The organism is Streptomyces sp. MS19 (assembly GCF_047200595.1).
Taxonomy (GTDB): domain Bacteria; phylum Actinomycetota; class Actinomycetes; order Streptomycetales; family Streptomycetaceae; genus Streptomyces.
In genome coordinates, this window is the sequence record NZ_JBJZOH010000009.1 from 113,344 (window position 1) to 218,784 (window position 105,441).

At 73.3% G+C, this 105,441-nt stretch carries 93 protein-coding genes, 1 tRNA gene and 2 pseudogenes; 48 read left to right on the plus strand and 48 right to left on the minus strand.

From position 1 onward, the window contains the following. Positions 1-43 precede the first annotated feature (43 nt). The 3 genes from ACL02R_RS12325 to ACL02R_RS12335 are packed head-to-tail and all read right to left on the minus strand — an operon-like array spanning position 44 to position 1,292. Entirely contained in the window at positions 44-238 is a 195-nt protein-coding gene (locus tag ACL02R_RS12325) for a DUF397 domain-containing protein (RefSeq protein ID WP_412796904.1), read from the minus strand. Positions 239-264: 26 nt separating this feature from the next. Continuing rightward, on the minus strand, positions 265-459 hold the full coding sequence (locus ACL02R_RS12330) for a DUF397 domain-containing protein (RefSeq protein ID WP_412796905.1): 195 nt from the start codon (positions 457-459) through the stop codon (positions 265-267). Then, positions 456-1,292, minus strand: a complete 837-nt coding sequence (locus ACL02R_RS12335; RefSeq protein ID WP_412796906.1) for a helix-turn-helix domain-containing protein — start codon at positions 1,290-1,292, stop codon at positions 456-458. The genes ACL02R_RS12330 and ACL02R_RS12335 overlap by 4 nt, the downstream gene beginning before the upstream one ends. Before the next feature lie 141 nt (positions 1,293-1,433). On the opposite strand from ACL02R_RS12335, the gene ACL02R_RS12340 reads away from it, so the two are divergent. Next, positions 1,434-1,697 (plus strand): hypothetical protein, encoded by a 264-nt coding sequence (locus ACL02R_RS12340; protein WP_412796907.1) that lies wholly within the window; start codon positions 1,434-1,436, stop codon positions 1,695-1,697. A 23-nt stretch (positions 1,698-1,720) separates the two neighbouring features. On the opposite strand, the gene erm is transcribed toward ACL02R_RS12340, so the two are convergent. Both erm and ACL02R_RS12350 read right to left on the minus strand, forming a co-directional pair. After that, positions 1,721-2,515 (minus strand): ErmE/ErmH/ErmO/ErmR family 23S rRNA (adenine(2058)-N(6))-methyltransferase, encoded by a 795-nt coding sequence (erm, locus tag ACL02R_RS12345; RefSeq protein ID WP_412796908.1) that lies wholly within the window; start codon positions 2,513-2,515, stop codon positions 1,721-1,723. A gap of 124 nt (positions 2,516-2,639) precedes the next feature. Beyond that, on the minus strand, positions 2,640-2,774 hold the full coding sequence (locus ACL02R_RS12350) for a hypothetical protein (protein WP_362964733.1): 135 nt from the start codon (positions 2,772-2,774) through the stop codon (positions 2,640-2,642). A gap of 207 nt (positions 2,775-2,981) precedes the next feature. Between ACL02R_RS12350 and ACL02R_RS12355 the strand changes: the two genes are divergently transcribed. Together ACL02R_RS12355 and ACL02R_RS12360 are read left to right on the plus strand one after the other, a co-directional pair. After that, positions 2,982-6,674 carry an ABC transporter ATP-binding protein gene (locus ACL02R_RS12355; protein WP_412796989.1) on the plus strand — a complete coding sequence of 1,231 codons (3,693 nt, stop codon included), beginning with the start codon at positions 2,982-2,984 and terminating at the stop codon, positions 6,672-6,674. A 356-nt stretch (positions 6,675-7,030) separates the two neighbouring features. Further along, positions 7,031-7,220: pseudogene (locus tag ACL02R_RS12360) on the plus strand (CorA family divalent cation transporter); the annotation flags it as partial. A gap of 304 nt (positions 7,221-7,524) precedes the next feature. On the opposite strand, the gene ACL02R_RS12365 reads toward ACL02R_RS12360, so the two are convergent. The 4 genes from ACL02R_RS12365 to ACL02R_RS12380 all read right to left on the minus strand — a co-directional run bounded on the left by ACL02R_RS12365 (position 7,525) and on the right by ACL02R_RS12380 (position 13,743). Beyond that, positions 7,525-8,046 (minus strand): hypothetical protein, encoded by a 522-nt coding sequence (locus tag ACL02R_RS12365; RefSeq protein WP_412796990.1) that lies wholly within the window; start codon positions 8,044-8,046, stop codon positions 7,525-7,527. Positions 8,047-8,808: 762 nt separating this feature from the next. Beyond that, positions 8,809-9,366 (minus strand): NUDIX domain-containing protein, encoded by a 558-nt coding sequence (locus ACL02R_RS12370; RefSeq protein ID WP_412796909.1) that lies wholly within the window; start codon positions 9,364-9,366, stop codon positions 8,809-8,811. Beyond that, positions 9,363-11,606, minus strand: coding sequence for a SpoIIE family protein phosphatase (locus ACL02R_RS12375; RefSeq protein WP_412796910.1), 2,244 nt, complete (start codon positions 11,604-11,606; stop codon positions 9,363-9,365). Before ACL02R_RS12375 ends, ACL02R_RS12370 begins: the two co-directional genes overlap by 4 nt. Before the next feature lie 136 nt (positions 11,607-11,742). Next, positions 11,743-13,743: a glycosyltransferase gene (locus tag ACL02R_RS12380; RefSeq protein WP_412796911.1), complete on the minus strand. Its 2,001-nt coding sequence runs from the start codon at positions 13,741-13,743 to the stop codon at positions 11,743-11,745. A gap of 161 nt (positions 13,744-13,904) precedes the next feature. On the opposite strand from ACL02R_RS12380, the gene ACL02R_RS12385 reads away from it, so the two are divergent. Next, entirely contained in the window at positions 13,905-14,531 is a 627-nt protein-coding gene (locus ACL02R_RS12385; RefSeq protein ID WP_412796912.1) for an arylamine N-acetyltransferase family protein, read from the plus strand. A 407-nt stretch (positions 14,532-14,938) separates the two neighbouring features. On the opposite strand, the gene ACL02R_RS12390 is transcribed toward ACL02R_RS12385, so the two are convergent. Both ACL02R_RS12390 and ACL02R_RS12395 read right to left on the minus strand, forming a co-directional pair. After that, entirely contained in the window at positions 14,939-15,274 is a 336-nt protein-coding gene (locus tag ACL02R_RS12390) for a hypothetical protein (RefSeq protein ID WP_412796913.1), read from the minus strand. Next, positions 15,271-16,320, minus strand: coding sequence for a LacI family DNA-binding transcriptional regulator (locus ACL02R_RS12395; protein WP_412796914.1), 1,050 nt, complete (start codon positions 16,318-16,320; stop codon positions 15,271-15,273). Before ACL02R_RS12395 ends, ACL02R_RS12390 begins: the two co-directional genes overlap by 4 nt. A 104-nt stretch (positions 16,321-16,424) precedes the next feature. Between ACL02R_RS12395 and ACL02R_RS12400 the strand changes: the two genes are divergently transcribed. The 3 genes from ACL02R_RS12400 (at position 16,425) to ACL02R_RS12410 (ending at position 19,702) form a co-directional block, all read left to right on the plus strand. Beyond that, positions 16,425-17,585 (plus strand): Gfo/Idh/MocA family protein, encoded by a 1,161-nt coding sequence (locus ACL02R_RS12400; protein ID WP_412796915.1) that lies wholly within the window; start codon positions 16,425-16,427, stop codon positions 17,583-17,585. Positions 17,586-17,603: 18 nt separating this feature from the next. Beyond that, entirely contained in the window at positions 17,604-18,761 is a 1,158-nt protein-coding gene (locus ACL02R_RS12405) for a dihydrodipicolinate synthase family protein (protein WP_412796991.1), read from the plus strand. Positions 18,762-18,904: 143 nt separating this feature from the next. Further along, the gene (locus ACL02R_RS12410) at positions 18,905-19,702 is read left to right on the plus strand and encodes a sugar phosphate isomerase/epimerase family protein (RefSeq protein WP_412796992.1); all 798 of its coding nucleotides are present in this window, start codon (positions 18,905-18,907) and stop codon (positions 19,700-19,702) included. A 213-nt stretch (positions 19,703-19,915) separates the two neighbouring features. Here the strand turns inward: ACL02R_RS12410 and ACL02R_RS12415 are convergent, their stop codons facing one another. Beyond that, positions 19,916-21,148, minus strand: a complete 1,233-nt coding sequence (locus ACL02R_RS12415) for an amidohydrolase family protein (protein WP_412796916.1) — start codon at positions 21,146-21,148, stop codon at positions 19,916-19,918. A 180-nt stretch (positions 21,149-21,328) separates the two neighbouring features. Here ACL02R_RS12415 and ACL02R_RS12420 point away from each other — a divergent pair, with 180 nt between their 5' ends. Then, positions 21,329-23,557 (plus strand): ATP-dependent RecD-like DNA helicase, encoded by a 2,229-nt coding sequence (locus tag ACL02R_RS12420; RefSeq protein WP_412796917.1) that lies wholly within the window; start codon positions 21,329-21,331, stop codon positions 23,555-23,557. A 203-nt stretch (positions 23,558-23,760) separates the two neighbouring features. Then, positions 23,761-25,029 carry a citrate synthase gene (locus tag ACL02R_RS12425; protein WP_412796993.1) on the plus strand — a complete coding sequence of 423 codons (1,269 nt, stop codon included), beginning with the start codon at positions 23,761-23,763 and terminating at the stop codon, positions 25,027-25,029. Positions 25,030-25,427: 398 nt separating this feature from the next. On the opposite strand, the gene ACL02R_RS12430 is transcribed toward ACL02R_RS12425, so the two are convergent. Then, positions 25,428-25,640, minus strand: a complete 213-nt coding sequence (locus tag ACL02R_RS12430) for a heavy-metal-associated domain-containing protein (RefSeq protein ID WP_362964711.1) — start codon at positions 25,638-25,640, stop codon at positions 25,428-25,430. 439 nt (positions 25,641-26,079) lie between these two features. Between ACL02R_RS12430 and ACL02R_RS12435 the strand changes: the two genes are divergently transcribed. After that, positions 26,080-26,718, plus strand: a complete 639-nt coding sequence (locus ACL02R_RS12435) for a DedA family protein (protein ID WP_412796918.1) — start codon at positions 26,080-26,082, stop codon at positions 26,716-26,718. On the opposite strand, the gene ACL02R_RS12440 is transcribed toward ACL02R_RS12435, so the two are convergent. The 6 genes from ACL02R_RS12440 to iolC all read right to left on the minus strand — a co-directional run bounded on the left by ACL02R_RS12440 (position 26,681) and on the right by iolC (position 33,482). Then, positions 26,681-26,878 carry a MerR family transcriptional regulator gene (locus tag ACL02R_RS12440; protein ID WP_362964789.1) on the minus strand — a complete coding sequence of 66 codons (198 nt, stop codon included), beginning with the start codon at positions 26,876-26,878 and terminating at the stop codon, positions 26,681-26,683. The two genes, ACL02R_RS12435 and ACL02R_RS12440, sit on opposite strands and share 38 nt — an antisense overlap. A gap of 292 nt (positions 26,879-27,170) precedes the next feature. After that, a complete protein-coding gene (locus ACL02R_RS12445) occupies positions 27,171-28,691 on the minus strand; it encodes a CoA-acylating methylmalonate-semialdehyde dehydrogenase (protein WP_412796919.1) in 1,521 nt (506 codons plus the stop codon). 104 nt (positions 28,692-28,795) lie between these two features. After that, entirely contained in the window at positions 28,796-30,673 is a 1,878-nt protein-coding gene (iolD, locus tag ACL02R_RS12450) for a 3D-(3,5/4)-trihydroxycyclohexane-1,2-dione acylhydrolase (decyclizing) (protein WP_412796920.1), read from the minus strand. Beyond that, entirely contained in the window at positions 30,670-31,581 is a 912-nt protein-coding gene (gene iolB / locus ACL02R_RS12455) for a 5-deoxy-glucuronate isomerase (RefSeq protein WP_412796921.1), read from the minus strand. Before iolB ends, iolD begins: the two co-directional genes overlap by 4 nt. Before the next feature lie 57 nt (positions 31,582-31,638). Further along, on the minus strand, positions 31,639-32,532 hold the full coding sequence (locus ACL02R_RS12460; RefSeq protein ID WP_412796922.1) for a deoxyribose-phosphate aldolase: 894 nt from the start codon (positions 32,530-32,532) through the stop codon (positions 31,639-31,641). Then, positions 32,529-33,482, minus strand: coding sequence for a 5-dehydro-2-deoxygluconokinase (gene iolC, locus ACL02R_RS12465; protein ID WP_412796994.1), 954 nt, complete (start codon positions 33,480-33,482; stop codon positions 32,529-32,531). Before iolC ends, ACL02R_RS12460 begins: the two co-directional genes overlap by 4 nt. 252 nt (positions 33,483-33,734) lie before the next feature. Between iolC and ACL02R_RS12470 the strand changes: the two genes are divergently transcribed. From ACL02R_RS12470 to ACL02R_RS12515, 10 genes are all read left to right on the plus strand, one after another. Beyond that, a complete protein-coding gene (locus ACL02R_RS12470; RefSeq protein WP_412796923.1) occupies positions 33,735-34,739 on the plus strand; it encodes a substrate-binding domain-containing protein in 1,005 nt (334 codons plus the stop codon). After that, positions 34,736-35,767 (plus strand): ABC transporter permease, encoded by a 1,032-nt coding sequence (locus tag ACL02R_RS12475; protein ID WP_412796924.1) that lies wholly within the window; start codon positions 34,736-34,738, stop codon positions 35,765-35,767. Before ACL02R_RS12470 ends, ACL02R_RS12475 begins: the two co-directional genes overlap by 4 nt. 5 nt (positions 35,768-35,772) lie before the next feature. Next, positions 35,773-36,600, plus strand: coding sequence for an ATP-binding cassette domain-containing protein (locus ACL02R_RS12480; RefSeq protein WP_412796925.1), 828 nt, complete (start codon positions 35,773-35,775; stop codon positions 36,598-36,600). Then, positions 36,597-37,511: a sugar phosphate isomerase/epimerase family protein gene (locus tag ACL02R_RS12485; protein WP_412796926.1), complete on the plus strand. Its 915-nt coding sequence runs from the start codon at positions 36,597-36,599 to the stop codon at positions 37,509-37,511. The genes ACL02R_RS12480 and ACL02R_RS12485 overlap by 4 nt, the downstream gene beginning before the upstream one ends. Positions 37,512-37,569: 58 nt before the next feature. Beyond that, positions 37,570-38,595 carry a Gfo/Idh/MocA family protein gene (locus ACL02R_RS12490; protein ID WP_412796927.1) on the plus strand — a complete coding sequence of 342 codons (1,026 nt, stop codon included), beginning with the start codon at positions 37,570-37,572 and terminating at the stop codon, positions 38,593-38,595. 39 nt (positions 38,596-38,634) lie between these two features. Continuing rightward, complete coding sequence (locus ACL02R_RS12495) at positions 38,635-39,372, plus strand: GntR family transcriptional regulator (RefSeq protein WP_412796928.1); 738 nt, start codon at positions 38,635-38,637, stop codon at positions 39,370-39,372. A 113-nt stretch (positions 39,373-39,485) separates the two neighbouring features. Continuing rightward, positions 39,486-39,557: transfer RNA gene (locus tag ACL02R_RS12500), tRNA-Cys, on the plus strand. A 302-nt stretch (positions 39,558-39,859) separates the two neighbouring features. Further along, complete coding sequence (locus ACL02R_RS12505) at positions 39,860-40,318, plus strand: DUF4276 family protein (RefSeq protein WP_412796929.1); 459 nt, start codon at positions 39,860-39,862, stop codon at positions 40,316-40,318. Between the two features lie 264 nt (positions 40,319-40,582). Further along, the gene (locus ACL02R_RS12510; protein WP_412796995.1) at positions 40,583-41,377 is read left to right on the plus strand and encodes a GntR family transcriptional regulator; all 795 of its coding nucleotides are present in this window, start codon (positions 40,583-40,585) and stop codon (positions 41,375-41,377) included. Further along, on the plus strand, positions 41,374-42,147 hold the full coding sequence (locus tag ACL02R_RS12515; RefSeq protein WP_412796930.1) for a glycosyltransferase family 2 protein: 774 nt from the start codon (positions 41,374-41,376) through the stop codon (positions 42,145-42,147). The genes ACL02R_RS12510 and ACL02R_RS12515 overlap by 4 nt, the downstream gene beginning before the upstream one ends. 13 nt (positions 42,148-42,160) lie before the next feature. Here ACL02R_RS12515 and ACL02R_RS12520 read toward each other — a convergent pair whose 3' ends face one another. The 4 genes from ACL02R_RS12520 to ACL02R_RS12535 form a co-directional block, all read right to left on the minus strand. Continuing rightward, positions 42,161-42,577, minus strand: a complete 417-nt coding sequence (locus ACL02R_RS12520) for a hypothetical protein (protein WP_412796931.1) — start codon at positions 42,575-42,577, stop codon at positions 42,161-42,163. Between the two features lie 101 nt (positions 42,578-42,678). After that, positions 42,679-44,268, minus strand: coding sequence for an alpha/beta hydrolase (locus tag ACL02R_RS12525; protein WP_412796932.1), 1,590 nt, complete (start codon positions 44,266-44,268; stop codon positions 42,679-42,681). Continuing rightward, the gene (locus tag ACL02R_RS12530) at positions 44,268-44,651 is read right to left on the minus strand and encodes a hypothetical protein (protein WP_412796933.1); all 384 of its coding nucleotides are present in this window, start codon (positions 44,649-44,651) and stop codon (positions 44,268-44,270) included. The genes ACL02R_RS12525 and ACL02R_RS12530 overlap by 1 nt, the downstream gene beginning before the upstream one ends. Before the next feature lie 81 nt (positions 44,652-44,732). Next, positions 44,733-45,386 carry a winged helix-turn-helix transcriptional regulator gene (locus ACL02R_RS12535; RefSeq protein ID WP_412796934.1) on the minus strand — a complete coding sequence of 218 codons (654 nt, stop codon included), beginning with the start codon at positions 45,384-45,386 and terminating at the stop codon, positions 44,733-44,735. A gap of 84 nt (positions 45,387-45,470) precedes the next feature. Between ACL02R_RS12535 and ACL02R_RS12540 the strand changes: the two genes are divergently transcribed. From ACL02R_RS12540 to ACL02R_RS12560, 5 genes are all read left to right on the plus strand, one after another. Continuing rightward, positions 45,471-46,685 (plus strand): pyridoxal phosphate-dependent aminotransferase, encoded by a 1,215-nt coding sequence (locus ACL02R_RS12540; protein WP_412796935.1) that lies wholly within the window; start codon positions 45,471-45,473, stop codon positions 46,683-46,685. 95 nt (positions 46,686-46,780) lie between these two features. Then, a complete protein-coding gene (locus ACL02R_RS12545) occupies positions 46,781-48,157 on the plus strand; it encodes an extracellular solute-binding protein (protein ID WP_412796936.1) in 1,377 nt (458 codons plus the stop codon). Then, the gene (locus ACL02R_RS12550) at positions 48,147-49,031 is read left to right on the plus strand and encodes a carbohydrate ABC transporter permease (RefSeq protein ID WP_412796937.1); all 885 of its coding nucleotides are present in this window, start codon (positions 48,147-48,149) and stop codon (positions 49,029-49,031) included. Before ACL02R_RS12545 ends, ACL02R_RS12550 begins: the two co-directional genes overlap by 11 nt. Next, a complete protein-coding gene (locus ACL02R_RS12555; protein ID WP_362964677.1) occupies positions 49,028-49,849 on the plus strand; it encodes a carbohydrate ABC transporter permease in 822 nt (273 codons plus the stop codon). The genes ACL02R_RS12550 and ACL02R_RS12555 overlap by 4 nt, the downstream gene beginning before the upstream one ends. Beyond that, positions 49,849-50,925, plus strand: coding sequence for an ABC transporter ATP-binding protein (locus ACL02R_RS12560; RefSeq protein WP_412796938.1), 1,077 nt, complete (start codon positions 49,849-49,851; stop codon positions 50,923-50,925). The genes ACL02R_RS12555 and ACL02R_RS12560 overlap by 1 nt, the downstream gene beginning before the upstream one ends. On the opposite strand, the gene nhaA is transcribed toward ACL02R_RS12560, so the two are convergent. The 6 genes from nhaA to ACL02R_RS12590 form a co-directional block, all read right to left on the minus strand. Continuing rightward, entirely contained in the window at positions 50,910-52,181 is a 1,272-nt protein-coding gene (nhaA, locus tag ACL02R_RS12565; protein WP_412796939.1) for a Na+/H+ antiporter NhaA, read from the minus strand. The two genes, ACL02R_RS12560 and nhaA, sit on opposite strands and share 16 nt — an antisense overlap. 139 nt (positions 52,182-52,320) lie before the next feature. Then, positions 52,321-53,049, minus strand: coding sequence for a potassium channel family protein (locus ACL02R_RS12570; RefSeq protein WP_412796940.1), 729 nt, complete (start codon positions 53,047-53,049; stop codon positions 52,321-52,323). A 9-nt stretch (positions 53,050-53,058) separates the two neighbouring features. Beyond that, positions 53,059-54,390, minus strand: a complete 1,332-nt coding sequence (locus ACL02R_RS12575; protein WP_412796941.1) for a TrkH family potassium uptake protein — start codon at positions 54,388-54,390, stop codon at positions 53,059-53,061. A 148-nt stretch (positions 54,391-54,538) separates the two neighbouring features. Further along, positions 54,539-54,676 (minus strand): hypothetical protein, encoded by a 138-nt coding sequence (locus tag ACL02R_RS12580; RefSeq protein ID WP_412796942.1) that lies wholly within the window; start codon positions 54,674-54,676, stop codon positions 54,539-54,541. 62 nt (positions 54,677-54,738) lie between these two features. Continuing rightward, on the minus strand, positions 54,739-56,286 hold the full coding sequence (locus ACL02R_RS12585) for a hypothetical protein (protein ID WP_412796943.1): 1,548 nt from the start codon (positions 56,284-56,286) through the stop codon (positions 54,739-54,741). A gap of 97 nt (positions 56,287-56,383) precedes the next feature. Continuing rightward, positions 56,384-56,680, minus strand: a complete 297-nt coding sequence (locus ACL02R_RS12590) for a WXG100 family type VII secretion target (RefSeq protein WP_362964663.1) — start codon at positions 56,678-56,680, stop codon at positions 56,384-56,386. A gap of 315 nt (positions 56,681-56,995) precedes the next feature. On the opposite strand from ACL02R_RS12590, the gene ACL02R_RS12595 reads away from it, so the two are divergent. Beyond that, entirely contained in the window at positions 56,996-61,555 is a 4,560-nt protein-coding gene (locus ACL02R_RS12595; protein WP_412796944.1) for an FtsK/SpoIIIE domain-containing protein, read from the plus strand. A 321-nt stretch (positions 61,556-61,876) separates the two neighbouring features. Here ACL02R_RS12595 and ACL02R_RS12600 read toward each other — a convergent pair whose 3' ends face one another. The 3 genes from ACL02R_RS12600 to ACL02R_RS12610 form a co-directional block, all read right to left on the minus strand. Further along, complete coding sequence (locus ACL02R_RS12600) at positions 61,877-62,791, minus strand: hypothetical protein (protein ID WP_412796945.1); 915 nt, start codon at positions 62,789-62,791, stop codon at positions 61,877-61,879. A 293-nt stretch (positions 62,792-63,084) separates the two neighbouring features. After that, the gene (locus ACL02R_RS12605; RefSeq protein WP_412796946.1) at positions 63,085-63,417 is read right to left on the minus strand and encodes a heavy metal-responsive transcriptional regulator; all 333 of its coding nucleotides are present in this window, start codon (positions 63,415-63,417) and stop codon (positions 63,085-63,087) included. Positions 63,418-63,450: 33 nt separating this feature from the next. Further along, positions 63,451-65,265: an ABC transporter ATP-binding protein gene (locus ACL02R_RS12610; RefSeq protein ID WP_412796996.1), complete on the minus strand. Its 1,815-nt coding sequence runs from the start codon at positions 65,263-65,265 to the stop codon at positions 63,451-63,453. 207 nt (positions 65,266-65,472) lie between these two features. On the opposite strand from ACL02R_RS12610, the gene ACL02R_RS12615 reads away from it, so the two are divergent. From ACL02R_RS12615 to ACL02R_RS12640, 6 genes are read left to right on the plus strand one after another with little or no spacing between them, the layout of a single operon-like run. Then, entirely contained in the window at positions 65,473-67,095 is a 1,623-nt protein-coding gene (locus ACL02R_RS12615; RefSeq protein WP_412796947.1) for a sensor histidine kinase, read from the plus strand. After that, on the plus strand, positions 67,095-67,550 hold the full coding sequence (locus ACL02R_RS12620) for a roadblock/LC7 domain-containing protein (RefSeq protein WP_362964652.1): 456 nt from the start codon (positions 67,095-67,097) through the stop codon (positions 67,548-67,550). The genes ACL02R_RS12615 and ACL02R_RS12620 overlap by 1 nt, the downstream gene beginning before the upstream one ends. Next, on the plus strand, positions 67,547-67,894 hold the full coding sequence (locus ACL02R_RS12625) for a DUF742 domain-containing protein (RefSeq protein WP_412796948.1): 348 nt from the start codon (positions 67,547-67,549) through the stop codon (positions 67,892-67,894). Before ACL02R_RS12620 ends, ACL02R_RS12625 begins: the two co-directional genes overlap by 4 nt. Next, positions 67,872-68,474 (plus strand): GTP-binding protein, encoded by a 603-nt coding sequence (locus tag ACL02R_RS12630; protein ID WP_362964648.1) that lies wholly within the window; start codon positions 67,872-67,874, stop codon positions 68,472-68,474. Before ACL02R_RS12625 ends, ACL02R_RS12630 begins: the two co-directional genes overlap by 23 nt. A 49-nt stretch (positions 68,475-68,523) precedes the next feature. After that, entirely contained in the window at positions 68,524-69,894 is a 1,371-nt protein-coding gene (locus ACL02R_RS12635) for a cytochrome P450 (protein WP_412796949.1), read from the plus strand. Further along, positions 69,795-70,961 (plus strand): cytochrome P450 family protein, encoded by a 1,167-nt coding sequence (locus ACL02R_RS12640; RefSeq protein ID WP_412796997.1) that lies wholly within the window; start codon positions 69,795-69,797, stop codon positions 70,959-70,961. Before ACL02R_RS12635 ends, ACL02R_RS12640 begins: the two co-directional genes overlap by 100 nt. Positions 70,962-71,024: 63 nt before the next feature. On the opposite strand, the gene ACL02R_RS12645 is transcribed toward ACL02R_RS12640, so the two are convergent. Next, on the minus strand, positions 71,025-73,256 hold the full coding sequence (locus ACL02R_RS12645; RefSeq protein ID WP_412796950.1) for an MMPL family transporter: 2,232 nt from the start codon (positions 73,254-73,256) through the stop codon (positions 71,025-71,027). 244 nt (positions 73,257-73,500) lie between these two features. Here ACL02R_RS12645 and ACL02R_RS12650 point away from each other — a divergent pair, with 244 nt between their 5' ends. The 5 genes from ACL02R_RS12650 to ACL02R_RS12670 all read left to right on the plus strand — a co-directional run bounded on the left by ACL02R_RS12650 (position 73,501) and on the right by ACL02R_RS12670 (position 78,748). Beyond that, positions 73,501-74,805, plus strand: coding sequence for a helix-turn-helix domain-containing protein (locus ACL02R_RS12650; RefSeq protein WP_412796951.1), 1,305 nt, complete (start codon positions 73,501-73,503; stop codon positions 74,803-74,805). Positions 74,806-74,938: 133 nt separating this feature from the next. Next, a complete protein-coding gene (locus ACL02R_RS12655) occupies positions 74,939-75,661 on the plus strand; it encodes an SGNH/GDSL hydrolase family protein (RefSeq protein ID WP_412796952.1) in 723 nt (240 codons plus the stop codon). Between the two features lie 202 nt (positions 75,662-75,863). Further along, positions 75,864-76,694 carry an SDR family NAD(P)-dependent oxidoreductase gene (locus tag ACL02R_RS12660; RefSeq protein ID WP_412796953.1) on the plus strand — a complete coding sequence of 277 codons (831 nt, stop codon included), beginning with the start codon at positions 75,864-75,866 and terminating at the stop codon, positions 76,692-76,694. Continuing rightward, complete coding sequence (locus tag ACL02R_RS12665) at positions 76,691-77,647, plus strand: oxidoreductase (RefSeq protein ID WP_412796954.1); 957 nt, start codon at positions 76,691-76,693, stop codon at positions 77,645-77,647. The genes ACL02R_RS12660 and ACL02R_RS12665 overlap by 4 nt, the downstream gene beginning before the upstream one ends. Positions 77,648-77,878: 231 nt before the next feature. Then, on the plus strand, positions 77,879-78,748 hold the full coding sequence (locus tag ACL02R_RS12670) for a putative protein N(5)-glutamine methyltransferase (RefSeq protein ID WP_412796955.1): 870 nt from the start codon (positions 77,879-77,881) through the stop codon (positions 78,746-78,748). Here ACL02R_RS12670 and ACL02R_RS12675 read toward each other — a convergent pair. Both ACL02R_RS12675 and ACL02R_RS12680 read right to left on the minus strand, forming a co-directional pair. Beyond that, on the minus strand, positions 78,717-78,920 hold the full coding sequence (locus ACL02R_RS12675; RefSeq protein ID WP_412796956.1) for a hypothetical protein: 204 nt from the start codon (positions 78,918-78,920) through the stop codon (positions 78,717-78,719). The genes ACL02R_RS12670 and ACL02R_RS12675 overlap by 32 nt on opposite strands. A gap of 608 nt (positions 78,921-79,528) precedes the next feature. Then, positions 79,529-80,065 carry a GrpB family protein gene (locus tag ACL02R_RS12680; RefSeq protein ID WP_412796957.1) on the minus strand — a complete coding sequence of 179 codons (537 nt, stop codon included), beginning with the start codon at positions 80,063-80,065 and terminating at the stop codon, positions 79,529-79,531. 601 nt (positions 80,066-80,666) lie between these two features. Between ACL02R_RS12680 and ACL02R_RS12685 the strand changes: the two genes are divergently transcribed. After that, complete coding sequence (locus ACL02R_RS12685) at positions 80,667-82,202, plus strand: bifunctional phosphatase PAP2/diacylglycerol kinase family protein (RefSeq protein ID WP_412796958.1); 1,536 nt, start codon at positions 80,667-80,669, stop codon at positions 82,200-82,202. A gap of 1 nt (position 82,203) precedes the next feature. On the opposite strand, the gene ACL02R_RS12690 is transcribed toward ACL02R_RS12685, so the two are convergent. The 5 genes from ACL02R_RS12690 to ACL02R_RS12710 form a co-directional block, all read right to left on the minus strand. Continuing rightward, a complete protein-coding gene (locus ACL02R_RS12690) occupies positions 82,204-83,025 on the minus strand; it encodes an ABC transporter ATP-binding protein (RefSeq protein ID WP_412796959.1) in 822 nt (273 codons plus the stop codon). Further along, complete coding sequence (locus tag ACL02R_RS12695) at positions 83,022-84,077, minus strand: FecCD family ABC transporter permease (RefSeq protein ID WP_412796960.1); 1,056 nt, start codon at positions 84,075-84,077, stop codon at positions 83,022-83,024. Before ACL02R_RS12695 ends, ACL02R_RS12690 begins: the two co-directional genes overlap by 4 nt. Beyond that, the gene (locus ACL02R_RS12700; RefSeq protein ID WP_412796961.1) at positions 84,074-85,111 is read right to left on the minus strand and encodes a FecCD family ABC transporter permease; all 1,038 of its coding nucleotides are present in this window, start codon (positions 85,109-85,111) and stop codon (positions 84,074-84,076) included. The genes ACL02R_RS12695 and ACL02R_RS12700 overlap by 4 nt, the downstream gene beginning before the upstream one ends. Beyond that, the gene (locus ACL02R_RS12705) at positions 85,111-86,181 is read right to left on the minus strand and encodes an iron-siderophore ABC transporter substrate-binding protein (protein WP_412796962.1); all 1,071 of its coding nucleotides are present in this window, start codon (positions 86,179-86,181) and stop codon (positions 85,111-85,113) included. The genes ACL02R_RS12700 and ACL02R_RS12705 overlap by 1 nt, the downstream gene beginning before the upstream one ends. An 86-nt stretch (positions 86,182-86,267) precedes the next feature. Next, on the minus strand, positions 86,268-87,377 hold the full coding sequence (locus tag ACL02R_RS12710) for a damage-control phosphatase ARMT1 family protein (protein WP_412796963.1): 1,110 nt from the start codon (positions 87,375-87,377) through the stop codon (positions 86,268-86,270). A gap of 322 nt (positions 87,378-87,699) precedes the next feature. Between ACL02R_RS12710 and ACL02R_RS12715 the strand changes: the two genes are divergently transcribed. Then, positions 87,700-89,964, plus strand: coding sequence for a glycosyl hydrolase (locus tag ACL02R_RS12715; protein ID WP_412796964.1), 2,265 nt, complete (start codon positions 87,700-87,702; stop codon positions 89,962-89,964). A gap of 95 nt (positions 89,965-90,059) precedes the next feature. Here ACL02R_RS12715 and ACL02R_RS12720 read toward each other — a convergent pair whose 3' ends face one another. Next, positions 90,060-91,739 carry an LCP family protein gene (locus ACL02R_RS12720; protein WP_412796965.1) on the minus strand — a complete coding sequence of 560 codons (1,680 nt, stop codon included), beginning with the start codon at positions 91,737-91,739 and terminating at the stop codon, positions 90,060-90,062. A 221-nt stretch (positions 91,740-91,960) separates the two neighbouring features. Here ACL02R_RS12720 and ACL02R_RS12725 point away from each other — a divergent pair, with 221 nt between their 5' ends. Then, positions 91,961-92,269, plus strand: coding sequence for a helix-turn-helix domain-containing protein (locus tag ACL02R_RS12725; RefSeq protein WP_412796966.1), 309 nt, complete (start codon positions 91,961-91,963; stop codon positions 92,267-92,269). Between the two features lie 293 nt (positions 92,270-92,562). On the opposite strand, the gene ACL02R_RS12730 is transcribed toward ACL02R_RS12725, so the two are convergent. The 4 genes from ACL02R_RS12730 to ACL02R_RS12745 form a co-directional block, all read right to left on the minus strand. After that, positions 92,563-94,860 (minus strand): heavy metal translocating P-type ATPase, encoded by a 2,298-nt coding sequence (locus ACL02R_RS12730; protein ID WP_412796967.1) that lies wholly within the window; start codon positions 94,858-94,860, stop codon positions 92,563-92,565. Positions 94,861-94,938: 78 nt separating this feature from the next. Next, positions 94,939-95,100, minus strand: coding sequence for a hypothetical protein (locus ACL02R_RS12735; protein ID WP_412796968.1), 162 nt, complete (start codon positions 95,098-95,100; stop codon positions 94,939-94,941). Positions 95,101-95,282: 182 nt separating this feature from the next. Beyond that, the gene (gene rox / locus ACL02R_RS12740) at positions 95,283-96,743 is read right to left on the minus strand and encodes a rifampin monooxygenase (RefSeq protein ID WP_412796969.1); all 1,461 of its coding nucleotides are present in this window, start codon (positions 96,741-96,743) and stop codon (positions 95,283-95,285) included. 159 nt (positions 96,744-96,902) lie between these two features. Next, the gene (locus ACL02R_RS12745; protein WP_412796970.1) at positions 96,903-97,826 is read right to left on the minus strand and encodes an AraC family transcriptional regulator; all 924 of its coding nucleotides are present in this window, start codon (positions 97,824-97,826) and stop codon (positions 96,903-96,905) included. A 113-nt stretch (positions 97,827-97,939) separates the two neighbouring features. Here ACL02R_RS12745 and ACL02R_RS12750 point away from each other — a divergent pair, with 113 nt between their 5' ends. The 6 genes and pseudogenes from ACL02R_RS12750 (at position 97,940) to ACL02R_RS12775 (ending at position 102,096) form a co-directional block, all read left to right on the plus strand. Then, a complete protein-coding gene (locus ACL02R_RS12750; RefSeq protein ID WP_412796971.1) occupies positions 97,940-98,785 on the plus strand; it encodes an NmrA family NAD(P)-binding protein in 846 nt (281 codons plus the stop codon). A gap of 52 nt (positions 98,786-98,837) precedes the next feature. Further along, on the plus strand, positions 98,838-99,929 hold the full coding sequence (locus ACL02R_RS12755) for a hypothetical protein (RefSeq protein WP_412796972.1): 1,092 nt from the start codon (positions 98,838-98,840) through the stop codon (positions 99,927-99,929). A 156-nt stretch (positions 99,930-100,085) separates the two neighbouring features. After that, a pseudogene (locus ACL02R_RS12760) lies at positions 100,086-100,352 on the plus strand (hypothetical protein); the annotation flags it as partial. Between the two features lie 90 nt (positions 100,353-100,442). Next, entirely contained in the window at positions 100,443-100,976 is a 534-nt protein-coding gene (locus ACL02R_RS12765; RefSeq protein WP_412796998.1) for a DUF6879 family protein, read from the plus strand. 240 nt (positions 100,977-101,216) lie between these two features. Then, positions 101,217-101,561: a divalent-cation tolerance protein CutA gene (cutA, locus tag ACL02R_RS12770; protein ID WP_412796973.1), complete on the plus strand. Its 345-nt coding sequence runs from the start codon at positions 101,217-101,219 to the stop codon at positions 101,559-101,561. A gap of 145 nt (positions 101,562-101,706) precedes the next feature. After that, on the plus strand, positions 101,707-102,096 hold the full coding sequence (locus ACL02R_RS12775) for a YrdB family protein (RefSeq protein ID WP_412796974.1): 390 nt from the start codon (positions 101,707-101,709) through the stop codon (positions 102,094-102,096). Positions 102,097-102,322: 226 nt separating this feature from the next. On the opposite strand, the gene ACL02R_RS12780 is transcribed toward ACL02R_RS12775, so the two are convergent. Further along, positions 102,323-103,309 carry a serine hydrolase domain-containing protein gene (locus ACL02R_RS12780; protein ID WP_412796975.1) on the minus strand — a complete coding sequence of 329 codons (987 nt, stop codon included), beginning with the start codon at positions 103,307-103,309 and terminating at the stop codon, positions 102,323-102,325. Then, on the minus strand, positions 103,306-103,542 hold the full coding sequence (locus ACL02R_RS12785) for a helix-turn-helix domain-containing protein (protein WP_412796976.1): 237 nt from the start codon (positions 103,540-103,542) through the stop codon (positions 103,306-103,308). The genes ACL02R_RS12780 and ACL02R_RS12785 overlap by 4 nt, the downstream gene beginning before the upstream one ends. 139 nt (positions 103,543-103,681) lie before the next feature. Here ACL02R_RS12785 and ACL02R_RS12790 point away from each other — a divergent pair, with 139 nt between their 5' ends. Further along, positions 103,682-104,284 (plus strand): sugar O-acetyltransferase, encoded by a 603-nt coding sequence (locus tag ACL02R_RS12790; RefSeq protein ID WP_412796977.1) that lies wholly within the window; start codon positions 103,682-103,684, stop codon positions 104,282-104,284. Between the two features lie 7 nt (positions 104,285-104,291). Here the strand turns inward: ACL02R_RS12790 and ACL02R_RS12795 are convergent, their stop codons facing one another. Next, a complete protein-coding gene (locus tag ACL02R_RS12795) occupies positions 104,292-105,026 on the minus strand; it encodes an alpha/beta fold hydrolase (RefSeq protein WP_412796978.1) in 735 nt (244 codons plus the stop codon). Between the two features lie 80 nt (positions 105,027-105,106). On the opposite strand from ACL02R_RS12795, the gene ACL02R_RS12800 reads away from it, so the two are divergent. Further along, the coding region (locus tag ACL02R_RS12800) for a helix-turn-helix transcriptional regulator (RefSeq protein ID WP_412796979.1) at positions 105,107-105,441 on the plus strand (335 nt) is incomplete at its 3' end.

Genomic DNA, 105,441 nt, shown 5'->3' on the forward strand with positions numbered 1-105,441 from the left:
CAGCCGGGCCCCCAACAGCCTTGGTTGTTGGGGACCTGTTGGCCTACTTGAGGTGCTGGATGAAGCTGGTCCAGGCGGGGGTGGGGAAGGTGAGGACGTGGCCGGTGCGGTCCTTGGTGTCCCGCACGGGGTGCACGCCGGGGACGTTGCGTGCTACCTCGACGCAGCTTCCGCCTGTTTCGTTGCTGTAGGTGGAGGTGTGCCACTTGGCGGTGCTCAAGTTGAGGTTGGTGCTCATGTGCAGTGCCTCCGATAGGTGTTGGCCTACTTGAGGTGCTGGATGAAGCTGGTCCAGGCGGGGGTGGTGAAGGCCAGGACGTGCCCCGCGCGGTCCTTGGTGTCCCGCACGGGGTGCATGCCCGGCACGTTGCTCGCTACCTCGACACAGTCGCCGCCTGTCTCGTTGGAGTAGGTGGAGGTGTGCCACTCGGCGGTACTGCGGTCGAGGTCCGTGCTCACGAGTTTCTGTAGTCCTTCACAAGGGATTCGATGAATTTCAGAGACGCCTTCGGCGACAGGGCGACAGCCTTGACGTAATCGTAGGACTTCTGAACCTCGGCGACCAACGCCAGGACATCGATCAACTGGCCCGTGTGTGCCGTCTCCGTGTAGACCACCGGTGGTGCGTTCGTGAAGCTCATGAGCTTGAGGTTCTGGTTCATGAGCGGGAAAGCGCCCTGCGAGAACGGCATCACTTGAAGCTCGATACGGTGATGGGAGCGGGCTGTCTCCAACAGGTGCTCCAGTTGCCTGGCCATCACCTCGCCGTCCGACACCGGGATACGCAGGGCGGCTTCATGCACTACCGCCCAGAAAATAGGCGGTGTCGGACGTTGCAGGATGCTCTGCCGCCCGATTCGGCCCGAGACGAGCCTGTCGATCTCCGTCTGCGGTGCGAACGGCAGACCCGCGCGAATCAGACCCCTTGCGTACTCCTCGGTCTGCAAGAGACCAGGAACGACCATGGGCAAGTACTGGCTGATCGTCTCGGCCTGCTCTTCCAGCTCGGCCGCCTTGGCGAAGTACTCCGGGTGCGGTTCGGCCTCGTTGGCCAGCTTGCAGAGGCGCTGCATGTGCTCGCCGGTGCCGAAGATCTCGTCGAACATCTTCGAGATGTCCAACTGCGGGCGGCGGACGGCGGTCTCGAACTGGCCGATGTAGGCGCCGGAGACGAAGACTTGCGCGCCCAGGTCGTCCTGGGAGAACTTCGCGCCCTCGCGGAGGCGGCGGAGTTCGGCGCCGTAGAAGGCGCGGGGGGAGAGGTACGGGTTGAGTTCCTTGGGACGGGTCATCGCCAACGCTCCTGGCTACACGGTCCTTTGCTGGGTCGAAACCCCTGGCGGAGTCTCACTCCGCACCGTCACGCTGTCAGTGCGGATCGTGATTTCGCAAGAGTGAAAGCCCGTTCGAGACGAAAGAGGTCGAAACCCCCCATGTACTACGGAACGAGGCGGTCCATCAAGGCGTCCACCGAGGCGTTCGCCGCCGCCACGAGCGCGGTGGACGACCTCCAGGACGCGCTCGCCCGCGTCGAGATCGTGCTGCCCTCGCTCGGCGTGGACCTCGTCACGGCGACCTCGCCGCTGCACGCGCGGCCGTTGATCGAGCTGGGGCGGTGCAACATCGAGACGGCCCAGGCCCTCGTGGCCGTCCTGCGGGGCGCCGCCCCGGTCGCCGTCGCGGGCGACCAGGGGTGACGCCCCGCCCCGGGGGCCGGGGACTACCGGCCCCCGGGGTGCGACGGATGCAGGCGGCGGAAGACCGTCAGCCACTGCTCAGGGGAGACGTGCCCCACGGGCGCGGTGTACGGAATGCCCGCCGCGTCCAGCGCGGCCCGTACACGGGGTGCACGGTGCGCGCGGCAGAGCGACGCGTACAGCGAGCCGCCTACACCGGTGAAGCCCTGCGCGACGAGCGCACGGTACGCGGGCATGGCGCGGGCGGGCAGCAGCGGGGCCGCTCTGCGGTCCAGGTGCAGCAGGGCGGAATCGGTCCGGGGAACCGGGCTGAACAGCTCGCGGCGCAGCCTGGGGCCGAGGCGCCACGTGAACTCGGGCCAGTACTCGACGGTCAGCAACGGCCACGTACCGAAACCGCCGGTGCGCTTGCGCGCGAACTCCAGCTGGGTCACCAGCGTGGCGGAGGTGAGCTGCCGGGCGGACAGGCACCAGCGGACGATGTCGGTGGTGCGGGAGTAGGGGATGTTGCCCACCACGGTGAAGGGCGTGGTGGGGGCGGTCGCGTGCAGGAAGTCGCCGGGGACCACGCGCACGTTCGGCAGGCCGTGGAGGCGGCCCGGCAGGCGCGCGGCCAGCTCGCGGTCGATCTCGTAGGCGATGACCTGCCGTGTGTGGCGGGCCAGGATGCGCGTCAGGGTGCCCTCGCCCGCGCCAGGCTCCACCACCAGGTCGCTCGGTCGTACGCCGGACGCGCGCACGACGGTGCGCAGCGTGGCGGCATGGCGGAGGAAGTTCTGCGAGAGGGTCTTGCGTCGGGAGGGTCGGTGGTGTGCCACAGGCGTTGTCCTCGTGAGGAGGACAGGCCGCGCACGGCGGAACGCTGGGGGTAGGGCGGTGCCGCGGCCTGTCCGGTCGTGAAAGGGGACACGGACAGCCCTGGGGCACGGGGAACGGGCGGGGCTAGCTGCCGGGCAGGACCTCGTGGACCAGGGCCGGGCGCCGGGCGCGGGGGCGTTCGATGAGGCAGGGGCTCACCGCGGCGGTCCGCGCACAGGCGCGGGTGCCGCGGGTCACCGACGTTCCGAAAGCCGACATGCGCCGCAGGGTACGGAGGCCCGCCGAGGGGCGGCAACCGGTTTTCCCCTGGTGGCGGAGCGCGGGGCAAAGTGTTGCGGTGGGATGAAATCACCAGGCCGGGGCGTTGTCCCCGGGGTGAGCCATGCGACGGGAAGGGCGACCGTGGGACAGAACGGCGGGTGGGTGAGGCGGCTGACGGCCGTCTGCTGGCGCTACCGGAGCACGATGCTGCTGGCGGTCGGCTCGTCCCTGCTGGGCATGGCCGTCATGGCGCTGATGCCCCTGATCACCAAGAAGATCATCGACGACGTGGTGGTCGGCGGTGACGGCGGCCTCGCCGTGTGGATCGTCCTGATGATCGCGGGCGCGGTCGTCGTCTACGCCCTCACGTTCATCCGCCGCTTCTACGGCGGCAGGCTCGGCATCGACGTGCAGCACGACCTGCGGACCGAGATGTTCCGTTCCATCACGCGGCTCGACGGGCGGCGGCAGGACCAGCTCAGCACCGGGCAGGTCGTCGGCCGCGCCACCAGCGACCTCCAGCTGATCCAGGGCCTGCTGTTCATGATGCCGATGACCATCGGCAACATCGCGCTCTTCGCCGTCTCCCTCACCGTCATGGTCACGCTCTCGCCGCTGCTGACGCTCGTCGCGCTGGCCGTGATCCCCGCCCTGTGGTTCATCACCTCGCGCAGCCGCACCCGCCTCTTCCCCGCCACCTGGGACGCCCAGGCGAAGGCCGGGGAGGTCGCCGGGGTCGTGGACGGCGCGATGAGCGGGGTGCGCGTCGTCAAGGGCTTCGGGCAGGAGGAGCAGGAGACGGGGAAGCTCCGGGCGGTCAGCGCGTCGCTGTTCGGGGCGCGGCTGCGGACCGTGCGGCTCAGCGCGCGGTACACGCCCGCGCTCCAGGCCGTCCCGGCGCTCGGGCAGGTCGCCATGCTGGCCCTCGGCGGCTGGATGGCGACGCGCGGGCAGATCACGCTGGGCACGTTCGTCGCGTTCTCGACCTACCTGGCGCAGCTCGTCGGCCCCGTGCGGATGATGACCGTGATCGTCACCATGGGGCAGCAGGCGCGGGCCGGTGTGGAGCGCGTCTTCGAGCTGATCGACACCGAGCCCGAGATCAAGGAGGCGCCCGACGCACGCGCGCTGCCCGCCGACGCGCCGGCCACCGTCGAGTTCGACCACGTCAGCTTCGGATATGGCGGCGGCGACAGCGGGCGGCGCGTCCTGGACGACCTGTCGCTGCGCATCGAGCCCGGGGAAACCCTCGCCGTGGTCGGCCGCTCCGGCAGCGGGAAGTCCACGGTCTCGCTGCTGCTGCCGCGTTTCTACGACCCCGACAGCGGGACGATCCGCGTGGGCGGCGAGGACATCCGACAGCTCACCTACGACTCGCTGCGCACGGCCATAGGGCTGGTGCCCGAGGACAGCTTCCTCTTCTCCGACACGCTGCGCGCCAACCTGGCGTACGGGCACCCCGAGGCGACGGACGCGCAGGTACGGGCCGCCGCGCGCGCCGCGCAGGCCGACACGTTCATCTCCGACCTGCCCGAGGGCTACGACACCGTCATCGGCGAGCAGGGCCTCACCCTGTCCGGCGGGCAGCGGCAGCGCGTCGCCCTGGCCCGCGCCATCCTCACCGACCCCCGGCTGCTGATCCTGGACGACGCGACCTCCGCCGTGGACGCCCGTGTCGAGCACGAGATCCACGGTGCGCTGCGCTCCGTCATGGCGGGGCGCACGACGCTGCTGATCGCGCACCGGCAGTCCACGCTCCAGCTCGCCGACCGCATCGCCGTGCTGGACGGCGGCCGGCTGGTGGACACCGGCACGCACGAGGAACTCGTCGCGCGCTGCGAGGAGTACCGCGCGCTGCTCGCCGACCCGGGCGAGCTGGGCGGCGTGGAACGCGACCCGGCGGGCCTGGACGGGCCGCCGCCCGCACCCGGGCACGGCGACGTGACCGCCGACGGTGTGACGGCCAACGGTGTGACGGCCGCACTGTGGCGGCGGGACAAGAACACGGCGGACCCGGCGCGTTCCGCTGCCTCCACACCACCCACCCCTGAGCTGGCCGCGCAGATCGCCGCGCTGCCCCCGGCCACCGACGTACCCGACATCGACGAGGCCCGCGCCGCCAGGCCCGAGCCCGGCGGCTACGGGCTGCGGCGCCTGCTCGGCGGCCTGGGACGGCCGCTGCTGCTGGGGCTCCTGCTGGTCATCGCCGACGCGGTCGCGTCCCTGGTGGTGCCCGTGCTGATCCGCTACGGCATCGACCAGGGTGTGCAGCAGACCGCGCTCGGCGCGGTGTGGGCGGCGGCGGGGATCGCGCTCGTAGTGGTGCTCGCGCAGTGGGCCGTGCAGTACGGCGCGGCCCGTACGGTCGGCCGCACGGGGGAGCGGGCACTGTACTCGCTGCGCATCAAGATCTTCGCCCAGCTCCAGCGACTGGGGCTCGAATACTACGAACGGGAGCTTGCCGGGCGGCTGATGACCCGCATGACGACGGACGTGGACGCCCTGACGTCCTTCCTCCAGACCGGGCTCGTCCAGGCCCTCGTCGCGGTGATGACGTTCTTCGGCATCATGGGCGTCCTCGTCGCCATCGACGTGCAGCTCGCGCTCGTCGTGCTGGCCACGCTGGTGCCGCTGATCGCGGGCACGGTCGTCTTCCGGCGGCACAGCACACGGGCGTACGAACTGGCGCGGGAGCGCGTCAGCGGGGTGAACGCGCACCTCCAGGAATCCGTGGCGGGGCTGCGGATGGTGCAGGCGTTCCGCAGGGAGCGCGACGGGTACGAGCGGTTCACCGAGCGGTCGGACGGGTACCGGCAGGCACGCGTGCACGGGCAGCGGCTCATCTCCGTGTACTTCCCGTTCGTGCAGCTCCTCGCCACCCTCGCGACGGCCGGGGTGCTGATCGTCGGCGCCGGGCGGGTCACGGACGGGACGCTGACGGCGGGCGCGCTGGTCGCGTACCTGCTGTACATCGAACTGTTCTTCGCGCCCGTGCAGCAGCTCTCGCAGGTCTTCGACGGGTACCAGCAGGCGACGGTGTCGCTCGGGCGCATCCAGGAGCTGCTGCGGGAGGAGACGACCACGCCGCAGGCGGAGGAACCGGTGCCGGTGGGCGCGCTGCGGGGCGAGCTGGAGTTCGACGGGGTGCGGTTCGCGTACCGGGGCGCGGAGGGGGAGGCGCTGACCGGCGTAAACCTGCGCATCCCGGCCGGGCAGACCGTCGCGTTCGTCGGGGAGACGGGCGCGGGGAAATCGACGCTGGTGAAACTCGTCGCCCGGTACTACGACCCGACGGCGGGCGCGGTGCGGGTGGACGGGAAGGACCTGCGGGACCTGGACATCACTGACTACCGGCACCGGCTCGGCGTCGTACCGCAGGAGCCGTACCTCTTCGCCGGGACCATCCGCGACGCCATCGCCTACGGGCGGCCCGACGCGACCGACGCCGAGGTGGAGGCGGCGGCGCGCGCGGTCGGCGCGGACCGGATGATCGCCGGACTCGACGGCGGCTACCTGCACACCGTCGCCGAGCGGGGGCGGAACCTGTCCGCCGGGCAGCGGCAGCTCGTCGCCCTCGCGCGGGCCGAACTCGTCCGCCCCGACATCCTCCTGCTGGACGAGGCGACCGCCGCGCTCGACCTCGCCACCGAGGCGCTCGTCACCCGGGCCACGGAACGGCTCGCGGGGAGCAGGACGACGCTGGTCGTCGCGCACCGGCTGACGACGGCGGCGCGGGCGGACCGGGTCGTCGTGCTGGACCACGGGCGGGTCGTGGAGGACGGGACGCACGCCGGGCTGATCGAGGCGGGCGGCCGGTACGCGGCGCTGTGGCGGACGTACGCGGGGGAGGACGAGGGCGGCGGGGAGGACGCGCGCCTGGCGCGGGCCGCGCGCTGACGTGCGGCGACGGCCGACCCGCCTGCGGCCCCGGGCCGGAGCGGCCGGGGCCGCAGGCGGGTCGGTCCGACATCCCGTGCCCGGGAGGATGCCGCCGTACGTCGCAAGGCACCGGATCGCCACGCGTACCGGGCGTACCCGGGCGATGCGGTAACGCGGCGAGGTCCGGTGACCGGCGGCGCGCGCCAGGAAAGACCCGAACGACACGACCCGGCCGAAGAAGACGGCCGACCCCCGTCCCCACACCCGGAAGCACCGGCGAGGAGAATCACCGGGACCGCGCCGTCGGCTCCGGCCCGCACAGTGCTCGACGCCCACGGCCGGCGAGCCCGTTGACGCCGCCACACCGACGACCGCCGACCGCAGTCGAGTTCGAGGACATCGCCGAGCTGTTCGGACTGCACCCGCTGGCCGTCGAGGACGCGGCCGACGCGCACCAGCGGCCGAAGCTGGAGCAGTACGACGACACGCTGTTCACGGTGCTCAAGACGGTGCGGTACGTGGACCACGAGCGGCTCACGGCGAACAGCGAGGTCGTGGAGTCCGACGACGCGGACCGATCCGCCACGATCCGAACGACACGACCTGGGTGCGCGCGGTGGCGGCCGACGAGGACGCGCGGTCCTCGGAACCACCGTTGTCCGGGACCGGCGGTCGCGCCGTGGGCGGTGGCGGCGGCTTCGAGTGGTTCGAGGCCGCGCCCGCAGGCGCGGAGCGGTGACGCGCGCGGAGGCGACGCCACCGGCACCGCGCCGACATCGGTCACGGGCGTGACCCGGCGCCCGCACCGCGGCCGATACGCATGGCCTGCGGCACCGACCGGCTTCCGGCTCCTGCGTGCGCGCCGGGTTCACGTCCTGCCGTCGCGCTCCTGGGCCTCGGTGAGGACGGGGGCGGGGGTGGCCGCCCAGTGCGCGTGGCGGACGGGGAGACCGGCGTCGCGGTAGGCGGCGCACACCTGCTGGTCGTCGTCCACGACGACCGACACGGTACGGCCGCGCGCGAGTTCGCGGAGCAGCTCCGGCTTGGCGACCCTGGCGGGGCGGCGGTCGTCCGCGCGGCGCATCAGGAGCCGGCCGGGCGGGAGGCCGTGCCGCGCGAGCCAGCTCTCGGTGTCGGCGCGGCAGCGCTCGGGGCGGCCGGTGACGTACGCGATCTCGTCGGTCCTCGCGCGCTCGTGCGCCAGGGCGACGCCGTCGTGCAGCGGTGTGTCCTTCGCGGCGTCGCGGAAGAAGGCGTTCCAGTCCTTGGGGCGGGACATCAGGTGGTGCAGGCGGTGGCGGACGTCGGCGAGGGTGCCGTCGAGGTCGAAGACGGCCAGCGGCCGTTCCTCGCCGGGCTGCTCCTCCGTCGGCCCGCTCCAACGGGCCATCACCTGCTGCGAGTCGCCCTCGGCGACCTCGGCCAGGAAGGCGGCGGCCTGTGCGTCGCGGAGCGTCGCGGTGGTCCGGCCGCGCCGCGTGAGGGCCACGGAACCGTCGGGCCGGACGTCGAAGGCGAATCCATCGGGTCGGGACATGCCTTGCACGCTACGGTCCCGGCTTCCCGTGTGCACCCCTTTGCGGACCGCGTGCCGCCCGCGCGCCCGGCCGGTTGTCAGTGGGGGGTCTTAGAGTGGCGGCATGATGACAGAGCGTTGTGTGATGGGGGTCTGGATGGCCCTCCGTGCGGTTGCCGCGTGGGGCGCGCTTCTGGCCCTCGCGGGCGGTGTGCCCCGGCGGACGCCGCCTCTCAGGGCACCGCGGGGCCGATCGGCGTACCTGTGGGCGACCCGCTCGCGGGAAGTACGGGTCGCGACCGCGTCGTTCGCCCCGGCGCGCGGGGGACCGGCCCGGGGACCGCCTCGGCGCGCGCTCGCGCCGGGCCGGGCCGGGCCGGTGGCGTCAGCGGGCGACGCGGGCCAGGCGTCGTCGGCGACGGCGCAGCGTCTCGGTGCCCAGCGAGTCCCGGTCAGTGCGACCGCACGTGTAATCCCGCACGGACGAAGGCAGTTGGTCGTGCGCTCGTCGGCCTCTGCCGCGTCACCACGCCGACGTGTCCATGCGGGCTCAGGCGGGTACGGCGGTGTCGTCCGGCGATGACCGGAACCTGTCGCTGGCGCATGCCGGGAGGTGCCGGAAGGCGGCGGCAGAGGTCAGAGAGAGGTCGGGCTGTGAGGCGTTGTCAGGGTGAGGAGGTGGGTGTCCACGGTCTGCACGCGGCCCCCGGGGAGGGGTGACGTGGGGTCCCACCAGGTGAGGTCCTCGATCTCGTCGGTGGGGGCGAACGGCTGGGGCTCGTCGGTCGTGGCCTCGAAGACCGCGCCGTGCAGGACGCGCCGGTCGGGAAGGAACGTCCTGGCGAATCCGGCGAAGCGCGGGACGCCGGCCGCGACCCGCTGACCCGACTCCTCCCACAGCTCCCTGACCGCCGCCTCCCTGGCGGTCTCGCCCGGTTCGAGCTTGCCGCCGGGCAGCTCCCAGCAGTCGCGATGGCGGACACGGACCAGCAGGACGCGTCCGGCGTGCCGCAGCACCACCAGGCAGTAGCCGACCGGCTCGGTGCCCGGCATGCCAGTCCAGGCCCCGGAGGTGGCCTCGGTGACGTCCGGGACCGGTCGGGCGCCACCGAAGGCGGTGTCCTCCGGGAGCCGGGCGAAACCGAGCAGCCGCATACCGAAGGGACCGGTCGCCAGGGGCGGTGTCGCGTTCATGCCCCCGAGCTTACGGGCACGTCCCCGGCCGGCAGTTCGGCCCAGATCGTCTTGCCGTTCGGCGTCTGCCGGGTGCCCCAGCGGTCGGTCAGCTGGGCGACGATGAACAGCCCGCGGCCGTTCTCGTCGGTGCTGCGGGCGCGGCGCAGATGCGGTGACGTGCTGCTGGTGTCGGACACCTCGCAGATCAGGGACCGCTCCCTGATGACGCGCAGCTGGATCGGGCCGCCGCCCGCGTGCCGGACCGCGTTGGTCACCAGTTCGCTGATGACCAGCTCGGTCGTGAACACCGACTCCTCCATGCCCCACTCCCTGAGCCGGCCGGTGACCAGCTCGCGGGCGCGGCTCACGGCGGACGGGTCGCCCGGCAGCTCCCAGCTCGCGACGTGCGACGCGTCCAGGGCGTGGGTGCGCGCCAGGAGCAGGGCGACGTCGTCGGTCGGCCCGTCGGGGAGCATCGCGTCGAGCACGGTGTCACAGGCGACCTCCAGGGTGGGCGCCGGGCGGCGCAGAGCGTCGCGCAGGCGGGCCAGGGCGTGCGGGTCGCCACCGAGCGAGCCCATCTCGCCGTCGGCGCAGGCCCCTTTTTCTTCACCGTCCCCTTTCCTGTCCTCCTCCCTCTCCCCGGCGCCGGCGCCGGGGCTGTCGCAGGTGCCGGCGGCCGGTTCGTCGGAGTCGGCGTCCCCCTTGCCTCTCCCCCCGTCCTCCGGCCCGCCGTCCTCGTCCCGCGCACCGTGCAGCAGGCCCTTGGTGTAGAGCGCCAGCAGGCTGTCCTCCGGGAGCATGATCCGCGTGGACTCGAACGGCAGGCCGCCGAGACCGAGCGGCGGCCCCGACGGCACCTCGACGAGGTCCACCCGCCCGTCCGGCAGCACCAGCGCCGGAGCCGGATGCCCGGCGCGCGCCATCGTGCACGTCCGGGACACCGGGTCGTAGACCGCGTACAGGCAGGTCGCGCCCACCTCGCCGCGCGTCTCCTCCTGTCCCGTCTCGGACCGCAGCCTGATGAGCACGTCGTCCACATGCGTCAGCAGCTCGTCCGGCGGCAGGTCGATGTCGGCGAGCGTGCGGATGGCCGAGCGCAGCCGCCCCATCGTCGCCGACGCGTACAGCCCGTGGCCCACCACGTCGCCCACCACCAGCGCCACGCGGGCGCCGGACAGCTGGATGACGTCGAACCAGTCGCCGCCCACCTCGGCGCCGGTCCCGGCGGGCAGGTACCGGGTGGCGACCTCCACCGCCGACATGTCCGGCAGGCGCCGGGGCAGCAGGCTCTGCTGGAGCGTCAGCGAGGTGCGGTGCTCGTGCGTGTAGCGCCGGGCGTTGTCCTCGCAGACGGCCGCCCGCGCGCCGATCTCCTCGGCGAGGAGCACGTCGTCGCTGTCGAACGGCTCCTGCTGCCGGTGCCGGACGAAGACCGCGACACCGAGCGCCGTACCGCGCGCCAACAGCGGGACGGCGATCGCCGAGTGGAAACCGTACTCTTTCGCCTTCCTCGCCCACCGGTCGTCGCGCGTCAGCCAGCCCGCGCGGTCGTCACCGAGCCGCAGGTTGGTCAGCACGGCGCGCCCCGCGACCAGGCTCTGCGTCAGCAGCGAACTCTCCGGGTACACCGCCGTGCCGCCCGGCCGCAGCACCGCCTCAGGCGAGCCGTCGAGGACCGACCGCTGGGCGATCCGCCGCAGTTCCACGGGGCCGCCCACATGCTTCGGCGGCTCGTTCCCGTTCAGCACCTCGTCGAAGAGGTCCACCACGGCGAAGTCGGCGAAGCCCGGGACCGCCACCTCGACGAGGTCCCACGCGGTCCTGGACACGTCGAGCGTGGACCCGATCCGCGTGCTGGCCACGCTGAGCAGCCGCAGCCGGTCCCTGGCGACCGTCAGCTCGCTGATCCGCACCTCGCGGTTCAGCCGGATGCGGCAGACGACGACGCCCACGACGGCGCCCGTCGCCACCAGCAGGCTCGCGATCGAGCGCTCCAGGACCGAAAGGTCCCGCACCAGGAGCCCGTAGGTGACCAGGATCGCGGCGACGGTGATGACCGCGATCGCCATCGTCTGGCGCAGGGAAAGCAGGGCACCGGCCACGAGCGGGGCGAGCACGGAGTAGCCCGCCAGCCGGGGCGCGCCGGGGTGTGCCGCGAAGACCTGCGCGACCGACAGCAGCGCGACGTAGAGCACCAGGACGGCGAAGACCGCGTCCTTGCGCTTCACTCCTGGCCGTTGTTCTGGGGAAGCCACCCGGCGCACCTCCCGGCCGGAGTGGACTCGGCCTGTCCGAGCCCGGCCCGATGCGATCACCGTAACCGCGGTCGCCCGGCCGGGCGACGGGAGCGCGTACGGGCCGGGCTCCCGTACGCGCGCGGCGGGCGGCCGCTCAGTCGCGGCGGAGGACCAGCGCGTTGTCCTTCGTGAAGCCGAAGCGCAGGGCGCCGCCGGGACCCGCGCCGGGGAAGACGTCGGTGCGCGAACGGTCCGGCACGTCCCCGCCGATACGGCCCACGGGCACGGCCGTCCCGTCCGGCGTGCGCAGCTCGACGGCCCAGGTCTCCGGCGTGCGGCGGGTCCCGTCCGCGCCGCCCTCGTCGCGCGTGGCGAAGGGGCCGGTGAACGGGATGCCGAGCTTGAGCCGAGCAGGTGGCTCCGCCCCTTCCCTCACGGCGCCGCCGGGCGTGTCGGGCGACTCCACCCGCAACGCGACGGTGGGTCCGCGCCCGTTCGCCGGGACCGCGTGGGCCGTCAGCTCGTCCGCCTTCAGACCGCCGAGACCGTACAGGCGCACCGTGACGGCCGCCGTGTCGGCGTCGGCCCGCACCTGCTCCACCTCGGCGTGCGCGGGCCGTGACCAGGCGCGGACGGTGAGGTTGCCGTACTTGGTGACGTACGGGATCCACGCGTGGACCCCGTGCTCGTCCACGCGCGGGCGGGCCGTGACGAGCGCGGCCCGCTCGACCAGCTCGGCCGTCAGGCGCCCGCCGCGCGGCGCGGCGTACAGGTCCCAGCGGCCCTCGGGCAGCGTCAGCGCGGCGGGGTCGAGCGTCGCGGTCGCGTCCTCGCCCTCGCCGCCGGGGCCGGGGCCGGGGGCGAACGGCACGCGGAACTCGTGCTTCCGCATGTCCTTGCGCAGGCGCAGCACCAGCTCGGCGGCCGTGTGCGCGCCGCCCGGCACCGTCACCCGCACGCCGCCGTCCGGCGTTCCCGCGCCCCTGGCCCGCCCCGGGCCGTCCGCCGCTGCCGTGACCGGCTTCGCGGGCCGGCCGCGCAGCAGGCGGGCCAGGAGGCCCGGCGCGCGGGGCGCGGGGCGGTCGGCGGTCAGGGAGGAGAACAGCTCCTCGTAGCGGCTCGCGACGGCGTCCGGCGCGAACTCCGCCGCCGTGCGCAGCCCACGGGCGCCCATCCGGCGCCGCCGGTCCTCGTCGGTCATCAGCTCGCGCAGCGCGTCGGCGAGCGCGCCCGCGCCGCCCTTCAGCGGTGTCAGCAGCCCGTCCTCGCCGTGAGTGATGATCTCGCGCGGCCCGTGCGGGCAGTCCGTCGAGACCACCGGCACCCCGCAGGCCATCGCCTCGACGATGGTCAGCCCGAACGACTCCGCCTGCGACGACACGGCGGCGATCGCGCCCTTCGCCCACTCCGTCTCGATCGGCGCGGCCGCCCCCATCAGCCGCACCTGGTTGTACAGCCCCAGCCTGTCGATCCGCTCGCGCAGCTTCGGCCGCTCCGCGCCACGCCCGTAGATCCGCAGCTCCCAGTCCGGGAAGTCGGGCGCGAGCCGGTCGAACGCGTCGATCAGCCGCCCGTAGCGCTTCACCGGGACGAGGCGCCCCGCGGCGACGATCGCGCGCGTGTCACCCGTCGAGGGGGCGACGCGCGCGGGGGGCGAGCTGTTGGGTATGCACAGGACGCGCGCCTTGGTGCCCTCGGGCAGCGCGGCGCGGTACGCGGCGGCGTCCGCCTCCGACACGGGCACGAACGCGTCCAGCTCGCGCAGCGCGCCGAACTGGAGATCCTTGTCGGCCGGTTTGCGGGTGGCGAGCGTCATGTGCTCCTGGCCCACGCGGGCGTACCGCGCGCCGTCGCCGTGCCGGGCGAGCATGTCGTTGAGCACCGGCCGCGTCCCCACGACGACCTGGGCGCGCGCCTTGGCCAGGAACGCCGCCATCCGGCGCTCGGCCACCTCGGCGGACGACTCGTTGCGCCGCGTCAGCGGTATGAGGGTGACGCGCGGGTCGAAGGCGAGGCTGGGACGGTCGCGCGTGCGGTAGAGGCTCGCCACGGTGACGGCGTGGCCGCGTGCCGCCAGGGCGCCGGACAGATTGACGACGGAACGGATCGTTCCGCCGATGCCGTAGGCGTTGTTGAGCAGAAAAGTTACGTGCATCGTCCCCCCATGTGAACGGTTGGTAACTGCTGTTTCCGTCAGGTGACTGTCGAATGCGCTGGTCGGTTGTGCCGTGCCCCGTATTCGTCTGGGAATGTCCGGTGCGGCGCACGCGTCACAGGGAGGCGGACCCGGGACGCCGCGCGTGGCGGTAGCGCTGGGTGAGCGGGAACTCCCCCCGGCGGGGCACCCGGCGTGGGACGGGCGGAGCCGCCGACCACGGGCGCTGCACCGGGCGCAGATGGAGCGGGTCGCCTACGAGACTCTCGACAACCAGCTGGAACGGCCGACCGGCGGCTTTCGCCGCGCTGCTGACGTCCCTCGGCCAGGACGTGTCGCTGCGCCGGGCCGGGGTGCAGGACGAGGACGAGGGTTCCGAGGGGCCGGGCGGCGACCATCTCGCGCTCACCGTGCGGCTCGACGGGGAACGGTGGCTGGTTGACACCGGGCTCGCCGGCGGGATGTACGAGCCGCTGCCGCTGCGCGAAGGCACCTGCACGCAGGGGCCGTTCACCTACGGCATGGCCCCGTCGGCGGTCGTGCCCGGCGGCTGGCGGTTCGCCCACGACCCCCGTGGCGCCTGCACGGCGACGGTCCTCGCGCCCGAGCCCGCGGAGCACCGGCGGCTCTCGCCCTCCCCCGACTCCGGATTCCTCAGGACCCTCCGGGTCCAGCTCCGCGACGCCAAGGGCGTGGACACGCTGCGCGGCCGCGTGCCGCGCCGGATCGACGCCGGCGGAACGGACGAGCGGATCATCGACACGGCCGCCGAGTGGACGACATCCTGACCGACATCGACACCGCCGCCCGCGTCCGGGCGTGGCAGCGCGTCCGCGCCGGACACCGCGAGCGGGAGGCCGCGAGGCGGCGTGTGGCCACGCCCTGACGGGGGCGCGGTGAGCGCGCCTTCGCCGTCGTCCGCCGCGCCGTCGAGCCCGCCGGCCATCGGCCGGTCGGCCACCGGCCCGACGAGGGCGCGGGGCGCAGGTACCGGCCGGGGGCCGCACGGGCCGGTCGCGTTCGGAAGCGCCACCGGTACCCGTCTCAGCCCGGACGGGCGGGAAGAGCGATGGCCGCCCCCGGTACCGACACCTCCGCGTGAAGCCGTGGGCGTACGAGGTGACGGGCCGTCATCCCGGAGTGCCGGGTACCTCGCGCGTACGGCGTACGGCGCTGACCCTGGGTGCGCGCCGTGTCAGAGCCCCGCTGACCAGGGGATCTCGCACACGTGCGGACCTGGCGGGCACAGGCCGTTCAGCGTGGCCGTGCGCAGCGTGCGCCATGTCTTGAGGGAGCCGGGGAACATGGCACGCACCTCGACCGCCTCGCGTGCGCCGGGGGAGTGCGCCGGGTTCTCGGCCGCCCACTGGTCGGCGAGGTAGCCGTAGTCCTCGGCCGTCGCCGCGCCGCGCGCCTCCTGCCACGCCGGGCGGACGCCGCGGCGGCGCGCCTCCCCGTCCAGCAGCGCGCGGACGCGGGCGACTCCCGCCGCGTCCGCGTACAGGCCCAGCACGATCCGGCGGCGCCTCACGGCTTCACCTGTGGCGGCGGGGCGGTCGAGGCGCGGGGCACCAGCGTCGTCGGACAGGTCACGATCCCCTCCCCGAGGGTCTCCCTCGCGAGTGCCAGGCGGCCCGCGCGGGCGCCCGCCTCCTGGAGCGGGACGCGGACGGTGGTGAGGGCGGGGGTGGCGTCCACGGCGAACGGCAGGTCGTCGAAACCCGCCACCGAGACGTCGTCGGGGATGCGCAGGCCGCGCTCGCGCAGCGCGGCGCAGGCGCCGAGCGCGACGGTGTCGTTGGCGGTGAGGACGGCGGTCAGGCCCGGCTCGCGGTCGAGGAGGGTGAGCGCGCCCTCGTAGCCGGCTTCGCGGTCGTACGCGCCGTGCAGCGTCAGGTGGTCCGTCGAGCCGGCGAGGCCCGCGGCGGCGAGGGCGTCGCGGTGGCCTTCGAGGCGGTGGCGGGTGGTCGTGCGGGCGGCCGGTCCCGCGAGGTAGCCGATGGTGCGGTGGCCGAGGCCGAGGAGGTGCTCGGTGAGGCGCCGGGCGCCGCCCCGGTTGTCGAACGCGAGGGTCGGCACGTCCGCGTCCGGCAGCGGTGGCCGGCCGCACAGGACGATGCGGGTCCCGGCCGACTCCAGGCGGCGCAGCCGGGCGGACAGGGCCGCGATGTGCGCGGGGTCCTCGATGGCGCCGCCGGTGAGGATCACCGCGGCGGCGCGCTGGCGCTGGAGGAGGGTCAGGTAGGTGAGTTCGCGCTCGGCGGAGCCGCCGGTGTTGCAGATGATCGCCATGCGCGGGCCGCCCGCCGCCTCGGCGCCGAACTGCGACTGGACGGCGCCCGCGAGCTGGCCGAAGAACGGGTCGGCGATGTCGTTCACCAGGACGCCGACCAGGTCGGACGTGGCGGCGGCGAGGGCGCTCGCCGGGCCGTTGACGACGTACTCCAGCTCCTCCACGGCCGCGAGGACGCGGCTGCGGGTGGACCCGGCGACCGGGTAGTTGCCGTTGAGCACGCGGGAGACCGTGGCGGCCGACACCCCCGCGCGGGCCGCCACGTCCGCCAGGGTCACTGACATGCCTTCGCTCCCGTACTCGTCCGGGCCACTTGTCCAGGCCGGTGAGGAGAGGTTAGCTTCTTTCCGCATAGTAAGCGCTTACTGAATCAGCGGGAGGCACGCGCATGGCCGCACGCAGGACCGTCCGGATCGCTCTCAACGGCGTGACCGGGCGCATGGGCTACCGCCAGCACCTGGTCCGCTCGATCCTCGCCATCCGCGAGCAGGGCGGCGTGGACCTCGGCGACGGCACCGTGATCTGGCCGGAACCGCTGCTCGTCGGCCGCCGGGAGCACGCGCTGCGCGCCCTCGCGGCGCGGCACGGCCTGGGCGACGACGCGGTGGCGACCGACCTGGACGCGGTCCTCGCGGACGACTCGGTGGACATCTACTTCGACGCCCAGATCACCCTCGCCCGCGAGGAGGCCATCGCGAAGGCGATCGCCGCGGGCAAGCACATATACACCGAGAAGCCCACCGCGACCGGCGTCGAGGGGGCGCTCCGGCTCGCCAGGCTCGCGCGGGACGCGGGCGTGAAGCACGGTGTGGTGCAGGACAAGCTGTTCCTGCCGGGGCTGCTGAAGCTGAAGCGGCTGGTGGACGGCGGCTTCTTCGGCCGCATCCTGTCGGTGCGCGGCGAGTTCGGCTACTGGGTGTTCGAGGGCGACTGGCAGGCCGCGCAGCGCCCGTCGTGGAACTACCGGGCGCAGGACGGCGGCGGCATCGTCGTCGACATGTTCCCGCACTGGGAGTACGTGCTGCACGAGCTGTTCGGGCGCGTGGAGACCGTGCAGGCCGTGACCCGCACGCACATCCCGCAGCGCTGGGACGAGGAGGGCAAGGCGTACGAGGCGACGGCCGACGACGCGGCGTACGGCATCTTCGAACTGGCGGGCGGCATCGTCGCGCAGATCAACTCGTCCTGGTCGGTACGCGTCAACCGGGACGAACTGGTCGAGTTCCAGGTGGACGGCACCGAGGGATCGGCCGTCGCCGGGCTGCGGAACTGCCGCGTGCAGCACCGGTCGGCGACGCCCAAGCCGGTGTGGAACCCGGACATCCCGGCCACCGAGCGCTTCCGCGGCCAGTGGGCCGAGGTGCCGGACAACGGCGAGTTCGACAACGGCTTCAAGGCGCAGTGGGAGCTGTTCCTGCGCCATGTGGTGGCGGACGAGCCGTACTCCTGGGACCTGATGGCCGGTGCGCGCGGCGTCCAGCTGGCCGAGCTGGGCCTCACGTCCGCCGCCGAGGGCCGCCGCCTGTCCGTACCCGAGCTGAGCCTGTGACCCGGTGGGAGCCGAACTCTGATGATCCGACTGCCTGATGCCACTGGAGGGCTGCGCGCGTACACCCCGCGTGCCGAGCCCGCCCGCCTGTCGCCCGGCGGGCCGCCGCTCGCCTCGCGGACCGTCTTCTCCGCCGCGCACGTGGTGGCCGACCCGTTCGCCGACACCACGCCCGACGGCCCGGCCGCCGTGGACTGGGAGACGACGCTCGCCTTCCGGCACCACCTGTGGTCGCACGGGCTCGGCGTCGCCGAGGCCATGGACACCGCGCAGCGCGGCATGGGCCTCGACTGGCGGGGCGCGGCCGAACTGGTCCGCCGCTCCGGCGCGGAGGCGCGCGCCGTCGGCGGCCGGATCGCCTGCGGCGTGGGCACCGACCAGCTGACCGGCCCCGCGCCGCTCGACGAGGTGCGGCGCGCGTACGAGGAACAGCTCTCGGTCGTCGAGGAGACGGGCGCGCAGGCCATCCTCATGGCGTCCCGCGCGCTCGCCGCGGCGGCCACCGGCCCGGAGGACTACCTGACCGTCTACGGGCACCTGCTGCGGCAGGCCGCGGAGCCGGTGATCCTGCACTGGCTCGGCCCGATGTTCGACCCCGCGCTCGCCGGCTACTGGGGCAGCGCCGACCTGGACGCGGCGACCGAGACGTTCCTCGCCGTCATCGCCGCGCACCCGGACAAGGTGGACGGCGTGAAGGTGTCCCTGCTCGACGCCCGGCGCGAGGTGGAGCTGCGGCGCCGCCTGCCGCGCGGCGTGCGCTGCTACACGGGCGACGACTTCCACTACCCCGAGCTGATCGCCGGGGACGATCGCGGTTTCAGCCACGCGCTGCTCGGCATCTTCGACCCGCTCGGCCCGCTGGCCGCGCACGCGGTGCGCACCCTGGACACCGGGGACACGGCGGGCTTCCGGGCGGCCCTCGACCCGACCGTGCCGCTGTCCCGGCACCTCTTCCAGGCGCCGACGCGCTTCTACAAGACGGGTGTGGTCCTCCTGGCGTGGCTGGCCGGGCACCAGGAGCACTTCGTGATGGCGGGCGGCCTCCAGTCGGCCAGGTCGCTGCCGCACCTGGCGCGGGCGTACGAACTGGCGGACGGCCTGGGCCTGTTCCCCGACCCCGGGCTCGCGGAGGAGCGCATGGCGCGCCTGCTGGCGGTGTACGGGGTGGCGCCGTGAGCGGGGCGGGCGACACGAGCAGGGCCAGCAGGGCCAGCAGGGCGAGCGGTACGGCAGCGGACACGGCGACGGACGACGCGAAGGAGCCCGCGGTGACGGACGGGAACACGGTCACGGACCTCCTCGGCTTCTCGGTGAACCAGATGACGGCCAAACAGCTGTCCCTTCCCGCCCTGGTCAACGGCCTGTCGTCACTCAGAGTTCCCGGAGTGGGACTCTGGCGTGAACCCGTCCAGGAGTACGGCCTCGACGCCGCCGCCAAGCTGGTCCGCGACGCCGGGCTGGCCGTCACCTCCCTGTGCCGCGGTGGCTTCCTCACCGCGACCGAACCGGCCGCGCGCGCCGCCGCGCTGGACGACAACCGCGCGGCGGTCGACGAGGCCGCGACCCTGGGCACCGACACGCTCGTCCTCGTCTCCGGCGGCCTCCCGCCGGACAGCAAGGACCTGGCGGGCGCCCGCGAACGCATCGCCGACGCGCTCGCCGAACTGGGCCCGTACGCCGCCGAGCGCGGAGTGCGGCTGGCGGTGGAGCCGCTGCACCCGATGTTCGCGTCCGACCGCTGCGTGGTGTCCACGCTGGCCCAGGCCCTGGACATCGCCGAGCGCTTCCCGGCCGAGCAGGTCGGCATCGTCGTGGACACCTACCACCTGTGGTGGGACGACACGGTCGCCGCGCAGATCCGCCGCGCGGGCCAGGGCGGCCGCATCCACTGCTTCCAGCTCGCCGACTGGGTGACGCCGCTGCCGGAGGGCGTACTCAACGGGCGCGGGCAGATCGGCGACGGGGCCGTGGACATGCGGTGGTTCCGCGACCAGGTGGGCGCGGCCGGGTACACGGGACCGGTCGAGGTGGAGATCTTCAACGACGGGCTGTGGGCCAGGGACGGGCAGGAGGTGCTGGCGGAAACCGTCGCCCGCTACCGCGCGCACGTCCTCTGACCCCCTCCCGCCACGCCTTCCGCCCGGCACCCCGCGGGGTGCCGGGCGGAAGGCGTGGCGGTGACGACCCGATCGATCAGTCCGTCGGGCAGGGTCCGCGCCCTCACCCGGCCGTTCGTCCAGCCGGACGCGCCAGGCCGGGCGGCACGCACGCCCCGCCGCGTACGGGCACCGGCCGCGTCCCCCGGCCATGGCTGGCGGCGCGCGGACGGCTCAGCGCGCCGTCCCCTCCACCGGTACGCCTCCCCGCACCACCGTCCGCCGCCGCCCCGCGTCCCACAGCGCGGCGGGGTCCGTGAACGGATCGCCGTCCAGGACCAGCAGGTCCCCCCGCGCGCCCGGCGCGATCCGCCCCAGGTCGGCCCGCCGCAGCAGGTCCGCGTTGACGGCCGTGGCCGAGCGCAGCGTGGCGAGCATGCCCACCGCCTCGGCCTGGAGGCGCAGGCCGAGCAGTTGGTCGTCCTCCAGGTCGCCCATCAGGTCGGTCCCGAAGCCGACCGGTACACCCGCCGCGAGGGCGTGCGCGACGGCCGCCGCTCCGTCGTGCAGCACCTCGCGGTTCTTGGCGCGTGCCACGGCGGGCAGACCCACCTCGTCGCCGCGCCTGTCCATGGCGTCGTAGGTGACGAGCGTGGGCACCAGGTAGGCGCCGTGCTCCGCCATCAGGGCGGCGGTCGGCGGGTCGAGCAGGTTCCCGTGCTCCACCGAGCGGACGCCGTTGCCCACCGCGTGGGCGATCGCCTCGGGCGCGTACGCGTGGGCCGCGACGTAACTGCCGCGCCGCGCCGCCTCGGAGGTGACGGCCGCGATCTCCTCCGCCGAGTACTGCGGGGGCCGCAGGGGGTCGGACGGGGACACCACGCCGCCTGACGCCATGATCTTGATCGCGTGCGCTCCCTTGCGGAACCGGTCGCGGACGGCGGCGCGCAGGGCGTCCACGCCGTCCACCACCTCGTTCATGTGGCCGCCGTGCAGGCAGATCTCCAGGTCCCCGGGGCGTGCGTCGCCGTGCCCGCCCGTCTGGCTGAGGGCCGGGCCGGTGTAGAGATAGCGGGGCGCGCGGACCAGGCCCGTCCCGACGGCCCGTGCCAGGCCGATGTCGCCGCCCGCGACGTCCCGCACCGTCGTGAAGCCGCGCAGCAGGGCACGTTCGAGCCGCCGCGCGCCCTTCAGCGCGAGGTAGCTGAGCGGTGCCGCCTCGAACTCCAGGCCGTGGAGCGAGATGCCGTACGCGTGGAAGTGCGCGTCGATCAGGCCGGGGAGCACGACGGCGCCCCGCGCGTCCAGCACCCGGTCCGCGCGGGGGACGCGGGTGTCCATCTCGGCGATCACGCCGTCCCGCACGTACAGCGACGTCTCGCGCAGTTCCTCGGACCAGCCGTCGAAGACGAGGGCGTTCTCGACGGTCAGGTCGGGCGTGCCGGGGGCGGCGGGTGCGGAGGTCATGGCCACGGTGCTCCTGTGGTGCGGGCGGTCTCGCCCGCCACTCTCGTCCCCTCCCTCTCCAGCCGGCAAGGGGGTGGGCGGGGCAGGCGGGGCAACCGTGGGTGCCGTCGCGTCAGCCTCCGCGTGTCCGTGACCGGTTGCTCACGACGCGTTGTCAGTGGTGGGGGTTACCGTCAAGGCATGTCACAGAGCGTTGTGGTCGAGGGAGTTCTCGAACGCATCACGTATGCCAACGAGGAGAACGGATACACGGTCGCCCGCGTCGACACCGGGCACGGCTCCGGCGAGCTGCTGACCGTCGTCGGCGCGCTGCTCGGCGCGCAGGTGGGGGAGTCGCTGCGGATGACCGGCCGCTGGGGCTCACACCCGCAGTACGGGCGGCAGTTCACCGTGGAGAACTACACGACGGTTCTCCCGGCCACCGTCCAGGGCATACGCCGCTACCTCGGCTCCGGGCTGATCAAGGGCATCGGGCCGCGGACCGCCGAGCGGATCACGGAGCACTTCGGCGCCGCGACGCTCGACGTCATCGAGACGGACGTGCGGCGGCTCGTCGAGGTCCCCGGCCTCGGGCCGAAGCGCACCGCGTCGATCGCCGCCGCGTGGGAGGAGCAGAAGGCCATCAAGGAGGTCATGGTCTTCCTCCAGGGCGTCGAGGTCTCGACGTCCATCGCCGTGCGGATCTACAAGAAGTACGGTGACGCGTCCATCTCCGTGGTGAAGAACCAGCCCTACCGGCTGGCGGCCGACGTGTGGGGCATCGGCTTCCTCACCGCCGACCGCATCGCCCGCGCCGTCGGCATCCCCCAGGACAGCCCCGAGCGGGTGAAGGCCGGCCTCGCGTACGCGCTGTCGCAGGCCACCGACCAGGGGAACTGCTACCTCCCGGAGGAGCGGCTCATCTCGGACGCCGTAAAGCTTCTCCAGGTGGACACCGGGCTCGTCATCGACTGCCTCGGCGAGCTGGCGGCCGAGCCGGAGGGCGTGGTCACCGAGCAGGTCCCCGACCCCGGCGGGGACGGGATGGTCACCGCCGTGTGGCTCGTGCCCTTCCACCGGGCCGAGGTGTCGCTCGCCGGGCAGCTGCGGCGGCTGCTGCGGGCGGAGGACGACCGGCTCGGGGCGTTCGCCGGTGTGGAGTGGGACAAGGCCCTCGCCTGGCTCGCCCGCCGCACCGGGGCCGAGCTGGCGCCCGAGCAGGAGCAGGCGGTCAGGCTGGCGCTGACCGAGCGGGTCGCGGTCCTCACCGGCGGGCCCGGCTGCGGCAAGTCGTTCACCGTGCGGTCCGTGGTCGAACTGGCGCGGGCCAAGCGGGCGAAGGTCCTGCTGGCCGCGCCGACCGGCCGGGCCGCCAAGCGGCTCGCCGAGCTGACCGGCGCCGAGGCGTCCACCGTCCACCGGCTGCTGGAGCTGAAGCCGGGCGGCGACGCGGCCTACGACCGCGACCGCCCGCTGGACGCGGACCTCGTCGTCGTGGACGAGGCGTCCATGCTCGACCTGCTGCTGGCGAACAAACTGGCGAAGGCCGTGCCGCCGGGCGCGCACCTGCTGCTCGTCGGGGACGTGGACCAGCTGCCCTCGGTCGGCGCGGGGGAGGTGCTGCGCGACCTGCTCGCGCCGGGGTCGCCCGTCCCCGCCGTCCGGTTGACGCGCGTCTTCCGCCAGGCGCAGAAGTCCGGCGTCGTGACGAACGCGCACCGCATCAACCAGGGGCTGCCGCCGGTCACCGAGGGGCTGCCCGACTTCTTCCTCTTCGCCGAGGAGGACACCGAGGAGGCGGGCAGGCTCGCGGTGGACGTGGCGGCCAGACGCGTCCCCGCGCGCTTCGGCCTCGACCCGCGCCGCGACGTGCAGGTCCTCACCCCGATGCACCGCGGCCCGGCCGGGGCGGGCGCGCTGAACGGGCTCCTCCAGCAGTCCGTCACCCCGGCGCGCCCCGGGCTGGCCGAGAAGCGCTTCGGCGGCCGCGTCTTCCGCGTCGGCGACAAGGTCACGCAGATACGCAACAACTACGAGAAGGGCGCCAACGGCGTCTTCAACGGCACGGTCGGCGTCGTCACCGCCCTCGACCCCGACGAACAGCGGCTCACCGTCCGCACCGACGAGGACGAGGACATCGTGTACGACTTCGGCGAGCTGGACGAGCTGGCCCACGCGTACGCCGTCACGATCCACCGCTCGCAGGGCAGCGAGTACCCCTGCGTGGTCATTCCGGTCACGACGAGTGCCTGGATGATGCTCCAGCGGAACCTTTTGTATACGGCGGTCACCCGCGCGAAGCGGCTCGTGGTGCTCGTGGGCTCCCGGCGGGCCCTGGGGCAGGCGGTGCGCGCCGTCTCGGCCGGGCGCCGGTGCACGGCACTGGACGCCAGGCTCGCCGGACGGATACCGCGCCCGGACCATCCGTAAATCTCCCGCTTACGGCGGCACGCCGTGCCAGATTTTTGCCACATGGCCGACCCCGAGTGCACATTGTGGGCCCAGATGGGGGACAGTGGAGGGAGTCAGGGCACCTGGAAGAACTCCGGACACCTCGAAGAAGAGGCCAGACGTCGGTGAGGGAAGACGTGAGCGAAAACCGCAACAGCGACAGCGCAGACAATGCCGTAGTAATGCGGTACCAGGGCGAGGAGCACTCCTACCCGATCGTGGACAGCTCGGTGGGCGACAAGGGCTTCGACATCGGGAAGCTCCGCGCCCAGACCGGTCTGGTGACCCTGGACTCCGGTTTCGGCAACACCTCCTCGGCCACCTCGGCGATCACCTACCTCGACGGTGAGCAGGGCATCCTCCGCTACCGCGGCTATCCGATCGAGCAGCTCGCGGAGCGCGGCTCGTTCCTGGAGACCGCCTACCTGCTCATCAACGGCGAGCTGCCGACCGTGGACGAGCTGGCGGCCTTCCGCCGGGAGATCTCGCAGCACACGCTGCTGCACGAGGACGTGAAGCGGTTCTTCGACGGCTTCCCGACCGACGCGCACCCCATGGCCATGCTGACCTCCGTGGTCAGCGCGCTGTCCACCTTCTACCAGGACAGCCACAACCCGTTCGACGAGCGGCAGCGCTACATCTCCACGATCCGGCTGCTCGCCAAACTCCCGACGATTGCCGCGTACGCGTTCAAGAAAGCCGTCGGCCACCCGGTCGTCTACCCCCGCAACGACCTGGGCTACGTCGAGAACTTCCTCCGCATGACCTTCTCGGTCCCGGCCGAGGAGTACGAGCTGGACCCGGTCGTCGTCAGCGCGCTGGAGAAGCTGCTGATCCTGCACGCGGACCACGAGCAGAACTGTTCGACGTCCACGGTGCGGCTCGTCGGCTCCTCCCAGGCCAACCTGTTCGTCTCCATCTCCGCCGGCATCAACGCGCTGTGGGGCCCGCTGCACGGCGGCGCCAACGCGGCCGTCCTGGAGATGCTGGAGCGCATCCAGGCCGAGGGCGGTGACGTCGATTCCTTCATCCGCCGGGTGAAGAACAAGGAGGAGGGCGTCCGCCTGATGGGCTTCGGCCACCGGGTGTACAAGAGCTTCGACCCGCGCGCCAAGATCATCAAGGCGGCGGCGCACGACGTTCTCTCCGCGCTCGGCAAGTCCGACGAACTGCTGGACATCGCCCTGCGCCTGGAGGAGCACGCGCTGAGCGACGACTACTTCGTCTCGCGCAACCTCTACCCGAACGTGGACTTCTACACCGGTCTGATCTACCGGGCCATGGGCTTCCCGACCAGCATGTTCACCGTGCTGTTCGCCCTCGGCCGGCTGCCCGGCTGGATCGCCCAGTGGCACGAGATGATCAGCGACCCGACCACGCGCATCGGCCGTCCGCGCCAGATCTACACCGGCGTGGCCGAGCGGGCGTACGTGCCGGTGGAGCAGCGCTGACGGCAGTGCTGACGGCAGTGCTGATGATGTGACGTAGGTCACATCATCAGGTGTGCAACCTTCGAAGGAGTTGTGGGTCTAACCGGTCAGTGTTGGCGCGGGTTCGGCTGGACCCACGCCGACGGCCGTCCGGCCCGGGGTCCCGTGGGGGGACGCTCTGAGCGGACGGCAGGAAGCGCCCCGTGCCGGGCCCTGTGGGGGGACCCGTCGGCGGGGCGCTTCTCATGTCCCGGGCCGTCCGCCCCCGATCCACGACGTCGCCCCGGGCGCACCGTTCGGTAGCGGCGCGCCCGGGGCGCGTGTCTGCGTACACGCTGGTCACGGGGTGTGCGCGCTCCCGTCCGGCGGCGCGCGGCGCGTCGTGCGCGCCCCCGGAACGGAGGCGTCGCGCGCCCGGATCAGGCGCGGCCGACGAGGTCGTACCCCGCCTCGTCCACGGCGCCGCGCACCGCCTCGTCGTCCAGCGGCTCGTCCGCCGTCACGGTGACCAGGCCCGTCGCGGCGGCGGCCGTCACGTCGCGGACGCCCGGCAGCGCCGAGACCTCCTCGGACACACTTTTCTCACAGTGGGCACAGGTCATTCCGGAGACCTGGTAGGTGACGGTGCTCATCGCGTCCTCATTCCCTTCACGTCCTGTCCCCCGCTCCTGTCGGGATTATATACCCCGCAGGGGTATAGGTGGGCGGGCGTCCCGCCCGCCCGTGCCCCCGCTCGCCCTCTCAACCCCGCCGCCCCGCGCCGCGTCACTCAGGGATGGGGGGCGATGTCTCTGCGCGTATCCCACGGCATTCGGCGCGCGGCATTGGAGGAAGCGCGGTGGAACGAGGTCTGAACGCCCGTCAGAGTGAGGGAACGGTGCGTCCGTCGGGGGCGGCGTGCGGGGGAACCCCGAGTCCGTCACGGGGGTGCGCCACCCGGCGGCTCGGGGAAAACCCGCGCCGGTCCCTGGTCATGATGAAAAGATGTTCACTGCGCCACGTCTCACATGTCAGCTTTGATTGACAGGTTGATTCACCGGGGGAAACCCCGCAGAAGGAACGGACGAACGCATGGACGGCGCACTGTGGATGTACGTGCTGCTCGCCCTCACCACCGCGCCCCCCTTGGTGCCCAACGCCGCCCTCATCGCCTCCGCCGGAGCGCTCGCGCAGTCCGGCGACATGAGCCTGCCGATGGTGCTGTTCGTCGTCGCCGGCAGCGCCCTCGCCGGTGACGCGATCATCTACGGCTGCGGCCTGCTCGGCAGCCGCCGCGCCCTGCGCTGGCTGCACCGCACCCCCCGCCGCAGCGCCGCCCTGGAGTGGACGGCGAGCCGGATGCAGGCGTACGGACTCCCGTTCGTCATCGGCGTGCGCTTCGTCCCCAGCGGCCGGGTCGTCGGCGGCCTGACCGCCGCCGTGGTCGGCTACCCGGCCCGCCGCTACCTCCTCGGCGCCGGGATCGCCGAACTCATCTGGGCCTCCTACAGCGTGGGCATCGGCTACTGGGGCGGCTCCGCCCTCGGCGGCGCCTGGCCCTCCCTCTTCATCGGCACCGGCGTCTCCCTCGTCGTGGCCGCCGTCGCCCAACTCCTCAGCCGCTGCGGCGGCGACGCCGGCCCCCGGGAGGGGAACGACGGTTCCCCCGGTGGCCCGCGCCCCGTCCCCGCCCCTACGCCCTGCGTCCCCGATGCCCCGGGCGGCGCGTGACCCACTCCCTGATCGTGTCCGGATACCAGAACGGCCTGCCCCGCTCCACCACATCGGGTGGCGGGAGCAGGCCGTGCTTGCGGTAGGAGCGCACGGTGTCCGGCTGCACCCGGATGTGGGCGGCGATCTCCTTGTAGGACCACAGGCCCGGTTGCGTCATCCCCTGCTGCGTCATCTCCTCGCTCCTCCCTCGGCGGTCCGCCGGGCGGCGGTTCCTGACGGCGGTTCCTGACGGCACGTCAGTCCCGCCCCGGAGAACGACGCGCCGGGAGGCGGGTCAGGGTCTGTCGGCCAGCTGTGACGGGCGGCCCGCGTCATGGTGACATCCGTGGCCGACCTGGAAAGATCCCGGCGAAACCGCTACACGCCAGGCCGTGACCACCGCCACGCGCCCCTTACCGGCCCCGCCCGCCCGTCGCACCCGCCCGTCGCACCCGCCCGGCGAGCCCCGCCTACCTGTGCTGCGGGAAACCCAGGTCCACCCCGCCGTCCGCCGGGTCGGGCCACCGCGTCGTCACCACCTTGCCCCGGGTGTAGAACCGCACGCCGTCGTCGCCGTACACGTGGTGGTCGCCGAAGAGCGAGTCCTTCCAGCCGCCGAACGAGTGGTAGCCCACCGGCACCGGGATCGGCACGTTCACGCCCACCATCCCGGCGGCCACCTCCAGCTGGAAGCGCCGCGCCGCGCCGCCGTCCCGCGTGAAGACGGCCGCGCCGTTGCCCCAGCGTGACGCGTTGATCAGCGCGATCGCCTCGGCGTAGTCCGCGACCCGCACGACGCACAGCACCGGCCCGAAGATCTCGTCCCGGTAGGCGTCCATGTCAGGGGACACCCGGTCGAGCAGCGAGACGCCCAGGAAGAAACCGTCCTCGTGCCCCGGCACCGTCAGGCCGGCGCCGTCCACGACGAGTTCCGCGCCCTGCTCCAGCGCGCCCGTGACGTACCCCTCCACCGCGTCGCGGTGCTCGGCCGTGATGAGCGGCCCCATCTCGGACGCCGGGTCGTCGCCGGGCCCGATCCGCAGCGCGCGCGCCCGTTCGGCGATCCGCGCCACCAGGCCGTCCGCCGTCTCCTCGCCCACCGCGACCACGACCGAGACGGCCATGCACCGCTCGCCCGCCGACCCGTACGCCGCGCCGACCGCGCCGTCCGCCGCCACGTCCAGGTCCGCGTCGGGCAGCACCAGCATGTGGTTCTTCGCGCCGCCGAGCGCCTGCACGCGCTTGCCGTGCTCGGTGGCCGTGCGGTGCACCGCCGCCGCCACCGGCGTCGAGCCGACGAAGCTGACGGCCGCGACGTCCGGGTGGGCCAGCAGCCGGTCCACGGCCTCCCGGTCGCCGTTCACCACGTTCAGCACCCCGGGCGGGAAGCCCGCCTCGGCCGCCAGCGCCGCCAGCAGCGTCCCGGCGGACGGGTCCTTCTCGCTCGGCTTGAGGACGAACGTGTTCCCGCACGCCACGGCCAGCGGGAACATCCACAGCGGCACCATCGCCGGGAAGTTGAACGGCGTGATGCCCGCCACCACCCCCAGCGGCTGCCGCAGCGACGCGACGTCCACGCCCGTCGAGACCTCCGTGGACAGCTGCCCCTTCAGCTTCTCCGCGATGCCGCAGGCCAGTTCCACGATCTCCAGGCCGCGCGCCACCTCGCCCAGCGCGTCGGAGCGCACCTTGCCGTGCTCCGTCGTGATCAGCGCGGCCAGCTCGTCGCGCCGCTCGTCGAGCAGCGCGCGGTAGCGGAACAGCAGCGCCGTGCGGCGCGCGAGGGACGCGGTGCCCCAGCCCGCGCGGTACGCCGCGAGCGCCGACGCCACCGCCGCGTCCACCTCGCCGGCCGAGGCGAGCGCCACCTCCCGCGCGCGTGCACCGGTGGCCGGGTCGAAGACCGGGCCGGTGCGGCCGGACGTGCCGGGCACGGCGCGGTTGTCGATGAAGTGGCCGATGAAGTGGCCGATGGTGTGCGTGTCGGTCATGCGGTGCGTCCTCAGCGGTCGAAGGGAGGCGGTCGAAGGGAGGCGGTCGAAGGGAGGCGGTCGAAGGGAGGCGGTCGAAGGGAGGCGGTCGAGGAAGGGGGCTCTCAGAGGTGGTGGCGGCGGTCGCGTACCGCCCGTTCGTACGCCGTCCGCGCCGCCCGCGCGGCGGGCCGTTCCGACGTCCCCGCCACCGGCACGTCCCACCAGGCCTGTGGCGGCGGGCCCGACGGCGTGGGGTCGGTCTCGACGTACACGCACACCGGGCCGGGCTCGTCGCGTGCCCGCGCGAGGGCGGCGCGCAGCTCGGCCCACGTACGGGCGCGCAGCACCCGCAGGCCGAACGACGCGGCGTTGGCCGCCAGATCGACGGGCAGCGGGTCGCCGGTGTACGAGCCGTCCGCCGCGCGGAAGCGGTAGGCGGTGCCGAAGCGCTCGGCGCCGGTCTGCTCGGACAGGCCGCCGATGGAGGCGTACCCGTGGTTCTGGAGCAGCACGAGCTTCACGGGGACGCCCTCCTGCACGGCCGTCACCAGTTCGGTGGGGCCCATCAGGTACGTGCCGTCGCCGACCAGCGCCCAGACCGTGCGGTCGGGCGCGGCGAGCCGGACGCCGATGGCGGCGGGGATCTCGTAGCCCATACAGGAGTAGCCGTACTCCACGTGGTACTGCCGGGGCGAGCGGGCGCGCCAGTAACGGTGCAGGTCGCCGGGGAGGGAGCCCGCGGCGTTGATGATCACGTCGTCGTCCCCCACGACGGCGGCCAGCGCGCCGAGGACCTGCGGCTGGGTGGGCGGCGCCTGGTCGTCGGCGGGCAGCAGCACCGATGTGGTGACGTCCGCCCACGCGGCACAGCCCGCCGCGTACTCCTCGCGGTACGCGTCGGTGACGTGGTGTCCGGCGAGAGCGGCGGTCAGTGCGTCGAGTCCGGCGCGGGCGTCGGCGACGAGGGGCAAGCCCGCCATCTTGTGCGCGTCGTCCGCGGAGACGGTGAGGCTGGCGAAGCGCACGCCGGGGTGTTGGAAGAGGGTGCCGGACGCGGTGGTGAAATCGGTCCAGCGGGTGCCGACGCCGAGCACCAGGTCGGCCGTACGGGCGAGGTCGTCGGCGACGGCGGTGCCGGTGTGGCCGATGCCGCCCACGTCGCAGGGGTGGTCGTGGCCCAGTGAGCCCTTGCCCGCCTGGGTGGACGCGACGGGGATGCCGGTCGCGTCGGCGAGCGCGCGCAGGGCGTCCTCGGCGCGGCTGTGGTGCACGCCGCCGCCCGCGACCAGCAGCGGGCGGTGGGCGGCGCGTACGGCGTCCGCCACCTGGGCCAGGGCGTCCGCGTCGGGGGCGGGGCGCGGGATGTGCCAGACGCGTTCGGCGAAGAACTCCTCGGGCCACGCGTACGCCTCGGCCTGTACGTCCTGCGGCAGCGCGAGGGTGACGGCGCCGGTCTTCGCGGGGTCGGTGAGGACGCGCATCGCGTGCAGCGCGGCGGGGATCAGCGCCTCGGGCCTGTGGACACGGTCGAACCAGCGGCTGACGGGCCGCAGCGCGTCGTTCACCGAGATGTCGCCCGCGTCCGGGTGTTCGAGCTGCTGGAGCACGGGGTCGGCGGGGCGGGTCGCGAACGTGTCGCCCGGCAGCAGCAGCACGGGCAGCCGGTTGACGGTGGCGAGCGCGGCGCCGGTGACGAGGTTGGTCGCGCCGGGCCCGATCGATGTCGTGACGGCCTGCGCGGACAACCGGTCGCGCTGCCGCGCGAACCCTACGGCCGCGTGCACCATGGCCTGTTCGCTGCGGCCCTGGAGGTACGGCAGCGGCGCCCCCGCGCCCTGCCCGTTCTCCACGAGTGCCTGTCCGATACCCGCCACGTTCCCGTGACCGAAGATCCCCCAGCACGCCTCGATCAGCCGATGCCGCTCCCCGTCCCGCTCGCTGTACTGCGCGGCCAGGAACCGTACGAGCGCCTGCGCCACTGTCAGGCGGATACTGCTCACCGGTCGGTCTCCTCTCCCTGCGGGGCGGGCGTCCCGTACAGCGGCAGCCGTGGGTCCACCGGCGTGTCCCGCCAGGTGTCGCGCAGCCACGCGTGGTCCGGGTGGTCCTGGATCAGCCAGGCGCGGTCCGGGTCGGGCCCCGCCATGACGTTGAGGTAGTACATGTCGTGCCCCGGAGCCGCCATCGCAGGCCCATGCCAGCCGTCCGGGATCAGCACGGCGTCCCCGCCGCGCACCTCCGCCAGCACGTCGCTGCCCGGCCCGTGCCCCGACGGGGACACGCGCTGGTAGCCGGCGCCCGGTGTCCCGGCGGGGGAGTCGGCGATCTCGAAGTAGTAGACCTCCTCAAGCCGGGACTCCTCGCCCGGCCGCGACGCGTCGTGCTTGTGCGGCGGGTACGACGACCAGTTGCCGCCCGGGGTCAGCACCTCGACGGCGATCAGCCGGTCCGCCGCGAACACCCCGGCCGCCGCGAAGTTGTTGACCTGCCGCGAGCACACCCCGGCGCCGCGCAGCTCGACCGGCACCCCGCCCGCCGGTCCGTACCGCGCCGGGAGCCGCCGCTCGCAGCGCGCCCCGGCCAGCGCGAACCGCCCGCCGCCCGCCGAGGTGACCGTCACCTCCGCGCGACGCGGCACGTACGCGAAGTCGCTGACGCCCGCGAAGACGTCCCGCCGCCCGGTGAGCGCGAACGTCTCCCCGTCCGCCGTCACCTCGCAGCCGCCCGCCAGCGGCAGCACGATCCACTCGCTGTCCCCGGCGGCGTACGTGTGGCTCCCGCCGGGCGCGAGCCGCAGGACGCGCAGCGACGAGTACGCCCACCCGGCCGTGGCGGGCGAGACGTCCAGCAGGTACGGGCCTGACGCGGCCGTCCCGGCGGGCAGATGGAGGTCACTGGTGCCGGACATGGGGCGCTCCTCTCGCGCGGTGGGTGAATGCACAGCAGCGGCGTCACAGCAGAAGCGTCACAGCAGCGACGCGGCGGTGCGGACGGCCTTCGCCACGTCGCCGTCCGGCGGGTACAGCAGCGACCGCCCGACGACGAGACCGCGCACGCCCGGCAGCCGCAGCGCCGCGCGCCACCGCTCGTACATCGCGTCCGGGTCGCCGCGCACGTCGCCGCCCAGCAGGACGGCGGGCAGGGTGGACGCGGACAGGACCCGTTCCATGGCCTCGGGGTCGGTCTGCGCGTCGTCCGTCACGGGGACCTTCAGCCAGGTGTACGCGGAGGTGCCGCCGAGGCCCGACGCGATGGCCATCGACGTCATGACGGCCGCCGCGCCCAGGTCGCTCACCGGCCGCTCGCCCGGCCGCCTGCGGCACAGGAACGGCTCGACGAAGACCGGGAGCCGCCGTTCCGCCATGGCGTCCACCGCGCGCGCCGCCGCCTCCATCGTCGCGACCGAACCGGCGTCGGAGCGGTCGATGCGCAGCAGCAGCTTCCCCGCGTCGAAGCCCCGGCGCTCGATGTCCTGGGCGCGCATCCCCGTGAAGCGGTCGTCCAGTTCGAACGCCGCTCCCGCCAGGCCGCCGCGGTTCATCGAGCCCATGACGACCCGGTTCTCCAGCGCTCCGAGGAGCAGCAGGTCCTCCAGGACGTCGGCGGTGGCCAGCACGCCGTCCACGCCCGGCTGGGCGAGGGCGGTCAGCAGCCGTTCCAGCAGCTCGTAGCGGTCGGCCATGGCCAGCGGCCTGCCGCCGACGGCCAGCGCGCCGCGCGCCGGGTGGTCGGCGGCGACGATCAGCAGCCGTCCCGTGGCGCCCAGGAGGGGGCGGCGGGCGCGCCGCGCGGCGGCCTCGGCGACGGCCTCCGGGTGGCGGCTGCGCACCAGCGGGAGATCGGCGAGGGGGATCGTCACACCTGCTCCTCACGGGAGGCGCCGGCCAGCAGCGCCTCCACCTCCTCGGGGTAGGGCATCGCGGTGGAGCAGGCGAGCCGCCCCGCGACGATGGCCCCGGCGGCGTTGGCGTAGCGCACGGTGCGCGCCGGGTCCCAGCCGGCCAGCAGGCCGTGGCACAGGGCGCCGCCGAACGCGTCTCCCGCGCCGAGGCCGTTGACCACCTCGACCGGGTGCGGCGGCACGTGGGCCACCGTGCCGTCGCGGTGCGCGGCGAGCACGCCGTCCGGGCCCTGCTTGACGACGGCCAGTCCGACCCCGGCGGCCAGGAGCGCGTCGGCGCACTCGCGCGGGGTGTGCGCGCCGGTGGCGACGCGGCACTCGGCCAGGTTGCCCACGGCGACGGTCGCGTGGGCGAGGGCGGCGCGGTAGTGGGGGCGTGCGGCGCCGGGGTCGCCGTCCGGCCAGAACATCGGCCGCCAGTCGAGGTCGAAGACGGTGGCGGTGCCGCCGCCCGCCGCGTGCCGGGCGGCGAGGGCGGCGAGGGTCGCCGTACGGCTCGGCTCGGCACACAGGCCGGTGCCCGTCATCCAGAAGACGCGTGCCCCGGCGATGGCATCCATGTCGAGTTCGTCCGCGCGCAGTTCGAGATCGGGTGCTTTCGGATAGCGGTAGAAGTACAGCGGGAAGTGATCGGGCGGAAAGATCTCGCAGAACGTGACGGGCGTCGGCGGCCCCGGCACGCCCGTCGCCCAGCGCGCGTCCACGCCGAAGTCCGCCAGCGCCTCCCGGCAGTAGTCGCCGAACGGGTCGAGCCCCGTCCGCGTGACGACCGCCGCCGAACGCCCCAGCCGCGCCGCCGCCACCGCCACGTTCGTCGCCGAACCGCCCAGGAACTTCCCGAAGGATTCGACGCGCGCCAGAGGGACACCCGTCTGGAGCGGGTAGATATCGACTCCGATACGACCCATGGTGATGACGTCCACAGCCGCTGCTCCTTCGCTCGCGTACCGGTGCCGTGCCCCCAGGTTCGGCCGGTGCCGGGCCGGGTGTCAATGGTTTGTACTGACATAAAGACAGCAACGCGCACGTGTGATTGACATGTTGTCCTGACAACCTATTGACAGTCCCCCCTCCCGGACGGTTTGCTCCGTTCCACCACCTGCCCCCTCTCCCGGCTCTCTCACAGCCCGGCTCTCTCACAGCGAAGTGAGGTACGGACGATGCAACGGACCAGACCCGTCGCGCTCGCGGCCGCGTGCGCCGCGGGCGCGCTGCTCCTCGCCGGCTGCACCAGCGACACCGGCGGACGCGCCGCCAGGGAACGCGCCGAGGAGGCCGCCGCCGCAGGGCGCGCCGACACCCCGCGCATCACCGTCGCGCTGATCACCCACGGCGCGCCGGGCGACACGTTCTGGGACACCGTCCGCAAGGGCGCGGAACAGGCCGCCGACAAGGACAACGCCGAACTGATCTACGCGGGCGACCCGTCCGCCGCCGAGCAGGCCGCGCTCATCGAGAACGCCGTGGACCAGGACGTCGACGGCATCGCCCTCACCATGCCCGACCCCGAGGCGCTCTCCGGCGCCATAGCCCGCGCCCAGGACGCGGGCATCCCCGTCGTGGGCCTCAACGCGGGCCTGCCCTCCTGGCGCGAGGCGGGCCTGCTGTCGTACTTCGGGCAGGACGAGTCCGTCACCGGCCGCGCCTTCGGCGACCGGCTCAACGACCTCGGCGCCGAGCACGGCGTCTGCGTCGTCCACGAGCAGGGCAACGTCTCGCAGGAGCAGCGCTGCGCCGGTGTCGCCGAGACCTTCGAGGGCGAGCTGGAGACGCTCTACGTGGACGGCACCGACATGCCGTCCGTGCGCTCCACCGTCGAGGCGCGCCTGCGGCAGGACAGCTCGATCGACTACGTCGTCGCGCTCGGCGCGCCCTTCGCCCTCGCCGCCGTCGGGTCGGTCGAGGACGCGGGCAGCGACGCGGGCATCGCCACGTTCGACCTCAACCCCGAGCTGGCGACGGCCATCAGGGACGGCGACATCGCGTTCGCCGTCGACCAGCAGCCGTACCTCCAGGGCTACCTCGCGATCGACGCGCTGTGGCTGCACCGCTTCAACGGCAACGTCAGCGGCGGCGGCGAGGAACCCGTCCTCACCGGCCCCGCCTTCGTGGACGGCGACAGCCTGGAGGACATCGCCGACTACATCGAGAACGGCACCCGGTGACCGCCGCCGCGGCGCCCCCCGCCGCCTCCCGCGCCCCCGCCGCGCTGCGCCGCGCCCTCGCCCGCCCCGGCACGGGCGCCCTCGCCGGGGCGGTCGCCGTCTACCTCCTCTTCTGGGCCGTCGCGCCGCCCTTCCGGCAGTTCGACTCGCTCGCGACCGTCCTCTACCAGTCGTCCACGCTCGGCATCATGGCCGTCGCCGTGGCGCTGCTGATGATCGGCGGCGAGTTCGACCTGTCGGCGGGCGTCGCCGTCGTGACGTCCTCGCTGACGGCGAGCATGGTCGCGTTCCAGTTCACGCTGAACGTCTGGTCGGGCGTGCTCGCCGCGCTCGTCCTCTCCCTCGCCATCGGCGCGTTCAACGGCTTCCTGCTGGTCCGCACCCGGCTGCCCAGCTTCCTCGTCACCCTCGCGACCTTCCTGATGCTCCAGGGCCTCAACATCGCGATCACCAAGACCGTCACGGGAAACGTCGCGACCGACTCCATCCGCGACATGGAGGGATTCCCGGCGGCCGAGGCGGTGTTCTCCTCCACGCTCACCATCGGCGGGACGCACCTGCGCGTCACCGTGCTGTGGTGGCTCGGCTTTGCCGCGCTCGCGAGCTGGGTGCTGCTGCGGACGCGCTTCGGCAGCTGGGTGTTCGCGGTCGGCGGGGACGCGGCGGCGGCGCGGGCGGCCGGGGTGCCGGTCACGTTCGTCCGCGTCACGCTGTTCATGACGGTCGGCTTCGCCGCCTGGTTCGTCGGCATGCACCACCTGTTCGCGTTCAACACCGTCCAGTCGGGCGGCGGCGTGGGCAACGAGCTGCTGTACATCGCGGCGGCCGTCATCGGCGGCTGCCTGCTCACCGGCGGCTACGGCTCGGTCGCCGGGCCCGTCGTCGGCGCGTTCCTCTTCGGCATGGCGTCGCAGGGCATCGTCTACGCCGACTGGGAGCCCGACTGGTTCTCCTTCTTCCTCGGCGCGATGCTGCTGCTCGCCGTCCTGTTCAACCTGTGGATACGCCGCCAGGCCACCAGGAGGTGAACGCCATGACTCACCCTGACCCCCTTGTCGAACTCTCCGGCGTCGGCGTCTCGTACGGCCCCGTGCGCGCCCTGCGCGGCGTGGACCTCACGATCACACCAGGACGCGTCAGCTGCGTCCTCGGCGACAACGGCGCGGGCAAGTCCACGCTGATCAAGGTCGTTTCCGGCCTCCACCGCCACACCGAGGGCGAACTGCGCGTGGACGGCGCCCCCGTACGCCTCGCCTCCCCCCGGCAGGCCATGGACCTGGGCATCGCCACCGTCCACCAGGACCTCGCCACGCTCCCGCTGATGCCCGTGTGGCGCAACTTCTTCCTCGCCCGCGAACTGACGCGCGGACGCGGCCCGTTCCAGCGCCTCGACATCCCGCGCATGAAGCGCGTCGCCGACGAGGAACTGCGCGGCATGGGCATCGCCCTCGACGACCTCGACCAGCCCGTCGGCTCGCTGTCCGGCGGGCAGCGGCAGTCCGTGGCCATCGCGCGCGCCGTCCACTTCGGGGCGCGCGTCCTCGTCCTGGACGAGCCGACGGCGGCCCTCGGCGTCAAGCAGTCGGGCGTCGTCCTGCGGTACGTCGCCGCCGCGCGCGACCGCGGCCTCGGCGTCGTCCTCGTCACGCACAACCCGCACCACGCGTACCTCGTCGGCGACCACTTCACGGTGCTGCGCCTCGGCGAGGTCGAACTGAGCGCTGGCCGCGACGCGGTGACGCTGCCCGAGCTGACCGGCCACATGGCCGGCGGCGCCGACCTGGACGCCCTCCGCCACGAACTCGCCGCGCCCGCACCCCAGGGCGCCCCCGCGCGACAGAACAGGAGCACGGACAGATGAGCACAGCACTGGACCGCATCCGCGTCGGCTCCGCCCCCGACTCCTGGGGCGTGTGGTTCGCCGACGACCCCCAGCAGGTGCCCTGGCAGCGCTTCCTGGACGAGGTCTCCACCGCCGGGTACGAGTGGGTCGAGCTGGGCCCGTACGGCTACCTCCCCACCGACCCGGCCGTCCTGCGCGACGAGCTGGACCGCCGCGGCCTGCGCGTCTCCGCCGGGACCGTCTTCACCGCCCTGCACCGCGGCCCGGCCGTCTGGGACGGGACGTGGGAGCACGTGTCGGGCGTCGCGCGCCTCGCGAAGGCGACGGGCGCGCGGCACCTCGTCGTCATACCCGAGTTCTGGCGCGACCAGGTGACGGGCGCGCCGCTGGAGTCCGACCGGCTGACCGCCGAGCAGACCGCCGACCTCGCCGCCGGGATGGAACGCCTCGGGCGCGCCGTCCGCGACACGTTCGGCCTGCGGATCGTCGTCCACCCGCACGCGGACACGCACATCGACGGCGAGGAGGCCGTCGCCCGTTTCCTCGACGCCACAGACCCCGAGGACGTCGCCCTGTGCCTCGACACCGGGCACTACGCGTACTGCGGCGGCGACACCCTCCAGCTGATCCGCACCTACGGCGAACGCGTCGGCTACCTCCACCTCAAACAGGTGAACCCGGCGGTGCTGGCCGAAGTGCGGGCGGAGAAGCTGCCGTTCGGCCCGGCCGTGCGGCGCGGCGTGTTCAGCGAGCCGCCCGCCGGGGTGCCCGACCTGCCGCCGGTGCTGGCGGCGGCGCAGGCCCTCGGCACGGACCGGGACGTGGAGCTGTTCGCCATCGTCGAGCAGGACATGTACCCGTGCCTGCCCGACCAGCCGCTGCCCATCGCCAGCCGCACGCGCCGCTTCCTGTCCGCCTGCGGCGCCTGACCCCGCCCGCCTTTCCCCGCCCCGCCCCGCCCCACCCACCCGCACGAGGAACGTGACCATGACGCACCACACCGCCCCCCTCGGCGTCGCCGTGATCGGCGCAGGAACGATGGGGGCCGACCACGTCCGCCGCCTCGACCACGCCGTCGCGGGCGCCCGCGTGGCCGCCGTCGCCGACACCGACGGCGACCGCGCGCGGGAGCTGGCCGGCCCGATCGAGGGCTGCGCCGCGCACACCGACCCGGCCGCCGCGATGGCCGCGCCCGGCGTGGACGCCGTCCTCATCGCCTCACCGGGGCCCGCCCACGAGGCGGCGCTGCTCACCGCGCTCGACCGGGGCCTGCCCGTCCTGTGCGAAAAGCCCCTCACCCCCGACCCCGAGGGCGCGCTGCGCGTACTGGCGGCGGAGGAGAAGCTCGGCTCGCGCCGCGTGCAGGTCGGCTTCATGCGGCGGTACGACAGCGAGTACGTCCAGCTCGCCGCGCTCCTCGCGAGCGGCGAGCTGGGCCGTACGCTGCTGATGCACTGCCGCCACCGCAACGTCTCCGTGCCCCCGTACTTCACCGACGCGTCGCTGATCAACGACTCGGTGGCGCACGAGTTCGACGCCGCCCGCTGGCTCCTCGGCCAGGAGATCACGGCCGTCCAGGTCTTCCGCCCCACCCCGAGCGCGCACGCGCACGCCGGTCTCGGCGACCCGCAGCTCGTCGTCTTCGAGACGGACGGCGGCGCCGTCGTGGACGTCGAGATCTTCGCGGGCAGCGGCTTCGGCTACCAGGTGCAGGCCGAGGCGGTGTGCGAACGCGGCACGGCCCGCATCGGCGACGCGCACGGCATGCTCGTGAACGCGGCGGGCCGCTGGGGCGGGCCGGTCGACCAGCACTACCTGACGCGCTTCGCCGACGCGTACGACCGCGAGGTCCGCGCCTGGGTGGACGCGACGCGGCGGGGCGAGGTCACGGGCGCGAGCACGTGGGACGGGTACGCCGTCGCCGCCGCCTGCGCGGCCGGGACGGAGGCCCAGCGCATCGGCCGCCGGGTCGCCGTGGACATGATCGACATGCCGCGCCGCTACCGCCGCTGACGCCGATACGCTGTGCCGGTACCAAGGGAAAGGCCGCTCGTGGACGTGCAGTTCAGCATCGACCGCACCAGCCCGGTGCCGCTGTACTTCCAGCTCTCCCAGCAGCTCGAAGCCGCCATCGGACGCGGCGACCTGCCCCCGGGATCACTGCTGGGGAACGAGATCGACCTCGCCGGACGCCTCGGCCTGTCGCGGCCGACCGTCCGGCAGGCCATCTCGGCCCTGGTGGACAAGGGCCTCCTGGTGCGCCGCCGGGGCGTCGGCACACAGGTCGTCCACACCGAGGTGCGCCGTTCGCTCGAACTGAGCAGCCTCTACGACGACCTGGCGTCGGCGGGCCGCCGCCCCGCGACCCGCGTCCTCGCCCTCGGCGTCGTCCCGGCCGCCGCCGGTCCTGCGGCGGCCCTCGGCCTCGCGGAGGGCGACGACGTCCTGCGGATGGAACGCCTGCGCCTCACCGGCGACGAGCCCATCGCGTACCTGACCAACCACCTCCCGGCCCACCTCCTGCGCCCGGCCGCCGCCGACCTGGAGGCCACCGGCCTCTACCGCCTGCTGCGCATGGCCGGGACGACGCTGCACAGCGCCCGCCAGACCATCGGCGCCCGCGCGGCGACACCGGAGGAAGCCCACCTGCTCGCCGAACCCCCGGGCGCGCCACTGCTGTACATGACCCGCACGGCCTTCGACGACAAGGGCCACGTCGTGGAACACGGCACGCACCTCTACCGGGCGTCGCGCTACTCGTTCGAACTCCAGCTGCTGATGCGCTCCTGATGAACGGCACATGACGGCCCATTGCCCCCCATGCCAATCACATGAGCACCCCCCACCCCCCGTTGACGCACCCCCCACAACAGGCGAGAGTCATCACGACGCACCCCGCACACGGCCGTGTGCCCGAGTGGTTCAGGGGCTCGCCTGCAAAGCGAGTTACACGAGTTCGATTCTCGTCACGGCCTCTTCTCCCGCCGCTGCTCGACCGCAGGTCGCAGCGGCATGGGGTGGTTCGGGGGCCAACGGGGACGAAGGCCGCCGAGGTGCCGAAGGCGGCAGGTGTCGCACCGCATGCTCCGACCGGGTTCTCGGGACTTTCACCGAGCCGGTGCCAGACTGGTCGCATGCAGGACAACTACTTCTCACTGACCCGTGTGCGGCTACGGCACTACAGGAGCATCGCTGCGGCCGACGTGGAGTTGGGCCGGCTCCTGATCACTCGATCTGGATCGACGTAGCTCAACCTTTCCGGCTCGACTCCGGGAGGATGCGCAAACCCGATGAGCTGGCGAAGGCCGTGCGACTTCAGGAGGTTCGGGTCAAAGGCAGGCCAGGGGGAGTGCTGATCGTTCGAGACGGTGACGACAGCGATATTCAATGCCCCGTGGAATTGGCTCGTCTGATAGCGCCCCAGGCGGGCAATTTCTCGGTGCCCGTGGAGGTGGTGATCGCCTGTCGCGAGTATGAGGCTTGGTTTCTCGCGTCCGCGCACTCCCTGCGGAGTCATCCAGCAGTCCGGGACAACGCTGTCGCCCCAGCGAATCCGGAGGCGAAGCGCAACGCGAAGGCTCAGCTGGAATCGATGATGAACGAGTCGTACAAGGAGACGCTGCATCAAGCGAAGTTCTCCTCCATGATTGACTTGACCACGGCTTCAGAGAAGAGCCGCTCGTTCAGAAGGATGATCCATGCTGTGGAGAAGCTCATCGGATTGCCGGAGAGCTGAGCGGCGCGGAGCCGGTTGCCGGAGGGGCCCGTTGACGGCCGGCGGACGGGCAGAAGGGATGTCCGGCAGACCTGCGGAGCGAGTGCCCGAGGCGCGGCGGCGGGTCGTGTCTGATGGGGCGGCAGTTACGCTGGTCGCGCGGTAGCGCGCTCGGCGCCGTCCGTTCTCCCGGGTGCGCACATCCCGAGGGGACAGGAGCGGGTCGAGGGGCGGCATCGCGGACGAAGGCGCTTGGCCCTGTTCCTCGACGATGGCGAGCACGACATGCCCAAGGCGTACGAGGTCATCGCCGATGACCTGCGGCGGAAGATCGAGGACGGCCGGTGGCGGCCGGGCGATCGGCTGCCGTCGGAAGAGGAGCTGCGGCGCACCTACGGCAAGGGGGCGCCCACCGTCCGGCAGGCTCTGGCCGAACTCCAGACCGAAGGGCTGATCGACAAGCGGCACGGCAAGGGCACCTTCGTCCGCGTCCCCCGTCGCCCCGTCCTGCGGACCAACGAGCGGCACCAGTGGGAGAAGAACCGCGCGCGCCGGAGCGAGGAGGTGCGTGCCGGGACCGGTGTGACGGAGCGTGACACCGGCCTGACCGTCGACGATCTCGACTTCAGCGCCGACTACCACGAGATCGAGGCCGGCGAGGAACTCGCCGGGCAGTTCGACGTACCGGTCGGCACGGTCATCCTGGAGCGTGTGTACCGGACCCGGTACGCCGTCGAGCCGGCTCCGTTCAACCTGACCTCCTCCTACCTGGTGCGGGACACGGTGGCGGCCAATCCGAAGCTGCTCGACGCGGCCAACGAGCCGTGGCCCGGCGGCACCCACAACCAGCTGCGCACCGTGGGCATCGAGTTGGACCGGATCGTCGAGGAGGTCGTCGCGGCCCGTCCGCCCACGCCCCAGGAGGCGCGGGAACTCGGCATGTCCCCCGGCATGGCGGTCATCCACCTGCGCAAGAAGTGCGTCGACACCACGGGGCGGGTGGTGGAACTGTCGGACATCATCCTGCCAGGGGACCGTACCCGCCTGCGGTTCGTCACCCCACTGGAGCGTTGGTCATGACCTACAAGCCGCAGGTCGTGACGGTCGTGACCGCCGTCCACGCGCCCAGTGCACCCTTCCTCGTCGAGGCGTACGAGTCGTTGCGCGCGCAGGAGCTTCCCGCCGGGTGGGAATGGCAGTGGGTGATTCAGGAGGACGGCGCGACGGATCTCGTCACCCAGGCCGTGCCCGACGATCCCCGCATCAGCTTCGGCCAGGGCCGCCCCGGCGGACCCGGGGTCGCCCGGACGATGGGCCTGGCACGGGCCGAGGGCGCGTACCTCAAGGTTCTCGACTCCGACGACATACTCGCCCCCGGGGCGCTCGCCCGCGACCTGGCCGTCCTCACCGCGCGCCCGGACATCGGCTGGACCGCCTCCCGCGCGTTCGACCTGCTGCCGGACGGCACCACTCTGAGCTTCGACCAGGACCCGGACGAGGGCCCGATACGGCGCGGCACCGTGTTCCGGCACTGGCGGGCCGACGACCACCGCCCGCACATCATCCCCGGCTCGATGTGCGCGCGGACCGGACTGGTGCTCGCCCTGGGAGGGTGGATGGCGCTGCCGGCCTCGGAGGACACCGGTCTCCTGCTGGCCCTGAACACCGTCTGCGACGGGTGGTTCATCAGGGAGGCGGGGCTGTACTACCGCAAGTGGCCCGGCCAGGTGACCAGCCAGGCCGCGCACCGGGACACGGCGGAACGCACCGCCCGCGCCGCCGTCGCCGAGGCACGCGTCAGGGCGCTGGAAGCGCTGCCCGCCTGGCGCTTCCCCACCACGGACGGCTGACCGGGAGGACCCCTCACAACTGCTGCTGCTCGACTCCCGGCGGCAGTAGGCACGGGGTCTTGACGACGAACAGCAACTGGGACGCGCCGCTGTCCTGCACCGTGACGCCTTGATGATCCTGCGGATGCCAGGCGTCGAGCGCATTGGCGGGGTCCTCCGAGGGGTCGGACCGATAGCCCTGGATTTCCAGTCCTCGCTCCTCCAGGTCGGCACGGATCGCACGCACCGCTTCCGCCCGGCGTTCCGGTTCGATGTCCGCCCAGACGGAGTACCGGTGGGTGAAACGCCCATCGTCCGCCATCTCGTAGTTCTCCCCTACACAGTGAAAAAATCGCGCTCGCACTGTGCCGATGTCGATACGGGCCTGGGCCGTCCGCGCCATGGACTCAGTCCAATGGGCGGCCCACTCCTCGGCCTCTTCCTCGCTCATCCGGGGCAGCGGGTCGTTGATCCCGTCTCCACTCCCGCCGTCTCCACAGCTGGTCAACAGCCCTCCCACGAGTAAAGCGACGAGTACTCCGGCAAGCGGCTTCACGGCTCCCGCACCTCGTTCAACGGTCGGTCCCCGGCGATGATCCGGCCCATGTTCTCCAAGGACTGGCTTCCCCCTGTCCAGTAGCCGCTGTGTCCTGAGGTGTCCACCGGCATCGTCCGAGCCCCGAACGCGGGTTCCTGTGGGGCAGCTCCGAGCGTCAGCCCCGAAAGATGGTTCGACACCAGGTCATCCTCCGCAGCGCCCACCCACAGGTGGTCGGGTGACACATGAAGGTCGTCCGCGCGGTCCACCGTCAGGCCAGGGCTGCCGACGACGATGACATCATCCGCGCCGAGACCCCGACCACTGCCATCTGCCGCTCCCACGGTCGTGGACCCGTAACTGTGACCGATCACGGTGAGGTGGCCGCTCTCTTTCTCGTACGCCGCGCGTAGGCCAGCCGTGAGGTCGCGTAGATCCGCTGCCCCGTCCTCGGCACGCTCCCGGGTCAGGACACTGTCGGAAAGTTCTGGTGCGTCATATCCGAGCCATGAGATCACTGCCACCGAACCGCGCTCTTGATCCTCTGCGGCCGCTCGCATGGCCGACGATCTGTTGAGCAGCGACGGAAAGTTGTGCAGGTCGTTGCCTGTGCCCGGGACCATGACGGCTGTGTGGGCGGCGGTGTCGGGGTTGCCCTCGGCGACGATGGCCCGGCCGTCCTGGCCGGTGCCGAAGCCGAGCAGGTAGAGCCGTTCGGCCTCGGGCGCGTCCGCCCGTGCGTCCAGGGTGGACTGCAACCGGGTGAGGCCCGAGTGGATGATCTCGTCGTGAATTCCGAGAGATCTCTCGTTCAACCGGTATTCGTCCAGCTGAGCGGTCAGGGCAGCGCGGTTGGCCTGGTCGCGGATGTGGGCCGGCAGGCCGTCGAGTGCTCCGATTTCCAGGGGGTGTGCGGCGAGTAGCAGTTCGCGGTCCACCGCGTTGAGATGAGACCACCACGCGGCCGCGCGTTCCGCGGATTCACCGGTGGGAATGTCGGACTCGCCGAATCCGATGCCGATGTCACCGGTGATCCTTTCCCCCGCCTCTTCAACGCTCTGCGCGCCGTATTCCTTGTCCAGGGTGAACCAGTCGATCTCCCGCAGCGCACGCCATGCCTCGCCGCTCGCGTCGTGCGCCTCCTGGAGGGCCGCCGCGATGCGGTCCCGGAATGCCGCGACCTCCTCCGCGTCCCGCAGGGCCATGTCCTCGTCGGGCAGGTTCCGGTACGCGGGCGATGTCGCCCGGGGTTCGACCGTGCCGGAGGGAGTGACGCGATGCCCCGCCTCCTCCGCCTCCGCGACGGTGTTCCGCAAGCGCTCCTGTGCCGCCTGCATGCCGACGCGGGCGTGATGCATGACGCCCGCGATCAGCAGGACGTTCCGTTGCGCCGTGAGCAGCATGCTGCGGGTCACCCGCATGGCGTGGAGGCCGCTCCGCGCGGCTTCGCCCTCCCAGCCGGCCTCTTCGAGCGGCGCGGACACACGGGCCGTCGAGGTGTCGTGCGCCGTACGGCACGCCTCCCCCAGCCGGCGCCAGGACGTCACAGCCCTGCCGAGCGGGGAGAAGTCCTGGTTGAGGAGTTCGCGGAAGGACTCGGGCATCAGACGGTGCCCCATCCCCGGAACCGCTCCCGGATCTCCTCGTCCAGTGCGCTCGACCCGGTGGCCGCCATCCGAAGCCCGGCGGCGTGTTCGCGCAGCCTGTCGGCGAGGTCGGACAGCGCGGCCCCCCAGCCTTCGCCGCTCGGTGCAAGCTGTTCGCCGATCGACCAGGCGCGCAGCGCGGCGGCGGCTGCGGCGATGTCCTCCACCGCCCGGTTCAGCACCGGCCGTAATTCCTCTTCCACCTCGGCAGATGCCGACGCGGACGCGTATAACTCCCCGGGCGGGAAATTCACGTCCTGTACCGCCCCGAGCGCGCGTGGATGATCATTCGCCGCATTCGAGGCCGTCTGGATTTCCGCCCATTCCTCGTCCCACCCCACGCTTTGCCCCCTCAGTCAAAGACGTGGAAGGCAATATACGGCGCGGTGTCCGGCGTGTCAGCAGGGCAGAGGAACGGGCGATCACATGGCGGCGTGTTTGCGGAGTGATTCGGCCAGTGGGCCCTCGCCTGTCACCGTCAGGGCGCCCGAGGTGAGGGCTTCGGTGGGGGAGAGGGTGCCTTCTGACAGGGCGAGGCAGGTCGGTGTGGACAGGGTCAGTGTCGCGTCGGCTGCGGTGGGGGAGTGGTCGCGGCCGTAGAGGGGGGTGCCGGGTGGGAGGGTGCCGAGGCGCAGGTGGAACGTGCCGTCGGGGAGTGTGATGTCCAGCACGCCGGACTCGTCGCCCGCCAGGGGGGCGAGGCGGGCCAGCAGGGGCAGCGCGTACCAGTGGGCCCGCACCGCGTCGGTCGGGCGCGCGGTGCCGAGCGCGGGGCCGCCCCACACCGCGAGCGCGGTGAGGACGGGGAGCAACGCGGCGCCGCGTTCCGTCAGTTCGTACGCCGAGCCGGTCGCGGGCGGGGGGAGCTTGCGGCGGCTCAGCACGCCGTCCCGTTCCAGGTCGCGCAGCCGCGACGCCAGCATGTCCGTGCTGATGCCCGGCAGGTCCGTCCACAGGTCCGTGTACCGCAGCGGCCCGGCCAGCAGCTCCCGCACGATCAGCAGCGACCAGCGGTCACCGACCGTGTCGAGAGAACGGGCGAGCGCGCAGTACTGGTCATAGCTTCGGCGTGGCATGGGGCGAGTGTAGAGAGATGTGGTTGGACTTTCCAAGTCATCACTTGGTAGAACCAAGTAACGCACGCACTGGGAGGTCGCCGCATGGAGTTCCGGCAGTCGAGCAAACTCGCCGACGTCTGCTACGAGATCCGCGGACCGGTCATCGAACACGCCGACGCGCTGGAGGAGGCCGGGCACAGCGTGCTGCGCCTCAACACCGGCAACCCCGCGCTCTTCGGCTTCGAGGCGCCGGAGGAGATCCTCCAGGACATGATCAGGATGCTGCCCCAGGCGCACGGCTACACCGACTCGCGCGGCATCCTCCCCGCGCGCCGCGCCGTCGCGCAGCACTACCAGGAACGCGGCCTCACCGACGTCGGGGTGGACGACGTGTTCCTCGGCAACGGCGTCTCCGAGCTGGTCTCCATGGCCGTGCAGGCGCTGGTCGAGGACGGCGACGAAATCCTCATCCCCGCCCCGGACTTCCCCCTGTGGACCGCCGTCACGACCCTCGCGGGCGGCAAGGCGGTGCACTACGTGTGCGACGAGTCCGCCGACTGGTACCCCGACCTGGACGACATGGCGGCGAAGATCACCGACCGCACCCGCGCCGTCGTGATCATCAGCCCCAACAACCCGACGGGCGCGGTCTATCCGCGCGAGATCCTGGAGGGCATCCTCGACCTCGCCCGCCGCCACCACCTGATGGTGTTCTCCGACGAGATCTACGACAAGATCCTCTACGACGACGCCGAGCACCTCAGCCCCGCCGTCCTCGCCCCCGACGTGGTGTGCCTGACGTTCAGCGGCCTGTCGAAGGCGTACCGCGTCGCCGGGTTCCGCTCCGGCTGGGTCGTCGTCTCCGGGCCGCGCCGGCACGCCGCGAACTACCTGGAGGGGCTGACGATGCTGGCGTCCATGCGGCTGTGCGCCAACGCGCCCGCCCAGTACGCCATCCAGGCCGCGCTCGGCGGGCGGCAGAGCATAACGGACCTCGTCCTGCCGGGCGGCAGGCTGCACGAGCAGCGCGACGTCGCCTGGCGCACGCTGAACGACATCCCCGGCATCTCGTGCGTCAAGCCGCGCGGCGCGCTGTACGCGTTCCCCCGCATCGACCTGTCGGTGCACGGCATCCACGACGACGAGCGCTTCGTCCTCGACCTGCTGCTGCGCGAGAAGATCCAGGTCGTCCAGGGCACCGGCTTCAACTGGCCGCGCCCCGACCACTTCCGCATCCTCACGCTGCCGCGCGCCGACGACCTCGTGTCCGCGATCAGCCGCATCGGACGGTTCCTGAGCGGCTACCGGCAGTCGTGACGCCCCACTGATCCCGCCGCACACTTTTACGAACCCCCGCACCCCGGGTAACACATCAGCGTCTCAACTGCTGCGTCTCGACGAGGAGATGGCTGATGGGAAAGCTCACCTGGCGCGTCCGCGCGCTGGCCGGGACGGTGGTCCTCGGCTCGGCGCTCACCGCCTGCGGCGGCGGTTCAGGCGGGGACGGCGGTGGGGGCGCGCAGCTCACCATCTCCGCGAACGCGGTCGCCGGCGGCAAGAACACCGAGGAAGCCGAGTGGATCGAGGAGTGGGTGATCCCCGCCTTCGAGGAGGCGCAGGCCGCCCAGGGCGTCGAGGTGGACGTCTCCTTCGAGCCGAGCGGCGTGGACGACGAGCAGTACAAGACCCGGCTCGCGCTCGACCTCCAGGCGGGTTCCGGGCCCGACGTGATGACGCTGGACGGCATCTGGGTCGGCGAGTTCGCGCAGGCCGGGTACATCGAGCCGCTGCCCGCCGCGACCCAGGAGTGGGACGGCTGGGCGCAGATCCCCGAGGCCGTCCAGCAGTTGGCGACGTACGACGGCGAGCGGTACGGCATCCCCTGGGGCACGGACGGCCGCGTCCTCTTCTACAACAAGACGCTGTTCGAGGAGGCCGGGCTGCCCGCCGACTGGCAGCCCACCAGCTGGGACGACGTGCTCGCCGCCGCCGAGGCGCTGGGCGGACTCGGCCCGCTGGACGACATCGTGCCCCTCCAGCTCAACGCGGGCACGGCCATGGGCGAGGCCACCACCATGCAGGGCCTCCTGCCGCTGCTCGCCGGCACCGGCGAGGAGATCCACGACGGCGAGACGTGGACCGGCGCCGGCGACGGTCTCGTCCAGGCACTCGGGCTGTACGAGGACGTGTACGGCGGCGGGCTCGGCGATCCGGTGCTCCAGCAGGAGACGCAGGGCCGCGACCGGTCGTTCGCCCGGTTCGCCGAGGGCCGCGTCGGCATCCTCGTGGAGGGCGACTACTTCTGGCGCAGCGTGCTCAACCCGGACGGCGGCACCGCGCCGATGGCCGACCGCGACGAGGCCGTGGGCTGGGCGCGCATCCCCGCCGTGCGGCCGGGCGCCGGGGTCGGCGGGCAGGACTTCGTGAGCATGTCGGGCGGCAGCGTCCGCGTCGTGGACCCCGCCTCCGACAACGCGGAACTGGCGTACGAGCTGCTGGAGTTCATGAACTCCGCGGCGGCCATCACCGCCGCCGTCGGCGACAGCGCCCGCATCACGGCGCGCGACGACGTCAACGCCGAGGTCCTCGCGGGCGATCCGCTGCTCACCTACATCGCCGACGAGGTCCTGCCGATCACCACCTTCCGCCCGCCGCTCGCCGAGTACCCGCAGGTCTCGGTACTGCTCCAGGAGGCCACCGCCGCCGTCGCCGCCGGGGACAGCTCCCCGCGCGAGGCCGCCGACGCGTACGCCGAGGGGCTCGCGGAGGTCACCGGCCGTGGCGACTGACGCCGCCGGGCTCGGCCGCCGCAGGGCGGCGGTGTTCGTCGCCCCCGCCCTGCTGCTCGTCGCGGGATTCCTGGTCTTCCCCGCGCTGTGGACGGTCTACCTCGGCGCCACCGACTACCAGCTCACCGGACTCGCCGCCGCCGACCCGCAGTTCACCGGCCTCGACAACGTCCGGCGCGCCCTGGACGAGGACCAGTTCACGCACTCCCTGGGCCTCACGCTCCAGTTCGTCGTCGGTTCGGCCGTCATCGGCCAGGCGCTGCTCGGCTTCACCATCGCCTGGCTGCTGCGCGACCGCACGGGCCCGCTGCGCCGCATCGTCGAGGCCCTGGTCCTGCTGGCGTGGATCCTGCCCAGCTCCGTCGTGGCGTTCCTGTGGATCGCGCTGCTCGACCGCGACGGCGGCACGCTCAACACCCTGCTCGGCACGGGCAACACCGCCTGGCTCGTGGAGCACCCCATGGCGTCGATCATCGTCTTCAACATCTGGCGCGGCACCGCGTTCTCGATGATGCTGTACGCCGCCGCGCTCGGCACCGTCCCGCCGTCCCAGCTGGAGACCGCGCGCCTCGCGGGGGCCTCCGCCTGGCAGCAGCTGCGCGACGTCGTCCTGCCCCGCATCCGGGGGCACGTCCTGACGAACCTGCTGCTGATCAGCCTGTGGACGTTCAACGACTTCACGCCCTTCCTGCTCACCGGCGGCGGACCCGGCGACGAGACCGAGGTCATGCCCGTCTTCATCTACAAGACGGCGCTCTTCGGCGGCGAACTCGGCTACGGCGCCGCCCTGTCCGTCCTCATGCTGCTGATCAACCTCGTGATCGCCCTCGTCTACACCCGGCTGCTGCGCGCACGCGAGGAGGCCGCGTCATGAGCCCCCGCCAGGCCGTACGGACCATCCTGCGCTACACGTTCATCTGCCTGCTGATGGCCTTCTTCGCCCTCCCCCTGCTGTGGCTGGCCTTCGCGCCCTTCGACCGCGCACCGCAGATCGCCGTCTCCCTGCCGCAGTTCACCCTCGACAACTTCCGCGAGCTGCTCGACAACGAGAACGCGCTCCGCTCCCTGCGCAACTCCCTGCTGCTCGCGGCCGGTACGGGCGCGGTCGTCGTCACGCTCAGCGCCCTCGCCGCGTACGCCCTCAGCCGCGTCCGCCTCCCCGGGCGCGACGCGCTGCTCTACCTGCTGCTGCTCCTGTCGTCCATCGTCACCGGCACCGCCGCGATGGTCCCGCTGTTCAACCTCGCGTACGAGCTGGACCTCATCGACTCCCAGCTCGGCGTCATCCTCGTCCTGTCGGGCGGGCTGCTGCCCAGCGCGATCTTCATCCTCAAGGACTTCACCGACGCGACCCCACGCTCGTACGAGGAGTCGGCGCGCGTTTTCGGCGCGTCACCGCTCCAGATCGTCCGGCACATCGTCGTCCCCGTGATCCGCCCGGGGCTCGCCACGATCGGCGTGTGGTCCGTCGCCCAGGTCTGGGGGAACTTCCTGATCCCCTTCCTCCTGCTGCGCTCGCCGGAGAAGTCCCCGGCCGCCGTGGTGATGTACACGTTCTACACCGAGGGCGGCCAGCCCGACCTGGCGCTGATCTCGACGTTCTCGCTGCTGTACTCGCTGCCGGTGGTGCTGATGTTCCTGCTCGTCTCGTCCCGGTACGGATTCCGGTTCCACGGAGGGATCAAACGCTGATGGCCGCCATCGACCTGTCGGGACTGACCAAGGACTACCCCGGCGGCGTACGCGCCCTCGACGGCATCGACCTGACCGTCGGGGACGGCGAGTTCTTCGCGCTGCTCGGCCCGTCCGGCTGCGGCAAGACGACGCTGCTGCGCACCATCGCGGGACTTGAGGAGGCCACGGGCGGCGCCGTCCGCATCGGCGGCGCCGACGTGACGCGCACCCCGCCGGGCCGCCGCGACGTCGCCATGGTCTTCCAGGACTACGCCCTCTTCCCCCATATGACGGTGACCGACAACATCGCCTACCCCCTGCGCATCCGCAAGGTTCCCGCCGCGCAGCGCGCCGAGAAGGCGGACGAGACCGCGCGCGAGCTGGGCCTCGGCGACCATCTGGCGCGCCGCCCGGGGCAGTTGTCAGGCGGCCAGCAGCAACGCGTCGCCCTTGCCCGCGCGATGGCCTGCCACCCCAGCGCGTTCCTCTTCGACGAGCCGCTGTCCAACCTCGACGCGCGCATGCGCCTCGAAGCCCGCACGTTCCTCAAGCGCCTCCAGCGCGACCTGAACGTCACCACCGTCTTCGTCACCCACGACCAGGCCGAGGCACTCGCGCTCGCCGACCGCATCGCCGTGCTGGAGTCGGGCCGCATCCGCCAGACCGGCACCCCCGCCGAGATCTTCCGGCGGCCCGCCAACACGTTCGTCGCCTCCTTCATCGGCTCCACGCCGATGAACCTCCTGCCCGGCACCGTCGAACGCGGCGGCGGCCATGTGACGGTCGGCGGCGTGCCGCTCCCCGCCGGACCCGCGCGCGCCACGCTCACCGGCGGCGAGGAGGTGACGTACGGCATCCGCCCCGAGTACCTCACGTTCAGCGGCACGCCAGGACCGGGCGGCGGGGCGCTGCCCGGGACCGTCACCGTCGTGGAGAACATGGGCAGCACCCAGCTCGTCACCCTCGAAGGCCCCGCCGGGACGGTCCAGGTCGTCGTCCCCGAGGACACGCCCGCCGAGCCGGGCGGCGAGGGGTACGCCGTGCCCCGCTCGGACCGCGTGCTGCTCTACCGGGACGGTCAGCTGGTCGCCTGACCGTCGTCGAGCCGCTGGTACCGGCGGCCGCGCGCCGTCAGGATCAGCGCCGCGCCCAGCGCGGACACCACCGAGCCGAGGAGGACCCCCATCTTCACCTCGGCCTGGAGCACCCCGGCGTCCGCGAACGCCAGCTCGGTCACCAGCAGCGAGACGGTGAAGCCGACGCCCGCCAGCATCGCGCCGCCCAGGACGTCGAGCCAGCCGATGTCGGGGCTGAGGCGGGCGCCGGTGAACCGTTCCGTCAGCCAGGCGGCGCCGAACACGCCGACCGTCTTGCCCACGAACAGGCCGCACAGCACGCCAAGCGCCTCGGGCTGCCGCACCAGATCGGACAGCGTGCCGCCCGACACGTGCACCCCGGCCGCGAACAGCGCGAACACCGGCACCGCCAGGCCCGCCGACAGCGGGTGCAGCAGATGGCCGATGTGCTCGGCGGGCGCGTCCTTCTCGTAGGGCCCCGGCGTCGCGCGCAGCAGCAGCCCCATCGCCACACCGGCGATCGTCGCGTGCACACCGCTGTGGTACATCAGCGTCCAGATCGCCAGCGCCAGCGGCACGTACACGTACCAGCCGCGTACCCGGAGGCGGGCGTGCAGCAGCCAGAACAGCACCAGCCCCGCCACCGCGCCGCCCAGCGCCGCCATGTCGATCGACGACGAGAAGAAGAGGGCGATCACCGTGATGGCGATCAGGTCGTCCACGATGGCCAGCGTCAGCAGGAACGTGCGCAGCGCCGACGGCAGGTTCCGCCCGACGACCGCCAGCACCCCGAGGGCGAACGCGATGTCCGTCGCCATCGGCACGGCCCAGCCGTCCATCTGCCCGCCCCCCACGCCGGCGAACACCGTGTACACCACGGCGGGGACCACCATGCCGCCCACCGCCGCGACGATCGGCAGCACCGCCGCCGCCGGGCGCCGCAGCTCCCCGACGGTCAGCTCACGCTTCAGCTCTGTGCCCGCGACGAAGAAGAACACCGCGAGCAGCCCGTCCGACGCCCAGTGCCCCACCGACAGGTCGAGCCCGAGGAACGGCACGGCCAGGTGGTGGTCACGGACGTCCTCGTACACGTCGCCGAGCGGCGAGTTCACGAGGACAAGCGCCAGCGCCGCCGCGGCGAGCAGCAGCATGCCGCCGGTGGTCTCCAGGCGCAGGTACTCGGCGACGCTGCGCCGGTCGCGTTCACGGGCGGCGTCCGACCCGGGGTCGGGACGCAGGCGCAGGAAGACGGGCAGGGGACGGCGGCGCGGCATACGGCGGGGCCTCTCACGGGTCGGCACGGAACGCCACGCCGTCGCGCGTGACGCTGCCGACCAGACTTCCCGGCGCACCTTCGCCGTTTCAATCGAACAGATCTTGACGGCGCCTTTACAGCCTAACCCGTCGCCCACGTCAGTTCAGCTCCGTGAACGCCTCGACCGCCTGCGTGCGGCCCGTCACGATGATCACATCCCCCGGCTCCACGACGGTCTCCGCCGTCGCGTGCGTGAAGTCCTGCCCGGGACGCTTGATGCCGACGACCGTCACCCCGTGCTTCGTCCGCACCGCGCTCACCCCCAGCGGCACCCCCGTCGCCACGTCCGGCGCCACCGTCTTGACCAGCGCGAAGTCGTCGTCGAACTCGATGAAGTCCAGCATCCGCCCCGTCACGAGGTGCGCCACGCGCTCGCCCATCTCGTGCTCCGGCAGCACGACGTGGTGCGCCCCCAGGCGTTCGAGGATCTTCCCGTGCTGGCGGCTGATCGCCTTGGCCCAGATGTTCGGCACGCCCTCGTCCAGCAGGTTCGAGGTGACGAGGATGCTCGCCTCGATGTGCGTGCCGATCGCCACCACCGCGCTGGGGAACTCGTGCACCCCCAGCTGCCGCAGGACCTCCGCGTCCGTGCAGTCGGCCACCGCCACGTGCGTCAGCGCGTCGCTGTGCTGCTGCACCAGCCGCTCGTCCTGGTCCACGCCCAGGACCTCCCAGCCGCGCCGCATCAGCTCCTCGGCGAGCGAGCTGCCGAAGCGGCCGAGACCTATGACGGCGATCCGCTGGTCGTCGCCGTCCGACGCCGCCCGGTTCTGCTGCGCGAGGCGTTTGCCGCGTCGGCGGCGCATGGAATGCAGATAGTTGCTCATGGCGTGTGCCTACCCGATGATGGGCCGTTCCTCCGGCAGCTGGTAGCGGCGGGTGCGGTCGCGCAGGGCGAGGGCGGAGACGAGCGTGATCGGCCCGACACGGCCCACGAACATCAGCGCCACCATGACGAGCTGCGCCACCGGCGGCAGATCGTAGCTCACCCCGGTGGACAGCCCCGTCGTGCCGAACGCCGAGACCACCTCGAACAGGACGAACTCCATCCGCGCGTCCACCATCGTCAGCAGCGCGATCGTCGAGGCGATCACCAGGCCGACCCCGGCGAGCGCCACCGTCAGCGCCTGCCGCAGCACATGCGGCGCCAGCGTCCGCCGGAACACCCCGGACGTCGGCTCGCCCCGCACCTCCGCCAGCATCGCCGCCGCCAGCACCGCGAACGTCGTCACCTTGATCCCGCCCGCCGTGCTCGCCGCGCCGCCGCCGATGAACATCAGCACGCACGTCATCAGCAGCGTCGCCGGCTCCATCGCGGCGATGTCGGTCGCGTTGAACCCCGCGGTGCGCGCCATCGCGGAGTGGAAGAACGCGTTCAGCACCTTGTCCGCCACGCCGAGCGGGCCGAACGTCCCCGGGTTCGCCCACTCAAGGGCCAGCGTGAGGACCGTCCCGGCCGTCAGCAGCGTCCCGGAGACGACGAGCGTCAGCTTCAGGTGCAGCGACCAGCCGCGCCGCCGCCCGGTGGCGCGGCGGCGCGAGCGGTGCCGCAGCAGCTCGACGATCACGGGGAAGCCGATGCCGCCGACGACCACGGCCCCGGCGACCGGCAGCAGCACCCACGGGTCACCGGCGTACGGGGTGAGACTGTCGGCGCGCAGGCCGAAACCGGCGTTGTTGTACGCCATCACGGAGTGGAACGCGCCGTGGTGGACCGCCGTGCCCCACGCGTCGCCGTACCCGAGGCGGAAGCGGGCCGCCAGCAGCGCGGCCGTCACCAGCTCCACGACGACCGTGACCAGCGCCACCCGCAGCAGCACCGCCCGCAGGTCACCGATGCCGATCCGCGACTCGGCCTGCGCCTGGAGCGTCATGCGCAGCCGCAGCTTGCCCGCGATCAGCAGGGCCAGCAGGGACGCGAGCGTCATGATGCCGAGGCCGCCGATCTGCACCAGCGCGACGATCACACCCTCGCCGAACCCGCTCCAGTACCCGCCGGTGTCCACGACGGTGAGACCGTTGACACAGATCGCCGAGGTCGCGGTGAACAGGGCCGTGTCCAGCCCGGCCCGCCGCCCGTCGGCCGCCGCGAGCGGCAGTGACAGCAGCGCCGTGCCGAACAGGGCCGCCAGGCCGAAGGCGAGTGCGACCATGCGGGCGGGATGCATGTCGAACAGACTCCGCCGCCCCCGTACCACCGCTCCCCGCCCGTTCACCCGACCGACATGCCTGGCCGAGCACACTAATGCCCCGGACGGACGCACCTCACGGCGCGCCCGCACTCCGGACGGCACCGGCGGAGCGGGCCCGCGCCCGTCAGGCGGCCAGGATCACGCCGCGGACATGGACCGGTCCGCGGCCGGGCCGCTCCCAGGACACCAGCGGGAGGCCGGGGGCGACGGGGCGGCCGAGGACGACCCCGGCCAGGGCCTTCGTGACGGCGCCCGACGACACCCGCCGCCCGGTACGCCGGGGACACGCGCCCCCGCGCGGCGCCGCGTCCCGTGCGGCCCGCCTCATTGCAGGTCCGCGTCCGCGCCGGGTGGGGCGAAGTCGGCGTTGCGGCGGGCGGCCCACTCGAAGCCCGAGACGCCCTCGTACAGGCTCCAGAACTCGCCGTGCCGGTAGGGCGGCTTCTCCAGTTCGCCGAAGTGCTCGCGGTAGCTGTCGGAGAAGTACGTGCCGGGGATCGTGTGCTGCTTCCCGAGGACGTCGGCCAGGCTGAGGAGGTCCTTGCTGAACTGTTCGCCCGACGCCACGTTGGTGGTGCTCAGCAGGGTGCCGAAGTGCAGCGCCTCGTCCGACCCCTCGACGCCGGGGTGCTCCCGCGCCGGGCCGTACACGTGCCGCGCGATGGCCTCGGGCACCGCGTCGCGGCCGGTCGGGGTGGCGGGGTCGATCCCGCCGGCCGCCGGGTTCATCAGGAGCTGGATGCCGTCGGCCAGGGCCTCGGCGCCGGAGTAGTCGCGGTGGTAGTCGGCGTACTGGAGGTTGGGCTTCTGCTGGTCGAGCAGCAGTTCGTGGTCCTCGTAGAGGTAGCGGCCCAGCGTGCTCAGGTGTTCGGGCTCCAGCTGGTCGTAGAACGTGCGCAGGTAGTTGGACTCCCACATCGTCATCACGCGGGTCGGCGCGCCGTCCTCCCCCGGCAGGGGCGGGGCGGGCGGCAGGACGTCGTTCACGACCGCCGCCACGATCGCCGTCCAGCGCTCCAGCGCCTCGGCGTCCGGCCGCTCCCTCTCCAGTTCCTTCGCCACCTCGCGGCCCGCGAACTCGGCCATCTGCGGCGTGGTGAAGATGTCGAGCGGGCCCTCGGAGAGGTCCACGTACTTCTCGTCCAGCGCGTGGCCCAGCTCGGCGAGGGTACGGCGGTAGGACGTGATCTCGTCCTCGATGTCCTTGTCGTACGTCCGCGCCTCGTCCGCCGCCTTCTTCAGGTGGCGGTCCCTGATGTCGTCGCCGAGCGCGGCCGGGAGGACGTACGTCGCCTGCGTGCCGTCCAGTGTGGGGAAGACCATGTGGACGCGGCCCCCGTGGGCGATGGTCAGGGGTGGCGCGAGCATGCCGGGCACGGAGTTGTCGGTCAGCGGCACCGGGCGGCTCCCGGCGGGGGCCGCGGCGGCGAGCGCGGCGTTCCAGCCGTTCCACTCGTCCACGGCCTCGGCCGACAGGCGCGAGATCCGGTGGTCGAGGCCGTCGTCCTCGATGAGCGCGACGACCGTGTCGGCCGTGTCGATCGCGAGGTTCATCGCCCGCACGAGCATGTCGACGGCGCCGTACATGCCCTGGGGGTCCGCGTCCCTGACCGTCATGGCGACACGGCCGTCCGTGTCCACGAGGGAGGCGCCGTCGGCCGAGCCCGACGCGGCGGCGATCTCGGAGGCGCGCTGCCCCAGGTCGGTCACCTCGTCCGACTCCTGGGCGGCACGCCCGTAGGCGACGGCGCTGTCGGCGATCGCGGCGGGATCGACCTCGGTGGTGAACGCCTCCTGACGCCCCCACGGATCCTTCCCCGCCGCCTCCGCGACCTGTTCGCGGCTGAAACGGAAGTCGGGCACGTAGCACATGGCCCAAGTTCTACCGTGTCGCGGCCGGGAAGACCATACGGGACGGTACGGAACGCGCGGCGCGCACTCCCGTACCGTCCCGTCGCGACCGGCGCGGTCAGCCGAGCGAGCTCTCCAGCCCGGCGTCCGTGTCCTCCAGGGTGTCGGCGGCGGTCACGAGGAAGCCGCCCATGCCCTCAAGGCCTTCGAGGACCTTCTTGGCGCCCGTCGTGAACTCGCGGTACGACTCGTCGAAACGGCGCGAGGACTTGGACGTCACATAGCCGTCCGACACGAGGCCCTCGATGTACGACTGCAACTCGTCGAGCTTGCCGTCCAGCGTCTGCCACTCGGACTTGAGCCGCTGACCCGCGTCCCGCATCTCCTGATAAGTGACTTGCATGTCGCCAGCCATGGCGCATCCCCTCCTCTGCCGAAGCGGCGGACCTGAGCCCTCCGCTGAGTTGCCCGTTGCGACGCGGCCCCGGTGTCCCGGCAGGGGCCGGTCACATTCAGCCTACGTCCGGGACGACGGGCGGCGGTACCCCGCTGGGGCGGCCGCCGGGACGTCCCGTTCCCCCCGGGGGACGCGGGGAACGGCCGTGACGGTTCCCCGGCTTCGTAACCGTTCCGTACCCGGTCCTCGCACGGTGTCACCGATACGCCGTATGGGCTTATGGTCGTTGCCCAGGAGAGAACGAATGCTGTGGCGGGGAACGGGAGGAACAGCGTGCGTCTGACCCTGACAGTGGTGGACCCGGTCGGAGGCCGCAGCGCGGACACGGTGGTCGACGCGGCGGCCGAGACGCAACTCGGCGCACTCGCCCCCGAACTGATGTCCGCGGTGGGAGCCCCGGCGTACGGCGGACAGCCCGGGACCCCCGGCGGCGTCCCGCTGTACGTCGCGGGCGAGTACCTCGACCCCTCGCTCACGCTGGCCCAGGCGCCGCTGCGCGAGGGCACCGTCGTCAGCCTGCACAACCCGACCGGCTGCTGGCCCGCGGAACCGGCCGGCACGGTCGAACTCCGCGTCGTCGGCGGCCCGGCGGCGGGCGCCGTGCACCGCGTCAACACCGGCCGTGTGGACATCGGCAACAGCGCCGGCGTCCACATCCAGGTCGCCGACGCCTCCCTGCCGGAACGCGCCATGTCCCTGCGCGTCGCCGCCGACGGCACCTGCAAGGTCACCGTCTACACGCAGGACCAGCCCACGATGGACGGCGAACCGTTCGTCCACACCGAGGGCGACCGCGCCGACTGGAAGCTCGGCAAGCAACTCGCCGTCGGTGACTCGCTGTTCGAGCTGACCCCGTACTTCCCGCCGGACGCCGCCCTCAAGGTGTCCGAGGACGGCGCCGGGCTCGACTACAACCGGCCGCCGCGCATCCTGCCGCCCGAGCGGCAGACGAAGTTCAACCTGCCCCGGCCCCCCGGCGACCGCGAACGACGGCCCGTGCCCTGGCTGATGGCCGTCCTGCCGCTCGTCGGCGCCGTCGCGATGGCGTACGTCACCGGCCGCTGGCAGTTCCTGCTGATGGCCTTCATGAGCCCGATCCTCCTGCTGTCCAACAACGCGATGGAGAAGAAACGCGGGCGCGTCTCGCACGCGCAGAAGGTCGCCGAGTACAACGAGCGCAAGGCCAGGATCGAGAAGGACGCCCGCGACGCGCTCATCGCCGAACGCTTCGCCCGCCGCCACGCCGCCCCCGACCCCGCCACCGTCCTCGCCCAGGCCACCGGCCCCCGCACCCGCCTGTGGGAACGCCGCCGCACCGACCAGGACCACCTGCTGCTGCGCGTCGGCACCGTCGAGGCCGACTCCGAGGTGGTCCTCAACGACCCCGAGCAGGACGAGCACAAGCGCCAGGTCGCCTGGAAGATCGCCGACGCCCCCGTCACCCTGCCGCTGCGCACCCTCGGCGTCGTCGGCTACGCGGGGCAGGGCGACAGCGCCCGCGCCCTCGCCCGCTGGTCCCTCGGCCAGATCGCCGCGCTGCACAGCCCCACCGACGTCCAGCTGTACGTCCTCACCGACGGCTCCGGCCAGTACTCCTGGCAGTGGCTGCGCTGGCTCCCGCACGCCAGGCCGGGCGCCGAGCAGGACACCAACACCCTCGTCGGCGCCGACGCCGAGACCGTCGGCGCCCGCATCGCCGAGCTGACGCAGCTGCTCGACGCCCGCCAGAAGGCCGCCAAGCAGGCCAGGTCGAGCGGCCAGACCACGTTCAAGGACGCCGACATCGTCGTGGTCCTCGACGGCTCGCGCCGCATGCGCTCCCTGCCCGGCGTCATCCGGCTGCTGCGCGAGGGCCCGGCCGCCTCCATGTTCGCGATCTGCGTGGACGACGAGGAACGGTTCCTGCCCGGCGAGTGCCAGGCCGTCGTCGTCGCCGAGCCCAACCCCGACCGGCCGCTGCCCGGGGGCGGCACCCCCCGCAACCCCGGGTACGCCACCGGCTTCCACACCTTCCTCGCCGTCCCGGGCGCCGTCCCGGGCGCAGTCCCGGGCGCCGCCGCGCAGGAGGCCCTGCCCGCCGCGAGCGCCGACCGGCTGCGCGTCGAGCAGGCGGGCGCGTTCCGGGTGCGCGGCGTACGGCCCGACTGGGTGCTGCCCGAGTGGTGCGAGCTGCTCGCCCGCTCCCTCGCGCCGCTGCGCGACATCAGCGGCGAGTCGGAGGACGCGGCGCTGCCGTCCGCGAGCCGCCTGCTCGACGTCATCGAGATGGAGCCGCCCACCGCCGGGGCCATCGCCGCGCGCTGGCGCCTCGGCGGCCAGTCCACCGAGGCCGTCATCGGCGAGAGCTACGACGGCGCGTTCTCCATCGACCTGCGGCGCGACGGGCCGCACGGCCTCATCGCGGGCACCACGGGGTCCGGCAAGTCCGAGCTGCTCCAGACCATCGTCGCCTCGCTGGCCGTGGCCAACACGCCGGAGAACATGACGTTCGTCCTCGTCGACTACAAGGGCGGCTCCGCGTTCAAGGACTGCGTGCAGCTGCCGCACACCGTCGGCATGGTCACCGACCTCGACAACTACCTGGTGGAACGGGCCCTCGCCTCCCTCGGCGCCGAACTCACCCGCCGCGAGCACATCCTGGCGGGCGTCGGCGCCAAGGACATCGAGGACTACCAGGACCTGGTGCGCCGCAACCCCGGGCAGCTCGCGCCGATGCCGCGCCTGCTCATCGTGATCGACGAGTTCGCCTCGATGGTCCGCGAACTTCCCGACTTCGTGAAGGGCCTCGTCAACATCGCCCAGCGCGGCCGGTCCCTCGGCATCCACCTGCTGCTCGCCACCCAGCGGCCGAGCGGCGTCGTCTCGCCCGAGATCCGCGCCAACACCAACCTGCGCATCGCCCTGCGCGTCACCGACGGCAGCGAGTCCACCGACGTCATCGACGCGCCGGACGCCGGGTTCATCGCCAAGTCCACGCCGGGACGCGCGTACGTGCGCCTCGGGCACGCGTCGCTCGTCCCGTTCCAGTCGGGGCGGGTCGGCGGGCGGCGGCCGGGCGCCGTCGATCCGGCCGTCGCGCGGCCCTGGTCGGCCGTCCTCGACTGGAACGGCCTCGGCCGCGCGCGGCTGCGCAAGCCCCCGGGCGCGAAGTCCGAGGAGGAGGAGATCACTGACCTGAAGGTCCTGGTGGACGCGGTGATCGAGGCGGACAGGCAGCTCGGCTTCACCAAGCAGCACAGCCCCTGGCTGCCCGCGCTCGACGAGCAGGTCCTGCTGCGCGACCTCGAACACCCGGCACCCGCCGGTGCGTTGCCGGCCGCCCCGTACGGCGTCGAGGACCTGCCGGAGCAGCAGGCGCGGCGCCCGGTCGCGATCGACTTCAAGACGTTCGGGCACATGATCATCGGCGGCGCGCCGCGCAGCGGCAGGTCGCAGACGCTGCGCACCATCGCCGGGTCGCTCGCCTGGGTCAACTCGGCCGAGGACGTGCACCTCTACGGCATCGACTGCGGCAACGGCGCGCTGAACGCCCTGACGAAGCTGCCCAACTGCGGCGCCGTCGTCACCCGCAACCAGGTCGAACGCGTACGCCGCCTCATCCGCCGTCTGCGGCAGGAGATGGACCGCCGCCAGGACCTGCTCGCCGCCGACGCGCTCGCCGACGTCAGCGAGCAGCGCGCCGCCGCCGAGCCGGGCAAGCGGCTGCCGCACATCGTCGTCCTGCTCGACCGCTGGGAGGGCTGGACGAGCACGCTGGGCGAGGTGGACCACGGGTCGCTGTCCGACGAGCTGTTCACCATCTTCCGCGAGGGCGCGAGCGTCGGCATCCACATGATCGTCGCGGGCGACCGCACCGTCCTGTCCGGCCGGATCGCGACGCTGACCGAGGACAAGTACGCGCTGCGGCTCGCCGACAAGGGCGACTACTCGGGCGTGGGGCTCACCTCGCGCAAGGTCCCGGACGACGTGCCGGACGGCCGGATGTTCCGCAACCAGGCCGCCACCCAGATCCAGATCGCCGTGCTGGCCGAGGAGTTGTCGGGGCAGGCGCAGGCCGCCGCGCTGACGGCGATCGGCGAGTGGGCCGCGGAGCGCGACCGCGGTGTGGCGCGGGCGCGCCGCCCGTTCCGCGTGGACGTGCTGCCGAGCCGCCTCACCTTCGCGGACGCGTGGGAGAAGCGGGACCCGGAAGGCTCCGAGTCGCGCCTGTGGGGCCTGATCGGCGTCGGCGGCGACGAACTGATGGGCTACGGGCCCGACCTCGCGCAGGGCACGCCCGCGTTCATCGTGGCGGGCCCGGCCAAGTCGGGCCGCTCCACGGTCCTGTCGATGCTCGCCGACTCGTACCTGGCACGGGGGGTGCGCGTCGTCGTGGCGGCGCCGCGCCCGTCGCCGCTGCGCGAACTGGCGGGCAGGGACGGCGTGGTGCGGGTGTTCACGGGCGACGACCTGTCCGAGGAGGACGTGCGCGAGGCGCTCAGCACGTCGTCGCGCGAGAACCCGATCGTCGTGTTCGTGGACGACGCGGAGGACCTGCGCCGCTGCGACGCCGACCCCGAGCTGCGGGCGGTCATCACCCAGGGCTCCGAGCTGGGCCGCTACCTGGTGCTCGGCGGCGACGAGGGCGACATCGGCGGCGGCTTCTCCGGCTGGCAGGTCGAGGCGAAGAAGGCCAGGCGCGGCGTGCTGCTGTCCCCGGCGACGCACCGCTCGGGCGAGCTGATCGGCGCGAAGCTGCCGCGCAGCGCCGCGGCGGAGCAGGTCACGCCGGGCAAGGGCATCCTGCACCTGGGCGACGGGACGCCGTTCACGGTCACGACACCCGCACCCTGACACCCGCACCCTGACGCCCGCGCCCCCACGCCGGGGCGCACGCCCGCGTACGGGCCCAGCCGCGCGCCGTCCACCGGAGGACCCGGGGGCGGCGCGCGGCGCTCTCCCGGCCCGGTGGCCGGGCGGTGCCCCTCGGGGACGCGCGCACGCTCGCCCGCGTGTCCGCACAGCCCGGTACGTCCGGTAGAGGGACGATCCGGCGCTTTGCGATCGCACGCACCCGGGGGCACCCCCCGACATGCCGGAGCGGCCGGGCCCCCGCAGGGGAGCCCGGCCGCCTCGGTGCGGAAGTCCGCGTGTCAGCCCGTGCCGGCGCGCGGGTCAGGCGGCGGGGGTGTTGCCGCCGCCGCGGCGCTTCGCGAAGAACGCGGCGCCGCCGCCCAGGACCAGCAGACCGGCGCCGACGGAGGCGAACAGCGTCAGCTGCGAGCCGTTGCCGCCGGTCTCGGCCAGGTCGGGGGTCTCGGAGGCCGGGAGGGCGATGGGCTCGCCCACCGGGACCTCACCCTCCAGCTCGGTGTCGGGGACCGGCACCGGCGTGGCCGGCACCTCGGGCTCCTCCTCGGCGGGCTCGGTGGGCTCCTCGGTGGGCTCGTCGGTCGGCGGCTCCGACGGCTCCTCGGTCGGCGGCTCCGACGGCTCCTCGGTGGGCTCGTCGGTCGGCTCGTCGGTCGGCGGCTCGGTGGGCTCCTCCGGCGTCTCCGGCTCGCACGGCGCCTCGCCGTTCCAGGCGGCGATCAGGTTCGTCGGCGTGGGGGAGTCCGGGAAGTGCGGCAGGGCGCCGTTCCCGTCCGTGCCGTCGTACCTGGTGCCGTTGCCGTACAGGTCTATCTGCCCGAAGCAGCTCGGCGCGTACGCGCTGACGTCGAGGGTGTCCTCGGGGGTCTCGCTGGTGAGGACGGTGGTGTCCCAGCCGAGGAAGCCCTGGAGGCCCGAGGTCTCCCAGGAGGGGCCCTCGGCGCTGTAGGACGCGAGGGAGACGGGGTACTCGCAGCCCTCGGTGATGTTGCCCGACAGGCGGACGGAGATGGTGGTCGGGGCGCCGCCCGTGTAACGGCCGTGGGTGGTCCAGTTGGCGCCGCCGTCGGTCGAGTGCTCGATGCGGACCTGGCCGCAGGATTCGGCCATGGCCTGGCCGGCGCCGAGGCCGACGATGGACAGTCCCGCGAGCCCGCTGACGCTGACCACGCTGACGGCGGATCTGAGGACGGAACGCTTGATGGTTGAACGCTGCACCTGAGTGCTCCCTGCATGCGGGGCGGAGAACCGTGGTCGGGGTGGCACGAGCGGATGCGTCACGCTTCGCGAGGGCCGGCCCGGGGACCTGCGGGAATTCTTGCCGCCGAAGCGAGAGGGCCGCAGCCTGCTGGCTGGACGGCCGGATACCCCGCGATTTCATCACCTCGTACGGCAATCGGGTAATCGACTCTGCGGCGGACCGTCCCGCTTCGCCCGATTTTGCTCGCGAACAATTACGAATCCGTTATGCGAACGCGCGTCCGCCCTCCGGCGCACCGCCTCGCGGTCCGTCAGGACGCCAGGTCACGCAGCGCGTTGCGCGTCCGCGTCAGGTCGTCCAGACGCGCCTCGATCTGCCGCAGATGCCCCGCGATCAGCGCCGCCGTCCGGCCGCTCGGCGCCTGCCCGCTGTCCCGGACGCTCAGCACGTCCCGGATCTCCGACAGGCTCAGCCCCGCGACCTGCGCGCCCCGGATGAACGCCAGCCGGTCCGCGCTCTCCGGCGGGTAGTCCCGGTAGCCGGACGGCGTGCGCGGCGGCTCGGGCAGCAGCCCCGCGCGTTCGTAGAAGCGGACGGTCTTGGCGGTCACCCCCGCCGTGTGTGCCAACGTCCCGATACGCATGGTTTCAGCATATGGAGGTGACAAGGCCGGAAATCAGCCAAGCTCGGCCGACGCCAGGAACTGCGTCGCGGCCAGCTCCGCGTACAGCGGGTTCGCAGCCACGAGTTCGCGGTGCGTGCCCACCGCGCGCACCCGGCCCGCCTCCATCACCACGATGCGGTCGGCCGCCGCGACCGTGGACAGCCGGTGCGCGACCACCAGGACCGTCGTCGTCCGCGCCACGTCCGCCACCGTGTCGCGCAGCGCCGCCTCGTTCACCGCGTCGAGCTGCGACGTCGCCTCGTCCAGCAGCAGCAGCCGGGGGCGCCGCAGCAGGGCGCGCGCGATCGCCACGCGCTGCCGCTCACCGCCCGACAGCTTCGTGCCCCGGTGGCCCACGACCGTCTCCAGACCGTCCGGCAACCGCGCCACCAGCCCGTCGAGCCGGCTGACGCGCACCGCCTCGCGCAGCGCGTCCTCGCCCGCGTCCGGCGCGGCGAACAACAGGTTCTCGCGCAGCGTCCCGGACAGCACCGGCGCGTCCTGCTCGACATAGCCGATCGCACCGCGCAGCGCACCCGTGTCCCACGCGGTCACGTCCCGCCCGTCCACCAGCACCCGGCCCGACGTCGCGTCGTAGAACCGCTCCACCAGCGAGAAGACCGTCGTCTTCCCCGCCCCCGAAGGCCCGACGAACGCGGTCATCCCGCGCGGCGGCACGTCGAACGTCACGCCGTGGTGCACGTACGGCTGCTCCTGGCCGTACCTGAACCGCACGTCCTCGAAGCGCACCGTCGCGGGCCCCGCGCCCCCGTCAGGCGCGCCCTCGCCCACCCGCTCCACCGGCAGGCGCCGCACCTCCTCCATCCGGCTGATCGCCGCCGCCCCCACCTGGTACTGCGTCACCGCGCGCACCACCTGGCCGATCGGCGCCATCAGGTACATCACGTACAGCAGGAACGCCACGAGCGTCCCCACATCGATCGCGTCCGTCGCCACCCGCGCGCCCCCCACGCCGAGCACCGTGATGAACGCGACCTGCATCGACAGCCCCGCCAGGTTCCCCGCCAGCGCCGACCACTTGGCCGCCCGCACGCTCTCCCGCCACGACTCCTGCGCCGCCGCGTGCACGGCCGCCGTCTCCCGCTCCTCCGCACCAGAGGCCTTCACGGTGCGCAGCGCGCCCAGCACCCGTTCCAGTGCCGCCCCCATACGCCCCACGGACTGCTGCGCCCGTTTGCTGGCGCGATGGATACGCGGCACGATCACGCCGATCACCACGGCCGTCACCGCCATCACCCCCGCCGTGACGGCGAGCAGCACCGGATCGACGAAGCCCATCATCACCAGCGTCGCGACCAGCGTCAGCCCGCCCGTCGCCAGGCCGATGAGGGAATCGGTCGTCATGGCGCGCAGCAGGGTGGTGTCCGACGTGGCGCGCGCCAGCAGATCGCCCGGCTCCGTCGTGTCCACCGCCGGGACGCGCAGCCGCAGCAGATGGGCCGTCAGCGAGCGGCGCGCCGTCAGCACGACGGACTCCGCCGCGCGCTGGAGGAGGTAGTGGCCGAAGCCGCCGAGGCCCGCGTTCGCCACCACCAGCAGGCTCATCAGCGCCAGCGTGCCCGCGATGGAGCGGTCCTCGCCGAGGTCGCCGATCAGCCGCTGCGCGACCAGGGGCAGCGCCAGCCCGCTCGCGCTGGTCAGCAGCGAGAGGAACGTGCCGCCGAGCAGCGCGGGCCGGTGCGGCCTGACATACCCCGCCAGCACGCGCCACGCGGGCGGGTCCCCGGCGCGCGGCCCCGGCTCGCGCGCGGGCGCGTCACCCGCCGGGCCGCCGCCTGGGTCGTCCTCGCGGGTGCCGTCCTCCATGGTCACCTCGTGCGTCGTCACCGCGAACACCTTTCCGGTAAGCCCCTGCGGGTCGTCGGAGGAGGACGCGCTCCCGGGCCGTGCGGTTGCTCACGTGCGGGGGACAGGGCGCGTTCCGCCTTGCATCTTGACGGCGATGCCTGTTTGACTCTGCGCCACCACTCGGCCACTGGCCGGGACTTGCGCAACCGTACGGAGTCTCACACGATGCAGATACCGGCAGTGCTGGTCGCGTGTCTGGCGCTCGGCAGCGTGACCGCTGTCCTGCTCCTCCCCCTCCTGGTCCGCGAACGCCGCCGTGCGGCCGCCGCCCGGCACCGCGCCGAGACGGTGACCACCAGAGCCGACGCCTCCGACGCCCAGCTCGCCGCCCTCCAGAGCAGACTCGCGGACGTCCAGCGGCGCGAACGCATGCTGGTCGAGGAACTGGGCCACCTCCCCACCCGGCTGCCGCGCCTCGCGCAGGCCGCACGCCACCCCCACGTACGCATCCCGGGACCGCTCCACACCGAACTCGCGGGCGGCGAGGCGGCCAAGGCACTCGACGCCGTCCTGTCCGGCATGACGGACGCCCTGGTCGCCGAACGCCTGCGCACCGACGGCGCCGCCCAGTCGGCCGTCCGCGGCGCGACGATCACGCTCCAGACCATGTGCTACCAGATGCAGACCTCCGTGGACGCGCTGCTGCACAAGTACGACGACCCCGACCTCGCGGGTGCCCTCGCCGCGCTCGACTACCTCAACGAGCAGATCCTGCGCCGCATCCAGGTCACCCGCGTCGTCTGCGGCGCGGGCGCGGGCCTGATCCGCAGCAAGTCCGAACTCCAGGCACTCGCCGTCGGTGCCAGCTCCCGCATCCCCGACTACGAGCGCGTCAGGATCGTCAGCCACCTCCAGAAGCCGGTGGCCGTCGTGGACCGCGCCGCCGAGCCGGTCGCCGTCATCCTGGCCGAGCTGATGGCCAACGCGGTGCACCACTCGCACGGTTCGCTGGCCGTCGAGGTGTCCCTGCACCGCGCGCACAACGGCGCCGTCGTCGTCGTCTCGGACGCGGGCATCGGCATGAACGCGGACGAATACCGCCGCGCCCGCCGCCTGATCAGCGCAGAGGACCCCATCGAACTGGCCGAACTGGGCGACCCGCCCCGCTGCGGCTTCGCCGCCATGGGCCAGCTGTGCGCCGCGTACGGCCTGTCCGTGTCGGTCGAGCCCTCGCACTACGCCGGCGTCAAGGCCGTCCTCTTCGTCCCGGAACACCTGCTCACCGCCCCCACGGAAGAATCCATCCCCCTGCCCATCCACTACGCCAAGCCGACCACGGGTTCGGTCGCGCCGCTGTGGAGCCCGGAGCCCCCGCTCAGTCCCGCGCTGGACCGTCCGGCACCCGCCGCGCCCTTCGACCCCGCCGACCTCACCGGGACCGGCACCGCCCGCACCGGCGGCGCGTCCCCCTACTCCAGGGAAGACACCGGCGTGTCCCCCGCATCCCCCGCACCCGGCGCGTCCCCCGCGTCCCCCGCACCCGCGGCGGAACCGGCCGTGTCCCAGGCCCCCGCGCCACCGGTCCCCGCGCCCCCCGCCCCCACGGACGGCTCCCTCCCGCCCCTCCCGCCCCTGCCGCAGCGGCGCAACGAGCGCAGCGACGCCTGGAACTACCGCAAGCCGATCAGTGACGCGGGCGCCGCCCCCGGAGTCCCCGGACCGCCGGACCACGCGGACCCGACCGCGTACCTCCGCGACCCCGAGGACGCCGCCTCGCGCATGGGCGCCTTCCAGCGCGGCACCGCGCGCGGGCGCGCCGCCGCGGACGAGCCAGAAAGCGAGAGCTGATGAACACCCCTGTCCCCGCGCCGCGGGTCAAGGCGGACCTGTCCTTCGTGCTGACGCCGATCCTCAAGGTCCCGGACGTCCAGCACGCCATGATCCTCACCGCCGACGGCTTCTTCGAGGCGCACTCCGGCATCGAGCCCGAGGCCGCCGAGAAGCTGTCCGCCGTCCTCGCCTCCTTCCTCGCCGCCGGACGCGGCACCAGCGAGACGTACTTCGGCAGCCGCGGCCTGCTGCGCACCGTCATGGTCGAGACGCAGCACGGCTACGTCTTCGTGATCCCGGCCGCCGAGGGCGCCTACCTCGCCGTCTTCACCGGCCCCAACGTCGCGATGGACAACGTGACCTACGAGATGCAGAAGCAGGTCCAGACGCTCGGCAAGGCCATGGTCAGCCCGCCGAGACGCGACATCGCGGCACAGGGCGTCCCGCCGGGGACGGACGGCCCGTACACATGAGCCGGCGGCTGATCCCGGCGTACCTGTGGACGGGCGGCCGTACCCATCCCAGCCGCAACGTCCTGGACCGGCTCACCGTGCTGCGGGCGGCCACCGACCACATCCCCTCCGACCTGACCGGCTCCGGCCGCAGCGTGCTGGAGATACTGCGGCACGGCTCGCTGCCCCTCGCCGAGGTCGCCGCGCACCTCGAAATGCCGGTCATCTTCCTCAAGGTCCTGGTCAGCGACCTGTTCGACCAGGGACTCCTGATCGTGCGAGCCCCCGCGCCCGTCGAGTCCGACGCGAAACCAGATCAGCAGCTTCTCGAAAGGGTGATCCGTGGACTCCGCGCACTCCAATAGGGACATCTACCTGCGCAACCCCGACCAGCGGCTGGTCAAGGTGATCGTCAGCGGCCCGTTCGGCGTCGGCAAGACGACGATCATCCGCACGCTCTCCGACATCCCGCCGCTGCGCACGGAGGAGGTCATGACCGAGACCGGCGCGGTCGTGGACCACCTCGACGGGCTCAAGGACAAGACGACCACCACCGTCGGGCTCGACTACGGCCGCATGTCCCTCGGCGACGACCTGGCGCTGTGCCTCTTCGGCACGCCGGGACAGAAACGTTTCCAGGCGCTCTGGGACGACCTGACCCACGGCGCGCTCGGCGCCCTCATCCTCGCCGACACGCGGCGGATAGCGGACTCGTACGAGGTCATGGGCCTGATCGAACGCCAGGACCTCCGGTACGCCGTGGCGCTCAACCTCTTCCCCGATTCGCCCCGGTACCCCGAGGAGGAGCTGCGCGCGGCCCTCGACCTCGCGCCGGAGACCCCCATGATCACCTGCGACGCCCGCGACCGCCGCACCTCGCTCGACGCCCTGCTCGCCCTCGCCGAACACCTCCTGGCCGTCCCGGCGCTCGAACAGCAGCCGTGACCCGCCGCGGCACGAGCCCGGCAGGGCACGCGAAAGGACTGACTGAACCGTGAACCACCCCACGCCTGGCGGCGCCGCGCCGCTGGAGCGGGTCCCGCTGTACGGGGAGGACTTCGCCGCCGACCCCCACGCCGTCTACGACCGGCTGCGGACGTACGGCGTGTGCGCCCCCGTCGAACTGGCCCCCGGCGTCGGCGCGACGCTCGTCACCAGCTACCGCGTCGCCCTGCGCGTCCTGCACGACACGGAGACGTTCTCCAAGGACCCGCGCGTGTGGCAGCACACCGTCCCGCAGGACAGCGAGATCCTGCCCATGCTGTCGTGGCGGCCCAACGCCCTGTTCAACGACGGCGAGGTCCACGCCAGGCTGCGCCACGCGCTCACCGACTGCGTCGCGCTGATCGAGCCGTACGACCTGCGGCAGCTCGTCCACCAGGCGGCGGACGAGCTGATCCAGAACTTCGGCGAACGCGGCCAGGCCGACCTGATCAGCGAGTACGCCCGCGTGCTGCCGCTGCTCATCTTCAACGGCCTGTTCGGCCTGCCGCCGTCGCACAGCACGCGCCTGGTGACCGCGATGGCCCGCATGTTCGAGTCGGAGTCCGACGAGGCCGCCAAGGGCATCCAGGAACTCCAGGACTACATACTCGAAGCCGTCACCACCAAGCAGGACCGGCCGGGCAACGACTTCACGACCTGGCTGCTCGACCACCCCGAGGGCCTCACGGCCGAGGAGGTCGTCTGGCAGCTGCTGCTGTCCCTGAGCGCGGGCCACGAGCCGGTCACCAACCTGATCGGCAACGCCCTCGCCCGCATGCTGTCCGACTCGCGCTACTACCGCACCATCTCGTCCGGCGCGCTGACGTCCCACCACGCCATCACCGAAGTGCTGTGGGAGGACCCGCCCATGGCGAACTACTCCGCGCACTACCCCCGGCGCGACGTGGACCTCGAAGGCACCTGGGTCCGCGCGGGCACGCCCGTGCTGATCTCCTACGCGGCGGCCAACACCGACCCCACCGGCCGCCGTGACGGCCCGCGCTCCGACGCGGGCGCCCACCTCTCGTTCGGCGCCGGGCCGCACGCGTGCCCGATGCAGCAGCCGGGGCTGCTGATCGCCGTCACCGCGATCGACCGGCTCACGAACTGGCTGTGCGACATCCGCCTGTCCGTTCCCTACGAGCAACTCATCTGGCGGCCCGGCCCGTTCCACCGCGCGCTGGCCGCCCTGCCCGCCTCCTTCACACCGATCTCACCCGATCAGAAGGGAAGCACGCCATGGAACGCGAGCCCCTCGTCCTCGACCCCAGCGGCCTGGACATCGCCGGCGAGGCAGCCCGCCTCAGGGAGGCCGGCCCGGCCGTCAGGGTCGTCCTCCCCGGAGACATCGGGGCATGGGCCGTCACCCGGCACGACCTGATCAAGAAGTTCACCACCGACCCCCGTGTCTCCAAGGACCCGCGGCAGCACTGGCCCGACTTCATATCCGGGCGCATACCCGAGACCTGGTCGCTGTACAGCTGGGTCGTGGTCCGCAACATGTTCACGGCGTACGGTCTCGAACACTCGCGGCTGCGCAAGCTGGTCGCCCCGGCGTTCACCGCGCGGCGCACGAACGCGCTGCACGGCCGGATCGAGTCGTTCACGGCCGAACTGATCGAGGCCATCGCCGCCGTGCCCGAGGGGCAGCCGGTCGATCTGCGGGAGATGTACACCAACCCGCTGCCGATAAGGGTCATCTGCGAGCTGTACGGCATACCGGAAAGCTCCAAGGCGGGACTTGAGGCGGCGGTGGACAGCATCTTCCACACGTCGGCCGACCCGGAGGAGGTCACCGCCACGTTCCAGCAGGTCTACGCCATACTGACCGGTCTGGTCGCGGCCAAGCGCGCGGAGCCCGCCGACGACCTGACGACGCGGCTCATAGAGTCCCGCGACGGCGGCGACAAGCTGACCGAGCAGGAGCTGCTGGACACGCTCCTGCTCGTCCTGTCCGCCGGGCACGAGACGACCGTCCACCTGCTGGGCAACGCCATCCACGCCCTCCTCACCCACCCCGACCAGCTCGAACTGGTCAGGAAGGGCGAGGTCTCCTGGGACGCGGTGATCGAGGAGACGCTGCGCTGGGCCACGCCGGTGGCCAACCTGCCGCTGCGGTACGCCACCGAGGACATCGCCCTCGACGGCGGGGTGACGATCGCCCAGGGGGACCCGATCATCCTGTCGTTCTCCGCCGCCGGGACCGACCCGGCGCGGCACGGCCCCGACGCGGACGCGTTCGACATCACGCGGCCCCCCGGGGAGCACCTCGCGTTCGGGCACGGCACGCACTACTGCCTCGGCGCGCCGCTGGCGCGGATGGAGGCGCGGGTGGCGCTCCCGGCGCTGTTCGAGCGCTTCCCCGGCCTGCGGCTCGCGGAGACGGACCTGACGCAGGTCGAGTCGCTCGTGTCGAACGGCTTCTCCACGCTGCCCGTCTGGCGCTGACCGCTCACCCGGCCCGTACGGCGGCGGCGCTCCGGCCCGCCGCCGTACGGGGCTGACGGGCGGTCAGCCGCGGCCCGCCGCCGCCGGTTCCGGCGCGGGGGAGTCGTCCCGCTCCGGGGCGGCCGACTCGCGCAGCCCGATGCGGTCGTGCACCGGCCGCAGCCACCGCGGCAGCCACCACGTGGCACGCCCCGCCAGCCGCATCGCGGCGGGCAGCAGCGCGCCGCGCACGAGCGTCGCGTCCATCAGCACGGCCAGCGGCAGGCACACCCCGAGCGCCTTCAGGAACGTGATCTCGGAGACGACGAACGCCAGGAAGACGATCGACAGCGTCGCCGCCGCCGCGGTGACGATGCGGCCGATGCGCTCCAGGCCCATGGCGACGGCCGCCACCGGGTCGCCGCCCGCCTCGTACTCCTCCCGGATGCGGGAGAGCATGAACACCTGGTAGTCCATGCCGAGTCCGAACGCGATGGCGAACAGCAGCACGGGCACGGTCCCGACGATCGTGCCGGTGCTGGTGAAGTCGAGCAGCCCGGCGAGCCGGCCGTCCTGGAAGCCGGCGACGAGCGCGCCGAACGTCGCGGTGAGCCCGAGCGCGCTCAGCAGCATCGCCAGGAGCGGCAGCAGCACGCTGCCCGTGAGCAGGAACAGCAGGACGTACATCGCGACGGCCAGGGTCAGGCCCGCGACCGGCAGCCGGCCGGTGATGGCGTCGACGCCGTCCATGTTCACGGCGGTCTGCCCGCCCACCAGGGCCTCGCCCGGCGCGGGGAGGGCGCGTACGTCGTGCACCAGGTCCTCCGCCTCGTCATTGGAGAGCGGGCCCGGCACGACGGACAGCCACACGGCGTCGCCGCCGGGAGCGGCGTACTGCTCGTGCTGCGGGCCGGGCTCGGCCACCCGTTCGCCGGCGGCGTACGAGCCGCCGGCCGTGTCCACGCGGGCGACGCCGTCGAGCGCCGACAGGTCCGCCGCGTAGGTGTCCAGGCCGGCCGGGCCGCCGGACGGGTCCGGCAGGACGACGGCGAGGGCCTGGCTCTCGCCGGACGCGAAGCCGCCGCGCATCTCCTCGGCGACCTGCCGCGCGGGGGAGGACTCGGGGAGCGTGCGCTCGTCGGCCGTGCCCATCGTCAGGCCGAGGAAGGGGGCGCCGAGGAGCAGCAGGAGGGCGGTCGCCAGCGTCGCGACGGGCAGGGGCCTGCGCATCACGAACGAGGCGACGCGGTGCCAGAAACCCTGCGGCTGTGCGGACTTGGCCGTGCCGCGGCGGCGCAGCCGTCCCTTCTCGATGCGCGGCCCCAGCACGGCCAGCAGCGCGGGGAGGACCACCAGCGTCGTCAGCGCCGTCAGCAGCGCGACGGCGATCCCCGCGTACGCCATCGACCGCAGCGCCAGCAGCGGGAACCACGCCAGTCCCGCCAGGGTGACGGCCACGGTGACGGCCGAGAACACCACCGTGCGCCCGGCGGAGCGCATCGTCCGGCGGATCGCCGCCTCCGTGCCGTGCCCCGCCGCGACCTCCTCGCGGTACCGGCTCACCATCAACAGGCTGTAGTCCACGGCCAGTCCGAGGCCGAGGAGCGTCACCACGTTCACCGCGAACACGTTGACGTCCGTCACCCCGGCCAGCGCCCACAGCAGGCCGAACGACAGCAGGATCGTGATCAGCCCGGTGATCAGCGGCAGCGCCGCGGCGACGAGGCTGCCGAAGATCAGCACGAGCACCACCAGCATCAGCGGGAACGCGATCATCTCGCCGCGCACCGCGTCCCGTTCGCTCGCCTCGCCCAGCTCCTTGCCGACGACCGCGGGACCGCCGAACGTGACGGTCAGCCCGTCCCGTTCCCCGGCATAGCGCGGCTCCAGGGCGTCCAGCGTCTTGGCCGCCTCGGTGTCGTCACCGCTGAGCGCGGCCAGCACGAGCGCCATGTCCCCGTCATCGCCCCGCAGTTGGTCCGGCTGCCCGGCCGTCCAGTACGACACGGTCGCGCTGACGCCCGGCTCACCGGCGAGCCGCTCGCTCAGCGCCGCGCCCGCGCGGACGGCGGCGGGGGAGTCCACCCCGCCCGGCGCCCTGACCAGCAGCACGAGGTTCATGTCGTCCTGCCCGAACTCCCCGGCCAGCGCGGCGGCGGCCCGCCCCGACTCCGCGCCCGGGTCGTCGAAGCCACCCCCCTTCATCCGGTCGAAGACCGTCGCGCCCGCGGCCCCGCCGAGCAGTGCGAGCAGCACCGCGACGACGAGGACCGCGCGGCGGTGCCGCAGCAGACTTCCGGTGACATTGCCTGGCATGGTGCGGTGCCTCCCCGATCCCCGGGCTCCGGCCCGGTGTGTCCGGTCGTTTCTGCGCATCCGGCGGTTCGGCCCGGTTGCTGCCGATCACGACGGGATGACGGCGGTGCGGTGTGACATCGGGTGCCGCGAAGAGACGTGGATCACACTCAAGAGCCGGAAACGGGAGGGGCGTGCCGGACAGGAGGTTCCGTACGATGCCGTATGGAAAACGGGGGCGTCGGAGGGAGTAGGGGCTTACGCCATGCAGCGTGCCGACAGGATCTCGCAGGGTCATCTGGACAGATTCGGCGCCGCGCTGCGCCGCAGACGGGAACAGGAGGGCATCTCGCTGCGGCGGCTGGCCACACTCGCCGCGTACAGCCCCGGCTGGCTCAGCAAGGTGGAGAACGGCCTCGCCCGGCCCACACTCCAGCTCGCCGAGGCGTGCGACCGCGTCCTCACCGCCGACGGTGAACTCACCGCGCTCGCCCGCGTCACACTCGCCGGGGTCACCTGGTCCTTCCCACCCGCCCAGCTCCCCCCGGGCGACGGCGCGGCCTTCGTCGGCCGGGCCGCCGAACTGCGCGCCCTCGACCGCATGCTGGACCGGGCCGAGGAGAACGACGCCCCCTTCACCGTCGTCGTCGACGGCGCCCCCGGCACCGGCAAGACCTCCCTCGCACTGCACTGGGCCCACAGCGTCAGGGAGCGCTTCCCCGACGGTGTCCTCCACGCCGACCTCCTCGGCTACGGACCGGACACCGCCCCCGCGGAACCCGCCCGGATACTCGCCGGATTCCTCATCGCCTTCGGCGTCCCCACCGCCAGCCTCCCCGCCGAACCGGCCCAGCTCGCCGCCGTGTTCCGCAGCCTCGTCGCCGGACGCCGCGTCCTCGTCGTCCTCGACGACGCCGCCGACACCCGGCAGGTCCGCGCCCTCCTGCCCACCGCGCCCGGCAGCGCGGCCGTCGTCACCAGCCGACGCCGCCTCACCGGCCTCGGCGGCATCGCCCGCCTGCCACTCGGCCCCCTCACCCCCGCGGACTCCATCACGCTCCTCCAGACCGTCGTCGGCACACCCCGCGTCGCGGCCGAACCCGCCTCGGCACGCTTCCTCGCCTACGCCTGCGGACACCTCCCGCTCGCCCTGCGCATCACCGCCGAACGCCTCGCCGCCGGCCCCCACCGCATGCTCCGCACCCTCGCCGCCGACCTGGCCGACCCCATGGGCCGCCTCGACGCACTCGCCGACGGCGAGGACCGCGAGTGTGCCGTCCGCTCGGTCTTCGACACCTCCTACCACCGGCTGACCGGCGAGGCCGCCCTCCTCTTCCGGCTGCTCGGCGGCGAGACACGCGCCGAAGTCACCGTCATGGACGCCGCACTCCTCAGCCGCCGCCCCGTCGCCCAGGTCAGACGTACCCTGGAGACCCTCGCCGACGAGCACCTGATCGTCGAGACAGGCCCCGAGCGCTACCGCGTCGAAGGGCTCCTGCGCCTCTACGCCATGGAGCACGCCGCACGGGCCCGCCGGGCTCTCGAACGCGGCCGGCTCGCCCGCGCCTGACACCCCCGGGCGATGGTTGACGGGCGCTCCGCACGGGCAGTCCTCCAGATGCCGCCGGACCTCGGGGCTGGACGCGGACCACGGGACGGTCCGTGTACCCGGCGGTGGACCTCCGCCTGCCCGGGAGACCTCCATGGCCCGCACACACGCCCCCGCCGCGCCGCGCCGACTGCTCGGCGCCGCCCTCGCGTTCCTCCTGGCCCTCGCCGCCACCCTCACCGCCACGACACCCGCACGCGCCGACGAACCCGTCCGCATCATGCCGCTCGGCGACTCCATCACCGGCTCACCCGGCTGCTGGCGCGCGCTGCTGTGGCAGGACCTCCAGAACACCGGACACACCGGCATCGACTTCGTCGGCACCCTCGGCGCCCAGGGCTGCGGCTTCCCCTACGACGGGGAGAACGAGGGCCACGGCGGCATCCTCGCCACCGCCATGGCCGACCAGAACCAGCTCCCGGCCTGGCTCGCCGCCACCCACCCCGACATCGTCCTCATGCACCTCGGCACCAACGACGTGTGGAGCAACCGGTCCACGTCCGCCATCCTCGCCGCCTACACCACCCTCGTCGGCCAGATGCGGGCCGACAACCCGCGGGTCACCGTGCTCGTCGCGCAGATCATCCCCATGGCACCGGCGGGCTGCGCCGCCTGCGCGCAGCGCGTCGTGGACCTGAACGCGGCGATACCCGGCTGGGCGGCGGGCATCAGCACCGCGCAGTCGCCCGTCACGGTCGTCGACCAGTGGACCGGCTTCAGCACCTCGGCCGACACCGGCGACGGCGTCCACCCCGACGACTCGGGTATCCGCAAGATCGCCGACCGCTGGTACCCGCCCCTGACCGCCGTCCTCTGACACCCCTCTCCCGCCGGGCCCGCCGCCGCCCCTCCCGGAGCGCGCGGCGGGCCTGTCGCCGTTGCCCGCCCACCCCCTCGGGATAAAGTCCGGATCACCCCTGTCTGTGCGGGAAAGTCTGCACCGGAGACTACGTCAGATCCCCGGCCGACCACGGGACTCCGGCCCGCACCCCGTGGACCGACGCGAAAGGCGCGCCCCCATGCCCCAGGTCTGGTTCGTCACCGGCAGCTCACGCGGCCTCGGCCGCGCGCTCGCCGAGGAGGTGCTCGCCGGCGGGGACCTGCTGGCCGCCACCGCCCGCACCCCCGACGCCCTCGACGACCTGGTGGCCCGGCACGGCGACCGTGTAAGGACCATCGGCCTCGATGTCACCGACCAGGACGCCGTCCGCGCCGCCGTCCAGGAGACCGTTGATACCTTCGGCACCCTCGACGTCGTCGTCAACAACGCCGGACACGCCGACCTCGCCCCCGTCGAGCACGCCGCCGAGGACGGCTTCCGCGCACAGATCGAGACCGACTTCTCCGGCGTCCACCACGTCACCCGCGCCGCCCTGCCGTTCCTGCGCGAACGGCGCGGCGGACACATCGTGCAGATCGCGTCCGTCGGCGGCCGCGTCTCCACACCGGGCCTCGCCGCCTACCAGAGCGCCACATCGGCCGTCGAGGGATTCTCCGGCGTACTCGCCCTGGAGACCGCCCCGTTCGGCGTGAAGGTCACCGTCATCGAACCGGGCGGCCTGCGCACCGACGGGAGCGGCCCCTCCATGACCCTCGCCGACATCCCCGAGCTCTACCGGCCCACCGTCGGCGCCGTCGCCGCACGCATGCGCACCGGGACCGGCCGCGAACCGGGCGACCCGGCGAAGGCCGCCCGCGTCATCCGCGAGGTGACGCGGATGGACGACCCGCCGCTGCGCCTCCTGCTGGGCGCCGACGCCTACGCGGCCGCCGCACAGGCCGAACGCGCCCGCGCCGACAGCGACGCGCGCCACCGCGACCTCGGCGTGTCGATCGCCTTCGACGCATGACCGGCTGGAGCGCGCGCACCCTGTCCAGCCTGCCCGACCTCTCCGGCCGCGTCGCCGTCGTGACCGGCGCGAGCGGCGGCATCGGCTTCGCCACCGCGCGGCAGCTCGTCGGCGCGGGCGCCGAGGTCGTCTTCGCCGGACGGGACGCCGAACGCACGCGCGCCGCCGCCGAACAGGCCAGCCGCGAAGTGCCGGGCGCCCGCGTCCGCGCCGCCGAACTCGACCTCGCCGACCTCGCGTCGGTGGCCGCGTTCGCCGCGCACCTCACCGCCGAGGCCCGCGCCCTCGACCTGCTCGTCAACAACGCGGGCGTCATGAACCTCCCGGAACGCCGCACCACCCGCGACGGCTTCGAGGTCACCTTCGGCACCAACCACCTCGGCCACTTCGCCCTCACCGGACGGCTCCTGCCCCTGCTGCTCGCCGCCCGCGGGCCACGGGTCGTCACCGTCAGCGCCCTCGTCGCCCGCAGCAGGCTGGCGAACCTCGACGACCCGCTCAGCGAGCACCACTACCGTGGCATGACCGCCTACATCACCTCCAAACTCGCCAACGTGCTCTTCGCCCAGGAGCTCCAGCGCCGCGCCGACGCGGCGGGCGCACGGCTGCTCAGCATCGCCGTCCACCCGGGCGCCAGCCTGACGGGGCTCCAGCGGCACAGTTCACGCCTGGCGCAGGCGGTCGGCCGCGCGGGTCTCGGACGGGTGATCGGCCAGTCCACCACGGCCGCCGCACTGCCCGCCCTCTACGCGGCCACCCTGCCCGGCATCAGACCGGGCGGCTTCTACGGACCCACCGGACGCCTGGAGTGCCGGGGGACGCCTGGACCGGTCGAACCCCCGAAGGCCGCCGCCGATCCGGCGCGCGCCGGGGAACTGTGGCGGATGTCGGAACGGCTCACCGGCGTCACCTACCCCTGGCCCGCCCCGGACCCCGCCCCGGACCCCGCCTGAGTGAGGACCCCGCCTGAGTGAGGAGCGTGGTGGGGGAGCGCGGCCCGGGGGCGCGTCGGATAAGGTGAGCGCCACTCCGCACACCGCGCGACCGAGGAGGTGAGACCCGTTTCCGGCAGGACCAGCAGTTCCGTACGGGTGTCTCCCTCCGGTGGGCGACCGCGACCTGTGTGACCGGGCCGCGGGCGACCAGGGGACCACACCCCACGCCACCCCGGAAGGCCCCTTCCCATGCACGACCCCGCTTCCTCCGCTGCTTTCCCCCCGCCCTCCCGTGACCCCTCCGGGCCGGGCGTCCCCGACCCGGCCGTGGTCGCCACCCTCCGCGCGGCGGGCTGCGTCTTCGCCGAGGAAGAGGCACTGCTCCTCGCCGAGGCCGCCGCGACCCCAGCCGAGCTGACCGCCCTCGCCGCCCGCAGGGCCGCCGGACTGCCCCTCGAACAGGTCGTGGGCTGGGCCGAGTTCCACGGCCTGCGGATATCGGTCGCGCCCGGCGTCTTCGTCCCGCGCCGCCGCACCGAACTGCTCGTCGCCGAAGCGGTACGGGCCGCCCCGCCCCGGCCCGTCGTCGTGGACCTGTGCTGCGGCTCCGGCGCCATCGCCGCCGCACTCGCCACCGCGCTCCGGCCGGCCGCACTGCACGCCGCCGACATCGACCCCGCCGCCGTCGCCTGCGCCCGCCGCAACCTCGCCCCCCTCGGCGGCCTCGTCCACGAGGGCGACCTCTTCACCGCCCTGCCCCCCGCACTGCGCGGCCGGGTCGACGTCCTCGCCGCCAATGTCCCCTACGTGCCCACCCGTTCCCTCCCGCTGCTGCCCACCGAGGCCCGGGACCACGAGCCGCCCGCCGCACTCGACGGGGGCACGGACGGCCTCGACGTCCTGCGCCGCGTGAGCGCGGCGGCCCCCGGCTGGCTGGCCCCGGGCGGGCGGCTGCTGGTCGAGACGAGCGAGCACCAGGCGGACCGCGCCGCCGCGATCCTCGCCGCGGACGGACTCGCCCCGCGTGTGGTCCACGCGGAGGAGACCGCCGCGACGGTCGTGACGGGCACCAGGCCCGCCGCCGGGATCAGGCGCCCGCTGGCGAGAACTGCACGCTGACGGCGGCGTCCGCCGTGAAGCCCTCGTTGGGCCGGACCGTCCGACCGCCGTACCGGCAGTTGCCGTCCACGTAGAGCGTCGCGGGGAAGACGGTCTGGTTGAAGCCGCCGATCGCGGGCTCTTCGGGGTCCGACAGCTCGTAGCACAGGTGCGGCTCCGGATTGTCGACCACACCGGTGTTGCCTCCGCCCGGATATCACTCCAGGGTGCCGAGGACGAGGGCACCGGCCACCGTGCCGAGCGTGTGACGCATGCGCATTGCTGTTCTCTTCCGTCGCATAGCCGGACGGACAACGCCTGGCTACCCGGCGGACCCGTGCGTATGCGGGGGGTTACTCAACGGAGTGGCGGCGGGGGCGGCGCGGGTGACGGCTCGGGCCCGGGGTCGGGCGGCGGCTGCGGGTGGTCCGGCCCCGGCGTGGGCGGCACGGGCTCCGGCGGCGCCGGATCGGGGCCCGGCGGAGGCGTCGGCTTGGGCGGTACGGGTTCCGTCATACGCGTGACCATCCCCGGCGGGTGCCCTCGCGCCTCCGGCCCCAAACGGCCCCCCCCGGGCCCCGCCCGCACCCACGGCCCCGCCGGCCGTGGGCGGGTGCCAGGCGGCCCCGATGCCGCGTCCCCCTACGGCGCCGGGCGGTATCCGCGAGCCAGGGGGCGGGAGCGCGGGAGGTGGCCGCCCCCCGCCTCAGCGGGAAGGCGCGGCGCGCGCGCCCGCGCACCCCCGCGTCCGGCCTGACCCCCCCGCCGGGCGCCGTCCCCGCGAGGGACGGCGCCCGGCGCTCACTCCTCCCAGACCGACACGAGCGGCAGCCCCCGCGCCGCACGCTCCCGGTCCACCAGGCGCTGGATCAGCGCCGTCTTCCCCCGCGTGTACGCCATCCCGTCCGGCTCCCCGGCGGCCAGAGCGCGCTTGAGCGCCGCGTACTCCCCGGCCGCCTCCGGATGCGCCCGCAGATGGTCGCGCAGCAGCCGCTGGTTCCGCGTCGGCCAGCCGTCCAGCAGCACGACGTGCAGGTGATGGGTACGCACCCCGGCCGCGTCGTCGCGCGGGAAGAAGATCCGGTCCGGCATGCCCGCGTCCTCCCGCCGGTACCCGAGGGACTCGATCGCCGCCTCGTGCTCCGGCGTCACGTCGTCCAGCCGCTTCACGCACGCCATCAGGTCGATGACCGGCTTGGCCACGAGCCCCGGTACCGACGTGCTGCCCACGTGCTCGATCTCCGCGAACAGCCCGGGTACCACCGCCCGCAGTTCCTCCACCGCCAGCGCGGCCCGTGCGGGCCAGCGCGGATCGTATTCACTTATCTCGATGCTCACCGGCCGAACCCTAACCCGCGGGGGACCGCGCCGCGGCAGCCGTATGGGAAACGCCGACATCCGCGCCCCCTCCCGTGCGGAAAGCGTCAGGACCGCCGAAAGGCGCCCCGGCCCGTGGAAAAGCTGCGGAGAAAGGCCCGCGTGTCCGAACCGTGTTTCACCCGGGACGCCGTCCAGAAATCGGCGGGCGTCCGCCCCTGGGACGAAAGCCGGGAATTCTCCGCCGAGATCGACCCCGGCGGCATGGCCGAGACCGCCGCCCTCTGCGCACGTGCCGCCGCCGACGCGGGCGGCGCCACCGGCCTCGCCGACCGCCCGCTGGACACCGACCGCTGCGCGACGGCCGGTGCCGTCCCCGACCGACGGCTCAACGACACCGGCGACCGCCTCGGCGTCACCGACGACTGGCGCACGGCGGGCGTCTCCCCGGACCGCTACGTCCCCGCCCACACGCCCGACGACCCCCGCGCACAGCTGTGGTCCTCCACGCGCGCCTGGCGCGCGGAGAAACCGGCCATGCCCGGCGCACGCCGGGGTAAGCGCCGCTGTACGAGGTCCGCGTCCGCCACGCGCGGGCCCGCGAAGACGGAGGTCAGCGCCCATGACACGCCTCAGCCGCCTGGACCGCCGGGTGTTCGAACGGGTCGCCGCCGCCCACCCGCCGCTGGTGCAGGCCGTCCTGCCCCGGCTCAGCCACGCCGCCGACCACGGCCGCCTGTGGCTCGCCACCGCGGCCGCCATGGCCGCCACCGGCGACCGCTCCGCCCGCCGCGCGGCGGGCCGCGGCGTCGTCGCACTCGGCCTCGCGTCCCTGACCACCAACACCGTGATCAAGTACGTCGCCCGCCGCCGCCGCCCGCTGATCGACAGCGTCCCGCTCGCCCGGCGCCTGGCACGGCAGCCGCACACCAGCTCGTTCCCCTCCGGCCACTCCGCGTCCGCCGCCGCGTTCGCCACCGGCGTGGCCCTGGAGTCACGGCGGCACGGCGCGCTCGTCGCCCCCGTCGCCGCCGCCGTCGCGTTCTCCCGCATCTATGTCGGCGTCCACTACCCCGGCGACGTCGTCGCGGGACTCGTCCTCGGCGTCGGCGCAGCCATGGCCACCGGCCGTGTGTGGCCGCGCCGCCCGCCCGTCGTACGCCTCGTCCACCACAGCGCCCCCGCGCCGTCACTCCCCGAGGGCGAGGGCCTGGTCGTCGTCGTGAACGGCGGCGCGGGCACCGAGAGCGCCGGCGTCACCGCCGACCGCCTCCGCACCCTCCTCCCCAAGGCCGAGATCGTCGAACGCGACCCCGCCGCCGGCGACGAGGACGACCTCGTCGCCCTCCTCACCGAGGCCGCGGGCCGCGCCACCGCCCTCGGCATCTGTGGCGGCGACGGCAGCGTCAACGCCGCGGCGGCCGTCAGCGCCGACCGCGGCCTGCCCCTCGCCGTCTTCCCCGGCGGCACCCTCAACCACTTCGCGCTCGACAACGGCCTCCACCGCTTCGAGGACACCGTCGCCGCCGTCCACCAGGGCGAGGCCGTCTCCGTGGACCTCGCCCGTATCCGCCCCACCGCGGGGGCCCACGGCGCGGCCGGGGAGACGCGACACTTCCTTAACACCTTCAGCATCGGCCTCTACCCCGACCTCGTCCGCGCCCGCGAGGCCCTCCAGCGGCACTCCCCGCTCGGCCGCCTCGGCAAGTGGCCCTCGGCCGCCCTCTCCCTCGCCCGCGTCCTGCGCACCGCCCAGCCGGTCGAGATGGAGGTCAACGGCCGCCCCCACCGGCTGTGGCTGATCTTCGCGGGCAACGGCCTCTACTCGCCCGAGGGCTTCGCCCCCTCCCACCGCACCCAGCTCGACGACGGCCTTCTCGACGTCCGCACCGTCGCCGCCGACAAACCGTTCGCCCGCACCCGCGTCACCCTGTCCGTCCTCACGGGCACACTCGGCACCTCCCGCGTGTACGCCGCCGCCCGCCTGCCCCGGCTGCGCCTCGCCGGACTGCACGACGGCTGCACCCTCGCGTACGACGGCGAAGCCGGGCCCGCCCCCGCCTCGCTGCTGCTCGACAAACGCCCCGGCGCGCTCACCGTCTACCGCCCCGCGGGCATCGACGCCGACCTGATCCCCGGCCCACGCGCCGCCCTCTGACTCAGCGTGCCGCGCCGCTCGCCGTCTCCTCCGCCGCGTACCGCTCGTGCGGCACCACCATCGGCGTCCCCGTCCGCGGATCGGGCACGATGTCACACGCCAGCCCGAAGACCTCCCCGACCAGCTCCGCCGTCAGCACCTCGTCCGGCGCCCCCTGCGCCACGATCCGCCCCGCGTCCATCACCACCAGGTGCGACGCGAACCGCGCCGCCTGGTTCAGGTCGTGCAGCACCGCGACGACCGTACGCCCCTCCCGGTGCAGTTCCGCGCACAGCTCCAGCAGGTCGTACTGGTGCGCGATGTCCAGGAACGTCGTCGGCTCGTCCAGCAGCAGCAGCTCCGTCTGCTGCGCCAGCACCATCGCGATCCACGCACGCTGCCGCTGCCCGCCCGACAGCTCGGTCACCATCGCGTCCGCCAGCCCCGCGAGACCCGTCCGCTCCAGCGCCTCCCCGATCGCCGCGTCATCGTCCGGCGACCACTGCCGCAGCAGCGAGTGGTGCGGATACCGGCCGCGCCGCACGAGCCCCCGCACGCTGATGCCGTCCGGCGCGATCGGGCTCTGCGGCAGCAACGCCACATGCCGCGCCGCCTCCTTGCCCCCGTAGGAGTGGATGTCCCTGCCGTGCAGCAGCACCTCGCCCGCGACCGGCTTCACCGCCCGCGCGAGGGCCTTCACCAGCGTCGACTTGCCACACCCGTTCGGCCCGATGACCATCGTCAGCCCGCCGTGCGGCACATCCAGGTCCAGGTCACGCACGACGGGCTCCCCGCCGCCGTACCCGATGGTCACCCCACGGGCGCTCAGCCCCTTGGCGGTCACAGGCTCCCCCTTCTCCATTCACGGGTCAGCAGCCACCCGAGGTACACCCCGCCGATGGCCATGGTCCAGATCCCCACCGGCAGACTGTCATCGACCGGCGACTGCTGCGCCGCCAGGTCGGCCAGGACGAGCAGCAGCGCGCCGGTCAGCGCCGCGAGCGTCAGGTGCGCGCCGGTGCCCCGGGTGAGGCGGCGCGCGATCTGCGGCGCGGTCAGCGAGATGAACGCGATCGGCCCGGCGACGGTGACCGCCCCGGCCGACAGCACGATCGACAGGACCACGGCGCACACCCGCGTACGCTGCGGCTCCGCGCCCAGCGCGTCCGCGAGTTCGTCGCCCATCTCGCCGATCTCCACGCGCCGCCCGATCAGCAGCGCCAGCGGCATCGCGACGAGCAGCACCACCCCGATCGTCCCCGCGTCGTCCCACGACCGCGCCGCCAGGCTGCCGTTGACGTACGCCGTCAGCACCGTCGCCTTGTCCCGCTCGACCGCGTACACCACGTACTGCGTGAACGCCGTCGCCATCGCCGCGACGCCGATCCCCGCCACCACGAGTCGCCCCGGATTGCGGAAACCACTGCCCGTCGACACGTACACCAGCACCATCGCCGCCGTCGCCCCCGCGAGGGCCCCCAGCGGCACCGGCACCCCGCCCGGCATCATCAGCGCCACCACGGCCGCCCCCGCGCCCGCGCCCGACGCCAGCCCGATCACATCCGGACTGCCCAGCGGATTGCGCGTCACCGACTGGAACAGCGCACCCGACAGCCCGAGCGCCGCACCCGTCCCGATCGCCACCACGAGCCGCGGCCCCCGCAACCGCTCGATGACGAACGCGTCCTTCCCGTCCGCCCCGCCCATGACCGCCGACGGCAGATCCGCCAGCGGAATGCCCAGCCTCCCCATCGACAGCGTCGCCGCCGACGCCACCACCAGAAGCAGCAACACCCCCGCGCCCACCACCAACTGCGCACGCCGCACCGGCAGCGCCACACCCGGCCCGAGCCGCACCACACCACGCGGCCTGGCCGTCTCCCGCTGGAGCGTCATGCCGTCCCCTTCATCCTGCGCACGGCGTACAGCAACGCCGGCGCCCCCACGAACGCGGTGACGACACCGACCATCAACTCCTGCGGACGCAGCACCACCCGCCCCACCACATCCGCCAACAACAGCAGCGACGGCCCGAGCACCGCCGAGAACACGATCTGCGCCCTGAAATCCACCCCCGCCAGCGTCCGCGCCACATGCGGCACGGCAAGCCCCACGAAGGCGATCGGCCCCACCGCCGCCGTCGCCGCCGCGGACAGCAGCGTCGCCGCCACCAGTCCGCCCGCCCGCATCAGTGCCGGATTCGCCCCCAGCGAGGACGCCGACTCGTCGCCCAGCGCCAGGGCGTTCAGCCCCGGCGCCAGCACCATCGCCAGCACGAAACCCACAGCGGCGAACGGCAGGACGGACCACAGCACGTCCCAGTCACGCCCGCCCAACGCCCCCACCACCCAGTACCGGTAGCTGTCGAAAACGGTCGGCTTGCTCAACGTCACGGCCTGCACGTACGCCGCCATCACCGCTGACACCACCGCCCCCGCCAGCACCAGCCGCACGAGACTCCCGCCACCCCCCGCGGAACCCACCACATGCAGCACCACCCCCGCCAGCAGCGCCCCCGGCAGCGCACACCACACCGTGGCCGCCTGTCCCGAGACCCCCAGGTACGCCGTCGCCGTCACCACACCGGCCGACGCCCCCGCGTTGATCCCCAACAGCCCCGGGTCCGCCAGCGGGTTACGCGTCACGCCCTGCATCAGCGTCCCCGCCACAGCCAGCGTCACCCCGGCCAGCACCCCCAGCGCCGTGCGCGGGTACCGGCTCTCCACCACCGTCGTCACATACGTGTCGGCGTCCCCGCGCCACACATCCAGCACCTCACCCAACGGCGTCGGCTTGCTGCCGAACATCACACTCGCCAGCACCGCGAACGCCAGCAGCACCAGCCCGCACAACAGGTAGGACACACGCCGAGCGGTGCCCGTACGCGCGGTACGGGCACCGCTCGGCGCGGCGTCGATCGAAGTGGTCATCAGCCGATGGTGGTGACGGCCTCGTCGATGATGGGCAGGTAGCGGTCGATCACCCACGGCACGGTCAGCGGGTTGATGATCGACGACGCCGTGACGAACGACGTGTCGTCACTGGACACGATCCCGCCGCGCTCCACCGCCGGGATGGACGCGTACAGCGGCTGCGCCTCGATCTCCTGCCGGGTCTGCTCGTCGGTGTAGAAGGTGAACAGCAGGTCGCTGTCCGCGAGCTGGTCCGCGTTCTCCAGGCCGATCAGCGCCGAGTCGGTGCCCTCGGTCTCCTCGAACGTCTCCACCACCGGGTCCACGGTCAGGCCGAGCGACGACAGCATCCGCACACGCTGCTCGTCCGGCAGGAAGACGCCCAGCGTCCCCGGGCCCGACGTGTAGATGTACGAGAACGTCACGTCCGCGTACTCGGGCCGGGTCTCCGCCGCCTCGGCGAACTGCGCCTCGATGCCGTCGATCAGCGCCTGCCCCTCCTCGGGCTGCCCGAGCGCCTGCGCGATGATCTCGATCTGCTGGTCCCAGTCCGTGCTCCACGGGAGGTCCGGGTACGCGACCGTCGGGGCGATGTCGGAGAGGATCGCGTACTGCTCCTCCGTCACACCCGACCACGGCGCCAGGATGACGTCGGGCTCCAGCTCGATGATCGCCTCGAAGTCGATGTCCTCCGCGCCCGCGAACTGCGTCGGCAGCTCGTCGCCCGCCTCCGTCACCGCCTCGTGGATCCAGGGGAGGTAGCCGGTGTCGTCGCTGCCCCACTCGTAGCTCTCGATGCCGACCGGCGTGTGGCCCAGCGCGATCGCGGTCTCGGCCGAGCCCTGGCCGAGCGTCACGACGCGCTCCGGCTGGTCGGTGATCTCCGCCGTGCCGAGCGCGCTCTCGATGCTGACGGGGAACGCGCCCTCCTCCGCCGCCTGTCCGCCGTCCGCGCTCTCCTGCGCGCCGTCGTCCGCCGGGGACCCGTCGTCGTCCGACGAGCAGCCGGCGAGCACGAGGGTGAACGCGGCGGCGGTGGCCGTCAGGCCGATGGCCCGTCCACGGACGCGGCGGAGACTGGAAGACATGCGGGGTCCTTGTCGGTCGGTGGCGGCAGGAACATCAGCTTAGGTAAGCCTCACCTTATCGTACGGTCCTCCCGCCGCCCCGCCCCTCAGCCCCTGCGGACCGGAACCGCCGTCTGCACCACGGCGTGACGGCCGTTCGTCCGCCAGTCCGCCTCATCCGCGTCCAGCCGCCGCACCGTCTCCGCCCCGACGCCCGTCACCACGTCCGACTTCAGCGTCCGCAGCGCCGCCACCGGCGACGGGAACCACCCCGCCGCCGCCCCGAACGGCGTGGACGGCGGCCACAGCAGATCGCCCACCAGGCGGCGGTAGTTGAGGTCGCCCTTCACGATCGTCAGCGCCATCCCCGCGAAGTCGTCGCACAGCCCGGACGGCATGTCGTGGAAGGACAGCGGCGCGCAGAAGAACGGGTGCGCCTTGACGGTCAGCGTGCCGCCCGCCAGCGTGTCCCACAGCCGCCGCCCGACCGCCGCCGCCTCCGGCTTGTCCGCCGACCGCAACCGCCCGACCGCCGCCAGGACATCGGCGGTCGTCGCGTCGGACACGTAGTAGGGGCGCGGCTTCACGTGCAGGACCACGCGGTGGCGGGCGAGCAGTTCGTCGATCAGCACCAGGTCGGGCAGCAGCTCGCGGCCCGCGTTGTCCGCGACGAGTGCGACCGTGCAGCCCTCGGGGGCGCGGTCCACGACCTCCCACAGCGCCGCGCTGTCGTCGGCCAGCACGTCACCGGCCTCGCCGCCGCCCGAGCCCAGGCTGAAGCTGAGGTCCGCCTGGTTGCCCCACAGCGCCGACGAGACCAGCGCCGCACGCCGGTCGTCCCGCGACGCCTCCGTGAGCCGGCCGAGCGCCGACAGCTCCTCGTCCACCGCCGCACCGGCGAGCTCGTCCGCCTTCACCGGGCCGAACGGATCGACGCCGCGCCACGCCCCCGGCCCGAACCACCCCACCGCGCCCAGCAGCCGCCGGTAGAACCAGCTCTCCGCCCACAGGAACGGCGCCTCCCCCCACGGCCTGCCCCACAGCCCCTCGCCCCACGCCAGCCACTCGGCACGGTCGGGCGCGTCCTCGGCCGGGGGCGTCAGCACCCCGCCCACGCTCTCGTCCAGCAGCCGCGCGAGCGCGTCCCGCTCCTCCGGCCCGTACGGCAGCCCGTCCCGCACCTGCGCGATCAGCCGGGGATGCCGCTCGTGGAACACGCTCCACGGAAAACTCCCCGGCCGATCGGCCCTGACCACCGGAACACCGACACCGACCACAGCGCCACACACCTCTCTCCCGACCCCCCACCACCCCCTCCCCGCCATCCTCCCCCGCACACCACTTCACCCCCGGGTCAGGCGCGCGGGGAAGCGGAAGGCGCGTGTGGGGGAGGGGGTGGCGGACGAAGTTCCGTGACCGGGTGGGGGGTTCCGGGAATGTGCCGGGGGTGTTGACACAAAATTTACCCGTCCCTAAGTTCTGAACCGCATGTGAGAGCGCTCTCAGCACCGTCCCCCACCGGTAGCGAGGTATCAGAGCATGAGGCCCCCCACTTCCCGTTTCCGACGCGTCACACTCACGCTGACCGCCACGGCCACCGCGCTGGGCGGTGTCGCGCTGGTGCCGGGTTCGGCGTCGGCGGCCGAGATCCCGGTCGGCAGCGGCAGTTACTCGGACACCCGGCCCGCCGGGACCGTCGGCCCGCTGAACAACCAGGGCCAGCCCGTCACCCCGCAGGTCACCGACCGGATGGCCGGCGTGCCCGTGCCGACCAACGACTGGTGGTCGTCGCTCGTCTTCAAGCGGTACGCCGACAACCCGTACTCCCAGCCGATGTACGGCCACCCCCTCAGCTACCGCGCCGTCGCGGGCGGCCTTGAGGTCGGCTACCCGTCGCAGGCGGTCGTCAACGGCGGGTCGTTCGAGTACCCGCACCGCGCCGACCTCGTCCTCGGCGTCGACGGCCTCAACTCGCCCGACACCAAGGCGGACGGCTGGTCCGACTGGACCGTCAGCCCGTACTGGGAGGACGCCGGGCACACCTTCCGCGCCACCATCGGCCACGGCAGCCCGTACGTCTACGCCGAGGCCACCGGCGGAGCGGCGCGGATCACCACATCGGGGACGCCCGAGGTGTTCGCCCAGGAGGGCAGCACGCTTGGCATCTCGGTCGGCGGCCACGACTACGCCCTGTTCGCCCCGGGCGGCAGCGCCTGGCAGGTATCCGGCACGACGGTCAGCGCCGACATCGGCGGCGACGGCTACTACTCCGTCGCCGTCCTGCCCGAGCGCGACGCCCTGGCCACGTACGAGCGGTACGCGTACAGCTTCGTCACCGGCTCGACCGTGGACTGGGACTACGAGCAGGGCGACGGCGCCGTCAGCGCCACGTACACCCTCCGGACCGAGGCCCGTGAGGGCACCGAGACCGGCACCCTCCAGGCCCTCTACCCCCACCAGTGGGGCTACGCGGCCGTCCCGCTGACCGACTGGGAGTACTCGTCGGCGCGCGGGGTGATGCGGGTGCGCGAGGGCGCGTCGTTCACCACCCGGCAGGACGTGACCGGCGTGCTGCCGGGACTGCCCGCGAGCGACGGGCCCGACCGGGCGACGCTGGCGCGCTTCGTGGACGAGGTGGCGGCGAGCGCGAATGTCGGCGTCGGGGACACGTACTGGAGCGGGAAGGCGTTCGGCCGGCTCGCGCAGGTCGTGCCGATCGCCGACCAGATCGGCGACACGCAGGCTCGTGACCAGATCCTCGCCGCCATCAAGGCGCGCCTGGAGGAGTGGTTCACGGCGGGCGGTGAGACCGGCTTCGTATACGACTCCGAGTGGCAGACGCTGACGGGCTACCCCGCCTCCTACGGCAGCGACCAGGAGCTCAACGACCACCACTTCCACTACTCCTACTACGTGCTGGCCGCCGCGATCGTCGCCCAGTACGACCCGGCGTGGGCGGCGGAGTCGGCATGGGGCGGCATGGTCGAGGAGCTGGTCGCCGACGCCGCCAACCCGGCGCGCGACGACGACCGCTACCCGTTCCTGCGCGGCTTCGACGTGTACGCGGGCCACAGCTGGGCGTCCGGCCACCAGGGCTTCGCGGCCGGCAACAACCAGGAGTCGTCCTCCGAGTCGGTCAACCTCTCGGCCGGCCTCGTCCTGTGGGGCTCGGCGACCGGTGACACGGAGCTGCGCGACCTGGGCGTCTACCTGCTGACGACCGAGTCGGAGGCGATCCGCCAGTACTGGTTCGACGGGGACGAGGAGAACTTCCCGGCGGACTACCAGCACAACACGGTCGGCATGGTGTGGAGCAACGGCGGCGCCCACGCGACGTGGTGGACCGGCAACCCGGAGGAGATCCACGGCATCAACGTCCTCCCGGTGACGGGCGGTTCGCTGCACCTGGCCCGCGACCAGGACGCCATCGACCGCAACCTGGAGGAGCTGGTCCAGGAGAACGGCGGCCCGCCCGTGGAGTGGAAGGAGATCCTCTGGGAGTTCCAGGCGCTCTCCGACCCGGCGGCGGCCCGCGCGGCGTACGAGGGCGACGGCGGCGGCACGTACGCCCCGGAGGCCGGCGAGTCCTGGGCGCACGTCTACCACTGGATCCACACCCTCGACGCCATCGGCCCGCCGGACACGCTGATCACGGCCGACAGCCCGACGGCGGCGGCGTTCTCCGACGGCGGGACCGTCACGTACGCGGCGACCAACTACGCGGACACGGCGCAGAACGTGACCTTCGAGGACGGGACGGTGCTCACGGTGCCGCCGAACTCGTCGGCCAGCCAGACGGGCTGACCGGTCCGCCGACCGGCACCCGCACCCCCCACACACGCCGCCCCCGGCGGGAGAGATCCGGCCGGGGGCGGCGTGGGCGTCTCAGCGCGCGGCGGTCACCACGTGTAGAGCGGGTTGACGGCTATGCAGTCGTCGTTGTCCTCGGTGGAGTGGACGTCGTCCGGGTCGATGGCGGAGCCGCCTTCCCCGGCGCCTTCCTCCTCCTCGGCCGCCTCCTGCGGGAACTCGGTGCCCTCCCGCCAGTCGGCGCCGACCACGAGCGTGAGCGCGTCGTGCGTGGTGGAGTTGCGCACCGCGCTGCCCGGCAGGCCGAGCGCCTCGGCGATCGCCTCGGCCGCCGGGCGGTCGTCGACGTCCCCGTAGTAGACGCTGGTCTGCGACTCCGCGACGGCCGCCGAGGTGTCGGTCTCCGCCCGCGCGAATCCGGCGGCGCGCAGCGCGTCGGTGATGTCGCCCGCCCTGCCGTCCACCGGCGCGAGGCCGTCGGCGCCGGTGCCGTTCTGCACCGCGACGGGGACGAGCGCCGGGTCGATCGGCTCCTCCTCCGCGGGCGGCTCCCCGCCCTCCTCCCCGTCGCCCCCGGCGGGCGCCTCCTCCTCGCCGTCGAGCGGACGGTCGTCCCGGACGAGCGCGAACAGCTCCTCGGCCGGCTCCTGGTCGGGGATGAGCGTGACGTCCGGGTCGTCCGGGTCCGGCAGGTGGGGCAGTGTGATCATGTTGATGCGGTCGGCGGGTATCCGCCGCAGGTCCTGGCCCAGGTCGTACAGCGAGGTGACGGAGCCGAGCGCGTCGTCCACGGTCAGCGCGTCCACCGCCGCCTCGGCGAGGTCCATCAGCTGGCCCGCGTCGCCGAGCGACATGTTGGCCTGCAACTCCTCGGCCATGCTGGTCATGTACATCTGCTGCGCCCTGGCCCGGCCGACGTCGCTGCCGTCCCCGAACGCGTACCTGGTGCGCAGCCACTGGAGCGCGTCCTCGCCCTCCAGGGTGTTGGGCCCCTCCTCCAGGCGCAGGTGGGTCTTGGGGTCCTCCATGTTGGCGTCCACGCAGACCGGGACGCCGCCGATCGCGTCGGCCATCTGCACCACGCCGTAGAACTCGACCATCATGAAGTGGTCGATGTAGATGCCGGTCAGCTCCTTCCACGTCGCGACGACGCAGCCGGGACCGCCGTAGTACATCGCGGTGTTGATCGACGCGGACTCGTGCGCCGGGTACACCTCGTCGGTCTCCGGGTCGGTGCACTGGGGTATCGGCACCTGGGTGTCGCGGGGGATGCTGATGAGCGTCGCGTTGCTGCGGTCGGCCGACGCGTGCAGGAGGATCTGCACGTCGGCGCGGACCGGATCGCCCGCCAGGTCGGCGCGGCCGCCGAGGCGCTGGTTCTCCTCGCCGTCGCGCGAGTCGGAGCCGATCAGCAGGATGTTGAGGGGCGTGTTGCCGTTCTCGTCGGGCTCGGGAGCGGCGAGGTCGCTGTCGCCGAGGTCGAGCGGGGCCCGTTCGATCTGGCTGTTCAGGTACTGGATGTAGAGGAACGCGCCGCCGCCGACCGCCAGGACGAGCAGGGCGACCGAGCCCGACGTCCAGATGAGGACGCGTTTCCAGCGGGGCTTGGGTTTCTTCCTGCCGCGCCCGCCCTTGGCCCTGGCCTTGCGGGCGGCCGCCCGGCCGGGGGGTCTGCCGTCCGCGCCGGTTCCGGTGCGGTCGGCGCGCCGGCCGCCGCCGGCGGTGCCCGAAGTTTCTTTCCCGTCGTCAGGTATGCCGCTCTCCGGCACGGGTAACCCCCACTCGTTCGGCCTGGCCGCGTGCCCTCGGACGGGGTGCGGGCCCCCGGGGCCGCGGCGCTTCCGGCCCTTCGGACGCGCCGGATCGGGACAGTATCGCAGCGCTGTTCGACCCTCGGATGCGTGGTCCCCCTTGACGGGGATGACGTACGCCACACCGCGCCGGGCCGTTTCCGCGCCTTGGCCGGACTTCGCCCGCCTTGTGCCCCGTGGTGCGGGAGGGGACTCAGGACGAGCGGGCGGCACGCAGCGCGCGCACCAGGGCGCGTACGGTTCCGGTCGCGGCCAGTTCGGGCGTCGCGCACGGCCTCGGGCCCCTCGACTCGCTGGTCTCGCACGCCGCGGCGGGCGCCGCGCCCGCCGCGGTCTTCGCGAGCCGCGGCTGGAGCGCCCAGGAGTGGGACGCGGCCCGCGCGGGCCTCGCCGAACTGCTGCGGCCCGCCGTCCGCGACATCGTCCGCGCCGGCCTGCTCCCGTCGCAGTCCGCCCTCGGCATCCGCATGGCGTACGGCCACCTCTGACACCGCCCACGGGTACGGCCGGCCGCAGCCCGCCGGGAGGAGACGCGATGTCGCTGAACGACGAGGAGAGGGCCAGGACCGGCGCCGAACCGCGCGCCGGCCTTGAGCTGTCCGGGCCGAGCCCCCAGGAGGTGCGGACGGAAGTCGGCCTCGGCGACGACCCGTCGCGGCCCCAGGACGTCCGGCTGCCACGGGTCCACCTTGGGGAACGGGTCAGGGCGCGCGGCGGGACGCCCGTCCCGTACACCGTTCTGACCGTTCTGACCCGCCGCCCCCGCGCTCCCGCCGGGAGGTCAGGAGCCCTGCGCCCTGAAGCCCCGCAGCCGCAGGCTGTTGCTGACGACGAAGACCGACGAGAACGCCATCGCCGCCCCCGCCAGCATCGGGTTCAGCAGTCCGGCCGCCGCCAGCGGCAGCGCCGCCACGTTGTAGGCGAACGCCCAGAACAGGTTGCCCTTGATCGTCCCCAGCGTGCGGCGCGCGAGCCGCACGGCGTCGGCGGCGGCCCGCAGGTCGCCCCGCACGAGGGTCAGGTCCGCCGCCTCGATGGCGACGTCCGTGCCGGTGCCCATGGCCAGGCCCAGGTCGGCCGTGGCGAGGGCCGCCGCGTCGTTCACGCCGTCCCCGACCATGGCGACGCTCCGCCCCTCCGCCTGGAGCCGCGCGACGACCGCCGCCTTGTCCTGCGGCAGCACCCCGGCGATCACCCGGTCCGCGTCGATGCCGACCTCGCGGGCCACCGCGGCGGCGGCCCGCGCGTTGTCGCCGGTCAGCAGCACCGGCGTGAGGCCCAGCCCGCGCAGCCGCGCGACGGCCTCGGCGGACGTCGGCCGCACCGCGTCCGCGACGACGAGTACCCCGCGCGCCGCGCCGTCCCACGCGACGACGACCGCCGTACGGCCCGCCGCCTCCGCGTCCGCCAGGGCCCGTTCGAGCGCGGCGGGCAGCGTCAGCGACCAGTCGGCCAGCAGGCGGGGCCGACCGACGAGGACGGCGTGCCCCTCGGCGACGCCCTGGACGCCGAGGCCGGGGACGTTCGCGAACTCCTCCGGAGCCGGGAGGGCGCCCGTGCGCTCGGCCGCCGCCGCCGCGACGGCGCGGGCCACCGGGTGCTCGGAGGCGTTCTCCAGGATGCCCGCCAGCCGCAGCACCGCCGCCTCGTCCTCGCCCTCGGCGGCGCGGACGGCGGTGAGCGTCATCCGGCCCTCGGTGACGGTGCCGGTCTTGTCCAGGACGACGGTGTCCACGCGGCGCGTCGACTCCAGCACCTCGGGCCCCTTGATGAGGATGCCCAGCTGCGCGCCCCTGCCCGTGCCGACCAGCAGCGCGGTCGGCGTGGCCAGGCCGAGGGCGCACGGGCAGGCGATGATCAGCACGGCGACGGCGGCGGTGAACGCGGCGGAGACCCCCTCGCCCGTGCCCCACCAGAAGCCGAGCGTGGCCACGGCCAGCGCGATCACGATCGGAACGAACACGCCGGAGATCCGGTCGGCGAGGCGCTGCGCGGCGGCCTTGCCGTTCTGCGCGTCCTCCACGAGCCGCGCCATGCGGGCGAGCTGCGTGTCGGCGCCGACGCGGGTGACGCGTACGACGAGGCGCCCGCCCGCGTTGACCGTCGCGCCCGTCACGGCGTCGCCGGGGCCGACCTCCACGGGCACGGACTCGCCGGTCAGCATCGACGCGTCCACGGCGGACGAGCCCTCGGTGACCGTGCCGTCCGTCGCGATCTTCTCGCCGGGGCGGACGACGAACGTGTCGCCGACCGCGAGCCGTCCGACCGGCACGCGCTCCTCGCGCCCGTCGGGCAGGAGCAGCGCCACGTCGCGGGCGCCCATCTCCAGCAGCGCCCGCAGCGCGGCGCCCGAGCGGCGCTTGGCGCGCGCCTCGAACCACCGCCCGGCGAGGAGGAACGTGGTGACGCCCGCCGCCGCTTCGAGGTAGATGTTGCCGCCGCCGTCGCTGCGTTCGACCGTGAGGCTGAACGGGTGGGTCATCCCGATCATGCCCGCGCTGCCGAAGAGCAGGGCGTACAGCGACCAGCCGAGCGCCGCCAGGGTGCCGAGCGACACGAGCGTGTCCATCGTGGAGGCGCCGTGCCGCAGGTTGGTGAACGCGGCCTTGTGGAACGGCCACGCGCCCCACACGACCACGGGCCAGGCCAGCGCAAGCGAGATCCACTGCCAGCCGTCGAACTGCCAGGCGGGGACCATCGCGAGCGCGACCACCGGGACCGTCAGCACGGCCGAGACGGTCAGCCGCTCGCGCAGGGCGCGCAGCCGTCCGTCCTCCGGCTCGCCGCCGGTATCGGGTGGCGCCCCGGCGGGTGCGGGTGCGGGGGGAGCGGGGGGCGGGGGCGGCTCGGCCGTGTAGCCGGCGGCCTCGACCTGGCCGATCAGGTCGGCGAGTGAGATGTCGCCCGACCAGCTGACCTTGGCCTTCTCGGTCGCGTAGTTGACCGTCGCGGTGACGCCTTCGAGCTTGTTGAGCTTGCGCTCGACGCGGTTGGCGCACGAGGCGCAGGTCATGCCGCCGATGGTCAGTTCGACCGATCCGGTGTCCTGCTGGGTGGACGCGCCGGTGGTGGGAGTCATCTCGGCTTCTCCTGACGGTGGTTCGGGTACGCGTAGGGGGTAGGGGTATGCGGCGGGCGGAACGGAACGCGGCGGGTGTCAGTGCGTGTGCCCGCTCCCGCCGTGTCCCTGCCCGTGCTCCTCGGCGCCGGTGCCGCCTTCGATGGCGCCGGTCTCCGCGCTGAGCGCGTCGGCGCGGAGACCGCAGGTCATGCCGCTGGCGGTGTAGGTGGCGACCACGACGGCGGCGGACGTGCTCATGGCGGCTTCCCTTCAGTAGCTCTCACCGTGCTTCACGAGAAACATAACATACCCCTAGGGGGTATGAATCAGGCGATCGTTCACCCGTACGAGCGATACCGGGATGGCTACGGAGCGTCTACGGTGACTCCATGAGCGATTACCTTAAGTCACGGTCGGGGTGGTTCCGGCGACGGGCCGCCTCAGACCGCGGGGGCGCCGAACCACCTCGGGAGCGCGTCGAGCAGGTCGCGCTGCCCGTCCCCCACCCAGGCCACATGGCCGTCGGGCCGCAGCAGCAGCGCGGGCGCGTCCAGTTCCTCCAGCTCTCCGCCGGTGCCGCCGTCCGCCGGCACATGGTCGATCCGGTCCGCCCACCCCCTGACCGACAGCTTCCCGGTCCTGTCGAGCAGCAGGCCGCGGCCGCCGTGCATCAGCCCGTACAGACGCCCCCGCCCCCGCCCCAGCTCCCTGTCCGGCAGCCGCCGCCCGAGCAGGCGGTGGCCCTCGCCGAGGTCGTAGCGGACCCCGGTCGCGGTGATCATGCCGGTGACGTACCGGTTCACCTCCTCGATGTCCATCAGCTCCGAGAGCAGCCCGCGCAGCGCGGTGGCCCCGCGGTCGGTCCCGAGCAGCGTCATCTGGGCGCGGGTGTTGTCGAGCACGCGGGCGCCCACCGGGTGCCGCTCCGCGTGGTAGGTGTCCAACAGGCCCTCCGGAGCCCAGCCGTTGACCTCGGCGGCCAGCTTCCAGCCGAGGTTGAACGCGTCGTGGACGCCGAGGTTGAGCCCCTGGCCGCCGGTCGGCGGGTGGATGTGCGCCGCGTCGCCCGCCAGCAGGACCCGCCCCACCCGGTAGCGCTCGGCCTGCCGGGTGGCGTCGCCGAAGCGGGAGAGCCAGCGGGGCGAGTGGGCGCCGAAGTCGGTTCCCGCGACGGCCCGCAGCCGCTGCCTGAAGTCCTCCAGCGTCGGCGGGGCCGCGCGGTCCTCGGCCACCCCGTCGGCCGGCACGATGACGCGGAACACCCCCGTCTGCCCGTCCACGTCGGGCGCGATGCCGAAGCGCAGCTGGGTCTTCCTGATCTCGGCGACGATCCGGGCGATCGTCTCCCTGTCCTCCGTCATCGCCATGTCGCCGAGCAGCGTCTCGACCCTGGCGGGCTCACCGGGGAACCCGACGCCGAGCAGCTTGCGCACCGTGCTGCGGCCCCCGTCGCAGCCGACGAGCCAGCGCGACCGCAGCCGCGTGCCGTCCGTCAGGGAGACGGTCACCCCGGCGTCGTCCTGGTCGAGCCCGGCCACTTCCCGGCCGCGCCCGATCTCGGCCCCGAGTTCCCGCGCGCGCTCGTCCAGCAGCCGCTCGGTGCGGACCTGCGGCGTCGCCAGGCCGTACGGGTGGGCCGTGTCGAGACTCTCCGGCCACGGCTTCATGATCCCGCCGAAGAGCCCGCCCACGCTGAACTTCTCGCTGACCGCGAGGAACCGGTCCAGCAGGCCCCGCTGGTCCATGATCTCCACACTCCGCGCGTGCAGGCCCCGGCCCCGGGACTGCTCGACCGGCTCCGTCAGTCTCTCCAGCACCACCGTCCGCACCCCGGCGAGGCGCAGTTCACAGGCCAGCATCAGCCCGGTCGGCCCGCCGCCGACCACGATCACGTCGATCATCGCTTCCCCCATATCCGCCCGCGTTCGCGCAGGTCATGGCTTCGGCGGACGATTCTGCGGGACGACGGGGGCCTTGCCGCAAGCCCCCTGGACCGCTATACCTTGAGAGTGGCGGGGAGTTCCGTGCCCCCGCGCCCGGCGGACCGCCTCCGCCGTCCGTCAGACCGGCGCCCCGTCGCAGCTGCCGACCGCCGCCCAGCAGTCCGCGCCCGGTCCGCAGCTCTCGCGGTAGACGCTGGGGCGCACGCCGTGGAACCGCTTGAAGGCCGCGCTGAAGCCGAACGCGTCGGCGTAACCGGCCCGCCGCGCCACGGCGGCGACCGTCTCGGCCGTGCCGGTCAGCAGGTCGGCGGCCAGCGTCATCCGCCAGTCCGTCAGGTAGGTCAGCGGCGGCTCGCCGACCAGCCTCGTGAACCGCTGGGCCAGCGTCGTGCGCGACACGTTCGCCTCGGCCGCCAGCGACGCGAGCGTCCACGGCCGGTCGGGCGCGGCGTGCATGGCCCGCAGCACCGGGCCGACCGTCTCGTCCCCGAGCGCGTGGAACCAGCCGGACGGCGCCGTTCCCGGCCGGTCGAACCAGCCGCGCAGCACGCACACCAGCAGCCAGTCGAGCAGCCGGTCCCGCACCACCTGCTGCCCCGGCGCGCAGGCCCCGGCCTGCGCGTCCAGCACGTCGAGCAGCGAGGCGCACCCCTCGTCGCCCGGCTCCAGCACGAACGGCGGCAGCAGCCCGTGCAGCCGCCGGGCGACGGTGCCCCGCACGGGATAGGTCGCCGTCAGCAGCACCGCCCCCTCGGCGCCTCCCGTCCCGGCGCCGGGCGAGGGCCGGTCACCGAGGACGAACGGACCCGGGCCGCGCACGATCACCACGTCACCCGCCCCCACGCGCAGCGGCTCCCCGCCGCCGTCCTCCCGCGTCAGCCACGCCTCGCCGCGCAGCGGCGCGTAGAGCGTCAGCGACATCTCGCCGGCCCCGCCCCCCTCGCCGGTGGGGCGGAGCGTCCAGGGCGGCGACAGCTCGGTCCGCCGCAGGCCGGCGCCGTCCGCCCGCACCCCGCGCAGCAGTTCGTCGAACGGGTCCATACCCGCCACGATAACCGGACCGGCCGTCCGGTCGCGGGGGCGCCGGACGATCGCACATGCCTCCCGTACGGTGGCCCATGTGCCCGTGCGCCGCCCGCCGGTTGACTGGCGGCATGACGACATCTCCCGACCGCCCCGTCCTCGTCCTCGGCGCCACCGGCAAGACCGGCCGCCGCCTGGTCACCGCCCTCCGCGCGGCGGGCGCGCCCGTACGGCCCGCCTCCCGTTCCTCCGCCACCCGCTTCGACTGGGACGACGAGGCCACCTGGTCCGCCGCCCTCGCCGGTGCCTCCGCCGTCTACCTGGTGACGCCCGAAGTGGCGGAGCCCGTCCACCGCTTCGTGCGGCAGGCCGTGGACGCGGGTGTGCGGCGCTTCGTGGCGCTGTCGGGCCGCGGCATCGAGCGGCTCGACGGGCCGGTGTTCCCCGGCATGGCTGCGGGGGAGGAGTCCGTACGCGAGCACGCCCCCGAGTGGACCGTCATCCGCCCGAACAACTTCGCGCAGAACTTCTCCGAGGACGTCTGGCACGCCCCGGTGCTGGCCGGGCGGCTCGCCCTGCCGATCGGCGCCACGCCCGAACCGTTCACCGACGTCCGGGACATCGCCGATGTCGCCGCCGCCCTGCTCACCGCCGAAGGCGCCGGGCACCACGGGCGGACGTACGAGCTGTCGGGGCCACGGGGGCTCACGTTCGGCGAGGCGGTGGAGGTGATCGCGCGGGTGTCGGACCGGAGCGTCGCGTACGAGGAGCTGACGCCCGCCGCGTACCGCGACGAACTGCGCGCCGCCGGTGCGTCGGAGGAGGAGGTGGCGGCGCTCGACGCGATGTTCGCCGGGATGCGCGCGGGCAACGCGGCCGAGCCCACCGACGGCGTACGGCGCGTCCTGGGCCGCGAACCGGTCGCCTTCGAGACCTGGGCCGCCGAGGCCGCCGCCTCCGGCGCCTGGGCCGCCTGACCGCCCCGCGCGACAGGGGCGGTCGCCGTACGGGTGTGCGAACATCGTCGCCATGTGGGGTGAGGTGTCGCTGTTCGCCGGGGGCTGGGTCCTCGGGATGGTCACGGCCGTGCCGCTCCTGCGCCGCCGCGCACCCGTCGCGGTCGCCGCCCCGGCGCCCCCGCCGGTCCCCGTCCTGCCCTTCGCCGTGCAGGAGGCCGTCACCGCCTTCGGCGAGGAACTGGCGCGCCTGCCCTTCGACCCGACGGAACCCGGCACCGCCCCCGCCGTGCTCAAGGAGTACCGCGCGGCCCTCGACGCGTACGAGCGCGCCACGTCGGCCGGCACCCCGGCCGACGTGATGGCGGCCCTCCACGCGGGCCGCGCGGCCCTGATCCGGATGGAGGCCAGGCAGGCGGGCCGCCCGGTGCCCATCGACGCCCTGCCACGCCTGCCCGACGCCGCACAGTCGGATGAGGGGGCGCCGGACGACGGGCCGCTGCCGCCCGTCCCCGAGCGCTTCGTCATCACCGGCACCGGAAACGGCGAACACCTCATCGACCGCCCCGAACCCGGCCGGTTCGCGCTCCTGGAGTTCCGGAACCAGGACGCCGAGTATGTGCGCGTCGAGGGCGTGATCCGCACAGAGGATCTGGTGGACCGGGACGGCGCCCTGTTGACGGGCACCGGCCACCTGCGCGCCACCAGCCTCCTCGACCCCGGGCTGACACACTTCGCCGTCGGCGCCCTCCGGGACGGCGCGGGCTGGTCGGCCCGCGTCAGGCCGCTGACCGACGCGTCACCCCTGGAGACGGAGTGGCGGGGCACCGGCTACCACGTGCTGTCGTACGGCGGCGGCCCGGCGCTGCTCACGGTGCAGGCCCGGGGGGAAACGCACTGGCGGGCGTTGTTCGTGTGCGGGTGTCTCAGGGGATGGGACTGCGACTGCCCTCCTCCCCGCTGGCCGGCCGGGACTCCGGACAGCACCGACGCGGTGTACGGCACGGCCGACGGACGCAAGAGGCTGCGGCTGCCCCGCGCCGGGTACCTCGACCTCAGCGCCTCGGACGGCGGCGGCGAGTGGTACCTGACGCTCCAGCCCGTCCAGCCCAGCCCGCCCCCTCAGCGCAGGAGGCGGAAGAAACCGCGCAGGTCCGCCGCGTAGGGACCGGGGTCCGACAGGGCGACGAAATGGTGGGCGGCCGCGCCCACCACGCATCCCAACCCCCCGACCCCACAGCCGTCACGGACCGTGGCGCATGGTGACCGGCCGGGCGTACCATGAACGGCCCTGACGGACCCACCCCGTGAAGGAGCGGCCATGCCGCGTCCCTGGGAAGCCGACCCCACCGCACGGCTCGCCCGCCGCCTCGGCCGGTCGGCGCAGGAGAACGGCAACTCCAAGGACGAGACGGAGTGCCCGGACATCTGGGAGCTGGACAACGGCGACGTGGCCGTCATCGGCCGCGACCTGACCGCCACCTACGCCCCCCACCTCCCACCCGGCGTCCGCATCTCCCCGGACGAACGCCTGGTCGTCATCCCGGGCTCCCTGCTCCACGCCGCCAAGCCCGACATCCCGGACAGCCGGCCGGCGCCGCCCCGCCTCGTCCACGGCGACGGCCTGCGCCTGGACCGCCCGGCGTACCGCGCGCACTTCAAGGCCCACAAGGAGCAGGTGCGCGACCGCCCTTGCTGGAAACTCGAACGGCGGCAGCACTTCGAGGAGGAGGGCGACCCCAGCCGCGACGCGCTGCGGCGAGGCGAGTGGGCCGACGCGATCCGGCTGCTCGAAGACGACAGGGCCGGTCTGCTGAGAACGGCGGAGGACGACCGGCGGCGCGGCAGTACGTTCCACCGCCTGCGCGTGGTGGAGGAGCCGCCGACGCCCTACCTGCGGTGGGAGTTGCACGCCCTGCGCATGCAGGCGGAGTGCGGCCGCCCGGTCCGCGTCGTCGCCGCCGACGCCCTGAGGGCCGCCGAACGCGACGGGCCCCTGCCCGAGGTCGTCGTCCTCGGCGACCGGGCGCTGTACGAGGTGCTCTACACGGACGAGGGAAGGCCGACCGGCGCGGTGGCCTACACCGACCCCGAACTCGTCGCGCGCTGGACGGACTTCATCGCGTCCGCCTACGCCTCGGCCGAGGACGTGCGGTCGTACTCCGACCGCGCCGTGGCGGGACTCGCCCCACCGCCCCCGCCGGAGGGCTGAAGCGATCACCGGTCAGGACGGACGCCGCGAAGGACAAGGACCGGACAGCTCGCACAACGACCTGTCCGGCACGACCCGCGCTCGCCCTCGCCGCCTGGGCGGACGCCCTCGGTGGTGAGGACGCCGGACAGGCGGCCGCGCTGCGGCGGCGGGCGCGGGCGTGCCTCGCGGAGTTCACCGACGAGCGCGCGGCGCTGCTGCGGGCACGCCTGCGGAGCCGTGCGGGATAACGTCTCCGTCATGGATGGATCTCTCGTTGTCATCACGACAGTTGACTCGGAGGAGGCCGCCGCGCGGTTGTCGCGGGGGGCTGTCGAGGCGGGGCTTGCGGCGTCCGGGCAGGTGACCGGGCCTGTCGCGACGACTTATCGACACCTTGGCGAAGTCCTCGACGGCACCGAGTGGCAGGTCGTCTTCCGGACGGCGGCCGATCGTGTGGAAGCCTTGCAGGCCCACCTGTTGGCCGCCCACCCGTACGACTCGCCTGAGGTCATCGCGCTGCCGATCGTCTCCGCCTCACCCGCCTACCTCGCCTGGATCACCCGAGCCACCAGGCCGTCCCCGCCGCCCGGTGGGGGCGAGTGAGCGGTACGCCGGCTCGTTCGACGGGGGGCGTGGGCATGCCGCGGATGTACTGTCGGGGACCGCTCATCGGCCTGTGCTTCCCCAACGCCAGGCTGCCGCACCGTCTCGCCGACTGGCCGAGGCCGCTGAGGCGGGAGGTCTTCCGGTGAGTCACACGACCCTGGCGCTTGCCGACAACGATGTCCTGCTCGGCGTCCGCTTCCTGCTCGAAATGACCTCGCTGGTCTGCTTCGCCATCTGGGCCTGGCGTACCGTTCCGTCGCCGTGGCGCTGGCTCGCGGTAGTCGTGGTGCCGGTGGCCGTCGGCTGGATGTGGGGCACCTTCGCCGTTCCGGACGACCCGTCGCGCTCGGGCGAGAGCGACGTCCACACACCCGGGCCGCTGCGGCTGCTCCTCGAACTCGCCGTGTTCTTCGGCGCCGTGGCAGCCCTGTACTTCGCGGATCTGCGCCGGGCCGCCCGCTGGCTGCTGGTGATCATGGTCCTCTACCAGATTCTCGCCTACGACCGCGTCGGTTGGCTGCTCAGCCACTGAGAACGGGTCGCGGGCCGGGTGGGCGTTGATCGTCGGTCATCCGGGGACTTCGCGGTTCGTCAGGCACCGGCCCCGAACTCGTGGCGCGCTGGGCGGACTTCATCGCGTCCGCCTACGGCTCGGCCGAGGATGTGCGGTCGTACTCCGACCCCGCCGCTTTCGGCGGTCGGCCGCCGAGGCGTGCGGCGGCCGCGGCCCGTTCCGTGAGTGGCCGCTGTCGGCGGTGTCACCCGCCGGTGCCGTGGCTGTGCTCGGCCAGGAGCGCGAACCCGTGACGGTCGACCGGTGCGGCGGTGGCCGACAGGATGGCGACGCCGGTGCCGGCGCCCCGGTCGAGTCCGAGCCAGGACCGGAAGCCGCCGGTGCCGCCGTTGTGCCAGGTGAGGGGCCGGCCTTTCACCTGGATCGTGATCCATGCCGCGCCGATGCGGGCGCCGCCGCCGAACGGGGCTACCGGATCGAGCGCGGCGACCCCCGGGGCACGGCCGTCGAGCACCGCCGCCGCGAAGCGGGCCATGCTGGTGATGGAGGCCCGGATGCCGCCCGCCGGTCCGATTCCCTCCCCGGTCCAGGGCTGCCGGGGCCGTCCACGGCGGCTTGTGCCGTTGAGCGCCCCGGGGCGGAGTTCGTCCGCTGTCCGCGGGGCGTAGAAGCAGTCGAGTTCCAGCGGAGTGGCGATGCGCTGGTGGAGGAGCGCCGGGTAGGTGGTCGCGGCAGCGTGGGCGAGGGCGTGTCCGAGGAGTGCGAATCCGAGGTTGGAGTAACGGGGCCGTGGCTTGCCCAGCCGGATGTGGCGGGCCTGGCCGAGGAGTTGCCCGAGGTCCTCGCCGTAGGGGTTGGTCCCGTGTCGCCACAGGGCGAGGGTGCGCCGCCACGGTCGGGTGGACCCGGGGAGCCGTGGCAGGCCGGACCGGTGGGTGCTCAGCGAGCGCAGTGTCACCTGTGCCGCGGGGACGTCGCCCAGTGGCAGCAGTTCGCCGAGGCGCGTGCCGGGGGCTGTCTCTCCCCGGCTGAGGGCGTCGGCGTACAGCAGCCCGGTGACGGCCTTGGCGATCGAGCCGATCTCGAAGTCGGCGCCGGGGCCGGAGCCGCGGCCCGCCACGCTCATGCCCCCGGGCGTGATCACGGCCGCCGCCGCGAACGGGTGGCCGGGGCCCAGCAGTTCGCCGATCCTGGCGGCGAGCCGCTGGTCGCCGTAGGTACCGGCGGTCATGACCGGCCGCCGAACAGGCCCCGACCGGCGTGCTTCTTGTGGACCGCCTGCTTCGAAACACCGAGGACGGCGGCGATCTGCGGCCAGGTGGCCCCGTTGTTGCGGGCGCGGCGCACGAGCACCGCTTCGATGCGTTCCGTCTCGGCGCGGAGCTGTGCCACGGCGCCCAACCCCACCAACGGGTCGTGGTCGGTCGTCGATGCCGCGAGTTCTGACAGCTGTTCCGCGTCCATGCGTCAACCGTAGTTGACCACCGTGCGGACGGTCAACCAAAGTTGACGTCGTCGGCTGTCGCGGGGGCCGGTCTTCCGGAGGGTGGCTGCGCGTAGGCTCGGGGCGCGGGGAAGGCGTGTCGTGGAGGGGAGCTGTGTGGTGACTGGTGGGCGTGAGGCGGAAGTTCGCGCGCGGATAGCCGAAGGGCTCGTGTACAGCGAGTCGGAGGCGGCGTTTCTCGCGTCGCGGCGGCGTGCGGAGGGGATCTTCGCGTACAACCACACCCCGCCGGGCGAAGTGGCGAGGCTGCGGGCGCTGCTTGAGGCGATCTTCGGCCATGTCGGCGAACGCGCCGTGCTCCAGGCGCCGTTCCATGCCGCGTACGGCAGCAATGTCCACATCGGCGACGACTTCTTCGGCAACGTGAACCTGACGTTCGTCGATGACGTGGACATCCGCATAGGCGACGGCGTGATGATCGCCCCGAGCGTCACCCTCACGACGACCGGCCACCCCGTGCACCCCGAGCGGCGCGTGGACTTCGGGCGGTTCTCCGAGCCGATCGTGATCGAGGACAAGGTGTGGATCGGCAGCAACGTGGTGGTCCTGCCCGGCGTCCGCATCGGCTACGGGTCGGTGATCGGCGCCGGGAGCGTCGTCAGCCGCGACATCCCCCCGATGAGCATCGCCGTCGGCACCCCCTGCCGGGTGGTCCGCGCCATCACCGACGCGGACCTCACCACGCGCGCCCGCAAGAGCTGAGCGCCCGTCAGGAAGCGGCTTTGTGCAGGACGTCGGCGAGCGCGTCCGGCGTCGAGAGCATCGGCCAGTGTCCCGTGGGCAGGTCGAAGCGGCGCCACGGCGCCGAGTTGAGGTGCGCCAGCATCGGCATGCCGCTGTCCAGCAGCCCCTGGAACTCGTGGCAGGCGACCAGCACCCGGTCCACGTCCGGGCCGGGTTCGACCGGCCCCGTGAGGGCCTGCGTGTGCGTGCCGAACGGGTGCGGGGTGGCGCGCCCGCGCAGTTCGCCGAGCAGTTCGTCGTCCAGCCCGTCCAAGTCGTTGGTCTCGGCCAGGGCTTCGAGCGGCGGCATGGGGACGCGCCAGCCGTCGCCCTCGGCCGCGACGTGCCGCTCCAGCTCCGCCACGGCCTCCGGCGGCATCAGGTCGAGCATGCGCATGCCCTCCGGGAACGGCGCGCTGTCCACGTACACCACGCGCTCCAGCCGCTCGCCCAGGCGCCCCGCCGCGCCCGTGACCGGGGCCGCCCCGTAGCTGTGCGCGACGAGGGTGACGCCGGTCAGGTCGTTGCCCTCCACGAAGCCGGTGATGTCCGCGATGTGCGTGTCCAGGTCCGTGTCCGGCCCGCCCTCGGCGGCGCGTTCGGCCAGTCCGGTCAGCGTCAGCGGCAGCGCCGTGTGCCCGTGCTCCCGGAGGACACGTGCGGTGTCCTCCCACGCCCACGCGCCGAGCCAGGCACCGGGAACGAGTACGAAGGTGGCCATGCGATCTCCCTGAGGTGAGGTCCTGGGAAGAGCGTAGAGTCGATACAGGACAGAATCCGCCCTCATTCGCCCGGTGATCGATGTCGCATCCCCTGACCCGCGTCCTGACCCTGCTCGAACTCCTCCAGTCCCACGCCGGACTCACCGGCGCCGAGCTGGCCGAACGGCTCGCCACCGACGCCCGCACGGTCCGCCGCCACGTCGCCCTCCTCCGTGACCTCGGCATCCCGGTGGAGGCCGAACGCGGCCGCCACGGCGGCTACCGCCTCGCCCGCGGCTACCGCATGCCGCCCCTCGTCCTCACCAACGACGAGGCCCTCGCCGTCGTCCTCGGCCTCCTCGCCACCGAACGCCTCGGGATGGGCACGACGACCGTCGCCGGGGGGGGGGGGGGGGGGAAGAGGGGGGGGGGGGG

Coding starts and splice junctions, on each gene's coding strand:
- ACL02R_RS12395 (WP_412796914.1), bottom strand. CDS start 16,320: ATGTCAGTGACCCTGGCGGACGTGGCGGCCCGCGCGGGGGTGTCGGCC.
- ACL02R_RS12410 (WP_412796992.1), top strand. CDS start 18,905: ATGACGGCCAAACAGCTGTCCCTTCCCGCCCTGGTCAACGGCCTGTCG.
- ACL02R_RS12780 (WP_412796975.1), bottom strand. CDS start 103,309: ATGACCGCCGGTACCTACGGCGACCAGCGGCTCGCCGCCAGGATCGGC.
- ACL02R_RS12755 (WP_412796972.1), top strand. CDS start 98,838: ATGTGGGGTGAGGTGTCGCTGTTCGCCGGGGGCTGGGTCCTCGGGATG.
- ACL02R_RS12510 (WP_412796995.1), top strand. CDS start 40,583: ATGCCCAAGGCGTACGAGGTCATCGCCGATGACCTGCGGCGGAAGATC.
- ACL02R_RS12570 (WP_412796940.1), bottom strand. CDS start 53,049: ATGAGCAACTATCTGCATTCCATGCGCCGCCGACGCGGCAAACGCCTC.
- iolB (WP_412796921.1), bottom strand. CDS start 31,581: ATGTCCGGCACCAGTGACCTCCATCTGCCCGCCGGGACGGCCGCGTCA.
- ACL02R_RS12535 (WP_412796934.1), bottom strand. CDS start 45,386: ATGCCACGCCGAAGCTATGACCAGTACTGCGCGCTCGCCCGTTCTCTC.
- ACL02R_RS12325 (WP_412796904.1), bottom strand. CDS start 238: ATGAGCACCAACCTCAACTTGAGCACCGCCAAGTGGCACACCTCCACC.
- ACL02R_RS12470 (WP_412796923.1), top strand. CDS start 33,735: ATGCAACGGACCAGACCCGTCGCGCTCGCGGCCGCGTGCGCCGCGGGC.
- ACL02R_RS12445 (WP_412796919.1), bottom strand. CDS start 28,691: ATGACCGACACGCACACCATCGGCCACTTCATCGGCCACTTCATCGAC.
- ACL02R_RS12440 (WP_362964789.1), bottom strand. CDS start 26,878: ATGACGCAACCGGGCCTGTGGTCCTACAAGGAGATCGCCGCCCACATC.
- ACL02R_RS12735 (WP_412796968.1), bottom strand. CDS start 95,100: ATGAGCACGTCCGCCGCCGTCGTGGTCGCCACCTACACCGCCAGCGGC.
- ACL02R_RS12420 (WP_412796917.1), top strand. CDS start 21,329: ATGTCACAGAGCGTTGTGGTCGAGGGAGTTCTCGAACGCATCACGTAT.
- ACL02R_RS12650 (WP_412796951.1), top strand. CDS start 73,501: ATGCAGCGTGCCGACAGGATCTCGCAGGGTCATCTGGACAGATTCGGC.
- ACL02R_RS12695 (WP_412796960.1), bottom strand. CDS start 84,077: ATGACGCTCCAGCGGGAGACGGCCAGGCCGCGTGGTGTGGTGCGGCTC.
- ACL02R_RS12625 (WP_412796948.1), top strand. CDS start 67,547: ATGAGCCGGCGGCTGATCCCGGCGTACCTGTGGACGGGCGGCCGTACC.
- ACL02R_RS12715 (WP_412796964.1), top strand. CDS start 87,700: ATGAGGCCCCCCACTTCCCGTTTCCGACGCGTCACACTCACGCTGACC.
- ACL02R_RS12520 (WP_412796931.1), bottom strand. CDS start 42,577: ATGAGCGAGGAAGAGGCCGAGGAGTGGGCCGCCCATTGGACTGAGTCC.
- ACL02R_RS12545 (WP_412796936.1), top strand. CDS start 46,781: ATGGGAAAGCTCACCTGGCGCGTCCGCGCGCTGGCCGGGACGGTGGTC.
- ACL02R_RS12730 (WP_412796967.1), bottom strand. CDS start 94,860: ATGACTCCCACCACCGGCGCGTCCACCCAGCAGGACACCGGATCGGTC.
- ACL02R_RS12485 (WP_412796926.1), top strand. CDS start 36,597: ATGAGCACAGCACTGGACCGCATCCGCGTCGGCTCCGCCCCCGACTCC.
- ACL02R_RS12335 (WP_412796906.1), bottom strand. CDS start 1,292: ATGACCCGTCCCAAGGAACTCAACCCGTACCTCTCCCCCCGCGCCTTC.
- ACL02R_RS12685 (WP_412796958.1), top strand. CDS start 80,667: ATGACACGCCTCAGCCGCCTGGACCGCCGGGTGTTCGAACGGGTCGCC.
- ACL02R_RS12605 (WP_412796946.1), bottom strand. CDS start 63,417: ATGCGTATCGGGACGTTGGCACACACGGCGGGGGTGACCGCCAAGACC.
- ACL02R_RS12355 (WP_412796989.1), top strand. CDS start 2,982: ATGCTGCTGGCGGTCGGCTCGTCCCTGCTGGGCATGGCCGTCATGGCG.
- ACL02R_RS12745 (WP_412796970.1), bottom strand. CDS start 97,826: ATGGACCCGTTCGACGAACTGCTGCGCGGGGTGCGGGCGGACGGCGCC.
- ACL02R_RS12700 (WP_412796961.1), bottom strand. CDS start 85,111: ATGACCACTTCGATCGACGCCGCGCCGAGCGGTGCCCGTACCGCGCGT.
- ACL02R_RS12430 (WP_362964711.1), bottom strand. CDS start 25,640: ATGAGCACCGTCACCTACCAGGTCTCCGGAATGACCTGTGCCCACTGT.
- iolC (WP_412796994.1), bottom strand. CDS start 33,482: ATGGGTCGTATCGGAGTCGATATCTACCCGCTCCAGACGGGTGTCCCT.
- ACL02R_RS12610 (WP_412796996.1), bottom strand. CDS start 65,265: ATGGAGGACGGCACCCGCGAGGACGACCCAGGCGGCGGCCCGGCGGGT.
- ACL02R_RS12505 (WP_412796929.1), top strand. CDS start 39,860: ATGCGCAAACCCGATGAGCTGGCGAAGGCCGTGCGACTTCAGGAGGTT.
- ACL02R_RS12795 (WP_412796978.1), bottom strand. CDS start 105,026: ATGGCCACCTTCGTACTCGTTCCCGGTGCCTGGCTCGGCGCGTGGGCG.
- ACL02R_RS12620 (WP_362964652.1), top strand. CDS start 67,095: ATGAACACCCCTGTCCCCGCGCCGCGGGTCAAGGCGGACCTGTCCTTC.
- ACL02R_RS12785 (WP_412796976.1), bottom strand. CDS start 103,542: ATGGACGCGGAACAGCTGTCAGAACTCGCGGCATCGACGACCGACCAC.
- ACL02R_RS12560 (WP_412796938.1), top strand. CDS start 49,849: ATGGCCGCCATCGACCTGTCGGGACTGACCAAGGACTACCCCGGCGGC.
- ACL02R_RS12665 (WP_412796954.1), top strand. CDS start 76,691: ATGACCGGCTGGAGCGCGCGCACCCTGTCCAGCCTGCCCGACCTCTCC.
- ACL02R_RS12555 (WP_362964677.1), top strand. CDS start 49,028: ATGAGCCCCCGCCAGGCCGTACGGACCATCCTGCGCTACACGTTCATC.
- ACL02R_RS12340 (WP_412796907.1), top strand. CDS start 1,434: ATGTACTACGGAACGAGGCGGTCCATCAAGGCGTCCACCGAGGCGTTC.
- ACL02R_RS12435 (WP_412796918.1), top strand. CDS start 26,080: ATGGACGGCGCACTGTGGATGTACGTGCTGCTCGCCCTCACCACCGCG.
- ACL02R_RS12645 (WP_412796950.1), bottom strand. CDS start 73,256: ATGCCAGGCAATGTCACCGGAAGTCTGCTGCGGCACCGCCGCGCGGTC.
- ACL02R_RS12425 (WP_412796993.1), top strand. CDS start 23,761: ATGCGGTACCAGGGCGAGGAGCACTCCTACCCGATCGTGGACAGCTCG.
- ACL02R_RS12705 (WP_412796962.1), bottom strand. CDS start 86,181: ATGTCTTCCAGTCTCCGCCGCGTCCGTGGACGGGCCATCGGCCTGACG.
- ACL02R_RS12480 (WP_412796925.1), top strand. CDS start 35,773: ATGACTCACCCTGACCCCCTTGTCGAACTCTCCGGCGTCGGCGTCTCG.
- nhaA (WP_412796939.1), bottom strand. CDS start 52,181: ATGCCGCGCCGCCGTCCCCTGCCCGTCTTCCTGCGCCTGCGTCCCGAC.
- ACL02R_RS12350 (WP_362964733.1), bottom strand. CDS start 2,774: ATGTCGGCTTTCGGAACGTCGGTGACCCGCGGCACCCGCGCCTGTGCG.
- ACL02R_RS12490 (WP_412796927.1), top strand. CDS start 37,570: ATGACGCACCACACCGCCCCCCTCGGCGTCGCCGTGATCGGCGCAGGA.
- ACL02R_RS12615 (WP_412796947.1), top strand. CDS start 65,473: ATGCAGATACCGGCAGTGCTGGTCGCGTGTCTGGCGCTCGGCAGCGTG.
- ACL02R_RS12400 (WP_412796915.1), top strand. CDS start 16,425: ATGGCCGCACGCAGGACCGTCCGGATCGCTCTCAACGGCGTGACCGGG.
- ACL02R_RS12540 (WP_412796935.1), top strand. CDS start 45,471: ATGGAGTTCCGGCAGTCGAGCAAACTCGCCGACGTCTGCTACGAGATC.
- ACL02R_RS12365 (WP_412796990.1), bottom strand. CDS start 8,046: ATGGCCCGTTGGAGCGGGCCGACGGAGGAGCAGCCCGGCGAGGAACGG.
- ACL02R_RS12525 (WP_412796932.1), bottom strand. CDS start 44,268: ATGCCCGAGTCCTTCCGCGAACTCCTCAACCAGGACTTCTCCCCGCTC.
- ACL02R_RS12515 (WP_412796930.1), top strand. CDS start 41,374: ATGACCTACAAGCCGCAGGTCGTGACGGTCGTGACCGCCGTCCACGCG.
- ACL02R_RS12585 (WP_412796943.1), bottom strand. CDS start 56,286: ATGTGCTACGTGCCCGACTTCCGTTTCAGCCGCGAACAGGTCGCGGAG.
- ACL02R_RS12670 (WP_412796955.1), top strand. CDS start 77,879: ATGCACGACCCCGCTTCCTCCGCTGCTTTCCCCCCGCCCTCCCGTGAC.
- ACL02R_RS12655 (WP_412796952.1), top strand. CDS start 74,939: ATGGCCCGCACACACGCCCCCGCCGCGCCGCGCCGACTGCTCGGCGCC.
- ACL02R_RS12750 (WP_412796971.1), top strand. CDS start 97,940: ATGACGACATCTCCCGACCGCCCCGTCCTCGTCCTCGGCGCCACCGGC.
- ACL02R_RS12575 (WP_412796941.1), bottom strand. CDS start 54,390: ATGCATCCCGCCCGCATGGTCGCACTCGCCTTCGGCCTGGCGGCCCTG.
- cutA (WP_412796973.1), top strand. CDS start 101,217: ATGGATGGATCTCTCGTTGTCATCACGACAGTTGACTCGGAGGAGGCC.
- ACL02R_RS12590 (WP_362964663.1), bottom strand. CDS start 56,680: ATGGCTGGCGACATGCAAGTCACTTATCAGGAGATGCGGGACGCGGGT.
- ACL02R_RS12660 (WP_412796953.1), top strand. CDS start 75,864: ATGCCCCAGGTCTGGTTCGTCACCGGCAGCTCACGCGGCCTCGGCCGC.
- ACL02R_RS12380 (WP_412796911.1), bottom strand. CDS start 13,743: ATGCACGTAACTTTTCTGCTCAACAACGCCTACGGCATCGGCGGAACG.
- ACL02R_RS12415 (WP_412796916.1), bottom strand. CDS start 21,148: ATGACCTCCGCACCCGCCGCCCCCGGCACGCCCGACCTGACCGTCGAG.
- ACL02R_RS12370 (WP_412796909.1), bottom strand. CDS start 9,366: ATGAACGCGACACCGCCCCTGGCGACCGGTCCCTTCGGTATGCGGCTG.
- rox (WP_412796969.1), bottom strand. CDS start 96,743: ATGATCGACGTGATCGTGGTCGGCGGCGGGCCGACCGGGCTGATGCTG.